Source organism: Clostridium sartagoforme, assembly GCF_039521405.1.
In the GTDB taxonomy this organism is placed as follows: domain Bacteria; phylum Bacillota; class Clostridia; order Clostridiales; family Clostridiaceae; genus Clostridium; species Clostridium sartagoforme.
In genome coordinates, this window is record NZ_BAAACH010000038.1 from 140,412 (window position 1) to 255,754 (window position 115,343).

The 115,343-nt window shown below is 27.1% G+C and carries 109 protein-coding genes, 1 pseudogene and 2 other annotated features (2 of these 112 cut by a window edge); of the genes and pseudogenes, 87 read left to right on the forward strand and 23 right to left on the reverse strand.

The genetic code is table 11. The annotated features are described in order from the left end of the window. The 3 genes in view from pyrF to ABDZ60_RS16255 are tightly spaced (at most 22 nt apart) and all read left to right on the forward strand, a layout consistent with a single transcriptional unit that may run on beyond the window. Positions 1–650, forward strand: partial view of an orotidine-5'-phosphate decarboxylase gene (gene pyrF / locus ABDZ60_RS16245; RefSeq protein ID WP_016208448.1) — the 3' portion only. Its footprint begins 226 nt before the window's first position; the window shows 650 of its 876 coding nt (coding positions 227–876); its start codon lies off the left edge, out of view; it ends in the stop codon at positions 648–650. Between the two features lie 11 nt (positions 651–661). After that, positions 662–1,405: a dihydroorotate dehydrogenase electron transfer subunit gene (locus ABDZ60_RS16250; RefSeq protein ID WP_343779539.1), complete on the forward strand. Its 744-nt coding sequence runs from the start codon at positions 662–664 to the stop codon at positions 1,403–1,405. A gap of 22 nt (positions 1,406–1,427) precedes the next feature. Further along, the gene (locus ABDZ60_RS16255) at positions 1,428–2,324 is read left to right on the forward strand and encodes a dihydroorotate dehydrogenase (RefSeq protein WP_016208446.1); all 897 of its coding nucleotides are present in this window, start codon (positions 1,428–1,430) and stop codon (positions 2,322–2,324) included. Positions 2,325–2,391: 67 nt separating this feature from the next. On the opposite strand, the gene ABDZ60_RS16260 is transcribed toward ABDZ60_RS16255, so the two are convergent. Together ABDZ60_RS16260 and ABDZ60_RS16265 are read right to left on the reverse strand one after the other, a co-directional pair. Beyond that, positions 2,392–2,715 carry a hypothetical protein gene (locus ABDZ60_RS16260; protein ID WP_016208445.1) on the reverse strand — a complete coding sequence of 108 codons (324 nt, stop codon included), beginning with the start codon at positions 2,713–2,715 and terminating at the stop codon, positions 2,392–2,394. Positions 2,716–2,762: 47 nt separating this feature from the next. Continuing rightward, positions 2,763–3,140, reverse strand: a complete 378-nt coding sequence (locus ABDZ60_RS16265) for a YtxH domain-containing protein (RefSeq protein ID WP_016208444.1) — start codon at positions 3,138–3,140, stop codon at positions 2,763–2,765. Positions 3,141–3,402: 262 nt separating this feature from the next. Here ABDZ60_RS16265 and ABDZ60_RS16270 point away from each other — a divergent pair, with 262 nt between their 5' ends. Then, entirely contained in the window at positions 3,403–4,239 is an 837-nt protein-coding gene (locus ABDZ60_RS16270; RefSeq protein ID WP_343779543.1) for a hypothetical protein, read from the forward strand. A gap of 55 nt (positions 4,240–4,294) precedes the next feature. Here ABDZ60_RS16270 and ABDZ60_RS16275 read toward each other — a convergent pair whose 3' ends face one another. Further along, a complete protein-coding gene (locus tag ABDZ60_RS16275; protein WP_343779545.1) occupies positions 4,295–6,916 on the reverse strand; it encodes a transglycosylase domain-containing protein in 2,622 nt (873 codons plus the stop codon). Positions 6,917–7,023: 107 nt separating this feature from the next. On the opposite strand from ABDZ60_RS16275, the gene yunB reads away from it, so the two are divergent. After that, positions 7,024–7,677 (forward strand): sporulation protein YunB, encoded by a 654-nt coding sequence (yunB, locus tag ABDZ60_RS16280; protein WP_016208441.1) that lies wholly within the window; start codon positions 7,024–7,026, stop codon positions 7,675–7,677. Between the two features lie 130 nt (positions 7,678–7,807). Here yunB and hpt read toward each other — a convergent pair whose 3' ends face one another. Next, positions 7,808–8,329 carry a hypoxanthine phosphoribosyltransferase gene (hpt, locus tag ABDZ60_RS16285; protein WP_016208440.1) on the reverse strand — a complete coding sequence of 174 codons (522 nt, stop codon included), beginning with the start codon at positions 8,327–8,329 and terminating at the stop codon, positions 7,808–7,810. A 239-nt stretch (positions 8,330–8,568) separates the two neighbouring features. On the opposite strand from hpt, the gene hflX reads away from it, so the two are divergent. The 18 genes from hflX to ABDZ60_RS16375 all read left to right on the forward strand — a co-directional run bounded on the left by hflX (position 8,569) and on the right by ABDZ60_RS16375 (position 30,048). Continuing rightward, the gene (gene hflX / locus ABDZ60_RS16290; protein ID WP_343779551.1) at positions 8,569–10,368 is read left to right on the forward strand and encodes a GTPase HflX; all 1,800 of its coding nucleotides are present in this window, start codon (positions 8,569–8,571) and stop codon (positions 10,366–10,368) included. A gap of 95 nt (positions 10,369–10,463) precedes the next feature. Beyond that, positions 10,464–11,363 carry a nucleotidyltransferase domain-containing protein gene (locus ABDZ60_RS16295; protein ID WP_343779554.1) on the forward strand — a complete coding sequence of 300 codons (900 nt, stop codon included), beginning with the start codon at positions 10,464–10,466 and terminating at the stop codon, positions 11,361–11,363. Between the two features lie 17 nt (positions 11,364–11,380). Then, positions 11,381–12,784, forward strand: coding sequence for a MocR-like pyridoxine biosynthesis transcription factor PdxR (gene pdxR / locus ABDZ60_RS16300; protein ID WP_016208437.1), 1,404 nt, complete (start codon positions 11,381–11,383; stop codon positions 12,782–12,784). After that, complete coding sequence (locus ABDZ60_RS16305; protein WP_343779558.1) at positions 12,781–13,428, forward strand: YigZ family protein; 648 nt, start codon at positions 12,781–12,783, stop codon at positions 13,426–13,428. The genes pdxR and ABDZ60_RS16305 overlap by 4 nt, the downstream gene beginning before the upstream one ends. A 148-nt stretch (positions 13,429–13,576) precedes the next feature. Next, complete coding sequence (locus ABDZ60_RS16310; protein WP_016208436.1) at positions 13,577–14,314, forward strand: YebC/PmpR family DNA-binding transcriptional regulator; 738 nt, start codon at positions 13,577–13,579, stop codon at positions 14,312–14,314. 461 nt (positions 14,315–14,775) lie between these two features. Next, complete coding sequence (locus tag ABDZ60_RS16315) at positions 14,776–16,068, forward strand: TrkH family potassium uptake protein (protein WP_047000809.1); 1,293 nt, start codon at positions 14,776–14,778, stop codon at positions 16,066–16,068. Positions 16,069–16,080: 12 nt separating this feature from the next. After that, the gene (locus ABDZ60_RS16320; RefSeq protein WP_016208434.1) at positions 16,081–16,755 is read left to right on the forward strand and encodes a potassium channel family protein; all 675 of its coding nucleotides are present in this window, start codon (positions 16,081–16,083) and stop codon (positions 16,753–16,755) included. Positions 16,756–17,133: 378 nt separating this feature from the next. Next, on the forward strand, positions 17,134–18,156 hold the full coding sequence (locus ABDZ60_RS16325) for a galactose ABC transporter substrate-binding protein (RefSeq protein ID WP_343779566.1): 1,023 nt from the start codon (positions 17,134–17,136) through the stop codon (positions 18,154–18,156). Positions 18,157–18,347: 191 nt separating this feature from the next. Beyond that, positions 18,348–19,382: a galactose ABC transporter substrate-binding protein gene (locus ABDZ60_RS16330; RefSeq protein WP_343779569.1), complete on the forward strand. Its 1,035-nt coding sequence runs from the start codon at positions 18,348–18,350 to the stop codon at positions 19,380–19,382. Between the two features lie 20 nt (positions 19,383–19,402). Beyond that, positions 19,403–20,425 (forward strand): galactose ABC transporter substrate-binding protein, encoded by a 1,023-nt coding sequence (locus ABDZ60_RS16335; protein WP_343779572.1) that lies wholly within the window; start codon positions 19,403–19,405, stop codon positions 20,423–20,425. Positions 20,426–20,451: 26 nt separating this feature from the next. Beyond that, entirely contained in the window at positions 20,452–21,483 is a 1,032-nt protein-coding gene (locus tag ABDZ60_RS16340) for a galactose ABC transporter substrate-binding protein (protein ID WP_343779575.1), read from the forward strand. A 72-nt stretch (positions 21,484–21,555) separates the two neighbouring features. After that, the gene (gene scfA / locus ABDZ60_RS16345; RefSeq protein ID WP_016208429.1) at positions 21,556–21,693 is read left to right on the forward strand and encodes a six-cysteine ranthipeptide SCIFF; all 138 of its coding nucleotides are present in this window, start codon (positions 21,556–21,558) and stop codon (positions 21,691–21,693) included. Positions 21,694–21,765: 72 nt separating this feature from the next. Further along, complete coding sequence (gene scfB, locus ABDZ60_RS16350; RefSeq protein ID WP_343779578.1) at positions 21,766–23,121, forward strand: thioether cross-link-forming SCIFF peptide maturase; 1,356 nt, start codon at positions 21,766–21,768, stop codon at positions 23,119–23,121. A 207-nt stretch (positions 23,122–23,328) separates the two neighbouring features. Continuing rightward, positions 23,329–24,549 (forward strand): M16 family metallopeptidase, encoded by a 1,221-nt coding sequence (locus tag ABDZ60_RS16355; RefSeq protein WP_343779813.1) that lies wholly within the window; start codon positions 23,329–23,331, stop codon positions 24,547–24,549. 22 nt (positions 24,550–24,571) lie between these two features. Continuing rightward, entirely contained in the window at positions 24,572–25,990 is a 1,419-nt protein-coding gene (locus tag ABDZ60_RS16360; RefSeq protein WP_343779581.1) for an aminotransferase class I/II-fold pyridoxal phosphate-dependent enzyme, read from the forward strand. A 704-nt stretch (positions 25,991–26,694) separates the two neighbouring features. Next, a complete protein-coding gene (htpG, locus tag ABDZ60_RS16365; RefSeq protein ID WP_343779584.1) occupies positions 26,695–28,551 on the forward strand; it encodes a molecular chaperone HtpG in 1,857 nt (618 codons plus the stop codon). Between the two features lie 152 nt (positions 28,552–28,703). Further along, the gene (locus ABDZ60_RS16370) at positions 28,704–29,546 is read left to right on the forward strand and encodes a pyridoxamine kinase (RefSeq protein WP_047000815.1); all 843 of its coding nucleotides are present in this window, start codon (positions 28,704–28,706) and stop codon (positions 29,544–29,546) included. Next, positions 29,530–30,048 (forward strand): TIGR04002 family protein, encoded by a 519-nt coding sequence (locus ABDZ60_RS16375; protein ID WP_047000816.1) that lies wholly within the window; start codon positions 29,530–29,532, stop codon positions 30,046–30,048. The genes ABDZ60_RS16370 and ABDZ60_RS16375 overlap by 17 nt, the downstream gene beginning before the upstream one ends. 64 nt (positions 30,049–30,112) lie before the next feature. On the opposite strand, the gene ABDZ60_RS16380 is transcribed toward ABDZ60_RS16375, so the two are convergent. Next, the gene (locus ABDZ60_RS16380) at positions 30,113–30,823 is read right to left on the reverse strand and encodes an ABC transporter ATP-binding protein (protein ID WP_343779591.1); all 711 of its coding nucleotides are present in this window, start codon (positions 30,821–30,823) and stop codon (positions 30,113–30,115) included. A gap of 19 nt (positions 30,824–30,842) precedes the next feature. Then, positions 30,843–32,456 (reverse strand): putative ABC exporter domain-containing protein, encoded by a 1,614-nt coding sequence (locus tag ABDZ60_RS16385; RefSeq protein WP_047000817.1) that lies wholly within the window; start codon positions 32,454–32,456, stop codon positions 30,843–30,845. 174 nt (positions 32,457–32,630) lie between these two features. On the opposite strand from ABDZ60_RS16385, the gene lexA reads away from it, so the two are divergent. The 29 genes from lexA to ABDZ60_RS16530 all read left to right on the forward strand — a co-directional run bounded on the left by lexA (position 32,631) and on the right by ABDZ60_RS16530 (position 61,460). Next, positions 32,631–34,076 (forward strand): transcriptional repressor LexA, encoded by a 1,446-nt coding sequence (gene lexA, locus ABDZ60_RS16390; protein WP_343779596.1) that lies wholly within the window; start codon positions 32,631–32,633, stop codon positions 34,074–34,076. A gap of 202 nt (positions 34,077–34,278) precedes the next feature. Then, positions 34,279–34,485: a hypothetical protein gene (locus tag ABDZ60_RS16395; protein WP_016208417.1), complete on the forward strand. Its 207-nt coding sequence runs from the start codon at positions 34,279–34,281 to the stop codon at positions 34,483–34,485. Between the two features lie 104 nt (positions 34,486–34,589). Beyond that, positions 34,590–35,297: a DUF3784 domain-containing protein gene (locus tag ABDZ60_RS16400; protein ID WP_343779599.1), complete on the forward strand. Its 708-nt coding sequence runs from the start codon at positions 34,590–34,592 to the stop codon at positions 35,295–35,297. Between the two features lie 163 nt (positions 35,298–35,460). Continuing rightward, positions 35,461–36,072, forward strand: coding sequence for a DNA-3-methyladenine glycosylase (locus ABDZ60_RS16405; protein WP_047000818.1), 612 nt, complete (start codon positions 35,461–35,463; stop codon positions 36,070–36,072). A 74-nt stretch (positions 36,073–36,146) separates the two neighbouring features. Next, the gene (locus tag ABDZ60_RS16410; RefSeq protein ID WP_343779603.1) at positions 36,147–36,524 is read left to right on the forward strand and encodes a hypothetical protein; all 378 of its coding nucleotides are present in this window, start codon (positions 36,147–36,149) and stop codon (positions 36,522–36,524) included. Positions 36,525–36,568: 44 nt separating this feature from the next. After that, a complete protein-coding gene (gene msrB / locus ABDZ60_RS16415; RefSeq protein WP_343779606.1) occupies positions 36,569–37,012 on the forward strand; it encodes a peptide-methionine (R)-S-oxide reductase MsrB in 444 nt (147 codons plus the stop codon). Positions 37,013–37,145: 133 nt separating this feature from the next. Continuing rightward, entirely contained in the window at positions 37,146–39,353 is a 2,208-nt protein-coding gene (locus ABDZ60_RS16420; protein ID WP_016208412.1) for a stage V sporulation protein D, read from the forward strand. Between the two features lie 19 nt (positions 39,354–39,372). Continuing rightward, positions 39,373–40,548 (forward strand): stage V sporulation protein E, encoded by a 1,176-nt coding sequence (gene spoVE, locus ABDZ60_RS16425; protein WP_016208411.1) that lies wholly within the window; start codon positions 39,373–39,375, stop codon positions 40,546–40,548. A 132-nt stretch (positions 40,549–40,680) separates the two neighbouring features. After that, positions 40,681–41,547: a DegV family protein gene (locus tag ABDZ60_RS16430; RefSeq protein ID WP_047000819.1), complete on the forward strand. Its 867-nt coding sequence runs from the start codon at positions 40,681–40,683 to the stop codon at positions 41,545–41,547. 269 nt (positions 41,548–41,816) lie between these two features. Further along, positions 41,817–42,422, forward strand: coding sequence for a Holliday junction branch migration protein RuvA (gene ruvA / locus ABDZ60_RS16435; RefSeq protein WP_047000820.1), 606 nt, complete (start codon positions 41,817–41,819; stop codon positions 42,420–42,422). Positions 42,423–42,431: 9 nt separating this feature from the next. Continuing rightward, on the forward strand, positions 42,432–43,457 hold the full coding sequence (ruvB, locus tag ABDZ60_RS16440; RefSeq protein WP_047000821.1) for a Holliday junction branch migration DNA helicase RuvB: 1,026 nt from the start codon (positions 42,432–42,434) through the stop codon (positions 43,455–43,457). A 42-nt stretch (positions 43,458–43,499) separates the two neighbouring features. Next, positions 43,500–44,528 (forward strand): tRNA preQ1(34) S-adenosylmethionine ribosyltransferase-isomerase QueA, encoded by a 1,029-nt coding sequence (queA, locus tag ABDZ60_RS16445; protein WP_343779614.1) that lies wholly within the window; start codon positions 43,500–43,502, stop codon positions 44,526–44,528. Between the two features lie 21 nt (positions 44,529–44,549). Beyond that, entirely contained in the window at positions 44,550–45,692 is a 1,143-nt protein-coding gene (gene tgt / locus ABDZ60_RS16450) for a tRNA guanosine(34) transglycosylase Tgt (protein ID WP_047000823.1), read from the forward strand. Positions 45,693–45,791: 99 nt separating this feature from the next. After that, positions 45,792–46,064 carry a preprotein translocase subunit YajC gene (yajC, locus tag ABDZ60_RS16455; RefSeq protein ID WP_047000824.1) on the forward strand — a complete coding sequence of 91 codons (273 nt, stop codon included), beginning with the start codon at positions 45,792–45,794 and terminating at the stop codon, positions 46,062–46,064. A gap of 52 nt (positions 46,065–46,116) precedes the next feature. Further along, positions 46,117–46,485 (forward strand): TIGR04086 family membrane protein, encoded by a 369-nt coding sequence (locus ABDZ60_RS16460; protein ID WP_047000825.1) that lies wholly within the window; start codon positions 46,117–46,119, stop codon positions 46,483–46,485. A 324-nt stretch (positions 46,486–46,809) separates the two neighbouring features. After that, the gene (gene secD / locus ABDZ60_RS16465; protein ID WP_047000826.1) at positions 46,810–48,075 is read left to right on the forward strand and encodes a protein translocase subunit SecD; all 1,266 of its coding nucleotides are present in this window, start codon (positions 46,810–46,812) and stop codon (positions 48,073–48,075) included. Continuing rightward, positions 48,068–48,940 carry a protein translocase subunit SecF gene (gene secF, locus ABDZ60_RS16470; protein ID WP_016208402.1) on the forward strand — a complete coding sequence of 291 codons (873 nt, stop codon included), beginning with the start codon at positions 48,068–48,070 and terminating at the stop codon, positions 48,938–48,940. The genes secD and secF overlap by 8 nt, the downstream gene beginning before the upstream one ends. A 138-nt stretch (positions 48,941–49,078) precedes the next feature. After that, complete coding sequence (locus ABDZ60_RS16475) at positions 49,079–49,930, forward strand: DHH family phosphoesterase (protein ID WP_016208401.1); 852 nt, start codon at positions 49,079–49,081, stop codon at positions 49,928–49,930. 66 nt (positions 49,931–49,996) lie between these two features. Next, positions 49,997–50,515, forward strand: coding sequence for an adenine phosphoribosyltransferase (locus tag ABDZ60_RS16480; RefSeq protein WP_016208400.1), 519 nt, complete (start codon positions 49,997–49,999; stop codon positions 50,513–50,515). A 100-nt stretch (positions 50,516–50,615) separates the two neighbouring features. Continuing rightward, the gene (locus ABDZ60_RS16485; protein ID WP_016208399.1) at positions 50,616–52,808 is read left to right on the forward strand and encodes a RelA/SpoT family protein; all 2,193 of its coding nucleotides are present in this window, start codon (positions 50,616–50,618) and stop codon (positions 52,806–52,808) included. Between the two features lie 12 nt (positions 52,809–52,820). Further along, a complete protein-coding gene (gene dtd / locus ABDZ60_RS16490; RefSeq protein WP_016208398.1) occupies positions 52,821–53,270 on the forward strand; it encodes a D-aminoacyl-tRNA deacylase in 450 nt (149 codons plus the stop codon). A 13-nt stretch (positions 53,271–53,283) separates the two neighbouring features. Next, positions 53,284–53,886 carry an MBL fold metallo-hydrolase gene (locus ABDZ60_RS16495; RefSeq protein WP_016208397.1) on the forward strand — a complete coding sequence of 201 codons (603 nt, stop codon included), beginning with the start codon at positions 53,284–53,286 and terminating at the stop codon, positions 53,884–53,886. A gap of 11 nt (positions 53,887–53,897) precedes the next feature. Next, a complete protein-coding gene (locus ABDZ60_RS16500) occupies positions 53,898–55,322 on the forward strand; it encodes a coproporphyrinogen III oxidase (protein ID WP_343779628.1) in 1,425 nt (474 codons plus the stop codon). Between the two features lie 13 nt (positions 55,323–55,335). Then, entirely contained in the window at positions 55,336–56,583 is a 1,248-nt protein-coding gene (gene hisS / locus ABDZ60_RS16505) for a histidine--tRNA ligase (RefSeq protein ID WP_047000829.1), read from the forward strand. A gap of 16 nt (positions 56,584–56,599) precedes the next feature. Continuing rightward, a complete protein-coding gene (gene aspS / locus ABDZ60_RS16510) occupies positions 56,600–58,378 on the forward strand; it encodes an aspartate--tRNA ligase (RefSeq protein WP_343779630.1) in 1,779 nt (592 codons plus the stop codon). A 164-nt stretch (positions 58,379–58,542) separates the two neighbouring features. Beyond that, positions 58,543–58,917 carry a GntR family transcriptional regulator gene (locus ABDZ60_RS16515; protein ID WP_343779632.1) on the forward strand — a complete coding sequence of 125 codons (375 nt, stop codon included), beginning with the start codon at positions 58,543–58,545 and terminating at the stop codon, positions 58,915–58,917. A 2-nt stretch (positions 58,918–58,919) separates the two neighbouring features. After that, positions 58,920–59,771 carry an ABC transporter ATP-binding protein gene (locus ABDZ60_RS16520; RefSeq protein ID WP_343779815.1) on the forward strand — a complete coding sequence of 284 codons (852 nt, stop codon included), beginning with the start codon at positions 58,920–58,922 and terminating at the stop codon, positions 59,769–59,771. A 1-nt stretch (position 59,772) separates the two neighbouring features. Beyond that, positions 59,773–60,399, forward strand: a complete 627-nt coding sequence (locus ABDZ60_RS16525; RefSeq protein WP_343779634.1) for an ABC-2 transporter permease — start codon at positions 59,773–59,775, stop codon at positions 60,397–60,399. A 95-nt stretch (positions 60,400–60,494) separates the two neighbouring features. Further along, on the forward strand, positions 60,495–61,460 hold the full coding sequence (locus ABDZ60_RS16530) for a GNAT family N-acetyltransferase (protein WP_343779636.1): 966 nt from the start codon (positions 60,495–60,497) through the stop codon (positions 61,458–61,460). A 73-nt stretch (positions 61,461–61,533) separates the two neighbouring features. Here ABDZ60_RS16530 and ABDZ60_RS16535 read toward each other — a convergent pair whose 3' ends face one another. The 6 genes and pseudogenes from ABDZ60_RS16535 to livG form a co-directional block, all read right to left on the reverse strand. Then, positions 61,534–61,797, reverse strand: coding sequence for a DUF1294 domain-containing protein (locus ABDZ60_RS16535; RefSeq protein ID WP_047000834.1), 264 nt, complete (start codon positions 61,795–61,797; stop codon positions 61,534–61,536). Positions 61,798–61,871: 74 nt separating this feature from the next. Continuing rightward, the gene (locus tag ABDZ60_RS16540) at positions 61,872–62,747 is read right to left on the reverse strand and encodes a carbohydrate ABC transporter permease (RefSeq protein ID WP_343779638.1); all 876 of its coding nucleotides are present in this window, start codon (positions 62,745–62,747) and stop codon (positions 61,872–61,874) included. Continuing rightward, positions 62,747–63,613 (reverse strand): carbohydrate ABC transporter permease, encoded by an 867-nt coding sequence (locus ABDZ60_RS16545; protein ID WP_343779640.1) that lies wholly within the window; start codon positions 63,611–63,613, stop codon positions 62,747–62,749. The genes ABDZ60_RS16540 and ABDZ60_RS16545 overlap by 1 nt, the downstream gene beginning before the upstream one ends. Before the next feature lie 82 nt (positions 63,614–63,695). Continuing rightward, a complete protein-coding gene (locus tag ABDZ60_RS16550; RefSeq protein WP_343779642.1) occupies positions 63,696–64,976 on the reverse strand; it encodes an ABC transporter substrate-binding protein in 1,281 nt (426 codons plus the stop codon). A 319-nt stretch (positions 64,977–65,295) separates the two neighbouring features. After that, on the reverse strand, positions 65,296–65,430 hold the full coding sequence (locus ABDZ60_RS16555; protein WP_343779644.1) for a hypothetical protein: 135 nt from the start codon (positions 65,428–65,430) through the stop codon (positions 65,296–65,298). A gap of 54 nt (positions 65,431–65,484) precedes the next feature. Beyond that, positions 65,485–65,621: pseudogene (gene livG, locus ABDZ60_RS16560) on the reverse strand (high-affinity branched-chain amino acid ABC transporter ATP-binding protein LivG); the annotation flags it as partial. Between the two features lie 865 nt (positions 65,622–66,486). Between livG and ABDZ60_RS16565 the strand changes: the two are divergent. The 6 genes from ABDZ60_RS16565 to ABDZ60_RS16590 all read left to right on the forward strand — a co-directional run bounded on the left by ABDZ60_RS16565 (position 66,487) and on the right by ABDZ60_RS16590 (position 74,004). After that, entirely contained in the window at positions 66,487–67,812 is a 1,326-nt protein-coding gene (locus ABDZ60_RS16565) for an APC family permease (RefSeq protein WP_047000837.1), read from the forward strand. 183 nt (positions 67,813–67,995) lie between these two features. Then, on the forward strand, positions 67,996–68,775 hold the full coding sequence (locus ABDZ60_RS16570; protein WP_343779647.1) for an EFR1 family ferrodoxin: 780 nt from the start codon (positions 67,996–67,998) through the stop codon (positions 68,773–68,775). Positions 68,776–68,960: 185 nt separating this feature from the next. After that, entirely contained in the window at positions 68,961–69,623 is a 663-nt protein-coding gene (locus tag ABDZ60_RS16575; RefSeq protein ID WP_016207538.1) for a TIGR01906 family membrane protein, read from the forward strand. A 116-nt stretch (positions 69,624–69,739) separates the two neighbouring features. Continuing rightward, positions 69,740–72,190, forward strand: a complete 2,451-nt coding sequence (gene recQ, locus ABDZ60_RS16580) for a DNA helicase RecQ (RefSeq protein WP_343779650.1) — start codon at positions 69,740–69,742, stop codon at positions 72,188–72,190. A gap of 71 nt (positions 72,191–72,261) precedes the next feature. Then, complete coding sequence (locus ABDZ60_RS16585) at positions 72,262–72,921, forward strand: nitrite/sulfite reductase domain-containing protein (RefSeq protein WP_016207541.1); 660 nt, start codon at positions 72,262–72,264, stop codon at positions 72,919–72,921. 117 nt (positions 72,922–73,038) lie between these two features. Then, positions 73,039–74,004, forward strand: coding sequence for a YbgA family protein (locus ABDZ60_RS16590; RefSeq protein ID WP_343779652.1), 966 nt, complete (start codon positions 73,039–73,041; stop codon positions 74,002–74,004). A 128-nt stretch (positions 74,005–74,132) separates the two neighbouring features. On the opposite strand, the gene sstT is transcribed toward ABDZ60_RS16590, so the two are convergent. From sstT to ABDZ60_RS16605, 3 genes are all read right to left on the reverse strand, one after another. Continuing rightward, positions 74,133–75,368 (reverse strand): serine/threonine transporter SstT, encoded by a 1,236-nt coding sequence (gene sstT / locus ABDZ60_RS16595; protein WP_343779654.1) that lies wholly within the window; start codon positions 75,366–75,368, stop codon positions 74,133–74,135. A 318-nt stretch (positions 75,369–75,686) separates the two neighbouring features. Further along, on the reverse strand, positions 75,687–76,853 hold the full coding sequence (locus ABDZ60_RS16600; RefSeq protein WP_343779656.1) for an iron-containing alcohol dehydrogenase: 1,167 nt from the start codon (positions 76,851–76,853) through the stop codon (positions 75,687–75,689). Between the two features lie 81 nt (positions 76,854–76,934). Next, a complete protein-coding gene (locus ABDZ60_RS16605; RefSeq protein WP_016206712.1) occupies positions 76,935–78,311 on the reverse strand; it encodes an aldehyde dehydrogenase in 1,377 nt (458 codons plus the stop codon). 409 nt (positions 78,312–78,720) lie between these two features. Here ABDZ60_RS16605 and ABDZ60_RS16610 point away from each other — a divergent pair, with 409 nt between their 5' ends. From ABDZ60_RS16610 to ABDZ60_RS16620, 3 genes are all read left to right on the forward strand, one after another. Next, the gene (locus ABDZ60_RS16610) at positions 78,721–78,993 is read left to right on the forward strand and encodes a metal-sensitive transcriptional regulator (protein ID WP_016206713.1); all 273 of its coding nucleotides are present in this window, start codon (positions 78,721–78,723) and stop codon (positions 78,991–78,993) included. Positions 78,994–79,058: 65 nt separating this feature from the next. Continuing rightward, positions 79,059–79,323: a binding site (T-box leader), on the forward strand. 96 nt (positions 79,324–79,419) lie between these two features. Next, positions 79,420–80,433 (forward strand): aspartate--ammonia ligase, encoded by a 1,014-nt coding sequence (gene asnA / locus ABDZ60_RS16615; protein WP_016206714.1) that lies wholly within the window; start codon positions 79,420–79,422, stop codon positions 80,431–80,433. Positions 80,434–80,584: 151 nt separating this feature from the next. Further along, the gene (locus tag ABDZ60_RS16620; protein ID WP_016206715.1) at positions 80,585–80,773 is read left to right on the forward strand and encodes a ferredoxin; all 189 of its coding nucleotides are present in this window, start codon (positions 80,585–80,587) and stop codon (positions 80,771–80,773) included. A gap of 32 nt (positions 80,774–80,805) precedes the next feature. Here the strand turns inward: ABDZ60_RS16620 and ABDZ60_RS16625 are convergent, their stop codons facing one another. After that, on the reverse strand, positions 80,806–81,282 hold the full coding sequence (locus ABDZ60_RS16625; protein WP_016206716.1) for a threonine/serine exporter family protein: 477 nt from the start codon (positions 81,280–81,282) through the stop codon (positions 80,806–80,808). A 1-nt stretch (position 81,283) separates the two neighbouring features. Further along, complete coding sequence (locus ABDZ60_RS16630; RefSeq protein WP_343779661.1) at positions 81,284–82,048, reverse strand: threonine/serine exporter family protein; 765 nt, start codon at positions 82,046–82,048, stop codon at positions 81,284–81,286. A 228-nt stretch (positions 82,049–82,276) separates the two neighbouring features. Here ABDZ60_RS16630 and glyA point away from each other — a divergent pair, with 228 nt between their 5' ends. The 3 genes from glyA (at position 82,277) to ABDZ60_RS16645 (ending at position 85,570) form a co-directional block, all read left to right on the forward strand. Beyond that, positions 82,277–83,512 carry a serine hydroxymethyltransferase gene (gene glyA / locus ABDZ60_RS16635; protein WP_343779663.1) on the forward strand — a complete coding sequence of 412 codons (1,236 nt, stop codon included), beginning with the start codon at positions 82,277–82,279 and terminating at the stop codon, positions 83,510–83,512. Between the two features lie 233 nt (positions 83,513–83,745). After that, complete coding sequence (locus ABDZ60_RS16640; RefSeq protein ID WP_016206719.1) at positions 83,746–84,501, forward strand: exodeoxyribonuclease III; 756 nt, start codon at positions 83,746–83,748, stop codon at positions 84,499–84,501. Between the two features lie 109 nt (positions 84,502–84,610). After that, positions 84,611–85,570 carry an RsmB/NOP family class I SAM-dependent RNA methyltransferase gene (locus tag ABDZ60_RS16645; RefSeq protein ID WP_343779665.1) on the forward strand — a complete coding sequence of 320 codons (960 nt, stop codon included), beginning with the start codon at positions 84,611–84,613 and terminating at the stop codon, positions 85,568–85,570. Between the two features lie 83 nt (positions 85,571–85,653). Here the strand turns inward: ABDZ60_RS16645 and ABDZ60_RS16650 are convergent, their stop codons facing one another. Then, positions 85,654–86,799: an amidase domain-containing protein gene (locus ABDZ60_RS16650; RefSeq protein ID WP_016206721.1), complete on the reverse strand. Its 1,146-nt coding sequence runs from the start codon at positions 86,797–86,799 to the stop codon at positions 85,654–85,656. A gap of 152 nt (positions 86,800–86,951) precedes the next feature. Between ABDZ60_RS16650 and ABDZ60_RS16655 the strand changes: the two genes are divergently transcribed. The 8 genes from ABDZ60_RS16655 to ABDZ60_RS16690 all read left to right on the forward strand — a co-directional run bounded on the left by ABDZ60_RS16655 (position 86,952) and on the right by ABDZ60_RS16690 (position 95,666). Next, positions 86,952–87,911 (forward strand): metallophosphoesterase, encoded by a 960-nt coding sequence (locus ABDZ60_RS16655; RefSeq protein ID WP_343779667.1) that lies wholly within the window; start codon positions 86,952–86,954, stop codon positions 87,909–87,911. Between the two features lie 13 nt (positions 87,912–87,924). After that, positions 87,925–88,857, forward strand: coding sequence for a dipeptidase (locus tag ABDZ60_RS16660; protein WP_343779669.1), 933 nt, complete (start codon positions 87,925–87,927; stop codon positions 88,855–88,857). Positions 88,858–88,881: 24 nt separating this feature from the next. Beyond that, a complete protein-coding gene (gene ymfI, locus ABDZ60_RS16665; protein ID WP_343779672.1) occupies positions 88,882–89,625 on the forward strand; it encodes an elongation factor P 5-aminopentanone reductase in 744 nt (247 codons plus the stop codon). A gap of 143 nt (positions 89,626–89,768) precedes the next feature. After that, the gene (locus tag ABDZ60_RS16670; RefSeq protein ID WP_343779674.1) at positions 89,769–91,964 is read left to right on the forward strand and encodes a DNA topoisomerase III; all 2,196 of its coding nucleotides are present in this window, start codon (positions 89,769–89,771) and stop codon (positions 91,962–91,964) included. A gap of 150 nt (positions 91,965–92,114) precedes the next feature. Further along, positions 92,115–94,175, forward strand: coding sequence for an SPFH domain-containing protein (locus ABDZ60_RS16675; protein WP_047000851.1), 2,061 nt, complete (start codon positions 92,115–92,117; stop codon positions 94,173–94,175). Positions 94,176–94,358: 183 nt separating this feature from the next. Beyond that, complete coding sequence (locus ABDZ60_RS16680; RefSeq protein ID WP_156174298.1) at positions 94,359–94,496, forward strand: hypothetical protein; 138 nt, start codon at positions 94,359–94,361, stop codon at positions 94,494–94,496. A 218-nt stretch (positions 94,497–94,714) separates the two neighbouring features. Next, the gene (locus ABDZ60_RS16685; protein ID WP_016206727.1) at positions 94,715–95,350 is read left to right on the forward strand and encodes a hypothetical protein; all 636 of its coding nucleotides are present in this window, start codon (positions 94,715–94,717) and stop codon (positions 95,348–95,350) included. Continuing rightward, positions 95,343–95,666 (forward strand): hypothetical protein, encoded by a 324-nt coding sequence (locus ABDZ60_RS16690; protein ID WP_016206728.1) that lies wholly within the window; start codon positions 95,343–95,345, stop codon positions 95,664–95,666. Before ABDZ60_RS16685 ends, ABDZ60_RS16690 begins: the two co-directional genes overlap by 8 nt. A 27-nt stretch (positions 95,667–95,693) precedes the next feature. Here ABDZ60_RS16690 and ABDZ60_RS16695 read toward each other — a convergent pair whose 3' ends face one another. Continuing rightward, positions 95,694–97,136, reverse strand: coding sequence for a sensor histidine kinase (locus tag ABDZ60_RS16695; protein ID WP_047000861.1), 1,443 nt, complete (start codon positions 97,134–97,136; stop codon positions 95,694–95,696). A gap of 52 nt (positions 97,137–97,188) precedes the next feature. After that, positions 97,189–97,863, reverse strand: a complete 675-nt coding sequence (locus tag ABDZ60_RS16700) for a response regulator transcription factor (protein ID WP_047000853.1) — start codon at positions 97,861–97,863, stop codon at positions 97,189–97,191. A gap of 172 nt (positions 97,864–98,035) precedes the next feature. Between ABDZ60_RS16700 and ABDZ60_RS16705 the strand changes: the two genes are divergently transcribed. The 3 genes from ABDZ60_RS16705 to ABDZ60_RS16715 are packed head-to-tail and all read left to right on the forward strand — an operon-like array spanning position 98,036 to position 101,017. After that, positions 98,036–99,274, forward strand: a complete 1,239-nt coding sequence (locus ABDZ60_RS16705) for a M16 family metallopeptidase (protein ID WP_016206730.1) — start codon at positions 98,036–98,038, stop codon at positions 99,272–99,274. A 16-nt stretch (positions 99,275–99,290) separates the two neighbouring features. Beyond that, positions 99,291–99,929: a recombination regulator RecX gene (gene recX, locus ABDZ60_RS16710; RefSeq protein ID WP_343779682.1), complete on the forward strand. Its 639-nt coding sequence runs from the start codon at positions 99,291–99,293 to the stop codon at positions 99,927–99,929. Positions 99,930–99,946: 17 nt separating this feature from the next. Next, on the forward strand, positions 99,947–101,017 hold the full coding sequence (locus tag ABDZ60_RS16715) for a transglutaminase-like domain-containing protein (RefSeq protein ID WP_343779684.1): 1,071 nt from the start codon (positions 99,947–99,949) through the stop codon (positions 101,015–101,017). Between the two features lie 442 nt (positions 101,018–101,459). Here the strand turns inward: ABDZ60_RS16715 and ABDZ60_RS16720 are convergent, their stop codons facing one another. Then, positions 101,460–101,816 carry a tetratricopeptide repeat protein gene (locus ABDZ60_RS16720; protein ID WP_016209222.1) on the reverse strand — a complete coding sequence of 119 codons (357 nt, stop codon included), beginning with the start codon at positions 101,814–101,816 and terminating at the stop codon, positions 101,460–101,462. A 249-nt stretch (positions 101,817–102,065) separates the two neighbouring features. Between ABDZ60_RS16720 and ABDZ60_RS16725 the strand changes: the two genes are divergently transcribed. From ABDZ60_RS16725 to ABDZ60_RS16745, 5 genes are all read left to right on the forward strand, one after another. Further along, positions 102,066–103,010: a carbohydrate kinase family protein gene (locus ABDZ60_RS16725; RefSeq protein ID WP_016206733.1), complete on the forward strand. Its 945-nt coding sequence runs from the start codon at positions 102,066–102,068 to the stop codon at positions 103,008–103,010. Positions 103,011–103,104: 94 nt separating this feature from the next. Continuing rightward, positions 103,105–103,230, forward strand: a complete 126-nt coding sequence (locus ABDZ60_RS16730) for a CPC_1213 family protein (RefSeq protein ID WP_016206734.1) — start codon at positions 103,105–103,107, stop codon at positions 103,228–103,230. Positions 103,231–103,401: 171 nt separating this feature from the next. Further along, positions 103,402–103,622 (forward strand) — a binding site (T-box leader). Positions 103,623–103,746: 124 nt separating this feature from the next. Continuing rightward, entirely contained in the window at positions 103,747–106,389 is a 2,643-nt protein-coding gene (locus ABDZ60_RS16735; RefSeq protein ID WP_343779688.1) for a valine--tRNA ligase, read from the forward strand. 197 nt (positions 106,390–106,586) lie between these two features. Beyond that, complete coding sequence (locus tag ABDZ60_RS16740; protein WP_423219279.1) at positions 106,587–106,793, forward strand: DUF4177 domain-containing protein; 207 nt, start codon at positions 106,587–106,589, stop codon at positions 106,791–106,793. A gap of 129 nt (positions 106,794–106,922) precedes the next feature. After that, positions 106,923–107,279 (forward strand): DUF2200 domain-containing protein, encoded by a 357-nt coding sequence (locus tag ABDZ60_RS16745; RefSeq protein ID WP_016206739.1) that lies wholly within the window; start codon positions 106,923–106,925, stop codon positions 107,277–107,279. A gap of 60 nt (positions 107,280–107,339) precedes the next feature. On the opposite strand, the gene ABDZ60_RS16750 is transcribed toward ABDZ60_RS16745, so the two are convergent. Further along, positions 107,340–107,771, reverse strand: coding sequence for a hypothetical protein (locus ABDZ60_RS16750; RefSeq protein WP_016206740.1), 432 nt, complete (start codon positions 107,769–107,771; stop codon positions 107,340–107,342). 176 nt (positions 107,772–107,947) lie between these two features. Here ABDZ60_RS16750 and ABDZ60_RS16755 point away from each other — a divergent pair, with 176 nt between their 5' ends. The 7 genes from ABDZ60_RS16755 to ABDZ60_RS16785 all read left to right on the forward strand — a co-directional run bounded on the left by ABDZ60_RS16755 (position 107,948) and on the right by ABDZ60_RS16785 (position 114,813). After that, complete coding sequence (locus ABDZ60_RS16755) at positions 107,948–108,193, forward strand: hypothetical protein (RefSeq protein WP_343779693.1); 246 nt, start codon at positions 107,948–107,950, stop codon at positions 108,191–108,193. A 29-nt stretch (positions 108,194–108,222) separates the two neighbouring features. Further along, on the forward strand, positions 108,223–109,116 hold the full coding sequence (locus ABDZ60_RS16760; protein ID WP_343779695.1) for a RimK family alpha-L-glutamate ligase: 894 nt from the start codon (positions 108,223–108,225) through the stop codon (positions 109,114–109,116). Further along, entirely contained in the window at positions 109,113–109,907 is a 795-nt protein-coding gene (locus ABDZ60_RS16765; RefSeq protein ID WP_343779697.1) for an ATP-grasp domain-containing protein, read from the forward strand. The genes ABDZ60_RS16760 and ABDZ60_RS16765 overlap by 4 nt, the downstream gene beginning before the upstream one ends. A gap of 2 nt (positions 109,908–109,909) precedes the next feature. Further along, entirely contained in the window at positions 109,910–111,208 is a 1,299-nt protein-coding gene (locus tag ABDZ60_RS16770; RefSeq protein ID WP_343779699.1) for a bifunctional folylpolyglutamate synthase/dihydrofolate synthase, read from the forward strand. A gap of 66 nt (positions 111,209–111,274) precedes the next feature. Continuing rightward, positions 111,275–112,381, forward strand: a complete 1,107-nt coding sequence (locus tag ABDZ60_RS16775; protein WP_343779701.1) for an N-acetylmuramoyl-L-alanine amidase — start codon at positions 111,275–111,277, stop codon at positions 112,379–112,381. Between the two features lie 602 nt (positions 112,382–112,983). After that, on the forward strand, positions 112,984–113,691 hold the full coding sequence (deoD, locus tag ABDZ60_RS16780) for a purine-nucleoside phosphorylase (protein WP_343779704.1): 708 nt from the start codon (positions 112,984–112,986) through the stop codon (positions 113,689–113,691). A 183-nt stretch (positions 113,692–113,874) separates the two neighbouring features. Further along, the gene (locus tag ABDZ60_RS16785; protein ID WP_343779707.1) at positions 113,875–114,813 is read left to right on the forward strand and encodes a ribonuclease Z; all 939 of its coding nucleotides are present in this window, start codon (positions 113,875–113,877) and stop codon (positions 114,811–114,813) included. 24 nt (positions 114,814–114,837) lie between these two features. Here the strand turns inward: ABDZ60_RS16785 and ABDZ60_RS16790 are convergent, their stop codons facing one another. Further along, on the reverse strand, positions 114,838–115,343 hold the 3' portion of the coding sequence (locus ABDZ60_RS16790; protein WP_047001343.1) for a DUF4003 family protein. The gene runs 484 nt beyond the window's last position; only the last 506 of its 990 coding nucleotides appear in the window; its start codon lies off the right edge, out of view; its stop codon occupies positions 114,838–114,840.

Genomic DNA, 115,343 nt, shown 5'->3' on the forward strand with positions numbered 1-115,343 from the left:
GTATGATGGCTTATAAAGAAACTTTAGATTATTTAAGAGAGAAGGATGCAATTATAATTGCAGATATAAAAAGAGGAGATATAGCAGCAACAGCTAAGCAATATGCAAAAGCACACTTTGAAGGAGATTTTGAAGCAGATTTTATAACTCTTAGTCCATATATGGGAATGGATAGTATAGAGCCATATATGCCATATATAGAAAAAGGAGATAAGGGGATTTTCTCATTAGTTAGGACTTCTAATCCAGGAGCAGAAGATATAGAAATGCTAAAGACTGTAGATTCAAGAGATGTATATAAGGTTGTTGGAGATAAAATTGCTGAGATTGGAAAAGAAGTAATAGGACAATGTGGATATTCAAGTATAGGTGGGGTTATAGGATGCACTCATGTTGAAGAAGGAATTGAAATAAGAAAAAGATTTAAAAATATGTTTTTCTTAATACCTGGTTATGGAGCTCAAGGTGGAAAGGCAGATGATGTGGCTTTATATTTAAATAGTGGAAATGGAGGCGTAGTAAACTCTTCAAGAGCTATACTTTTAGCATATAAAAAGCAAGAAGGTAGAGAAAAAGAATTTGCAATTTGTGCAAGAGAAGAAGTTATAAGGATGAGAGATGAAATAAAGGCAGCAGTAGAAAGTTTATAGGAGGAAAACTAATGAAGGTAACTTACACAAAATCAAAAGTTATATCAAACAAAAAAGTAGTTGATGGAATATATAAAATGGTTGTAGAAGACAACAATGAAGTAAAACCTGGACAATTCTATATGCTAAAATTGAATGGACAAACTTTACTTCCTAGACCTATAAGTGTATGTGAAAAAAATGAAGGAACTATAACTTTCTTATATGCAGTTGTTGGAAATGGTACAAGGGAATATGCTAATTTAGAAACGGGAGAATATATAAATCTTACAGGGCCATTAGGAAATGGATTTAATGTATATACAAACCTTGGTAAGGTTGCTTTGGTTTCTGGTGGCATAGGTACTGCACCAATGTTAGAGGTGGCTAAAAAAATTAAAGAGAATAACAACTCTTCTAAGCTAGATTTATATGCAGGTTTTAGAGAAGATATTTATTTAATAGATGAAATAAAGAGTTATGTAGATGAAGTATATATAAGTACAAATACTGGTAAACATGGACATAAAGGATTTGTAACTGATATTTTAAATGTAGAGGACTATGATACTGTACTTTGCTGTGGACCAGAAATAATGATGAAAAAGGTTATAGATATGTGTAAAGAAAAAGGTGTAAAAATATATGTGTCTATGGAAAAACATATGGCTTGTGGTGTTGGAGCATGTCTTGTCTGTACATGTAAAACCAAGGATGGAAATAAAAGGACATGTAAGGATGGTCCAGTATTCGATGGGAATTATGTTGAACTGTAAAATCAAAGGAGGAATTTTATAAATGTTGAAAGTAAATATAAATGGAGTAGAATTTAAAAATCCAGTAATAGCAGCATCAGGAACCTTTGGTTTTGGAGCAGAATATAATAATTTTTATGATGTAGGTATCTTGGGAGGAATATCATCAAAGGGATTAACTTTAAATCCTAAGGATGGTAATGAGGGAATAAGAGTATATGAAACTCCATCTGGAATGATGAATTCAGTTGGACTTCAAAATCCAGGAGTAGATAGATTTATAAATGAAGAACTTCCTAAAATGAAGGAACTTGGCACTAATATTATTGCAAATGTTGGTGGAGGATGTATAGAAGATTATGAGGAAGCTATTGAAAAATTAAAAGGTACAGATATAGATATGATAGAACTTAATATATCATGTCCTAATGTAAAATCAGGAGGAATGGCATTTGGCATAAAATCAAATGTAGCTTATGAAGTTGTTTCAAAGATTAAGAAGATTTCAGATAAACCACTTATGGTTAAGCTTTCACCTAATGCTGAAGATATAGTTAAAATGGCGATAAGCTGCGAGGAAGCTGGAGCAGATTCAATATCTTTAATAAATACATTAAAGGGATTTGCGATAGATCCATATAAAAGAAAGCCTATATTCAATAATATGTACGCAGGACTTTCGGGACCAGCTGTAAAGCCAATAGCATTAAGAATGGTACATGAAGTTTCTAAGGCTGTTAACATACCTGTAATAGGCTTAGGAGGAATTTCTACTGGAATAGATGCAATTGAATTCATGATGGCAGGAGCTTCCGCAATCCAAATAGGAACTATAAATTTTATAAATCCCATGGCTGGAAAAGAAATAATAGAGGAAATAAAAAAATTCTGCATAGAGCAAGGGATTAAAAATATAAAAGAAATAATAGGTTGTATATAGTAATGTATATAAGTAGGACAGTATATAGTTTTTAACATTCTATATACTGTCCTTAAAAATATGTATATTATTTTTTTGAAAATACTCCAATTATTATATTTATAATATCTTTTATAGTATCTAATTGATTAATAATTCCATCTTTCATAACGATGGCTTCTGCCGTAGTTTCAACAGCTACATCACTTATATCTTTAACATTTTCAGATATTCCATTTAAATTTTTAATAGTGTTATCTAAATTTGTTTTATTATCTTTAAGTGTAGTGTTTATATTATCAATAAGTACAATAATTTTTCTTAAGGCTAAAATTAAATAAATTAAAGCTATAACAGAAGCGATAACTATAATAGTCAATAGAAGAGTATTAAAATTTATAGTAATAGTCATATTATATACCCTCACTTAAAATTTATAATAATAGTTATATGAAATAATTATGTATTTAAATCTTCTTTAACTTCATTATTGTTTTCAGTTATAATTTTTTCTGTAAGTTCTTCTACAGAATCATTTGTTACAGCTTTTTTTGATTCAAGATATTTTGCAATCTTATTTTTAGCATCACTAAAATTATTTTTAGCATCTTCAGTAACATCTATAGCTTTTGTTTTAATTGTATTATTTAAATCGTTAGCAGTTTTCTTTAATGATTTTCTAGTATCTTTTCCTGATTTAGGTGCAAATAAAAGTCCACTAGCTAGTCCAGCGGCAACGCCAATAGTAGCGCCTAATGCAACATTTTTTGCAATTTTAGCTTTTTCTTTTTTAGCTTTTTCTTTTTTCTTTTGTTCTATTAAATTTGTCAAATTCATATTTTAACCCCCCTATTACGATACTTTTATATATAATGGATTATAAAGGAAAATACAAATAAATACAAGCTGTTAAAGTCGAAAATGCTTATAATAAAATAATAATATTAAAATATAACTAAATAAATAATAAAAAAACTTTATATTATACATTAAATAATGTAAAATGAATATTGATAACAATTAAGATTTTATTAAAATCATTGTATTAAAAAAATCTATTAGAAGATTTTTATTAATATAAGAATTTAGGGAGGATACAATGAGATTAAAAAAAATAAAAGTGATTTTTAGTGTAGTTATTATAATATTACTAGGGCTTATAGGTTATATAGTAAATGGTATACTAAATAAAGAAACAAAAGAGGTTATAGTAGCAAAAAAGTTTATAGAGAATTTATCAGATGAGAAGATAATAAATAATTCCGATTATTATAAAGAAGCAATTGAAGAAGAAGCTTTAAATAAATTAAATAGTAAGAGTTCGCAAATACAGTATTCTGTTATAGTAGGAAATTATGGAGTGGATATTGATAAAAATTACAATGTATTGGGATTTTCAAATAAAAACTTAGGAACAAAAATTAAATTGGCGGAGATATCAGAAGAAAAAGCCACTAGTTTAGCTACAAAATATATAGATGAAATTACTAACGATGAATTTATATTCAAGGAGATTAAAACAAGAGAAGAGGAAGGTAGTCCATGTTATAATGTAGTATTTTATAAATGCAAAGATGGATATCCATATTATAAACAGGAAATAAATACTTCTATAAACAAAGTTACTGGTAAATTAGAATCATATTCTAACTATCCATTAGATAATATAAAACATATAAAAGATATTAATATAGATGAATATAAAGCAAAAAATATAGTTCAAAATTATTTTATTAATTTAAATTTAAAATCAGAAATATTGGACAAACCAATGATTGCCTTTGTATCAGTAAATGATAATGAAATGGCATTATCATTTGTATATAACGTTAAAACAATAGATGATAAGAATAAGGAAGAAAAATATATAATATATATTAGAGCAGATTTAGGAGAGGTTATAAATTATAATTTAGAGTCTAGCACAAATAGCTAAAATAAAAAAAGAGATTTGAATTTTAATCAAATCTCTTTTTTGTTAGTTAATATCACTAATCATTATTAGGATCTGGAACTTCAGGAGTTTCATTATTGCTTTCAGAATCCTTTAGTTGAATGGTAATTGTATCTCCCTTTTTAGCTTTATCAGAAGATAAACTTTTAATTATTCTAGTTTTTGCATTATTATTAGATATCTTAATATTTACACCTTTAGATTTTAATATTTCTATAGCCATATCAACATTGCTTCCAACAGAAATCCCTAAATCAGATAAATTAAATTCTTCATCCTTTGGCACATATTTAGTATCATCTTTTTCTGTTGGAAGAACATATTTAAAATCAGCTGCTCCTGAAGAAGGATTTTCTTTCTTTATAAATACTCTTTCTTCAATTAAGTCCTTTGGAGTATTTTCAGTTGCTAATTTATTATTGTTTTTATTAACTTTAGCTGTTACATGTACATCGCAAACTCCTGTAGGCTCTGTACCAGCTATAAACATTTCAGTATAAACTCTTGAGCCTCTAGGATCCTTAGCACAAAGGTCTGTTGCTCTTTTTCCAGAATCTTTACATATAGCAACGGTAGTAATACCACCTGGGTTTCCATCAAATTCCTTATATTCTAAGTTTGCATGAATTGGAGCCATCATAGCACCCCATAATGAAGCAGCAGATGAACTATAACTTGCGCCACCCATAGCAGAACGATTATCATATCCAATCCAAACAGCTCCTGAATAATAAGGAGTTAACCCAGCAAATAAAAAGTCTGTAACAAGACTAGTTGTTCCTGTTTTACCTATTACAGGCATATTAGGAAGCTTTGCCAAAGCACCATCAAAGGTTAAAGGACCCTTTAATAAATCCCTCATTATATATGCAGTTTGAGGAGAAAATACTTGTGTTTGCTTAGGTTTAGATTCTAATATAATTTTACCAGTTGCATCAGCAACTTTAGTATATAAAATAGGTTTAGTATATAAACCATTATTTCCAAAGCTTCCAAAAGCGGAAGCTAGTATATATGGATTACCACCATCTACAGAACCGTCTTCATCAACACCTGTAAATTCACCTAATGCTACGGTAGCTATGAATTTTGATTTTTCGCCATAAACCAATCCCAGTTTTTCACCATAAGCCAATCCAGTTTCAACTCCAAGTTTGTCTTCGACTAGAACTGTTGGTACATTTTTAGATAATGCAAGTGATTGTCTTGCTGTAATTAATCCATCTGAAACCTTGTTCCAGTTTGCTGGATTATATCCACCATATTTACTTTGAATAGATGATGGAAGACCTGCATCATCTAGCACTGTACCAGCTGTAATAGCCTTAGTATCAATAGCAGGACCATAAACTGTTAAAGGTTTAGTAGTTGATCCAACAGATCTTAAAGCATAATAAGCTCTATTTGTAGATCTTGCAGGCTGTTCACCTCTTCCACCAACCATTGCTTTAACTTGGCCAGTTTTATAATCAATAATTACAGCAGCAGCTTGAAGTGCTGGAGTTCCATTTTCATCAGTAACTTCTGGGTTAGCGTAAATATCAAGTTGTTGTATACTATTTCTATCATTTAAAACGGCTTGGGTAGAATCTTGAATTGTTCTATCCATAGTAGTATAAATTTTAAGTCCGCCAGTAGCAAATAATCTATCAACTTCCTCATCAGTATATTTATACACTTCTTTTAGATCTTCTCGCACTTGATCTAAAGCTGGATATACAAACCATTCATAATTAATTTTATAGTCAATTACTGTTTGAGAAAATACAAATTGATTAGCATCTACAAAAGCATATGCTTCATCGTATTCTGCTTGAGTTATATATCCTAAATCTCTCATTTTCATAAGAACAGTTTTTGTTCTATCTAAATATATTGTAGGATCTTCCTTATTTTCAGGATCATAAGGACTATAAGCACTTGGTGCTTGAGTTAAACCAGCAATAAATGCAGATTCAGGTAAAGTTAAATCTTTAGCACTTTTTTCAAAGAAATATTTTGAAGCAGCCTCTACTCCATAAATTTTACCACCTAAAGGAATAGTGTTTAAATATGCTTCTAATATTTGGTCTTTAGTAAGTTTATTTTCAAGTGTTAATGAAAGATAAATTTCTCTTATTTTTCTTTCAATTTTAACATCTTGTGTTAAAAGTGTATTTCTTATTAGCTGTTGAGTAAGAGTAGATCCACCTTGAATATTACCGTTTCCTGTAAAATAGTACATTGCAGATCTTAAAGCTGAGCTTAGAGTTCTTTTTATATCTACACCAGGATGCTTATAAAAACGTTCATCTTCAATTGAAACATAAGCATCTTTTAAATATTTAGACATTTCGTCTAAACTTACTTTATATCTTTCTTCTTCAGTTGGTATGTTATCAATATATTGTTCTTGACTATCGTAAATCATTGAAGGTTCATTTAAAGCTAAAACTGCATTTACATCAAGGGTTGGAGTACTTTTAATTATTGCAAAGACATATCCAAGACCTACTACAAAACATAGCAGTCCTGCAATTAGTATTCCAAGGAAAGTACCTTTTAAGATTTTTTTATATTTAGGTTGATTTTTTTTCTTTTTAGAATTTTTGCCATTGTTTTTATTATCTTTAACATTAGCTTGGCTTTTTTCTGTTCTAGAAGTATCTTTATTAGCCATTTGTTCCTCCCTTATAATTAAAAATTATTTAATGGTGTAAAATAAATAATATAGAATATTATAGCATATTTATATAAAGAGTAAAATAATAACTCAAGAAGGTGTCTATGAAGTATTATACAAAAAAATCTAAAATACGATTTAAAATTAAACATCCTAAACTTATATTGGTTATTATCGTCATTTTTGTCTTATTTAATTCTATTATGTATTTCATTGATAAAAATATTTTACCAGCAGTTTTAAATATAGCAGAAGAAGAACTAAAAAGAGAAGCAACTACAATTATTAATGAAACTGCTTTAGATATTTATTCAAATCAATTTAATTATTCTGATATGATAATTACTGAAAAAGATAATGATGGTAATATAACTATGCTAAGAGCTGATACCGTAAAATTAAACTATCTTTCATCAAGATTAGTATTAGCATCTAATGATAAAATAGGTAAGTTACAAGAAATGGGACTAAAAGTTCCGTTAGGATATATGACTAAAAATTTAGTGTTTTATAATTTGGGTCCTAAGATAAATATAAACATGAATCAAATAGGGAATATAACTAGTAGTTATGAATCTGTATTTGAAAGTGCAGGTATTAATCAAACAAGGCATAAAATATATTTGCATGTTAATATGAAAATGAAAATAGTTGTGCCTCTTAATAGCAAAGATGTAGAAATAGCATGTGAAATTCCAATAGCAGAAACAATAATAGTAGGAAAAATTCCAAATACAGCAATAGAACTTAATAAATAATTGAAAATGAAAGAATGAAAGAATTTATGTTATAATTCAGGCAAGCTGAATTAAGAAAATTTAATTAAAATAAAAAACTCCTAATTTTAGGAGTTTTTTAGTTCAATCTAATTGTTAATTGTTAATTGACTTAGTTCCAGTTAAATACATAAGGTACATTTCTGTAGAAACTTTCATAATCAAGACCATATCCAACTACAAATAAATCTTCTATTTCAAAGCAGCAATAATCTGGTTTTAAATCAACTTTTCTTCTAGAAGGCTTATCTAATAGTACACAGGTTTTAACAGATTTGGCTCCACGTTTTTTTACATAATCAACAACAAATTCCATTGTATATCCAGTATCTATAATATCATCTACTATTAATACATCCCATCCTTCTATATTGTCTGGAATATCATTTACAACCTTAACTTCACCAGTGCTTTCTTCACCATGACCATAACTTGAAGTAGTCATAAAACCAACTTTTGCTTTACAATCAATTGCTCTAAATATGTCAGCCCCAAAAACAAAACTTCCTCTAAGAAGTGGAAGAACATAAAGTTTCTTATCTTTATAATCTTCAGTAATAATTTTTCCAAGTTCTGCAACTCTAGTTTTTATTTGTTCTTCTGTAAAAAGTATGTTTCTTTTTTTGTCATTCATTAGTTTAATCCTCCTAAAATATCCTATATAACCTAATAACTTATATTATTATTTTAATATTACATATTATTTATATTTCTTGCAACTTATTTTTAAATACTTTAAGTACAGTTTTTAGTAAAGTATTTGATATAAGTATAATATAGTATGGATTATAATATTAGTATTATATTTACAATAAAGAATTATTAGTATAAAATTATATGCAAGTTGCCAATAGTAGATAGTGAGGTGGTATTATGATATTTGGAAATATAGATGGTATAAAGAAGTCTTATTTAGAAGAACTTGAAAGACTCTATAAAGTAAAGGTTTTAAAAGATGAGGTGTGTAGTGTAGAAATAATAGATATCATTTCTAGATTAACTTCTATTTTGGATAGGGAAATAAGCATAGCAGTAGATAGAAGAGGGAAAATAGTATCTATAGCAATAGGAGATTCAACTTCAGTTGAATTAGCTATGATTGATATAAGGGAAAAAAGGTTATCTGGAGTTAGAGTTATACATACACATCCTAATGGATTTTCTAATTTGTCAGCTCTTGATTTGTCAGCTCTTTTAAAATTAAAACTTGATGCAATAATGGCAATAGGAGTTTATGATGGAAAAATAACAGATTATTCTTTAGCAATGCTTACAATAACTAATGATTTGTTAGATTATGAAGAAAAATTAAACTTATCAATTGAAGAAGTATTGTCAATTCACATATTAGATAAAATTCATTATGTTGAAGGATTAATTAAAGAAAAAGAAATAGAAGAAGATGAAGGTGAAAAAGCTATTTTAGTAGGGTCTGATACCAAGGAAAGTTTAGAAGAACTTAAAGAACTTACTAAAGCTTGTGATATACCAGTATTAGATTTAGTTTATCAAAGTAGAAGTAAAATTGACCCAGCCTTTTATATTGGAAAGGGAAAAGTATTAGAAATAGCTAGCTTAAGGCAAAGCAAACATGCAAACCTTATAATTTTTGATGATGAGCTTTCAGGTTCACAAGTAAGAAATCTAGAAGCGGCAATTGGTGCAAAGGTAATAGATAGAACTACTTTAATATTAGAAATCTTTGCAAGAAGAGCAAGAAGTAAGGAATCAAAAATTCAGGTTGAACTTGCACAGTTAAAATATAGAATGGGTAGACTTCAAGGCTTAGGAACAGTGCTTTCAAGAACTGGTGGGGGAATAGGAACAAGAGGACCAGGAGAAAAGAAGTTAGAAACCGATAGAAGACATATAAAGGAAACTATATATGATTTAAATGATGAGCTTAAAAAAATAAAGAAAACAAGAGAAGTTCAAAGAGAAAAAAGAACAAAAGAAAGTATTCCTAAGGTATCATTAGTAGGATATACAAATGCAGGTAAATCAACTCTTAGAAATAAATTGTGTGATGTTGCAGCTCAAAAAGAGGTTCAAGGAAAAGAAAAAGTTTTTGAAGCTGATATGTTATTTGCAACATTAGATATAACTACAAGGTCTATAATATTAAAAAATAAAGGTGTAGTTACTATAACAGATACAGTAGGATTTGTAAGAAAGTTACCTCATGATTTAGTTGAAGCATTTAAATCAACACTAGAGGAAGTGATATACTCAGATCTTTTATGTCATATTGTTGATACCTCTTCAGATCATGCACTTGATCAAATAAAAGCTGTAGAGGAAGTTTTAGAAGAACTTGGAGCCAAAGATAAAGAAACTATATTAGTACTAAATAAAATAGATAAAGCTACAGATGAGCAAATAGAAGAAGTAAAAAAAATATGTTCAGAATATAAAATTATTGAAATATCAGCTAAAGAAGGAATTAATTTAGATAATCTTCTTGATTTAATAGAAGAAAAATTACCGTATAAAATGAAAAAATGCGAATATTTGATTCCTTACGATAGAAGTGATATGAATTCATATCTTCATAGGAATGGAAGAGTACTAAAAGAAGAATATAAGGATAATGGTACCTTTATGGTAGTAGAGGTAGAAGATGAAGTTTATAATAAATCAAAAGATTTTATAGTAAACATTATTGCCCAATAGTTAATTACTGCAATGAAGATTAGACTTTATTGCAGTAATTTTATATAATAAAATAAATTGTAATAATACAATATTAAGTTGAAGGGAGTAGGATAATGGCAAAATCAATTATAGATTACCAAAATGCTTATAAAGAAATTACAGATATTCTTATGAAAAATACTAATATATTATCAATTTTTGTATTAGGAAGTATGGTTACTGGAGATCTGTGGGAAGAATCAGATATAGATTTATTTACAATATATAAAGATGATTTTGAACAGGTTAGAGATTTATATTCTGAAGTGATGAATATACCTGTTCATATAAAATTTTTAAGCAAAAAAGCTTTTAAAGAAGCTTATTATGAATGTGGTAAGAAAGATGTAATAAAAAATTCTTTAATATCATCTAAATTAATATATTCAATGGATCATGAAATATCAGAACTATATGAAAAAATAATATATAGTGTAAATTCAGATAAAGGAAGATGGAATCTAGTTTATTTAGGAAATTTGTTAAAAGAAATAGGGATATGCAAAAAATATTTAAGTACAGGCAGAGGATACACTGCATATGAACTTCTTATTAGGGCATTAGATAACTTTTCTAAGCTTTATCTTAGTATTAATGGATACACTGTAAGTAAAGATTCATTAAATATGGCATGTAATTTAAATGATGAATTAAATAAGAGAATAAAAAAATTATTCTACAACGAAATGAATGATGAGAATATAAAAAGCATTATAAGTTATATGGAAAGCTATTTAGATTACAATATAGAAAAAGCATCAAAAGAAATTCTAGAATTTATAAAAGAGGAAGATAAAGAATTAAGTGCATATGAGATTAAAAACAATGACTATTTTAAAAATTTTAATATTAAGACGGAAGAAATTTTAAAAGTATTATACAAGAATAATGTCTTAACAAAAAATAAAAGAGAATTTAGAGATCACAAAGAATGTCTACTAGCAACTGAAAATGTATATAGTTATAAACATTAGAAGAATTTGGAGGAATTATGAATAATATTTTTAAGATGTTCTTTGAGGAAGAAATTCCTAAATATATACAAATTTCAAATCATATAAAAAAACTAATAGATAATAAAAAAATAAATGATGGAGAAAAGCTACCTACAATAAGAGAGTTATCAAAAATTTTAGAGGTAAACAATGTAACTATAGTTAACGCATATAAAAAGTTAAAGTCAGACGGATATGCTTTTCAAAAAGTAGGATCTGGAACTTATGCAAAAAGGAAAGATCTTATATCAGTATTCAATAGAGAATATTCTAAAACATTAAAAAGTATATTAACTGAAGATTTAGATAAAATCATTGATTTTACAGGGGAAACAAATACAGAGATGTATTTTCCAATAAAAGAATTTAAGAATGTAATTAATAAGGTTCTAGATAGGGATGGAGCAAATGCACTAATAATGAAAGAGCCTTTTGGATATGAAGAATTAAGAAGAACAATAAATAAGGAACTTTGGGGCGGTAAGTTAGATTTAGATAATATAATAATAGTTTCAGGGGCGCAGCAGGGAATAGATATAGCAGTTAAGGCAATAGTTAACATTAATGATAACGTAGTAGTAGAAAAACCTACCTATGGAGGAGCTATATCAGTTTTTAAATGGAGAAGAGCTAATATATTTGAATTAGAAATTAAAGAAGATGGAATAGATTTAGAAGAATTTGAAGAAATATTAAAGAAAAATAAAATAAGTTGTTTTTATACAATGAGTTATTTCCATAATCCAACAGGTGTAAGCTATAGCTATGAAAAAAAGCTGAAATTATTAGCTTTAGCTAGAAAATATGATTTTTATATTATAGAAGATGATTATTTATCTGAACTTATATATGATGATGGAATAATTCATGAACCATTAAAAGAGCTTGATAAGTATGAAAGAGTAATTTATGTAAAAAGTTTTTCAAAGGTATTTTTACCAGGAATAAGACTTGGATATATGATTATACCAAATTCATTTATAGAGAGTATGCAAAATTCTAAGATAAACACAGATTTTGCAACTTCTAGTCTTATGCAAAGAGCTTTAGAATTATATATAAAAGAAGGTTTTTGGAAGGAACATATACAATATCAATGTAAAGAATACAAAACAAAATATGAGCTTATGAAAAACCTAATAGAAGAAAAGCTTTTTGATAAAGTCACATATTTAGATCCAAAGGGAGGACTTTATTTTTATATAAAATTAAAAAATAAAGAGGTAAAATCTAAAGAACTTTTTTATAAATTAAAAAAGAAAAATGTATATATTACACCTGGAATAATATTTTTTAGAGATTCCAAAAATGGAGATTATTTTTTTAGAATTAGTTTCTCACAAGTTAATAAAGAAAAGATAATAAAAGGTATCAATTTAATCAAGGAGGAACTTATATGAGTTATATTACTATAAGAAATTTCGGAGAAGATAGTTTTATAGAAAAAAAATCAGAGTTTATAGGATATGCCAAAAGATGTGAAAATGAAGAAGAAGCAAAAGAGTTTATAGCAGAAATTAAAAACAAGCATAAGCAAGCTACTCATAATTGTTTTGCTTATGCTATAGGAGAAAATATGGGGATTCAAAGATATAGTGATGACGGAGAACCACAGGGAACGGCAGGAATTCCTATATTAGAAGTGATGAAAAAAAGTAAAGTGACTGATTGTGCCATAGTAGTAACTAGGTATTATGGTGGTATATTATTAGGAGCCGGAGGACTTACAAGAGCTTATACAAAAGGTGCTTCAATAGCACTAAAAGCAGGAAAAGTAGTTGAAAAGGTAGAAGGAGTAAGGTTGTTATTAAATATGGATTATGATATGTTGGGTAAAGTTCAATATAAGTGTAATGAAAATAATTGGCATATTGAAGAAGTTGAATATACAGATAAAGTTATAATTCATATATTATCAGAAATAAATAAAGTGGATGAAATGGAAAAAGAAATAACCGAAACCTCAAATGGTAAAGTTATAATAACTAAAAGGGATGAAGGAATTTATTTTAAAGAAGAAAATAGATTATACAAATTAATTTAAGAATAAATCAACTTGTATAATTAATTAAATAATTTTATTACTAATTCATGGATAAATAAGAAAATTTGTCATAATAATATAAGTATGATATAATTCTAATGTTTATAAGTTATAAAAATTATTCGATAGATGTTGGGAGGAAAAAAACATGTCAGGACATTCAAAATGGCATAATATACAAAATAAAAAGGGAAAAGCAGATGCTAAAAGGGGAAAAATCTTTACAAAGTTAGGTAAAGAAATTATTATTGCAGTTAAAAATGGTGGCCCTGTACCCGACACTAATCCGAAATTAAGAGATGTAATAGCAAAAGCAAAAGCGGCTAATATGCCTAATGATACAATTACAAGATCAATTAAAAAAGCTTCAGGAGAACTTGCAGGTGTTAACTATGAAAAAATAGTTTATGAAGGTTATGGTCCATCTGGAGTTGCTGTAATAGTAGAAACTTTAACAGATAATAAAAATAGATCAGCAGGAAATGTAAGAAGTGCCTTTACAAAAGGCGGAGGAAACATGGGAGCAACGGGATGTGTTGGGTTTATGTTCCAAGAAAAAGGCGAAATAGTTATTGAAAGAGAAGATAAAGATGAAGATGAAATCATGATGCTAGCTTTAGATGCAGGAGCAGAAGATTTTTCAGCAGAAGAAGAAGTATTTATAATTACAACTACACCTGAGGATTTTGGAACTGTAAGGGAAGCCTTAGAATCAAATGGATTAGAATTTTTAGAAGCGACAGTTAAGATGATACCAGACACATATACTGCAATTAATGAAGATGATGCGAAAAAGTTCCAAAAGATGTTAGACTTACTTGATGACGATGATGATGTTCAAGAAGTTTACCACAATGCAGAGTTCCCAGAAGGATGGGAAGAATAATACTGTTAAATGCAGTATTATTAAATAAGTTTTGTATTTACAATTATATAAATCAAAAGAGACTGTTTATTATCTGAAAAGATAATAAACAGTCTCTTTTTGATATAAGGAGATATCATATTATAAATTAATAATTTTATACAAACATAGTTTCTAGTTTTTTTAGAGAAATGTAGATTTTGCAACGTTTTGTGAATATAAGCTAATTATTAAGGGGTAGTTTAAGTTAATTCAGCTTTTAAAAGATTATGCATAAGAATAATGAAATTGACATTAATTGCTTGTCTATATATAATTAACCGTAAAATCTTAGGAAGTTTTAAAATATAATTTATAAAAATGTACAAGATATTATAGAAGATTTTAATATAGAATTAATATTAAAATCTTTTGGAAATATTATCATAAATTATTAAATATATTAAGTTTCCAGATATTAATCATAAAGGAGTGAGCTTTGTATGAAATTAATAGAAAAGATTAAGCCTGGAAGAATTATTGTTTTAGGATTTTTAATAGTAATTATATTAGGAGCATTATTACTTAAACTCCCTATATCAATAAATGAAGGAGTCGATGTATCTTTCGTAGATGCATTATTTACATCAACTAGCGCTGTATGCGTAACAGGATTGATCGCTATAGATACCGCAGATACTTTTACTGTATTTGGAAGATCAATTGTTGCCTTACTAATTCAAGTAGGAGGATTAGGAGTAACATCTGTTGGTGTTGGTTTTATATTACTTTTAGGTAAAAGAATAGGAATAAAAGAAAGAACACTTATAAAAGAATCCATGAACTTAGATACAATGAAAGGATTAGTAAGATTAGTAAAAGCAGTTTTAGCAGTAACTTTAACCTTTGAATTTATAGGAGTAATTTTAAGTTATATTGTATTTTCACAAGATTATAAGCCTTTAGATGCTTTAGGAATAAGCATATTCCATTCCATAGCAGCATTTAATAATTCAGGATTTGATATACTTGGAGGATTTCAAAATTTAATACAATATAAAAATGATGTATTATTAAATTTAACTACATGTGGATTAATTATATTTGGAGGATTAGGATTTTTAGTAATTAAAGAAATTTTAGTAAAGAAATCCTTTAAGAAATTTAGCCTACATACAAAGATAGTTCTTACAATGACAACTTTATTATTAATAGTAGGTACAGTTTTGCTAAAATTAACAGAGGATATTTCTTGGCTTGGGGCATTCTTTTTTAGCACATCCGCAAGAACTGCAGGATTTAGTACTTATTCATTAAGTAACTTTACAAATTCAGGATTATTTGTATTAGTTATTTTAATGTTTATTGGTGCGTCTCCAGGATCTACTGGAGGAGGTATTAAAACTACCACTTTATTTACTTTATATAAAAGTATTTATAGCACATCAACAAATAAGCATTGTAGTGCATTTAAGAGAACAATACCTACAAGTGTAGTTTTTAAAGCATTTAATTTAACTATATTAGCCTTACTTGTAGTATGTATGGGAACTTTCGTTATAAGTATAATAGAACCTAATTATACTTTTATGCAATTATTATTTGAAGTAACAAGTGCTTTTGGTACAGTGGGATTATCAACTGGAATAACACCAGATCTTAATGATTTAAGTAAAATAATTATTTCACTAATTATGTTTATAGGAAGATTAGGACCTATGACTATAGCTACAATTTGGTCTTTTAAGGAAGCATCAAGTGCTTATTATTCAGAAGAAACAGTTATAATAGGATAAGGAGAGATAAATATGTTTAGTTATAAATCTGCAATAGAATTTGGAATAATAGGAATTGGAAGATTTGGTTTTGCATTAGCAAGAACACTTATAGAAGCTGGAAAAGAAGTAATAGTAATAGATAATGATGAAAATAAAATAAAACAAATTAGACACCTAACAGAAAATGCTTTTGTAGTTAATAATTTATATAAGGAAACTTTAGAGGAAACCGGTATACAAAATTGTGAAACAGTATTCGTATGTATAGGTGAGAAAATAGATGTTAGCATATTGACTACATTAAATGTAATTAATATGGGAGTAAAAAGAGTTATATCTAAAGCAACTACTTATGAACAAGGTTGTGTTTTAAGAAAAATAGGTGCAGAGGTTGTGTACCCTGAAAATGATATGGCAATAAGAATTGCAAATAGATTGCTAAATGAAGAAGCATTAGAGTTTATTGAGCTAAACAATGATATTCATATAGAAGAGTTAAAAGTTACTTCTAAAATAGATGGGAAGTCTATTTTAAAATCGAATATAAGAAATAATTTCAGTTTAAATATTATAGCTTTAGAAAGGAATGAAGAAACTATAATAGAATTAGATCCAGAATATATATTAAGAGAAAATGATTTAATAGTAGTTATAGGAAAAAGGAGTAATATTAGAAATTTAGAAGAATACTTAAATGTAAAATAAAAAGGACTATTCATATAGTCCTTTTTCATCAAAAAAAAGAGTGATTTGCCATTTTCACTCTTCACACATATGTGTATCTATTTTTCACTCCGCTTGGAAGCTAATAAATAATAAAACTATAATAACATATTATATAAGAAATTCAAGAGGAAAATATTTGATAAAGGTATTAAGTTTAAATATTTTTAGATATTTGTCTAAATACTATAAAGTCATTTAATATAATAAAAATTTAAAGCTAGTATTAAATATATATTATTACTTATAATACATTTATACGTTAATTTTATCTTGTTAATTTAAAAACAAAATTATAACTTATAAATATGAATAATTTAAAGGTATAAAAAGTTTATAATAATTTGATTGGAGGATAAAATGAAGAAAATAAATCTAATATTTATTATAAGTATAGTATTTATAAATATGCTTAATATAAAACCTAAAGCTATTAAAATTACAGAACCAATTCGTGCAGCAGTATTGCTTTATAAAGAAGATGATTATTTTATATCATTATTAACAAATTCATTATTAGAAATAGAAAATCAAAATAAGGATATAATAGACTTTATAATTTATGACGGAAAGGACAATGAAGAATTACAAGATAAGCAATTAGATGAGGCTATAAATAGTGAAGTGGATATTATACTCTTAAATATTGTTAATGTAAAGAAATCTTATGAATTATTAGAAAAAATAAAAAAAACTAATATTCCAGTTATATTTTTTAATAGAGAACCATTTAATTTAAATAGTCTTAAAGAACATACGAATAAGGCTGTATATGTAGGAACAACAGCTTGTGATTCAGGAAATATGCAAGGGGATATGATAATTAAAGAATGGGAAAAAAATAGGATAATAGATAAAAATTCAGATAAAGCTATTCAATATGTTTTGTTTCAAGGTGATAAAGACAATTTAGAGGCTCAAAATAGAAGTGAATGTGTTATAAGAAGTATAGAAAATAAAGGAATAAAAACTAATAAGATAGCAGAAGAGTTTTGCAATTGGGATAGAGAATGTGCAAAAAAAACTATGGAAAAATTATTTGAAGAGCATGGAAATGAAATAGAAGCAATAATTTCAAATAATGATCAAATGGCAATAGGAGCAATATTAGCACTTCAAGAAAATGGATATAACTTAGGTGATCCAGAAAAATATATTTCGGTTGTAGGGATAGACGGAATAGATGAAGCTAGAAAATTGATTCAGGATGGGTTTATGGCAGGAACTGTTATACAAGATTATGGGGCTATGGCAAAGGCACTTTATAGAATAGGTGTTAATTTAGCAGAAGGGAAACCAGCTTTACAAAACACAGAATATAAATTTGATGTAACAGGGATTGGAATCAGAATACCATATAATGGATATATAATAAGAAAATAATATAATTTATAATAGCTATCTTTTTTTGGTGGCTATTATTTTTTTAAAATTAAAAAAGGTATTAAATATGTATATATTTCTTATACTATACTTAAAACATATATTATAAAGAACTAAGTTAAATGAGAAAGAGAAAGATATACAACCCATATAATAAATAAGTTTAAATCAATCATAATATGGAGGATAAAATGAAAAAAATAAATTCAATATGTGTTATGATAGCAATATTTATAAATGTATTTAGTATAGAACCTAAGGCTATTTTAAAAAATACAGAACCTATTCGTGCTGGGGTATTACTTTATAAAGGAAATGACTATTTTATTTCCTTAGTAAGAAATAAATTAATAGAAATAGAAAACCAAAATAAGGATAGAATACAGTTTATAATTTATGATGGGGATGGAAATCAAGATTTGCAAGATAAGCAGTTAGCAGAACTTATAAAAGATAAAGTTGATGTTATTTTTTTGAATATTGTAAACATAAATAATGCTGATAAATTATTAGAAGAAATAAAAAAAAGCAATATTCCAGTAATATTTTTTAATAGAGAGCCATTGTCCTTAAATGGTATTAAAGAATACACAAATAAAGCAATTTATATAGGGACAACAGCTTGTGAATCAGGAAATATGCAAGGCGATGTAGTAATAAAGGAATGGAGAGATAAAGGAATTACAGATAAGAATAAAGATAATACTATACAATACTTTCTATTGCAAGGAGATAAAGATAATTTGGAGGCTCAATACAGAAGTGAATGTGTTATAAGAAGAATAGAAGAGAATGATATTAAAACTAGTAAAATAGCGGAAGAGTTTTGTAATTGGGATAGAGCATGTGCAAAACAAGCTACAGAAAAGTTATTTTCACAATACGGAAAAGAAATAGAATTAATAATTTCTAATAATGACGAGATGGCAATAGGAGCTATATTAGCATTACAAGAAAATGGATATAACTTAGGCGATCCCCAAAAATATATTTCAGTTATAGGTGTTGATGGAACAGAGCAAGCAAGACAAATGATTGAAAATGGATTTATGACAGGAACTGTTATTCAAGACTCAGATGGAATGGCTACAGCTTTATATAGAATAGGAAGTAATTTAGCAGAAGGAAAACCAGCTTTACAAGATACAGATTATAAATTTGATGTAACAGGAGTAGGAATTAGGATACCATATGAGGGATATTTAATTAGAAGTTCACTAAGATAGATATAACATGGAGGAAAAAAATGAAAAAGTTAATTTTATTTAGTTTTATATTAGTTATAATTTTAAATATATTCAAATTAGATATAAGTGCTAATACTATAAATGGAAAACCTGTAACAGTAGGAGTGCTTCTATATAAAGAGGATATTTATTATATTTCTGAAATTAAGAAAGAATTAGAAAAACTTGAAAATGAAAACAAAGACACAATTAATTTTATATTCTATAATGCTAAAGGAAGTCAAGAGTTACAAAACGAACAAATTAATGAACTTATAAATATGAAAGTAGATGCAATACTATTAAATATTGTAGATATACATGAAGCAGACTCAATAATAAATAAAATTAAGGAAAAAGATATTCCAGTAATATTTTTTAACAGAGAGCCTTTATCATTAAATGGAATTAAATCATATAATAAATCTTTATATGTAGGAACACAAGCTTGTGATGCAGGCAAAATTAAAAGTGAAATGATAATTAATGAAATGAAGAAAGGAAATATAAAGGATAAAAATAAAAATGATAGTTTAGATTATATATTATTAGAAGGGGAAGTAGACAATGTAGAAGCTCAATTAAGAAGTGAATGTGTTATAAGAACTTTAAATGAAAATGGAATTAAAACTAATGAAATAGCTTCTGAAATATGTAACTGGGAAAAAGAATGTGCTAAAGAGAAAATTAATTCTTTATTTGATAAATACGGTGATAATATTGAAGTAATTATCTCAAACAATGATGATATGGCAGTAGGAGCTGTATTAGCACTTCAAGAAAAAGGTTATAATTTAGGAGACCCAAATAAATTTATATCAGTAGTAGGAATAGGTGGAACAGATGAAGTTAGGGAAATGATAAAAAAAGGATTTATGACAGGTACAGTTATACAAGATGCTAAAGAAAAGGCAAAGATTCTTTATAAAATAGTATTAAATTTGGCTGAAGGCAAGAAAGCATTACAAGACACAGAATATAAATTTGATATAACAGGAGTTGGAGTTAGAATGCCATTTAATGGTTACTTGGTTAGAGATTAGTTAATATAAGTATAATCGGAGGAAAAATGAAAAAGATAATTTTATTAATTATAGCTGAAATATTTTATATTAATATTTTTACTACAAATGTAAGTGCTTATATTGATAATATGTCTTATATTAGAGCAGGAATATTATTGTACACTGAAGATACATATGTATCTTTAATAAAGAATGATTTTTTGAAGATAGAAGAAGAAAATAAAGATATAGTAGATTTTATATTTTATAATGCAGAGAATGATCAAGAATTGCAAAACAAACAATTAGATGAACTTATAGATATGAAAGTAGATCTAATAATATTAAATGTTGTAGATGCAAATGAATATGGTATATTAATTCATAAAATAAAACAAGCAAATATACCAGTAGTATTTATGGGGAGAGAGCCTAAATCCTTAGATATTATTGAAACTTATGATAAAGCTATATACATAGGATCTGAAACTTGTGTATCAGGAAATATACAAGGAGAAATGATAATTAATGAATTAAGAAATGAAAGCTTAGTAGACAGAAATAAGAATAATATTTTAGAATATATTTTATTACAAGGTGTTATAAATGATGTAACAACTACTCTTAGAAGTGAATGTGTTATAAAAACACTTAATGAACATGAAATTAAAACAAAAGAAATTGCATCAGAATATTGTAATTGGAATAGGGAGTGTGCTAAAGAAAGAGTAAAATATTTATTTGAGAAGAATAAAGATAATATAGATGTAATAATTTCAAATAATGATGAAATGGCAATAGGTGCTATATTAGCACTTCAGGAGCTTGGATATAATAAGGGAGATCCAAAAAAATATATAGCAGTAGTAGGAATAGATGCAACAGATCCAGCAGTAAAATTAATTAGAGAAGGTGTAATGACGGGAACAGTTATACAAGATCATGAAGCTGTGGTTAAAGCAGTTTATAGAATAGGAATGAATTTAGTTAAAGAGAATCCACCTTTGCAAGGAACAGAATATAAACTGGATAAAGCAGGTGTAGCAGTTATGATACCATATAATGGTTACATAACAAGAAAATCACCAAATTTATAAAATTAATCTTTTATAAGTAAAATTTTTATGTTATAATCGTGGAGTATTTTGGAAGAATGGGGGAGTATAATCATGAAACATATTAAGACAATCAACAAGACGAATATTAAGAACAGTTTAGTAAAACCTGGTTGTAAAGAATGTGCTAACTCATGTCAATCAGCTTGCAAAACTTCATGTACAGTTGCAAACTTAGAGTGTGAAAACTAATTAACAAGAAGCGGCAACAAGTTAGTTGCTGCTTGCTTTTTAGTTTTAGCAAAGCTTTTGGAGGGATAGAAAATGTCTTTGATACACAAATTTAAACAAGGTGAAAATTATTTTGTATTAGATGTAAATACAGGAGCAGTTCATATAGTAGACGAACTAGTATATGATTTAGTACATGATGAAGGAATGAAGAATAAAGAAGAAACATTAAAAAATTTAAGTAATAAATATAATGAGGATACTATTATAGAAGCTTATGATGAAATAATGGATCTTATAAAAGATGGTTTATTATATTCAGAAGATAGATATGAAGATATAGCTCATGGATCAATGGATGATAGGGATTATATAAAGGCAGTATGCTTAAATATAATTCATGGATGTAACTTAAGATGTAAATATTGCTTTGCTGACGAAGGGGAATATAACGGAAATAAAGGTGTTATGTCAATAGAAACGGCTAAAAAAGCAATTGATTATGTAATAAAAAGAAGTGGCCCAAGAAGAAATATAGAAATAGATTTATTTGGTGGAGAACCAACTATGATAATGGATACTGTAAAAGAAATAATACAGTATGCTAGAGAAAATGAAAAAGGTTGGAAGAAAAATGTAAGATTTACTATGACAACAAACGCTACTCTACTAAATGATGACATGATAGAGTTTATGGATAAAGAGATGGGAAATATCATACTTTCATTAGATGGAAGAAAATGTGTTAATGATAATGTAAGAATTAAAGTTGATGGAAGTGGATCTTATAATGATATAATTCCTAATATAAAAAAGATGATAAGTAAGAGAACACCAGGAAAAACATATTATGTTAGGGGAACTTTCACAAGGGCTAATACTGATTTCTTTGAAGATGTACAAGCTATGTTAAATGAAGGCTTTGATGAAATTTCTATAGAACCAGTAGTGTTAGAAGATGGACATCCTCTTGCGCTAAGAGAAGAGGATTTGCCAGAAATAATGAAAAACTATGATAAATTATATGAAGATATGGTAAGAAGAAAAAAAGAGAAGGATGGAGAATATAACTTCTATCATTTTAATGTTGATTTAAATGGTGGACCGTGTGTTTATAAGAGGATTTCAGGTTGTGGTGCAGGATTTGAATATGTTGCAATAACTCCACAAGGTGATGTTTATCCATGTCATCAATTTGTAGGAAAAGAAGAATTTAAACTTGGAACTATATATGATGATACATACAACAAAGATCTTGGCAAAGAATTTAAAAAAGCTCATATATATAATAAACCTAAATGTAGAGATTGCTGGGCAAGATTTTATTGTAGTGGAGGGTGTCAAGCAAATAACTTTAGCTTCAATGGAGATATGAAAATACCTTATGAAGTTGGCTGTAAAATGCAAAAGAAGAGAATTGAATGTGCAATTGCTTTAAAAGCAGAATAATTTAAGTATTTCAAAATGTACAATTTACAGGTTAGATAATTAGTTTACTAAAGAAATATTGACTACAGTTTTTAATTTATGGTTGCTGCATAACTTTGTTGTGAAGCAATCATTTCTTTTATATAACTAAAAAGTTCATAATTCAACAAGGGTAAATTATTTCAATAGCTGTGAATTGTGAACTATCAGCTGAATAAAGGTGGTGAAATTATGGAATTTATATTAAGAAATAAAATAAAACTTATATATACAAAAACTACATCTAACTTAACTTCAATATCCATATCAATAGATGCAGGTGCCTGTAAAGAAAAAAAATTATTAGGAGTAGCTCATGCAACTGAGCATATGCTTTATAAAGGTACAAAAAAGAGAAATGAAGAGAAAATAAATAAAGACTTAAGTAAAATTTTTGGTTTTCAAAATGCTATGACAAATTTTCCTTATGTTATTTATTATGGAACTATGCTAAATGAAGATTTAAAAAATGGTATAGAACTTTTTTCAGATATAATTTTAAATCCCATATTTCCAAGTGAAGGTTTTCAGGAAGAAATGAATGTAATAGTGGAAGAGTTAAAAGAATGGGATGAGGAGTTAGAACAATATTGTGAAGATAGGTTGTTTTTTAATAGTTTCACTGAAAGAAGAATAAAGTATCCTATAATAGGTATAAGTGAGGATTTACAAAAGATAAAACTAAAAGATATACAACAGTTTTATAGAGAAAACTATTTGCCTCATAAGACCTCTATAGCAATAGTATCTTCTTTAGAGTTTGAAGAAGTTAAAAATATGGTAGAAAGATATTTTGAATCTTGGGTAAGTATATATGAGGATAATAGTAAAGAGAATATTAGTTATGAGAATTCTAATTTTGGATTTTATAGAGATATTAAAGATGGGATAAATACTTGTAAGGTTCAAATTATATTTCCAATAAATGATTTAAGTTATAATGAAATAAAAGCTTTAAGAATATTTAATGAGTATTTTGGTGAGGGAGTTAATTCAGTATTATTTGATATATTAAGAACAAAAAACGGTCTTGTATATGATGTTTTAACTAAGATTTCTTACGAAAAGTATATAAAACTCTATAAAATAACTTATAGTACTTCAAAAGAAAACTTAGATAAATCCTTAGAATTAATAAATGAATGCATAAACAAAATAGATATGTTTAAAAAAGATATAAGTGATAATGATATATTAGATTTTATAAAGTCTATAAAATTAAAAAGATGGTTTAGAGAAGAGCAAAATATAATTTTAGCTAAAGAATTATCAACATATAGTACAATGTTTGGTGATTATAAAACATACTCAGATGAGTTTAATAATATTGATTTTATAAACAAAAATTATATCCTAGATGTGGCTAAAAAAGTATTAAAAAACAAATCTATACAAGTTATAAGTAATTAATTTAAATAAAAGGGAGATATTAATGAGTAAAGCACCTTTGTTAGAAGAATTATTAAGGTATCATAAAGAACAAAATTTGATTTTATCAATGCCAGGAAACAAAAGTGGAAAAGCATTTTTAAGAGACTTATTAGGTAAGAAATTTAGAGAATCTTTAGGAGAACTGGATATTACAGAAGTTGATAATCTAGACAATTTACATTGTCCTGAAGGAGTAATAAAAGAGTCAGAAGATCTTTTAGCAAAAACTTATAATGTAAAAAAAGCATATTTTCTTGTAAATGGAAGTTCATCTGGAAACTTAGCGTCAATATTTGCAGCTTTCAATGAAGGCGATGAGGTATTAGTAGAAAGAAATTGCCATAAGTCAATTTATAATGGTATTATTTTGAGAAAGCTTAAAGTAATTTATATAGATTCTGTAGTAGATGAAGAAATGGGAGTATTTCTACCACCTAGGGAAAAAGAGATAGATGAAGCTTTAAATAAATCAACTAATCCAAAAGGAATAATACTTACAAGTCCAAATTATTTTGGAATATCTTATGATATAGAAAATAAAATAATTGAATTAAAAGAAAAGGGATTAAAAGTCATAATTGATAGTGCACATGGAGCTCATTTTGTAATAAGTAGAGAATTACCTAAATCTCTAGTGAATCTTGGTGATTATATTGTACTAAGTGCACATAAAACTTTACCAGCATTGACACAAGGAGCTTACTTATTAGTAAATGATTATAGTGAAAATATAAACTTTTATATTAAAGCGTTTATGACTACATCACCATCATACTTAATAATGGCTTCATTAGATTATTCTAGATATTATTTAGATAATTATGGCAAGGAGGATTATGAGAATTTAGTTGTTTTAGCAGAAAAATGGAAGAGAAAAATAAATCTTTTAGATAAAGCTATAATAGTTAGTGATATGGACTTAAAAGAAGGATATTCAATTGATAGGAGTAGATATTTAGTTATATTAAAAAATGGATATAGTGGCCATAAATTATTAAAATATTTTAAAAGTATTAAAATACAAGGCGAAATGAGTTTTTCCAATGGTGTAGTTCTTATATTATCGCCTTCAAATACAGAAGATGAGTTTGAAAAGATATACTTAGCTATTAAAAATTTAGATATGAATTTACTAAGATTTAATGAGAAAAATGTAGTGTTTCCTAAGATAGCACCAATTAAAGTGTTGGAGCCAAATGAAGTTTTTAATATAAATAGTATAAGCATAAACATAAATGAAGCTTTAAATAAAATAGCAAAAGAATCGATAATTCCATACCCACCAGGAATACCAATAGTTTGTGCTGGCGAAAAGATAACAAAAGAAATTATAGATATCGTTAATGAATATATCCATAATAATTTAAATGTAATAGGTATAGATAATGGATATATTAAGATAATTGAAAATGAAATATAAATGTTTAAAGATGAGTAGGCAACATAATTTTTTGTTTTATATTATTAAGTGGAAGGTTTAAAGATAAATTTTTTACTATAAAAAATGAATTAGCTTTGCCTACTTTTTATAAAATTTAAAGATTATAATAAAATACCAGTTAATAAAGATATAAGACCTGCTAAACAAATAGATATAGTATTGATATTTGTATTTTTAAGACAAACAAGTATTTCAGATTTATTAGTTATAGTATATTTACTATTCCCAAATATTGATTTAAGGACAGAGAAAATACCAAATATTATAAGAGATATTCCAATTATAAAAATATAATAGTTTAAAGGAAAGTTCAATTTTCTTTGTAAATATAATGAGAGTATTAATACAATAAGAATCCAAGAAAAAGTATTTATAGTGAGCTTTTTCATAATAAAACCTTCTTTACAAATTAATAAGTAATAGACTATATCAATATTATATATCTCTAAGGAATTATTTTACAATACATTTTGTTAAGATATTATAAGAAAAAGATATGTAAATAATAGAAGATTAAAAAATTAAAGAAAATACTAGATAATTAAAGCTTTATTTTATAAATACAAAATTTATTGTTCTAATATTTAATAATAGTAATTCAAACACTTAAATAAATCTTAGTAAAGATTGACAGAAGAAATTCTTTTAAATAAAATATTTACAGGAAAGAGGAGGGAATAATTATGGAGAAAAATAAAGGAAATATTTCAATACATACAGAAAATATTTTTCCAATTATAAAAAAATGGTTATATTCTGATAAAGATATATTTATTAGAGAGCTTATTAGTAATGGGTGTGACGCTATAAGCAAGTATAAGAGGTTAGTTTCATTGGGAGAAGCAAAAGAAAATGAAAATGAAAAATATAAAGTTACAGTTTCGTTAAATAAAGATAATAAAACTTTAAAAATTATTGATAATGGAATTGGAATGACGGAAGAAGAAATTAAAAAATATATAACTCAAGTAGCGTTTTCAGGAGCAGAAGATTTTATAGAAAAATACAAAGATAAAATGGATGAGAGTACAGATATAATAGGTCATTTTGGTCTAGGATTTTATTCAGCATTCATGGTTGCTAAGAGAGTTCAAATAGATACATTATCTTATTTAAAAGAAGCAGAAGCAGTAACATGGATTTGTGATGGCGGCACAGAATATGAAGTATCTCCATGTGACGATAAAAAAGAAAGAGGAACAACTATAACTCTTTTTATTGATGATGATAGTAATGAATTTTTGGAATTATATAAAGTGAAACAAATAATAGAAAAGTATTGTTCTTTCTTACCTATAGAAATATATTTAGAAGAAGAAGATCATGAGGTTAAGGAAGAAGATAATAAACCTTTAAATGATATAACTCCATTATGGATAAAGTCTCCAAAAGATTGTACGGATGAAGAGTATAAAGAATTTTATAAAAAAGTATTTATGGATTTTAATGATCCATTATTTTGGATTCATTTAAATGTAGATTATCCATTTAATTTAAAAGGAATATTATATTTCCCTAAACTAAAGCATGAATTAGAAGCTACTGAAGGACAAGTAAAGTTATATAATAACCAAGTTTTTGTTGCTGACAATATAAAAGAAGTTATACCAGATTTCCTACTATTATTAAAGGGAACAATAGATTGTCCAGATTTACCTTTAAATGTTTCAAGAAGTTTCCTTCAAAAAGATAAAGACGTTGTAAAAATATCTAAGCATATAGTTAAAAAAGTAGCAGATAAATTAGTTGGACTATATAAAAATGAAAAAGAAAATTTTAATGGTTTCTGGAAGGATATTCAAATATTTATTAAATACGGTTGTTTAAGAGATGAAAGCTTCTATGATAAGATAAAAGATATTATCATTTTTAGAAGATTAAATGGTGAATATATAACCTTAAAGGAATATTTAGAAGATAATAAAGATAAACATGAAAATAAAGTTTTTTATGTAACAGATGAGAAACAACAATCACAATATATTAAAATGTTTAAAGAAGCAGATTTAGATGCTTTAATTTTAGATTGTTCAATAGATAATCATTTTATTAGCTTCTTAGAATCAAAAGAAAATAGTGTCACATTTACTAGAATAGATTCTGACATTTCTGAAACACTTAAAAATAATGAAAGTGAAGATTTGAAAGAAGCAAATATTAAATTAGAAGAATTATTTAAAGAAGCAACTTTAAATAAAGTAAATAGTATTAAAGTTGAAAATTTGAAAAATTCAGGGACACCTGCTATTATACTAGTTTCAGAGCAATCAAGAAGAATGCTTGAAATGAGCAAAATGTTCGGCGGGATGGAAATGCCAAACATGTTTGTGGAAGAAAAAACTTTAGTTATAAATAATAATAACTCAATAATTAAAAAATTAGCGTCATTAGATTATGAAAATAAAAAAGATGATATTAATTTAATATGTAAATATATTTTAGATTTAGCGTTAATATCTAATAAGGAATTAAATGCTGAAGAAATGAATGATTTTATTAATAGAAGTAATGAGTTATTAAATAAAGTAATAGAATTATAAAGTAAAATTAAAAGATATTAATAAAAAATAGAGCTATTTAAAATTAATAGTTCTATTTTTTTTATTGATTTTAACATTGTATCGGTACAATAGACAAAATGTAATTATTGGATTATTATAAAATAAATACTTAATAAAAAGCGGGTGCACTTATGAATTGGGTAAAAAAGGTAGCAACAATAAATGATTTATCTGGAATAGGAAGATGTTCACTAACAGTAGCACTTCCAATATTATCAGCTTTAGGGGTACAATGTTGTCCATTTCCGACAGCTATACTTTCTTCTCAGACTGGATTTGATAAATTTTCATTTTTAGATATAACTAATGAAATGAATAATTATAAAAAAGTTTGGAAAGAGTTGAATATAAAATTTGATTGTATATATAGTGGTTTTTTAGGTTCAGAAAAGCAAATTGATATAGTGTTAGATTTTGTGTTAGATAATAAAAATTCTTTAATTGTTATAGATCCTGTTATGGGGGATAATGGAATGATTTATGATACTTTCACAGAAAATATGTGCAATAAAATGAAAAAACTTATCTCTATTGCAAATATAGTAACACCAAATTTAACTGAGGCTTGCATATTAACAGGTGAAGATTATAAAAAGAATAAGATGAGTGATGAAATAATAAAAGAAATTGCTGTTAAAATATCCGAAATGGGTCCTAAAAAAGTTATTATTACAGGAATAATAAGAGAAAATAAAATTTACAATTTTGTTTATGATAAAGAAGAAGATAAAGTTTTTATGGTAAAAGAATATTTTAATAATGAGTCTTATAGTGGAACTGGAGACATATTTACATCAATAATTATAGGGTTATTATTAAATGGACATGATTTGAATTTTGCTATTAAAGAAGCTTCTAACTTTATATATGAAGCTATTCAATATACATCTAAATTTAAAACTAATCCTAAGGAAGGGATAATGTTTGAAGCATTTTTAAAGGAGTTGATTTTGATAAATGAAAGAAAATATTAAAACAAGAAATTTAGTAATAACAGCACTTTTTGCAGCATTAATATATGTAATAACAGCATTTTTGCATATTCCTACAGGGTTTAATGGGGGATATATTCATTTAGGTGATATTCTTATATATTTATCAGCTGTATTATTACCCACACCTTATGCTATGATATCCGCAGCAATAGGGGCTGGGCTTTCAGATGCATTATCTGGAGGAATGCTTTGGGTTTTACCAACAATAATAATTAAGCCAGTTATGGTATTATTTTTTACATCTAAAGATAATAATATTATTTGCAAAAGAAATATAAGTGCTGTATTTTTAGCAGGAATAGTAGGATGGTTTGGATATTATTTGGCTGGAGGAATTATATCAGGAAATTTTATAGCACCACTTGCAACTTTTTTTATGGAGTTAATACAACCTATAGCAAGTGGAATAATATTTCTAATGCTTAGTTATTCTTTAGATAGGATAAAAATTAGAAAAAGATTATCTTTACAAGTAAAATAATTTAAATATTATAATAAAGTAAGTATAATAAATATGGCTGTCTCAAGGACAGCCATATTTATTATTAAGCATTATCAATTATTTTAAAGAATAAATCTTCTATGTTGCCCATTTCGTTGTATTTTTCTTTTAAATATTCCTTGCTTCCACAGTCTACTATTTTACCTTCTTTCATTAAAATCATAGTATCACTAATTTCTTCCATTGAAGCTAATATGTGAGTACTAACCAGTATAGTCTTCCCAAGAGATTTTATTTTAGATAGCATATCTCTAAATTCCTTTATTCCATTTGGATCTAACCCTACAAATGGCTCATCAATTAAAATTATATTTGGATCATGAATTAATGCCATTATAATAGAAACTTTTTGTTTCATACCTTTAGATAAATCTTTAGCAAGAGAATCTTTCTTATTAGATAAATTGAAAATATTCATTAAATCTTCAGCTTTGCTTGTCCAATCCTTGATTTTATAAGCTAGAGCTATAAATTTAAAATGTTCCCAAACTGTTAATAAATTATATAAATCAGGTGTTTCTGGTATATATGCTAAGGTTTCTCTTATAGTTCTATCTTTAGTTGACTTGCCATCTATTAAAACATCACCGCAATCTTTTCTTAATAGAGAAAGTATGCATTTTAAGGTAGTAGTCTTACCAGCACCATTTGGACCACATAATATGGCTATTTCCCCAGTATTTAAACTAAATGATATATTATCAATTGCTTTATTTTTCTTAAATGATTTAGACAAATTTTTTACTTCTAACATATTTTCCTCCTATTAATTCTTAATACTCTATAAGATCGAATAGTTTATTGCATAATAATATTAATAAACCTAGATAAAGACCTATTATTACAGTTAATACTCCAAAAGCTATATAAGTATTAAGTGTTAATCCATATGTAGCTCCAGTTGCTAAAAATGGAATCATTATAATTATCATTAATACAAAGGTTGCAAGCATTCCAGGGCCAGATTCATTATCTTTTGGCATAAGAAGTATCAATATTAAATTAAGCAATTTTATTACAAGAGAAAATGCTAGTGTTAGTATATAACATCCTATTCCTAAGATTAAGAATTCTGAATTTAAAACAATTGAAGGTATAAGCATTATACTAATTCTAATTAGTAATACTAAAAGCTCATCTAAGACTGTAGAAAGAATTTTATTTATTGGTTTTCCAGGGATAATGTATATATACACATTTTTTAATTCTCTAGACAACTCAGAAAAGTTAGATGAAATAAGACCTATATAAACTGTTCCAACTGAAATTGCGATAATTGAAATTAATTGATTTCCTTGTAATGTTACATATCCCCCTATAGCGCCAATAATAATGTTAAATAAGAATAACAAATATTTCTTTAATGAAGTTTGTTTTCTTTTTCTAATAATAGAAGATTTCCAATATAATGATAGCACTCCCCATCTTTCTTTAGAGTTACTATTTAAGTTAACATTTTTTATTTCCTTTTCCATTTGTGAATGAACATCTTTTTTATTATTTTTTAATTGCTTAATCCTTTCATTTTGTACAGATACTTTTTCAGCTATTTCTTCATAGTAGTCAGTATTTAGAGCTGTAAATAAAAAACAATTAAGTACAGTTAATACAATTAAGTACACTATGTCGAATATTGGTGGTGTAACTGTTTCAGTTAAAAGTAATGATATAAAGTTTATAATAGAACAAACTACTGGTAACTTAACCAGAAAACTATCAAAAATAGAAAGAGATAATTCAAAAAAGTTAAAGTTAAATGTCCATAGTTTATATAAATAAAATAAAACTATTAAGCATGTAATACCTTGTAATATGTAGGATATAATCTTAAACTTTTTTATTAGACCTGTTTTAACTTTCAATGCAAAAAATAAGTATGATAGCGAAATAAATAATAAGAATATAAAGAAGAAACCAAAAGCTATTGGTAATAATCCTATTAATGATAAATTAGTTGAAGCTAAAAGCATAAGTATAATGAAAAGAATACTTAAGAAGAAACTAGCTACACCTTTTATAGCACTACGAGCCATAGAATAAAAAAGTATTATTTTGTTATTCAATGGTGAAGGAAATAAATAATTAATATCTGAAATTGAAAAGTTACTTGGTGCATAATCATTTAAATAATGTGCTAAAACAAATAATATAATAATAACAGATAGTACAGCTATTATTCCAAGTGAAGCTTGTTGAATTTCTGATGTTATAGATATTTTAGATTCATTTTTAAATATTGAAATAATAATTGAAGAAAAACAGACTCCAAAGAAAATAATAATTGAAAATAGTTTTTTTAGAAAGAGAATTGGATTAGTGAAAATTTGAAAAAAGAAATTTTTAATTTTTAAAAGATCTAAATATATTAAAACTTTTAAATCATTCATTTAAATACCTCCCAAAGTTGTTTGTTAAATTATAGCAAATAATATTATATATAACAAGAAGAATGTTAAATTATAGTCAATACACTTAAACATCACTACTTTTTAATAGTGATTATTTGACATAAACTATTATAGAATATATGATTATAGTACATAAAACATAAGAAGGATACGGTGGTGAAGGTAATGGATTTTTCTAATATTCAACACAGATTTATAAATCATAAAAATTCAGGATATCAAATGCTAAAGGGTAATGAAGGTACAGGAAAGAGTACTGCATCGATATATAAAACAATAAATTTAGAAAATAATTACTGCATTTATGAGGAGGACAAGATTTTACTTGTAACATCTAATTACACTAAAGCTCATGAAGCAATAGAACTTTATAAAAAAGAAAGTAGTGAGAATTATTTTTATTCATTATTTTCATTAGAAAAAGATAGAGTAAATATTGTATCAATAGAAGAACTTATTGATACATATTCTAAAGCATTTAGAAGAAAAAAAGGACTAGCTATGCAGGTTATAGATAAAATAAAGTCTTTAGAGATTTTGAAAGACTTAGAGGATGAAATATTATTATTTCATAAAAAATCTAAATTTCTTCAAAAAGTAACAATTGAGTTTGTATTAGAAGAAATTTTATGGATTAAAGCAAGTAATCTTTCTAAAAAGGAATATTTAGAAGTTGATAGAAAAGGTAGAGGTGGAAGAATCAAAAAATCTTCTTACACAAGAGAGGCTATATATAAAATTAAAGATTTATATAATGATAAATTAATTGCTAAAGGATACATGGATGAATATGACCATGTTTTATATGCTATCTTGTATATAAATAATCATGGTGGCCTATATAGTCATATCATATTAGATGATATGGAGAAGTTTACTAAGGGTGAAATAGATTTTATAAAAGCTATTTATAAAAATATGGCTCATTCTTCATTTATTTTTGTGTTAAATAATGAACTCAATAATAAAGAAAATTCCTGGATGATTAAAGGAAGAAAAGTAAATACTTTAGGTGTTGATGTAAAAGGAAAAAGCTTTAATTTCAAAATCAAATATGAAGAAGAGAAGAAAAAACAAGTAAATACAGTTGAAAAATATAGATATATTAACTTAAAAAACAAGGGAATTATAGAGTTTAATATAGACACTGCTTCGAATAAAAAAGAAATATTTGAAGGAAATGATATTTGTTATAACGAAAATGAATTAGAAGATATTCCAATGTTTAATAATATAGCAGCTGGAACACCTATAGAAATAAATGATAATATAGAAGGTAACTTTTATATACCAAAGTATTGGCTTGAAAGAGGAAAAGATATATTTATCTTAAGAGTAAAAGGAGATTCTATGGTGGAAAAAGATATTTGTGATGGGGACTTAGTTGTTATTAAAAAGCAAGGCACAGCAAATCACAATGAAATAGTAGCTGCAAGTTTAGATGGAGAGGCAACATTAAAAACATTAAACTTAAATGGTGATTCACCGAAGTTAATGCCAGCCAATTCCTTATATGCTCCAATTAATTTAGAAAATAAAGAAGTTAATATATTAGGAGTTGCAATTGGAATAATAAAACAGGATTTATCTCACAATTAAGAAGATAAAGAGGTAGATATTAAATTAAATCTATTATGTAATAAGCTTTTAAGTTTAGAAATTTTATAAGCAATTTCTTCTATAAATTATAATTATTAAAGATAATTATAAAAATATTTCCTGGAAAATAAAGTAAATCAACATAATAATGCTTTTTGACTAATACATATTTTATATAAGTTAAAATATGTAGGAGGTTTTTATGAATCTAGAATTTTTAAATGATAAAAAAAGAAAAATATTAGATAATATTAATTATGCTAAAAACTCTGATATAAATAAGGTTTCAGCAATACTTATGTGTAATGATGAAGAGGTACAAAAAGAATTATTAGCTTGGTTAGCATTAGAAGGGTACAAGGTTTCATTAATAAAAGATGAAATAAATATTTTAACAATTGAATGGTAAGAAAAATGACTAACAACATTGATAACAACATAAATAAAGCGTATAATTAACCATATAAAGAGTTAGGTGAAATAGAAATGTAGAAGGTTGGGGTGAGGTTTGTTATGCTATCTATAATATTCATTTCTGTTATTTGCATAATATTTATAGTATTAGGAGTAGCTATTAGTAAATATAAATGTTACTGGTTAATATCAGGGTATAATACGCAGTCTAAAGAAGAAAAATCTAAAGTGGATATCGAAAAAATAGCGAAACATATGGGAAGAATGTGTTATTTAATAGCCTTTTTAATATTTATAGGAGCTATAGTTTCAAAATATTTTCAAATTTCTATATTACCTTTTATAATTACTTTATTAATTATTGTATTTGGGTATTTAATATATATGCAAAAATTTGATCATAATAAAAAGAGCAAATCAGAAATAATGGTAATGGTAGTTATAGGATTTATAACATTTGCTATTATGATTATAACATTTTCATTTGGCAATGAAGCCAATAATATTATAATTAAAGAGGACGCTATAGTTATAGATGGAAGCTATGGAATTACTTTAAAAAGAGAAGATATAAAAGAAATAAAGCTTGTAGATAATATTCCAGAAATAGGATTTAAGAGCAATGGATATAGTGATGGTGGTGCTATTAAAAAAGGTGATTTTAAGTTGGAAAATGGAGAAAAAGTTAAACCTTATGTCCAAAGTAATAAAGGACCATACATTAAAATTTCAACGGTAAATTTTGACGTATATATAAATTATAAAGATATATCTTTAACAAACCAATCATTTAATAATTTAAAATAGCTGAGATAGAGAAGCTTATAGGGCTTTTCTATTTTTTTATTATAGTTAAAATTAAATAAGTCATAAATATGAAATAATTAGGGAATAAATATGGTAGTATAATAAATAATAAAGTTATAAAAGATAATTAATTTTATAATATTTTGATATCTGGAGATTTATTATGATGATTGAAAAAGAATTTTATAGGCAAGGAGCTATTGAAGTAGCTCAAAGTATATTAGGACATTACTTAGTTAGAGAAATTGATGGTATAAAAATTAAATCTAAAATAGTAGAAACAGAAAGTTATATAGGAGCTACAGATAAAGCTTGTCATGCGTATAATTATAAAAAAACAGAGAGAACAAAACCTTTGTTCGAAGAAGGCGGAATAGCGTATGTTTATTTTATTTATGGGTTATATCATTGTTTTAATATAGTAACTAATATAAAAGATGAGCCAGAGGCAGTTTTAATAAGAGCTGTTGAACCTATTGATAATTTTGATTATTTATCTAATATTAGATTTAAGAAAAGTTATAATGAGTTAACAAATGTACAAAAGAGAAATTTAACCAATGGACCATCTAAGCTATGTACTGCTTTAAGTATTACAAGAGAAGATAACTATAAAAAGTTATATCTAAATAATGGATTATATCTAGAATATAATGAAAGCAAAAATATTGAAATAGTTAAAACCACCAGAGTAGGAATAGATTATGCAGAAGAAGCTAAGGATTTTAAGTGGAGATTTTATATTAAAGATAACCCATATGTTTCAAAAAAATAAATACAAATGGAATGAATATTTATTTTAAAGAGGAAAAAAACTATTAGTGATTATAAACTAAGGAGGAAATTAAAATGAAGTTAAAAAAATTATTAATAGTAATTTGTTTATTGACTATTTTTTCAGGAATTTTAGTTGGAGCAAAACCAGAGAAAGGAATATCAGCTAAAAGTCCAGTTGTAATAGGAGAAGTATTAGAAGTACAAAAATCAGAAGATGGAAATACAAGAGTTACTATACAGGGTTATATAAAGGGAAAGGAAGTTAATAAAATAACTGTAGTTGGGATAATAGATAATGAAACAAAAGTTATGAATTCAACAAATGATAAAAAAGAAGATATAGTTATTGACAAGGGAGACTTAGTATATGCAAGAGTAAATGAAGCTATGACTAAGTCAGAACCCCCACAAACAGTTATTAAAAGAATATTTATTACTAAGAATAAATAGAAATTTTATTCAAATGGCTTTATAATATAAATGGAGGGTGTAGTATGACAAATATAAAAAAAGAAGAATTAAAAAGTAAATTAACAGAAATTCAATATAAAGTTACACAGGAAAATGCTACAGAGCCACCTTTCATAAATGAATATAATGATAATTTTAAAGAAGGAATTTATGTAGATATAGTTTCTTTAGAACCATTATTCATTTCAACGGATAAATTTAATTCTGGTTGCGGATGGCCAGCTTTTTCAAAACCAATAGATAGAAAATTAATTGAAGAAAAAGTAGATAAAAGCCATGGTATGGTGAGAACAGAAGTAAGAAGTAAAAATTCAGATTCTCATTTAGGCCATGTGTTTTGTGATGGACCAAAAGAATTAGGTGGACTTAGATATTGTATTAATTCTGCAGCATTAAAATTTATACCTAGAAATGAAATGAAAGAAAAGGGCTACGAAAAATATTTAGATTTGTTTGAAAATAAATAGTAAAGGTGGTATCCACTTTTACTTTTTATTTAAATTAAAATAAAGGGAATAATTTACATAATGAATTTATTTTTGTTATAATTAAGGGACAACCTATCAATAAAATATTTAAATAGTTGTATGGGAGAAGAAGATGAGCAATAGAGACAAAACTACTAAAAGAAGAAATAGTAAAACTAAAGGTATTTATTCAAGAGAAAGGGCATTATATAGCAGCATAATTATCTGTATAATATTTTTAGCTTTAATAGGACGGTTAACTTATATTATGATATATAAAAATAAAGAATATAAGCATATGGCTCAAGGTCAATGGAACTCTCAAGTAACTGTAGAAGCAGATAGGGGAGATATAAAAGATAGAAGTGGGTCAATACTAGCAACTTCAATAGATGTATATAGAGTAGATTTAGATTTAAAAGCAATAGATACATATATAACAGATGAAGAAATTGCAAAAGATAAAGTTGTGGAAAGTCTAGCTACTGCTTCAGGATTAACGATAGATGAGGTAAATAAAAAGTTAAATCCAATTAATGAAGAAGGCATTGAAGTAAAAACTAGTACTCTTATTACTGGAATTGAAAAAGAAGTTGCTGATAAAATTAAGGCTTTAGATATATATGGGGTTATTATTTCAATAAATCCCAAAAGATACTATCCAAATAATAACTTCTTAGCCCATGTATTAGGTGGTGTAAATTCTGATAATGTTGGGTTAAATGGGGTAGAGCTTGAGTATAACGCTCAGCTAAAAGGTTTAGCAGGATATAAAATAGCAGAAGTAGATGGTTCGCTAAAAGAATTACCGTTCCAGACTATAAAATATGCGAGCCCTGTTAACGGTAATGATGTTACATTGACTATAGATGAAAATATCCAATTAATGGCAGAAAAAGCTGCTGAAAAGGGATTTGAAGATAATAAAGCTAAAGAAGTTTCAATAATAGTTATGAATCCAAATAATGGTGAAATTTTAGCTATGGTAAATAAGCCAGATTTTAATCCTAATAATCCATATGAAGAATATGAAAAGTTTGATGGAGAAAATGATTTTGAAAAACTTCAAAATATGTTTAGAAATAGTGCTATAAGCAATAATTTTGAACCAGGATCAACATTTAAAAATATTACTATGGCAGCTGCAATAGAAGAAGGAGTTGCACATGAAAATGATACATTTTATTGTGATGGAGGGGTGAAGTTTGGTTCAACAACTATAAAATGCTGGAATACAGCTGGACACGGGACTCAAACTCTTCCTCAAATATTACAGAATTCCTGTAATGTAGGATTTATGGAATTAGGATCTAGATTAGGTAGTGCAAAACTAAGAGAGTATATAGATAAATTTGAATTTGGTAAATTAACTAAAATTGATCTTCCAGGGGAATCAGAGGGAATAATAAAATCAGTAAGTGATATGAGTGAAATGGATTTAGCAACTATATCTTTTGGACAAACTAATACTGTAAGCAGCATTCAACTTATGAGAGCATTTAATGCAATAGCAAATGGAGGAACCTTAATTCAACCTCATATGATGAAAGAGATATCTCATGAAGCTAGCAATGGAACAAAAGTTATAGATGAACAATTTAATCCAATTATAGAAAAAAGTATAATTTCAGAAGCAACAACAGCAACATTAAGAGATTATTTAGAAAGAACTATAAATCAAGGTCAGGAAATAGGGGCCTTTATGGGAAAAGATAGAAGAGTTGGAGGAAAGACAGGAACAGCTCAAAAAGTTGATCCTATATTAGGAGGATACTCAGCAGATAAATATATAGCCTCTGTAGTTGCTCTATATCCTGTGGAAAATCCACAAGTAACTATATTTATAAAAGTTGAAGATCCAAGTGCAGGAAATTATTATGGTGGCCCAGTAACAACTCCAATATTAAAATCATTATTATCTGAAATATTTACTTATATGGATTCTCAAGTTTATACTGAAAGATATTCATATAAGAATAAAGTAGTAGTACCTGAACTAAGAGGGAAATCAGTTAATGAAGCTAAAAAGATATTAGAAAATAGTAAATTAAATATTGATATAGGTAAAGATACTTCAAAAGTAACTAATATGGAACCATATCCAGGCTCATTAGTTGAAGAAAATGCTGTTATAAGTTTGAATGTAGATGATTATAAAAATGATATTGATAAGCTTATAATGCCAGATTTAAAAGGTAAAACTTTGGAAGAAGCAACTAATATTTTAAATAGTTTGGAAATAACATATAAAACCAATGGAAGTGGAGTAGTAGAAAGTCAAGATGTTATTGCTGGAAAACTAATTGAAAAAGGAACAAAAGTAAAATTAGATTTGAAATAATAAGATAGTAGGAGATAAGATGGATAAAGTAAGAGCGTTAAGTATAAAAGGGAGAAGTAGAAGCCGGTCAACTTCAAGAAGAAAAAAAATAAAAATGAAAAATATTGATTATAGTTTGTTATGTGCTATATTAGTCTTGCTAGTTATAGGAATAATTATGGTATATTCATCAAGTTCATACTATGCTTTATACCAAAAAGATGTATATAATTCAGATTTTTATTTTTTTAAAGAAATAACATGGTCTGTAGTAGGTATAATAGGAATGCTTGTTACAATGTCCATAGATTATCACATATATAAGAGATGGACACCTTGGATAGTATTAATTACATTAGGATTATTAGTAGTGGTTTTATTTGCTGGTGCAGATATAAATGGAGCTGTTAGATGGATAAGACTTGGACCGTTATCTTTTCAACCATCTGAGCTAGCAAAATATGTAGTTGTTCTTTATTTAGCATTATTAATAGATCAAAGAAAAGGAAAAATCAAGAAATTTGCAGAAGGAACAATATTTTATTTAGCTATAGCAGGAGTTTTTGCATTACTAATATTACTTGAAAAAAACCTAAGTATAACTGCTATAGTTATGATGGTTGCATTTGTTATGATATTAGCAGGTGGAGCTAAAATAAGTCATTTACTTTCACTTATTCCAATGGGATTAGCAGCAGGAATGGGATTGATTTTTATAGAAAGCTATAGGCTAAAAAGACTTACAAGCTTTTTAAATCCATGGGCAGATACATCAGGAGATAGCTATCAACTTATACAATCTCTTTATGCTCTTGGTTCAGGTGGATTATTTGGTGTAGGACTTGGAAATTCAAGGCAGAAAGCTCTTTTTATGCCTGAACCACATAATGACTTTATATTTGCTATTATAGGTGAAGAATTGGGGCTTATTGGATGTATATTTATAATTTGTCTTTTTATATTTATAGCAATAAAGGGGACATCTATAGCAGTTAAAGCAAGAGACAATTATGGGTATCTACTTGCTATTGGAATAATTTCAGTAATTTCTATACAAGCTATAATAAATATTGCAGTTGTAACTGGATCTATGCCTGTAACAGGTGTTCCAATGCCACTTATAAGTTATGGTGGAACATCCTTAGTTTTTAATTTATCAGCAATTGGAATATTATTAAATATTTCAAGACAAGGTAAAGAAGAGGAATTAAATTGATAAATAATGTATATATTTATTATATAAGTTTATATATTTTTAAATCTTTATTAAGTTAATGGAAAAAATTTATATATAGATGTATAATAGACGCATATTAAAAACTATAAAATATGTTTGGAGGAGATGACTATGAAGACAGTTATTTTAACAGATTCTTGTTGTGATTTACCTATAGATTTTGTGAAAGAAAACAATATAGAAGTAATGCCACTTAGAGTTAACATAAAAGGTAAGGAAATTAAAGATGATTTGGGGCAGAGTATAGAGTATAAAGCGTTTTATGATATGATAAGAGAAGGAGAAATGCCTTCAACATCGCAGGTTAATGCATATGAATTTACAGAGGTTTTTGAGAAATATTCTAACCAAGGCTATTCAATAATTTATATAGGTTTTTCATCAGCATTAAGTGGATGTGTAAATAGTGCAAGAATAGCGAAAGAAAATGTTGAAGGAGAAATTTCTTCAGCGGATATAACTATAATAGATACAAAATGTGCATCTATGGGGTTAGGGCTGGTAGTTTACTATGCAGCTAGTATGCTTAAAAATGGAGCAAGTAAAGACGAGGTAGTAGCTTGGATAGAAGATAATAAATTAAAAGTTAACCATTGGTTCACAGTAGATGATTTAAATCATTTAAAAAGAGGTGGAAGGGTATCTAGTACTGCTGCTATAGTAGGAACTATGTTAAATATAAAGCCTATATTACATGTAGATGATGAAGGAAGATTAATACCTGTATCTAAAGTAAAGGGAAGGAAAAAATCAATTAAGGGTTTGCAAGAAAGTTTGAAAGAGCGAATTATAAAGCCAGAAGAACAAACAATATTTATAAGCCATGGAGATTGTTTAAGTGAAGCTGAACATTTAAAGGATTTAATTTTAGATGAAGTACAGGTTAAAGAAGTTATTATAAATAATGTAGGTCCAGCAGTAGGTTCACATTCAGGGCCTGGGACAATTGCATTATTTTTTATTGGAGAGAGTAGGTAATAAAATAAATATATAAAAATTAATAAATTTATTGGTATTATTCATTAGTATTTAAAAAGATTAATATATAAAAGAGTTATCTAAAATTCATTTTAGATAACTCTTTTATATATCTGATAAAATTAGTATTACTTATATTTTATATTGTTAATTACTTTAATCAATAAATTGAATAAGTTGAATTATTTTTTAGATAATGTTAAAGTGTAATATAGGTTAAAATATAATTATTACACTTTAAGAAAAATGGCATTGGAGGGGTTGGTTGTATGTATGAATACATAGTAGGGATATATAAAGGGATATATAAAGATTATATTATTATTGAAAATAATGGAATCGGATACAAAATATTTACATCAGGAGCAACTATGTCATCTATGCCTAAAGTTGACGATGAAGCTAAACTTTATATTGAGCAAATAGTAAGAGAAGATTTTATTGGATTATATGGATTTAATTCTAGGGAAGAACTTGAAATGTTTAAGTTACTTCTTTCTATAAATGGAGTTGGTTCAAAAGCAGCGTTATCATTATTATCTATCAGTAGAATAAACAACTTGAAATATGCAATAATGATGGGAGATGAAAAGCATCTTTGTAGAGCACCTGGAATCGGGAAGAAGACGGCGGCAAGAATTATACTAGAGCTTAAAGATAAAATAAAGAAAGAAGAAATGATTAGTGGAATTCAAGATTCAGGAGAGTTTGAAGATTTAGTTCCAACCAATGCAAGTAATATAGCAGAGGCATTAGGAGCGCTTTTAGCTCTTGGTTATTCAGAAAAAGAAGCAGAAGCTTCGATTAAAAAAGTTGACAGAACAGATACATTAGAAAACATAATAAAAAATTGTTTAAAGGTTCTTATGGGATAGAGGTGAGCTATGGAAAGAATAATAACACCACAAGAAATCTTTGAAGATGGTAATGCTTTAAGTTTAAGACCTCAAAGTTTAGATGAGTATATAGGTCAAGATAAAGTAAAGGAAAGGTTAAGTATATTCATAAAAGCAGCCCAAAATAGAAGTGAAGCTTTAGATCATGTATTGCTTTATGGTCCACCAGGACTTGGGAAAACTACACTAGCTAATATAATAGCAAAAGAAATGAATGGAGAACTTAAGATAACTTCAGGTCCAGCGATAGAAAGAGCCGGAGATTTAGCTGCAATATTAACTACTCTTAAGGATAATGATGTTTTATTTATAGATGAAATTCATAGATTAAATAGAAATGTAGAAGAAATACTTTATCCGGCTATGGAGGATTATGTTCTTGATATTGTCATAGGAAAAGGAGCGGCAGCAAAATCTATAAGATTAGATTTGCCTAAATTTACTTTAATAGGAGCAACTACAAGAATAGGTATGTTAACAGCTCCACTAAGAGATAGATTTGGGGTTCTATGTGATATGCAATACTATACAGAAGAACAACTTAGAGAAATTATAATTAGATCTGCTTTCGTATTGAAATGTGATATAACAGAAGAAGGAGCATATGAGCTTGCCAGAAGGTCTAGAGGAACTCCAAGAATAGCCAATAGATTATTAAAAAGAGTCAGGGATTATGCAGAGGTCTATTCAGATTCTCTTATAAGTTATAAAGAAGCAAAGGCAGCGCTTGAACTGTTAGAAGTAGATGATAAGGGCTTTGATAGAGTTGATAATAAAATTTTAGAAGCAATAATAGATAATTTTAATGGAGGTCCTGTAGGTATAGAAACACTTTCGTATTTTATAGGAGAAGAGCTTGGAACTATAGAAGATGTTTATGAACCATATTTATTGCAAACAGGGTTCATAGTAAGAACTTCAAGAGGTAGAGTTGCGACAGAAAAAGCATACGAGCATTTAGGAAGAAGCAAGAAGATAAGAAAAGTAACTGGAGAACAACAAAAGTTATTTTAAAGATAATTTAATTCATAGATAAAATAGATTGGGAGAAGAAAAATGAAGGTAAGTGATTTTGATTTTTATTTACCAGAAGAATTAATTGCACAACATCCATTAGAAAAGAGAGATTCTTCTAGGTTAATGATTTTAGATAAAAAGACTGGAGTTATAAAGCACAAATATTTTCATGATGTAATAGAGTATTTAAATGAAGGAGATACTTTAGTTTTAAATAATACAAGAGTTATGCCTGCAAGATTGATAGGTGAAAAAGAAGAAACTGGTGGCAAGATAGAGTTTTTATTGCTAAAAAGAATTCAAGGAGATAAATGGGAATGCTTAGCTAAGCCCGGTAAAAGAGCAAAAATTGGTCAAAAATTTACTTTTGGTGAAGGTAAATTAACTTGTACTGTAGTTGATATTGTGGAGGAAGGAAATAGAATAATAGAATTTTCTTATGACGGTATTTTTGAACAAGTGCTTGACGAATTAGGAGAAATGCCATTACCACCATATATTACAGAAAAACTTCAAGACAAAGAAAGATATCAAACAGTATATTCAAAAGAAAAAGGATCAGCAGCAGCACCAACAGCAGGATTACATTTTACAGAAGAATTATTACAACAAATTAGAGCTAAAGGGGTTAATATTGCTTACTTAACTCTTCATGTTGGACTTGGAACATTTAGACCTGTAAAAGTAGAAGATATAAATGAACATATAATGCATTCAGAATACTACGTGTTAGATAGAGAAAATGCAGATATTATAAACAAAACTAAAAAAAATGGGAATAAGATAATAGCTGTAGGAACTACTTCTACAAGAACCTTAGAAACAATTGGAGATGAAAATGGTTTTGTAAGAGAGCAAAGTGGCTGGACAGATATTTTTATCTATCCGGGATATAAATATAAAGTTATTGATGAGTTAATAACTAATTTTCATTTACCTGAATCTACTTTAATAATGTTAGTTTCAGCTTTAGCAGGTAAGGAAAATGTTATGAATGCATATAATGAGGCTGTTAAAGAAAATTATAGATTTTTCTCCTTTGGAGATTCTATGTTAATAAAAGAGTAAACGAAAAGAGGAAGTGAAATTTTGAGTAAGAAAAGATATACTTTACTAAAAAAGGATGGGGAAGCAAGAAGAGGAAGATTTGAAACTCCTCATGGAACTATAGAGACTCCTGTATTTATGAACGTTGGTACTTTAGCGGTTATAAAAGGTGCTGTATCAACAATGGATTTAAAAGAAATAGGATGTCAAGTAGAGCTATCTAATACATATCATTTACATTTAAGACCATCTGATAAGGTTGTAGCAAGTCTTGGAGGATTACATAATTTTATGAATTGGGATAGACCAATACTTACAGATTCAGGTGGTTTTCAAGTCTTTTCACTATCAGGAATGAGAAAGATAAAAGAAGAAGGAGTGTATTTCTCATCACATATAGATGGTAAAAAGATATTTATGGGACCAGAAGAATCAATGCAAATTCAAAGTAATTTAGCTTCAACTATAGCTATGGCTTTTGATGAGTGTATTCCAAACCCATCTACAAGAGACTATGTAGAAAAATCAGTAGCAAGAACAACAAGATGGCTTGAAAGATGTAAAAAGGAAATGGATAGATTAAATTCACTTCCGGAAACTATAAACAAAGAACAGATGTTATTTGGAATCAATCAAGGTGGATGTTACGAGGATATAAGAATTGAACATGCAAAGACTATAACAAAAATGGATTTAGATGGATATGCAATAGGCGGTTTGGCTGTTGGAGAAACACATGAAGAAATGTATAGAATAATAGATGCTGTTGTACCATACTTACCAGAGGATAAGCCTATATACTTAATGGGAGTTGGAACTCCAAGTAATATATTAGAAGCTGTCGACAGAGGCGTAGATTTCTTTGATTGTGTTCTTCCGGCAAGAAATGGTAGACATGGTCATGTTTTTACAAAAGAAGGTAAAATAAACTTAATGAACGCAAAATTTGAATTAGATACAAGACCAATAGATGAAGGCTGTCAATGTCCTGCTTGTAGAAGTTATACGAGGGCTTATATAAGACATCTATTTAAGGCTAAAGAAATGCTTGCTATGCGACTTTGTGTTCTACATAATCTTTATTTCTATAATAAACTTATGGAAGATATTAGATCTGCAATTGATGGAGGATACTTTAAGGAATTTAAAGATGAAAAATTAAAAGAATGGAATGGAAAAGCATAAATAATTAAATGTATGTTAACATAATTGACAGTAGAATATAAATGATATATAGTTTTTATTATGAATTAATAGTTATTTTATGAAGGGAATGAGGACTGTATGCAAATATTATCAATTGTATTGCCTTTCGCATTAATGTTTGGTATTATGTATTTTTTATTAATATTGCCAGAGAAAAAGAGAAATAAAAAATATAATGAAATGATATCATCTCTAGAAAAAAATGATGAAATAGTAACTAGAGGTGGAATTATGGGAAAAATAATAATAGTTGAAGAAAACTATGTTATTTTAGAAACTAGTGCTGAAAGAACTAAATTAAAAGTAACAAAAAATGGTATAGCAACAAAAATAAATAAAGAAACAGAATAAGAATAAAGCCCCCTAATACCTCATAAAATGAGTAGTAGGGGGTGAAATTTTTATGGATTGGACAAATTATTTTAAAAATGTGCTAAAGGGAGTTATTTGGGCACTTATGATTACATTCTTGGTAACAGCTATATTTTCTCTATTTATGAATAGAATTACATTAAGAGAAGGTATATTTAATGTAATTTATGTAGTCATATCGTGCTTAGCTTTAGTAGTAGGTTCTATAGTTGCAGTAAAAGCCCATGGGAATAAAGGATGGGTAGTTGGTTTAGCAGTAGGATGTATTTTTTACATAGCTCTATATATAATAGGAATTATATTCGGTGCAGAACCAACATTAGGAATGTATGACTTTATTAAATTTACTTTATGTGTTTTTATAGGATTACTGTCAGGAATGCTTGGAGTAAATCTATAAATGAGATTTTATGAATCAAAGTAATGAAAAGTGAAAAAGTGAAAGAGTTGATGTTTTTTAATTCTTTTATTTTTTCATTTTTCTTTATTAATTTTTAATAAGATTTACTAATATAAAACTAATAAAACTTAATTATCAATTGAATAAAGCCACTTGTAATTTATGTATAATGAATTTAATTAATCATAAAATAAGTTAAAATTAAAAATATTATAAAAACAAGGTCTTGTATTGGTAATAATATACAAGATTCTTAAAAAGTAGTTGATATTACTTAACATAAGTAATATAATTTAAATGAAAACGTACCAGAGGGGGAAGAACATGAAAGCGAGAAGCAAAAGTAAGAGTAAAAGTTCAATATTGTTTATACTCTGTGTCATTGCTATTTTCTCATTAGCATTTACAGGTTTTAAAGGGTTTAAAATAGCAGGGTGGGAGATTAAGTCCATTGGTGAAGCTATAACTAAAGGTTTAGATCTTCAAGGTGGAGTTTCAGTCCTGATGGAAATACAAGAAGACGATGTGCCATCAGATGTTCGTCAAAGAACTAAGCAATTATTAGAATTAAGAGTTAATAAAATTGGAGTATCAGAAACAGTTGTTACAGAAGAAGGAGAAAAAAGAATAAGGGTGGATATACCAGGAGCATATAATTCAAGTGAAATAGTTGATGGATTAAGTAAAACTGGTAACTTAGAATTTAAAGACTCCGAAGGAAATATTGTTTTAACAGGAAAAGACGTTAAGGAAGCAACAGCTGTACTAGATAGTACATCAAGTCCAGTAGTATCATTAGAGCTTAATGAGGAAGGGCAAACAAAGTTTGCGGAAGCAACGGCTAATAATATAGGAAAAACTATAAGTATATCAATGGATGATGAAGTAGTTTCACAACCAGTAGTTCAAAATGCAATTACAGATGGAAAAGCTGTGATTAATGGTATGTCATCAATGGAAGAAGCAACTAAGCTATCAGGGATAATAAGCTCAGGAGCTTTACCAGTTACAGTTAAGGCTGTATCAGTTAAAAATGTAGGTGCACAGTTAGGAGCAGAAGCGCTTCCTAATGCGGTTAAGGCTGGAGTAATAGGAATATCCTTAGTGTTTATTTTTATGATTTTATATTATAGATTACCTGGATTATTTGCAAGTATAGCATTAACGTTATATATAACTTTAGTACTTATAGTATTTGTGGAAATGAAGGCGGCATTGACGTTGCCAGGAATTGCAGCATTTTTATTAACTATAGGAATGGCTGTAGATGCTAATGTACTAATTTTTGAAAGAATTAGAGAAGAACTTTCAATTGGTATTCCAATTAAAAGTGCAATAAAAAAAGGTTTTGAAAATGCAATGTCATCAATTGTAGACTCAAATTCAACAACATTTATTGCAGCACTTATATTATATTTTATAGGCTCAGGAGCAGTAAAAGGGTTTGCTGTAACACTTATGATAGGAATAATTTTAAGTTTATTTACAGCGCTAATAGTAACAAAAATATTAATAAATTTAGCTGTTGATATGGGGCTTTTAAAAAGTCTAGGACAATTTAGAGTAAAGAGGGGGGCTGAAAATGCTTAAAGTTATAGAAAAAACTAAGCTTTGGTTCACCTTATCTACAATAATTATAGTTGTAGGATTAGGATTTATTATTGTAAGAGGGCTTAACTTTGGTATAGATTTTAGAGGCGGAACTAATGTTGTAGTTGAATTAGGAGAAAATTTTAATAAGCCAGAAGCAGATGAAATAGTTAAAGATATAGTTCCAGATGCAGTAACTAATGAAATTGATAATACACAATATGAAATAAAGGCAAAAGATTTAGATAGTACTAAAGTCTCAGAAGTTTTTAAAGCACTGCAAGAAAAATATACTTTAGAAGATAGTGCCTTAATATCACAAGATGAAATAGGAGCTTCTGTAGGAAAAGAGCTTACTAAAAATTCTATAGTTGCTTTACTGGTTGCTTGTGTGGCTATGCTTGTGTACATAGCATTTAGATTTGAAATGAATTATGGAATAGCTTCAGTAATAGCATTGTTACATGATGTATTAATAACAATTAGTGTTTATGCTATATTTGATATACCAGTTAATACACCATTTATTGCAGCAATATTAACGATTGTAGGATATTCTATAAATGATACTATAGTAATATTTGATAGAATTAGAGAAAACTTAAAGAATATGAGAAGGGTGTCATCTACAGAAGTAGCTAATAAAAGTATAACTCAAACTATGTCTAGATCAATAAATACAACATTGACTACTTTAATAACAATAATAGCTGTAAATATTTTTGTACCAACAGTTAGAGAATTTTCATTCCCATTAATTATAGGAATAGCTGCAGGCGCCTATTCTTCTATATTTATAGCTTCACCAGTATGGGTTATGTTAAAAGACAAGAAAGTTAAAAAAAGTAAAGCGGAAATAGCTTAATCTTTATAAAGATAACAAAAAGTTAAACCTCCGAAATATTTTGGAGGTTTATTATTTTTTTCTTAGAAAACATTTGTAATATTGGAGATTTTACATTATAATATATGTGTTTTCTTAAGTTTTATGGAGGAGTTTATAATGCGTAAGTTTTGGGAGAGTATTTATAGTCCAAATTATATTACTGGATATAATCCCTTTATACTTAAAAATATGAATAAAGCTATTGAGCATATGGTAGAGGCTATAAATAATAGAAAGAAGATAGTTATTTATGGAATACCTAATGTAGATGGATTATGTGCTATAGCATCTTTAAGTTTAGTATTAAAATATTTAAATGCAGATATAGAATATATAATTCATGACGAAGATTCTAGTTTAGGAATTACCTCAGAAGATATAATTGATAATGTCAGTTTTCTAGGAGGGCAGCTTTTAATAACATTAGGTATAGATTTAAGCTCAGAAAAGGAAGAAAAGCTTTGTAGGGATCTTGGGATAGATTTGATAGTTTTGGAAAATAAAGAAGTTAACGTTGAAAGAAATTACATATACATAAATCCAAATCAAAAAGGTTGCCAGTATAGGTATAAAAATTTATCTATTAGTGGTTTGACCTTTAAATTGATGCAAGCAATTGCAATATACTATAACATAAAAAGTATAAATAAGTATTTAGATTTAATACTTATAGGCGAACAATGGGCAGAAGTACCCTTAAAAGGTGAAAATGGTGTGATTTTAAAAGAAGGTAGAAAATTTTTAATTAATACTAATAATTATGGATTAAGAGCGGTTATGGATCACTATAATATAGTGGAAATGGATGAGGAGTGCATATTAAAAATAATAGAAGTTATTACTCCTACAATAAATGTAGTTAGAATGATGGATAATGCACGTATAATTATAGAACTTTTAACCACCAATAAAAAAGATAGAGCAGAACAAATAACTAAATATTTAAATAAATCTAGGATAACTATATAATTAATTTAATAAATACTGTAGTATAATATTTGTATAGTTTATAATTTTAGTAATGGAGGATTTATCATGGATCTAAAAGAAAGAATAAGAGTAATTGAAAATTTCCCAAAGGAAGGAATAAGCTTTAAAGATATAACAACTGTTATTGGAGATGGCGAGGCATTAAAGTACTCAATTGATAAAATGGTGGAGCATTTAAAAGATAAGAATATCGATTTAATAGTTGGACCAGAAGCAAGAGGATTTATTTATGGAGTACCTGTTGCATATGCTATGGGGATAGGATTTGTTCCAGTAAGAAAACCAGGGAAATTACCAGGAGAAACAGTATCAATAACTTATGATTTAGAATATGGTAGTGATACATTACAAATACACAAAGATGCTATAAAAAAAGGACAAAGAGTTGCTATAGTTGATGATTTGTTAGCTACAGGTGGTACTATTGATGCAGTAGCAAAACTTGTAGAAATGGCTGGTGGAGAAGTAATATGTTTAGATTTTGCTATTGAACTTACAGGTTTAAGAGGAAGAGATAAACTTGAAAAATATGAAGTTATGTCATTAGTTGATTATGAGTTCTAATATTGTTGAAATATGAAATTAAATATTATATAATAAAAGAAAATGGCTGGTTGTTAAAACCAGCCAATTATTTTAGACTTAATCGAAGGAGATTACCCATATGTATGAAAGCCTATTACAAAAAATAAATGAAAATTGTAATAACATAGATACAGACATAGTAAAAAAAGCACATGATTTAGCATGTGATGCTCATAAAAACCAAAAAAGAGAATCAGGTGAGCCGTATATAACTCATCCTATAGATGTAGCTGAAATATTAGCTGAGATGGGTATGGATACAAGTACAATAGTAGCAGGGCTCTTGCATGACGTTATAGAAGATACGGATTATACATATGATGATATAAAAAATATTTTTAATGAAGAAATTGCATACTTGGTTCAAGGAGTTACAAAGCTTGGTAAAATAGAATATAAGACAAAAGAAGAGCAGCAAGCTGATAATGTTAGAAAAATGCTTTTAGCTATGGCAAAAGATATTAGGGTAATAATTATAAAGCTAGCTGACAGACTACATAACCTTAGAACTTTAAAATACATGCCAAAGGAAAAACAAAAACAAAAGGCAAAAGAAACTTTAGATATTTACGCTCCACTTGCTCATAGGTTAGGTATATCCAAGATTAAGTGGGAACTTGAAGATTTAGCTTTTAGATATCTACATGAAGAAGAATATTATGATTTAGTAAAGCAAATAGCAGAAAAAAGAGTAGAAAGAGAAACTTATATTTCGGAAATAATAGAAGATTTACATAATAAATTAGAGGAATCTGAAATAGATTCTGATATAGACGGAAGGCCAAAACATTTTTATAGTATATATAAAAAAATGGTTAATAAAAATAAAAGTATAGAACAAATATTTGATTTAACAGCAATAAGAATTTTAGTAAACACAGTTAAAGATTGTTATGGAGTACTTGGGATAGTTCATACAATATATAAACCTATTCCAGGAAGGTTTAAAGACTATATAGCCATGCCTAAACCTAATATGTATCAATCACTACATACTACCGTGATAGGACCTCAAGGTAAAACTTTTGAAATACAAATTAGAACCTTTGAGATGCATAAAACTGCGGAATATGGTATAGCAGCGCATTGGAAATACAAGGAAGGGGATACGCAGGAAGATAAAGAAAAGTCCTTTGAAAATAAACTTGCTTGGCTTAGAGATATGCTTGAATGGCAAAAAGAAACTTCCGATGCTGAAGAATTTATAGAAGGATTTAAGATAGATTTATTTACAGATGAAATATTTGTATTTACCCCTAAGGGAGTTGTAATAAATCTACCAAGTAAAGCAACTCCAATAGATTTTGCTTATAGAATACATACAGATATAGGAAATAGATGTGTTGGGGCAAAAGTCAACGGAAAAATAGTACCACTTGATTATAGCTTAAAAACTGGTGAAATTGTAGAAGTATTAACATCTAAAAATGCTAAAGGTCCTAATATGGATTGGTTAAGCATGGCAAAGAGTAATCAGGCTAAAAGTAAAATAAGACAATGGTTTAAGAAAATTAAAAAGGAAGAAAATATAGATAAAGGAAAAGAAATCTTTGAAAAAGAACTAAAGAAACAAGGAGTAATTTATTCGGAAATTGCAAAAGGAGAAGCATATGATAAATTAGTTAAAAGATATAATATTCATAGCATGGAAGACTTATATGCTGCAATAGGAGTAGGTCAAATCGCAGCATCATCTTATATATCTAAATTAAAAGAAGAAAATATAGTTGAAAAGCAAAGTATAGAAACTGTAAATAAATCAATTGATGATCATATAACTAAGGCTGAGAAATCAAACAATAACAGAAAATCAACTTCAAATGATTATGGAGTAACAGTTAAGGGTGTAAATAACCTTATGGTTAGATTTGCAAAGTGCTGTAACCCTGTTCCAGGAGATGAGATACTTGGATATATAACAAAAGGAAGAGGTATTTCAGTTCATAGAACTGATTGTAGTAACTTAAAAGCATTAATAGACTATGATGATGGAAAAGTTGTAGAAGTTTCATGGGGAGCTTCAAAAGGAACTGCATATGTAGCTGAAATGCAAGTTAGAGCAGAAGATAGAATAGGTATATTATCAGATATAATGACAATAATAACTGAAGCTAAATTACCTCTTAATGCATTAAATGCAAAATCATCAAAAGGGAATATAGCTGTAATAAATATAAAGGTAAAAATAGATTCTATTGAGCAGCTAAAAGAGCTTATGAGAAAAATAAGAAGACTAAAAGGTGTAATGGATGTATATAGAATGAATAACTAGAGAGGTAAGTATATGAGAGCAGTGGTTCAGAGAGTAGCATCATCTAAAGTTATAGTTGATGAAAAGATAATTGGGTCAATTAATAAGGGACTTAATATACTAATAGGTATATCCAAGGAAGATACTGAAGAGGATTTACTATATATTAAAGAAAAAGTAATTAACTTAAGAATATTTGAAGATGAAGCTGATAAAATGAACTTATCACTTTTGGATGTAAAAGGTGAAATTTTAGTAATTTCTCAATTTACCCTTTATGGGGATTGTAGAAAAGGTAGAAGACCCAATTTCATGGAAGCAGAAGGTGGAGAAAAAGCAAAAGTTTTATATAAAAGGTTTGTTGAATTATTAAGAGAATCAAATTTGAAAGTTGAAACTGGTGAATTTGGTGCCCATATGAAAGTAGATATTCAAAATGATGGACCTGTGACTTTGATGTTAGATAGCAAGAAGAACTTTTAAAAGGAGGATAACTATGATAGTAAAAACATATCCGCTTGGATCATTGCAAACAAATTGTTATTTAGTTATAGATGAAAAAACAAATAAAGCAGCCGTAATAGACCCAGGTGCAGAAGCAAGTTATTTAATTAAAGAAATTGAAACTTTAGGAGTTGAAATAGGAGTTATTCTTTTAACTCATTGTCATTTTGATCACAATGGAGCTGTAGAAGAATTAAAAGATAAATATAAAGTAGATGTTTATCTTAATAAAGCAGACGAAGAGTATATGGAGATGGATTCTTCAGGGATTTTTGGTAGATTACCAAAGATATATAAATATATAAATGAAGGTGATGAAATAAAAGTTGGAGAATTAGCATTTAAAGCACTATTCACACCAGGACACACAAAAGGTGGAACTTGCTACTTAGTAGAGAATAAAGTATTTACTGGAGACACTTTATTCAATGGTTCAATAGGTAGAACAGACTTCTTAGGTGGCAGTTATAATGAGCTTATAGAAAGTATAGAAACTAAGCTTATGGTACTTGATAATGACGTAGAAGTTTACCCAGGACATGGACCAAAATCTACTATTATATTTGAAAGGATGAGAAATCCCTTCCTAGCATAAGAGGAGAATAAATGGAATTAAAGATTAAGTTAAATAATTTAAAGTATAGATATGACGTATATCAAATGTTTAATATATATTATGCACTTGACGAAATTAAGTTTGAAGAAGATGGTAACTATATAATAAATATAGAAGAAGATAAAATATCATTTTCATTTAATGAATTTTATAGAGAATATAAAGTTTCAGAAAATATAAAAGAAGATATTAAGAGATTAATTTTCTCTTCATTAAAAGAAATAACGTGCGATTATTATCCGTGGGGAATACTTGTAGGAATAAGACCTTCCAAAATAGCTTTAAAGTATTTAGAAGAAGGAAAAAGTGAAGACGAAATAATAGATTTATTTGCAAAGAAACATTTAGCTTCTGAAGAAAAAGCTAAGCTTTGCATAAAAGTAGCTAAAAAGGAACAGGAGCTTGTGAATAAAGATGAAAAGAGTATTGCAATTTATATTGGAATGGCATTTTGTCCAACAAGATGTTTTTATTGTTCATTTACAGCTAATCCTATAGGTAGTAATAAAAAATTAGTTAATCCTTATTTAGAAGCGTTAGCATACGAAATAAGAGAAATGAAAAAGTATGTTAATGAGAGAAATCTAAAAATAGAAAGTGTTTATTTTGGCGGGGGGACTCCAACAGCAGTAAATAATGAAGAGTTTGAAGATATTATGAAAGAAATTTATAATGCTTTCGTATTAGATAAAGACATACTTGAGTTTACTGTAGAATGTGGAAGACCAGATAGTATAACTTTAGAAAAGCTTCAAATTATGAAAAAATATAACACTACTAGAATAAGTATTAATCCTCAAACAATGAATGATGACACATTAAAAATGATTGGTAGAGGACATACATCAAAAGATGTTATAGATAAATTTAATTTAGCTAGAAATTTAGGCTTTGATGATATAAATATGGATATGATAATAGGATTACCTGGTGAAGGGATAAAAGAAGCAGAATATACTGCAAATGAAATCTTAAAACTAAGACCAGATAGTTTAACTGTCCATGGATTATCTTTAAAAAGAGCATCTATTCTTTATGAAAATTTCATTTTAAAGAAAGGTATACAAATAAAGAAGCAAGATGAACTTTCATCAATGTATGAAATAAGTAGAAAGTTAGCTAAAAGTTTAAATATAGAGCCGTATTATATGTATAGACAAAAAAATATGGTTGGCAATATGGAGAATTTAGGCTATTCTAAAGAAGGCAAAGAATGCTTATATAACATACAAATGATAGAAGATAAGCAAACCATAATAGCTTTAGGGGCAGATGCCGTATCAAAAGTAGTCTTTCTAGAAGAAAATAGAATTGAAAGATTTGGAAATGTTAAAGATATTAGAGAGTACACAAGTAGAATTAAGGAAATGGTAGAGGAAAAGATAAAACTTTTAGATGAACTTTACCTTAAATAGGAGGAGATATTTTATGGAAATCCAAGCACCTAAGGGTACGAAGGATATGCTACCTCAAGATGCATATAAATGGCATTATGTAGAGGGGGTTTTAAGAGATGTTTCAAAATCATATGGGGTAAGAGAAATAAGAACCCCAATGTTTGAACATACAGAATTATTTTTAAGAGGTGTTGGAGAAACAACTGATATAGTGCAAAAAGAAATGTATACTTTCAATGATAAAGGTGATAGAAGTATTACTTTAAAACCAGAAGGTACAGCACCAACAGTAAGAGCTTTCATAGAAAATAGATTATTTAATGAAGCTCAGCCAACAAAGTTATACTACATAATACCTTGTTTCAGATATGAAAATGTTCAAAAAGGAAGACTTAGACAATTCCATCAATATGGAGTTGAAGTTTTTGGTTCAAAAGAAGCTTCAATTGATGCTGAAGTAATTTCATTAGCTATGGAATCATTAAAAAAATTAGGGCTTAAAAGTTTAAGTTTAAATATAAACAACTTAGGATGTCCTAAATGTAGACCTAAATATAATGAAGCACTTAAAAGATATCTTGAAGAAAATTATGATAATCTTTGTGGAATTTGTAAAACTAGATTTGAAAAAAATCCAATGAGAATTCTTGATTGCAAAGAAAAAAGTTGTAATGAAATAACTAAGCATGCTCCAATTATATTAGATTATATATGTGAAGAGTGTGATTCTCACTTTACTGAAGTTAAAAATTATTTAGATGCTTTAAAAATACAATATAAAGTAGATCCAGGTATAGTTAGAGGATTAGATTATTATACAAAGACTATATTTGAAATATTAAATGATGATTTTACAGTTTGTGGCGGCGGAAGATACGATAAGCTTATAGAAGAAATTGGTGGACCAGAAATGCCAGCTGTAGGATTTGGATTAGGTTTAGAAAGACTTATAATGACTTTAGAAAAAGAAGGTATAGAAATTCCAAATGAAGGATTAGTTGATCTTTATATAGGTGCTAGAGGGGAAGCAGCTAAGACAAGTGCTTTTGTATTAGCTAATAAACTTAGAGCTATTGGTATAAAGACAGAAATAAATCATATGGGAAGAAGTATAAAGGCAGAAATGAAATATGCAAATAAGATAGGTTCAGCCTTTACTACAATTTTAGGTGATGACGAGCTTCAAAATAAGACACTAAAGCTTAAAAGAATGAGTGATGGTGAGCAATTTGAAGTGAGTTTAGATAATATAGAAGAAATAGCAAAACTTGTAAAATAGTTAGGAGGAAGAAAAAATGGGTGAAGCTTTAGGTGGCTTAAAAAGAACCCTAATGTGTGGAGAAGTTAGAGAAAATAACGTATCACAAAAAATCACATTAATGGGTTGGGTGCAAAGAAATAGAAAATTAGGAGGTCTACAATTTATTGACCTTAGAGATAGAACAGGAATAATGCAAATAGTATTTGGTGAAGCAATAAATGCTGAGGCTTTTGAAAAAGCTAAAGATGTTAGACCTGAATATTGTATAGCAGTTACTGGTGAAGTAGTTTTAAGAGAAGCTCCTAATCATAATATGCCAACAGGATTAGTAGAGCTTAAATGTGAGAGTCTAAAAATTCTTTCAGAGTCAGATACACCTCCAATATATATAAAAGAAGGATTAGATGCTGCTGAAAGTATAAGATTAAAATATAGATATTTAGATCTTAGAAGACCAGATATGCAAAGAATATTCATGATTAGAAATAGAATTTCTAAATCAGTTCGTGACTACTTGGATGAAAACAACTTCTTAGAAGTAGAAACTCCAATGCTTACAAAGAGTACACCAGAAGGAGCTAGAGATTATCTTGTACCTTCTAGAAATTATCCTGGAATGTTCTATGCCCTTCCACAATCACCACAAATTTTTAAACAACTATTAATGGTTTCTGGATTTGATAGATATTATCAAATAGTTAAATGTTTTAGAGATGAAGATTTAAGAGCAAATAGACAGCCAGAATTTACTCAGATTGATTTAGAAATGAGTTTTGTTGAACAAGAAGATGTTATTAAAATGAATGAAGGTTTAATAGCTCATGTATTTAAGGAAGTAGCAGGAGTTGATGTTAAGTTACCAATAAAAAGAATGACATTTAAAGATGCTATGGAAAAATACGGTTCAGATAAACCAGATTTAAGATTTGGAATGGAAATTACTGATATTACAGAAGATGTAAAGGATATGGATTTTGTAGTGTTTAAATCAGCAATAGAAGTTGGCGGATCAGTAAGAGCACTTTGCTTAAAAGGTGGAGCAGAGCTTGGAAGAAAGCCAATAGATAAGTTAAGTGAATTTGTTAAGACATATAAGGCTAAAGGTCTTGCGTGGATCCAATTAAAAGAAGATGGAGTTAAGTCTTCTATTTCTAAGTTCTTAACTGACGATGTTACAAACTCAATAGTTAAAACTATGGGAGCAGAAGTTGGAGATGCTATATTTATAGTTGCTGATAAGAATTCAGTGGTATTCCAAAGTTTAGGAGCATTAAGATTAGAGCTTGCTAAGCAATTTGACTTAATAAAAGATAAGAATAAATTTAATTTTACTTGGATTACAGAATTCCCATTATTTGAATATGATGAAGAAGAAGAAAGATATCATGCAGCGCATCATCCATTTACATCACCTATGGATGAGGATTTAAATATGTTAGAAACAAATCCAGGAGAAGTAAGATCAAAGGCATATGATTTAGTTTTAAATGGTGAAGAATTAGGTGGAGGATCTATAAGAATACATGATTCAAAGCTTCAACAAAGAATGTTCAAAGCATTAGGATTTACAGAAGAATCAGCGCAAGAAAGATTCGGTTTCTTAATAGATGCATTTAAATTTGGCCCACCACCACATGGAGGTTTAGCTTTTGGACTTGATAGAATGGTAATGTTCTTAGCTGGAACAGAAAATATAAAAGATGTTATTGCATTCCCTAAAAATCAAAATGCTTATTGTTATTTAAGTGAAGCACCTAACATAGCAGATGAAAAGCAATTACAAGAGCTAGGTATTTCAATAAATATAAAATAAAAGTAATTAAAGGTCATAAGAATATGGAAGAATAAAAAACTGATTTGCTAAGCAAATCAGTTTTTTATTTTAAATTTTTAGAAGATATTGACATCAAAGTGTATATGAGATATTATATGTATATAGACTATATACACACTACATGCACACTTGGAGGTGAGAATTTGAATATATTAATTAGCAATTCCTCACAAGTTCCTTTATATGAACAAATTGAAAGTCAAATAAAGACTCAAATTATTAACTTAACTTTAAAGCCTGGAGAAGCACTACCTTCAATAAGAACATTAGCTAAGGAATTAAAAGTAAGTATAATTACTACTAAAAGAGCTTATGAAGAACTTGAAAAAGAAGGATTTATTAAAACTGCTGTAGGAAAAGGTACTTTTGTAGCAGAGGCAAATAATGAACGACTTAAAGAAGTAGCTATGTTTGAAATTGAAAATAAATTAGAAGAAGCAATAATTTCTGCAAAAGCTATTGGATTAACGTTAGAGGAAGCATTAGAAATATTTAAGAGTTTATACGAGGAGGTATAATGGTGGAAGCAATTGAAATTAAAAATTTAAAAAAAGAATATAAGAATTTCAAATTAAATATAGAGGAATTAAAAGTAAAAGAAGGTTTTATAACAGGCTTTATTGGGCCAAATGGTTCAGGTAAGACAACTACTATAAAATCTATAATGAATATGATTAAATATGATAAAGGAGAAATATTAGTTCTAGGAGAAAATATTTCTGATAATCATAAAGTGAAAGAAGCAATAGGTTTCGTTGGTGATGTATGTGGTTTTTTAGAAGAAAGTAAATTAAAAAATATAAAGACTTCTGTATCTAGATTTTATACTAATTGGGATGAAAATTTATATAATAGATTAATTAATAAATTCAATATAAACGAAACTTTAGTTTATGGAAAACTATCTAAAGGACAAAAGAAACAATTTGAATTAACAATGGCATTATCTATAAAACCTAAAATTATAATAATGGATGAGCCGACAGCTAGCTTAGATCCAATTGTAAGAAGTGAATTTTTAGAATTACTACAAGAAGAGATGGAGAAGGAAAATCTTACAATATTTTATTCAACGCATGTAACTAGTGATTTAGAGAAATGTGCAGATTATATTGTATTTATATATAAAGGGAAGGTTATATTATACGGAGAAAAAGACGAAATTTTAGAAAAGCACTCTATAATAAAAGGAAAGAAAGAGCTTTTAGATAATGAAACAAGAAAATATCTTATTTCTATTAAAGCTAATGGGTTTGGATTTGAAGGTTTAACATCAAACAAAAAAGAAGCTTTTGAGATATTTGGAAATGAAGTTATTTATGAAAAACCAACTTTAGAAGATATTATGCTTTATTATACTAGGAGGGACTAAAATGAGAAAAATATTAAATTTATTATTTTTGCAATTTCAAACAGTATTGTCACTAAAGAAATATATGGCTTTAATAATTTTTATGGGAATATTTTTAGGTGCTGTAAATCCCCAAATGATAACTTTTAGTGGTGCGCTTTTTATAATGGCTACATGTTATAGTACTGCATTTTATGAGGAAAAAAGTAAAGTGAATTATTTAATATATTCTTTACCAGTAAAGCCAAAAGAGTATATATTATCAAGATATATATTTGTAGCTATTAATACAATGATAGCTACCATAATATCATCAGTTCTATACACAGGCTTAATTTCCTTAAATATAGTTACAATAAATGAAATTGGGCCATTAAGGACATTGGTTTATATAATGATGGGTATAGGTGTTTTCATGATGGCTCTATTGATTCCATTCGAATTAATACTAGGATTTGAGAAGGGTAGAATAGCAATTGTATTTTTAGCAGTTTTTCCAATGGTGTTTTCAACAGAATTAATGAAATATTTACCTAATATAGATTTTGATATATTGGTAGTAAAAGTATTAGTTGTCCTTTGTATATTTACATTAATTTTAGCATCATATTTTATTACTTCAAATATATATGATAAAAAAGATATTTAATAAAATAAGAAAAGTTTCATATGCTAGATTTTTAATAGAACCTAACTAATTTTTAACTCATATATTTTAGTAAAAGGAAATTAGTAGGTGTAATAATGAAATTAGAGTTTATAAATAAGCAAAATTTTAATAAAATAATTAAGGAGTTAAAAGACTTATATAAAGTTTGTTTTAACAAAGAAATAAGTGAAGAATATTTTTCGTGGATATATTTAAATAATCCTATAGATGATTTCATTTTTTGCTTAGCAACAGAAGATGATAAAATTATTGGGTGCTATTCAGTGATACCTATAAATATAGTGATAAATAATGAAATTATAAGATCAGGAATATCTATGCCTTTACTTATTAAATCAGAGTTTAAAAATAAAGGGTTATCTACTAAAATTGGAATAAAAGTCTATGAGGAGTTGAAAAGAAAAAAATATGATTTTATATTGGGGTTTCCTGATGAAGTAAATCATCATAATTTAGTTAAGAAGTTTGGATTTGAAAATATATATGAAATACCAACTTTAAAGTTAGTGGTGAAGGATAAAGATATATATCATATAAATAGGTGTGATATTCAAAAAATAGATATAGATAATGATTTTACTTTTGACTATTCGCTATTAATAAATAAAAAGGATAGCAAAATAAAAGTTTATAAAGATTTAAATTATTTAAAATGGATGTTTAAGAAAAATAAAATATATGAATACAAAAATTATGTTATAAGCCGAAATAAAGTTGTCTTAGCTTCACTTATAATGACTAAATATAACGATAAGATAGAAATAGTAGAATTAAATTCAGTAGATAAACAATATAATAAGATATTATTATGTAAAATATTTAAAGATGTTGCTGAGGAAAATATAAAATCTATAAATATTTGTTGTTCAGTTTATAACAGAGAACATATAATACTAGAAGAATTAGGCTTTGAAAATAGTACACCTATAAATTATTTTATCATAAAAAAAATAAATAATTTAAGTAGTGATATTATAAACTTTAAAAATTGGGATATTCAAATAAGCGATTTTAAATATATATATTTAAATACTTTATAAATTTAAGAATTGATTAAATTAAAAATAAATTAATATAATTTAAAAAATAGAATGGATAGTAAGAAGTACCATTCTATTTTTTTAATAAGAAGTATATGGAAAGTTGAAAGAGTATTATTATAGGGATACCTAGATTAAATTTTAAATGTCTAATTTTATGTTTGAAAGTATACATACTTATATAAGTACCTAAACTTCCGCCAATTATTGAAAGAAAAATTAATGTGGATTCTTTTATTCGCCATTTTTTCTTTATTGCTTTTTTCTTATCAATATAAATGGTTAAAAAAGAAATTAAATTAATAAAAATAATATAATAAGTAAAAACGTCTTTCATAAAATCTCCTTTACAGTTTTTATAGTACACACTTGATTATAAACTATAATATCTGCTATAGGAATAAAATTTAGTTATTTAATTGATCCTTGTACTATTCCTTTAATTATATATTTTTGAACAAAGAAGTAGAAAATAATAATTGGAATTACTGCTAAAATTAAAGCTGCCATAGCAAGTTCCCATTGTTTAGAAAAAGCACCAAAGAAATTGTTCATGGCAAGAGGAATAGTATTTATTTTTCCGTTTATAGTAAGAAATGGTAGCAAAAAATCATTCCATATCCATATACCATTTAGAACCATAACAGTTACTGTAATTGGCTTTAAAAGAGGGAATACTATCTTATGATATAATTGCCATCTATTACAGCCATCTATTATAGCAGCCTCTTCAACTTCTAAAGGGATGTTATTTATAAAGCCATGATATAAAAATATGCTCATACTTGACCCAAATCCTAGATACATAAAAATAAGTCCATAATGTGTTCCAAGCATATTGAAATTAATGGAATCTATACTTATTATACCCATCCATTTAACTAACGGTAGCATTACAGCTTGGAATGGAATTATCATTGCAGAAACAAATAAATAAAATATAACTTTACTAGCTTTAGTTTTGCTTCTAGCTAAAGTCCAAGAAGCCATTGAAGAAAATAAAACTATTAGTATTATACTTATAGTAGTTATTATTAGTGAATTAATAAATGCACTACCCATATTCATTCTTTCAATTGCAGAAGTATAATTACTAAAATTCCATTCATGGGGGAATCCCATAGTGTTTGCAAATATTTCTCTTCTAGTTTTAAAGGAATTTATAAACATAAGATAAAAAGGAATCATATAAATAATAAGGAGTATCCAACCTGAAAATTCTAAAAATTTTAATTTATGATTATAACTATTTAATGTTTTTAATTTACTATGTTTTTTTATTCTCATTACAATTCAACCTCCCTTTTCTTTGTGAAATAAACTTGAGTTAAAGAAATTGCTGTAACAAATATAAAGAATATTATTGCTTTAGCTTGCCCAAGTCCCATATTATTAGATACAAAGGCTTCTTTATATATATTTAAAGATAACATTTCTGTCGTTTTTAAAGGAGTCAAAGAAAAGTTCAAATCAAAAAGTTTAAAAGAATTAGCAAGAGTTAAAAATAAGCATATAGTAATTGATGGAGCAACCATTGGAAGAGTTATATGTTTAAAAGCTTGTACTCCATTAGCACCATCAATATGACTTGCTTCAATTAAATCAGTAGGAACATTTTCAAGGGCTGCTACATAAATAACCATTATATAACCAGCATATTGCCAAGCTGCAACTATAAGCATAGCTAGTATAGCAGTATTTTTTTCTTGTAATAGGGAGGTAGATAATAGGTTTATTTCTAATTTAGCACCTATAGAGGTAAATACTGAGTTAAATAAAAATTGCCATATAAATCCTAAAATAAGCCCACCAATTAGATTTGGCATAAAAAATCCAGTTCTAAGAAAATTTTTAGTTTTTAAGTTTCTAGTAACAAAATAAGCTAATCCAAATCCTATTAAATTTATAGAGACAACACTTGCGATAGTGTAAACTATTGTAATTTTGAAGGAATAAATAAACTGAGAATCCTTAAACAGATTACTATAGTTAGAGAAACCTATAAAATCATAATTAGGATTGGCACCATTCCAATTAGTAAATGTATAAAATATTCCTATTAAGAATGGGATTATTACTACCATAGTTAGTGCTAATAAAGAGGGACCAACAAAAAGCCAAAATCCCTTATTAGATTTACGTTTTTTCTTCATATTATCATCTCCTATAAAATTTAAATATAATATAAGTATCCACAAGGGAATATGCCCTTGCGGATAAAGAAAATATAATTAATTATTTTTTAGTAAGTGCTTGTATTTCTTCAAGCATCTTACTTTGATCTATTTCCCCTTTAGCATATTTAGAAAATATAGGTCCAATGTTTTCCATAGTAAATCCATCAGGAAGGTTAGTAAATGCCCAAGGAAGTGTTTTTCCAGCATTGTTATACTCAATTATCGATTTAGCCAACTTATCATCAGTTTCAATCTTAAAGTTAGTAAATGCAGGAATCATTTTCATATCTTCTACTAAACCTTTTTGGCCAGTTTCACTAGTTACCATCCAATCAAGAAATGCTTTCGCTTCAGTGTTAACAGCTGAATCTTTATTAACAGTCCAGTACATTGGAACGCCAACAGGAATACTTCCACTTATTTTAGTATCATTATTAATTGCTAGTGGTATAAATCCCATATCAAAATCAGCACCTAATCCGGCTAAATCTCCAGCAGTCCAGTTACCTTGATGTAAGAAAGCAGTTTTTTCTAAAGCAAAGTTCCCAACTTGAGTACTATAATCTATAGTATCTAAAGAAGAGCCTCCACTATATTTGCAAAGTAAGTCAACAAGATTCATCCAGTCTTTAAAACCTTGATTATTAACTAAATCAGTTTTTCCAGCAACATAGTCTTTTGTAAATTGTGCAGGATTTTCTTGAGCAGTTAATCCAATATTAAAAGTATGATTCCCAGTTACCCAAGTTTCTTTAGTTGTATATGATATAACATTTTCTAATCCTAAATCAGCTTTTTGGGAATCTAATTTTTCAACAGCTTCTTTTAATTTATCAAAGGTATCAATTGATTTGGGATCTATAGATGCCTTGTCTAATATATCTTTATTATAGATTAGTCCGTATCCTTCAGTTGCAACTGGCATACCATATATTTTATTATCTACTTTTACAGTATCTAAAGTACCCTTAACGGCATTAGAAACCCATTTTTCGGATGATAAATCATCAACTTTATGAGACCAAACTTCTAAGTCACCAGCACCTTGAATCATAAAAATATCAGGCTCAGTACCTTTCTGAAATTCAGCTTTTAAAGCAGCACCATAGTCAGCCCCACCACCAACTGAGGTAACTTCAACTTTAACTCCAGTTTCCTCTTCATATTTTTTTGCAAGTTGTTGCAAAGCGTCATTTATTTCAACTTTTAATTGAAATACTTTTACTACCTTATTTTCAGTATTTTTACCTGAACTTCCATTAGTATTATTAGAAGAACATCCAACAAACACTCCAGCCAATAATGATGCAGTCAAAACAGTTGCTAAAATTTTTTTCATTCTTAACCCCTCCATAAATATATTTTAATGAAATAAAAGCAAACGATTGCATTTATATACATATATTACATTTAAAGGAAAAACTATTCAATAGAAATACTAATAAAACAATAATTTTGGATTTTTGCACTAAAGTTATATAATTTAATTAGAAAATAAAAAAATAGAGGATTAAATGTTCCTCTATTTTTTATTTACCTAGATAAGCGCTTTTAATTATAGAATCATTAAGAAGAGTCCTAGAATCACCAGTTAACACGATTCTAGCGGTTTTTAAAACATAAGCTCTATGAGCTATAGATAAAGCAATATTTATATTTTATTCTACTAATAAAATTGTGGTTACTGCTTTGTTTATTTGTACTATAGTATTAAAGATTTCTTTAACAACTATAGGGGCCAGTACTATTGAAGGCTCATCATAATACAAGTCAATGTTATCTATTTTAAGCATAGTTTAAGACCATTCTCCGGGGCATGTTTCAATAGCTTTAGGGTTATTTCTTATTTAATCAGGAGTCCCTTCAGCTATTTTTTACAATAATCTAATACTATTATTTTTTCGCAAATTCCCATTACTAGTTTCATATCATGTTCTGTAAGTAAAACAGAAATTTGAAATTCATCTTTAATCCAATTAATCATTTAAGAGCATAAACACTACCTAAGTCTAAACCATTTATAAGTTGTTGTAAAAATTACATTAGAATAAAGTTCTTCAGATCTTCATCCATCTCCACCTAAGAATTAAGAAGTTATTCCTGTTGCTCGGGCTTGGTTAGCAATAATGAAAACTAAATTATAATAATAAGGAAGAACTAATACATTGGGATTAGTTGATTTTATCTTTGTAAGTTGCGCATTAAAATCAGTATCGCCATCATTATAACTTAAACATTCAGTTACCTGTCCACCTTTAGATTTAAAGTCTTTTTTTATGTCTCATATATACCATTTGAATAATCCGAGCCAGCATGTATAAAATAGCTGCTGTTGTAGCTCCAGAAGTTACAAGACCAAGTATAGCAACAACTTTATCATTATCAACAAGTTTATTAAAGGCTTATATTGAAGATATATGATCTTCTTGATTATCTTCTGCATTACTAGAGCAGCCGCTTAAAAGTGATAAACCTAATGTTAATGAAATAACACCAAAAAAGTTTTTTATTCATAAATACCCCCATTTTTCTGAAAAAATATTAATAATAAAATATTAATAAAGAACTAATAAAGTTATTAAAATTATATTTTATATTGAAATAATTTAAAAGTATATTAATAAATTGGGTTAAAAAATACAATATAGCTATTTAATATATTTTGTTGGAATATTTAAATATTAAAATAAATGTACGGTAAGTATTAAAAATGATTTTATTAACAGTATATAAAAGTTGATTTTTATTAGAGAATTATTAAATTTAATATTTTTATTTGTACCTTTATATGATATATTGGACAGAGAAATTATAATTATTAATAAAATATTGTACAAAGAGGTGAAATAATGAAAAAAAATGAATATGGTTTATTTACTGCCATAGGAATGATAGTAGGAATTGTAATAGGATCAGGAATATTTTTTAAAAGTGATAATATATTAGTAGCCACTAATGGAAGTATAAGTTTAGGCGTTCTTGTATTTAGTATTGCTGCAATGGGAATTATTTTTGGAAGCCTAACTATTTCAGAATTAGCATCAAGAGATTCAAAAGCAGGGGGAATAATAACATATGCTGAATATTCATATAATGAATCAGTTGCTTGTGCTTTTGGATGGTTTCATACATTCTTATATTATCCTACACTTGTAGCTGTAATTTCGTGGGTATCTGGTATATATATATGTATGTTATTTGGAATAGATGGTGGATTAACTACTCAAACAACGATAGGATTTATAATAATGATTTTATTTTACTTTATGAATGTATTGTCTGCTAAATTAGGCGGATACTTTCAAAATGCATCAACGATAATTAAAATTATTCCTTTATTAGTAATAGCAATAGCAGGACTTTTTTTCGGAAATCCTACTGAAATAATAATAAGTGATATTGTACATATGGAACCTGCTACATGGATAGCAGCAATAGCACCTATAGCATTTTCTTTTGATGGTTGGATAATATCAACATCTATAGGTCATGAAATAAAAAACTCTAAAAGAAATTTACCAAGAGCTTTGGTAGTTGCTCCATTATTTATATTAGCAATATATGTATTATATTTTATTGGAATAAGTATGTATGTTGGACCAGAAACAATAATGAATATGGGAGATGAACATGTTAATTTAGCAGCTACTAGACTATTTGGACCTTGGGGAGCTAAAATAATATTAACATTTGTTGTTATATCTATATTAGGAACTGTAAATGGATTGATAATAGGCCACACTAGAATGCCATATTCTCTAGCAATAAGGGGAATGTTTCCCAATTCTAAGAAAATAAAAGTCGTCAATGAAAGCGTAGGGATGCCTATTAGATCTTCAGTTGTAGCTTTTTGTATATCATCTATTTGTTTAGTTATACATTATATAACACAAAGATATAATTATTTACCTAATAGTGATATATCAGAAATATCAATAACTGTTAATTATTTATTATATATAATGTTGTACTTTAAAGTATTTAAAATGGGTTTAAACAATGAAATTAAGGGCTTATGGAGGGGAAAAATTAATCCTATTTTTGCAAGCTTAGGATCTTTAATTATTTTATTTGGAAGTATTAAAAATCCATTATTTTTTGTATATATCATAATATGTGGAATAATATTAGTATCATCAGTACTGTTTTGGAAATACAATAAGCAAAAAATATAATTATAGTAAAAAAAAGATAGAAAAAATTTCTATCTTTTTTTATTTTGTAGAAAATATAAAAAGAGTAAGGAAATTTGAAAGATTAAAATCGTTTCCAAAAAATTACAAATGATGTATAATTATTAACATATTCTTACATATGTAATTTTATTATGTAAATATATATTAATTGGGGGAGATTATATGAAAGGTTTAATTTTATACTTCAGTGGCACTGGAAATACAAAATTTATTGCCAATAAGATGGGAGAAGAATTTATAAAAAATGAATGTGAAATAGAAATACATTCGATAGAAGAAGAATTTAATATAGAAAAGATATCATTTGATTATTTAATTCTTGGATTTCCTAAGTATTTTGAATATATCCCTCAAATATTTATGGAATTTATAGAAGATAATCTACATTATTCTAAAAGCGAAATAAAAACAATGATATTTTCAACAGGAAAAGATAAACTTCAAACTTACTTTGATGAATTAGAGAAAATATTAATAGAAAAAAATTTTAAAGTCATATTAACTACAAATTTTAAAATGCCAAATAGCAATATATTAAGTAGAGAATATTTAGATACTAAAAATATAGATTTAGAAGAAGTATATAATAAATCCTTACAAAAAATAAAAAATGAAATAGCAAATTTTTTGATTGAAAATTATAATAAAAAAGAAATTAATAATTTTAAATCAATAATTATGAAAAAACTATACAAATTCAGAACAAAAGATTTATATAAAAATTCATATAAATTTTCAGTAAGCTCGCAATGTGATAAGTGCAATTTATGTGTTAAAATTTGTCCAACTAGAAATATAGAGAATATAGGAGATTATATAAAGTTTAGGGATAATTGTATATTGTGCTGTAGATGCATGAGTTGTTGTCCTAAAAATGCAATATTATATAAAAACAAACAATATTCTCAGTATAAGGATAATATTGATTTGATAGTAGGTTAGTTAAGAAGTTAAGGGGGGGGGGAAACCCTTCTTTTTATATTCAAAATAAGGACTATTATGTTATTATATATATAAGTTATTATAAGAGTTTAAAATTTAATTAAAAATATAAGTAGTAATAGTCTTTAAATCAATTTAGTATATAAGGATTATATAAAATGCTAAATATTAGAAAGAGGTAGAAAATGAAGAAATGGATTAATTGCATATTTAAAGTTTTACAAGGAATAAGTGTAGCTTTATTTACTATTGGAATAAGTGTTATTGCATCTTTAAATTTGAGAAGTATATATAAGTATTCAATTCAAAAGTATGACTTGGATAAAATAGGACAACTTTCAAAGGAAAAATTAATGGAAGATTATAATATATTATTAAATTATTTACAAAATCCATTTGCAAAAAAGTTGAAGTTTAATAATTTTATAATGAGTAGCAACGGAGAATTTCATTTTTATGAAGTTAAGAAGATATTTTTAAGCATATATTTAATAGTTTTAATTTTTGTATTGATATTTATTGTTATATATCTAATAAAAAAATATAACAACAAAAAAATAAAGCTAATTAAATCACTTAATTATGGAGCAAATACTCTTATAAGTATAATTACAGTTTTATTAACCTCAATTTTTATAGATTTCTCAAAAGCTTTTATAATTTTCCATAAAATATTTTTTAATAATGAATATTGGATTTTTGATTCAAAAACAGATCCTATTATAAATGTGTTACCAGAAGAAGTTTTTAAGTTGTATGCATTAGTGGTAATAATATTTACCCTTATTGCAATAATTGTTTATAAGACAATTTACATAAGTTATAATAAACATTCTAAACTTAACTAATTATCAATGAATTTTATATTATTTGAGGAAAGCTATTATTTTAGTGTGTTAGGAATGCATGTTTGTGTTGATAATCTTAATAAGTAAATAGAAGGATAATTTTAGGAGTGTTTAATTTGCAAGATATAAGTTTAGAAGTTTTAGAGAAATATTATGGATATAAAAGCTTTAGAAAGGGCCAAGAAGATATAATTAAAAATATTTTAAGTAAAGAAGATATTCTAGCAATAATGCCAACCGGCGGAGGTAAATCTTTATGTTATCAAATACCAGCATTAATTTTAGATGGCTTAACTATAGTAATTTCACCATTAATATCCTTAATGAAGGATCAAGTTGATAATATAAGATCTATGGGGATTGAAGCCGCATATATAAATAGTTCATTAAGTACTAGTGAATTTAATGAAGCTATAAATAATCTAAAGAATAACAAATATAAAATAGTTTATGTTGCGCCAGAAAGACTTGAGTCGTATGACTTCATAATGGAAATGTCAAGATGTAGTATAAGTCAAATTGCTATCGATGAAGCACATTGTGTATCTCAGTGGGGGCATGATTTTAGGGTAAGTTACAGAAAAATAAAATCATTTATAGATATATTGAAAGAACGACCTATAATTACAGCTTTTACAGCAACAGCAACAGAAGAAGTAAAAAGAGATATTATAAGCCTTCTTGGACTTAAAAATCCTAAGGTATATGTAACAGGTTTTGATAGAGAAAATTTATTTATTAATATTGTAAAAGGAAGTAATAAAAAAGACTATGTAATTAAATATATAGAAGCTAATAAAGATGCTTCAGGAATAGTTTATGCTGCTACTAGAAAAGAAGTAGATAAATTATATGAGGTCTTATGTGAAAAAAAATATAAGGTATCTAAATATCATGCAGGGCTTAGGGATGATATAAGAAAAGAAAATCAAGAAGATTTTATAAAGGATAAAATTAATATAATGATAGCTACAAATGCTTTTGGAATGGGAATTGATAAGCCTAATATAAGATATGTAATTCACTTTAATATGCCTCAGAACATTGAAAGTTATTATCAAGAAATTGGTAGAGCAGGAAGAGATGGAGGAAAAAGTGAGTGTATATTATTATTTTCACCAGGAGATATTCAAACTCAAAAGTTCTTAATAGAATCTAGTTCAGAAAATTTAAATAGAAAACAAAGTCAATATTTGAAGCTAAAACAAATGACTGATTTTATTTATAATAATGATTGTTATAGAAAATATATACTAAATTACTTTGGTGAATCTAATTTAGAAAACTGTAATAATTGTAGTAACTGTTTAAATGAAGGAGAAGTAGTAGATAAAACTATTGATGCTCAAAAAGTATTATCATGTGTATATAGAATGAAAAAAAACTTTGGTATTTCAATGATAGTAGATGTTCTAAGGGGATCTAAAAACATTAGACTAGTAAATTTAGGATTCAATAATTTATCTACTTATGGAATTATGAAAGATTATAAGGCGGAAGATCTGAAAAGTTTTATAAATACGTTAATAGCTCATGGATATTTAGATTATATTGAAGGAACTTATCCTGTAGTAAGTCTAAATAAGAAATCAATAGAAATAATAAAAGGTGAGCATAAAGTACTATTTAAAGAAAATAATATTAATACTATTGAAAATGTAGATAATAAATTATTAGAATTACTAAAAGATTTGAGAAGAGAAATAGCACTGGAAGAAAGAGTTCCTCCTTATATAATTTTTGGTGATGTTACATTAAAAGAAATGAGTAGCAAAATGCCATTAATTAAGGAAAATATGAGATTAATTAGTGGAGTAGGAGAAATTAAATTTAATAAATATGGTGAAAGATTTATTAATTTAATTAAAAGTTATATTGAAGAAAATAATATTATTGTAAATCATATAATTGAGGATAATGAAGAAAATTCTTATATTGATATAAAAGTAGATGAAGAATTACTAGAATTATTAAAGAATAGAAGAGAAGAAATTTCAAGAAAAGAAGGTATGTATCCACCAAAAGTAATATCTTTAAGAAGCTTGAAAGAAATAAGTGGAAGATATCCTAAAAACTTAGATGAATTAATGGATATAACTTTAGTTGGAAAAAAGAAAGTAGAAATTATAGGAAAAGATATAATTATTATAGTTAACGATTATATTAATAACAAAGATATTAAAGTTAATTTCATAAAGAAGGAAAAAAGAAAAATTGCTTTAGATGGAGACGTTAGGACAGATGAAGAAATAACTATTGATGAATTAAAAAAAGGAGAGGTTCCAGAAGAATTATCAGATAAATTAGAAATATCTATATCTACAATTTTAGGATATTTGACAACAGCCCTTGAAAATAATGAGAATATAGAAATTAAGTTTGATATATCAAAATATTATTTAAAAGAAGATAGAGAAGAGATTCTTAGAGAAGTAAGGTCTAAAGACTACAGAAAAATTGGAGAAATTAAAAAGACTCTTAGAAGTGATATAAAATATGAGGCTATAAGAGCAGTAATAATAGAAGAAATATTTTTAAAAAATAAGAAATTGATAACTGATAATTAAAGTTAACTAGTGTTATAAATTGCTTTGTAAAATATATAAGAAGTACAAAAATAGAGAATAAGGAGAATGAAATGAGTAATTACGGTAATTTACAAAAGGTTATAGATGGCAAGAGAAAGTTTGGGATAACACCTCATATACCTGGAGGTTTTATAACACCAGAGAACCTTGAAAAAATAGCTATAGTAGCAAAAAGATATAATGGAGTTATAAAAATTACTTCAGGACAAAGAATATTAATTACTAATTTGGAGGAAAGTGATTTACCATTAATTTGGGAAGAACTTGGAATGATGCCAGCTGTCAAAACACAAAATTCTGTTAAAAATGTAGAGATGTGTCCAGCAGGTTTTTGTAAGAGAGCAAAACATAATACTATTGGAATAGGAATGAGACTTTCAAAAAGGTACCATTGGGCAGAAATGCCATGTAGAACCAAAATAGGTGTTGCTGGATGTAGAAATGCATGTGGGAGTGTTTATAGTAAGGATGTAGGTATAATAGCTGATAAAACCGGATTTATGGTAACCGTAGGAGGATCAGGAGGCTATAATCCAAGAATGTCGGATATTATTGCAATTGATTTGACTGAAAAGGCTGCAGAAAATTTAGTTGATATAATTTTTGAATACTACAAAGAAAATGCAGAAGCTGGTGAAAAATTAGGATTTTTTATAGATAGAATAGGTATAGAAAAATTTAAATCTGATGTATTTAAAATAATTGATTAGATAATAATATCTTTTAGGGAAAGAGTATTATAAAAAATAATAAACATGTAAAATATTTATATCAAAAGAAAAAAGTTTATTAAGTGCTAAATGTAAAGTATTCAAGGAGGGTATTAATTGAAAGAAGATAAGAAGCCCACAATTGTAGTAAGCAGATGTTTAGGATTTTGTAATTGTAGATATAATGGAGATATGATATCAGATAAGTTTGTTGAAAAATTAAAAAAGTATGTCAATTATATAACTGTTTGTCCGGAGGTAGATATCGGTTTAGAGACACCTAGAAAGCCTATAAGATTAATATTAGAAAAAGAAAAAATAGAACTTTATGAGCCGCATAGTGGAAATGTATATACAAAGGAAATGGATGAATATTCAAATGAATTTTTTAAATCTTTAGAAGAAGTGCATGGATTTATATTAAAGGGAAGGTCACCATCTTGTGGAACCAAAAATGTAAAGTTATATTTAGGTAAAGAAAAGACAATAGGATCAAAAAAGAGTATAGGATTATTTGCTTCTTATGCTATTAAAAACTATCCATATCTTCCTATTGAAGAAGAAGGACGTCTTACTAATCATGCCATAAGAGAGCATTTTTTAATTAAGGTGTATATATTTTTTAAATTTAAGGAAGTAGAAAAATCTAATTCTATTAAAGAGTTAATTAAATTTCATTCAAATAATAAATATCTTCTTATGGCATATAATAGAAGTCAGTTAAAGCATTTAGGGCAAATAGTTGCTAATGATGAAAAAAAACATTTTAATGAAATTATAAATGACTATGAGCATCATTTAGGTTTAGCATTTTCTAAAATTCCTAGAAAAGGTAATTACATAAATACATTTATGCATATATTTGGATACTTTTCAGATTATCTTTCAAAGGATGAAAAGGAATTTGTATTAGATATATTTAATAAATATAAGGAAGATAAGATTCACATGGATGTACCTTTAAATATTTTAAAAACTTATGCTATAAAATATAATGAAGAATATCTTTTGAATCAAACTATATGGTCTGCATACCCAGAAGAATTACTTGATATAAGTGATTCTGGAAAAGAGGGAATATAAAATAATAAATAAAAAAAGGGGCTGTCATAGATAGCCCCTTTTTTATGTAAAACGTAAAATACCTAATTAGAAAATAAAAACAATTATCATTTTAATGTGTAAATATTACTTAATATAAATCTATTAAGCTATTTCTTTAGATAGAGATTTAAATTACTTTCTTTACGTCTCTTATAAAACTCTGCAGTTGCTGTAAATAAAACGTCAGATGATGAGTTAAGTGCTGTTTCACAAGAATCTTGTATTACACCTATAATAAATCCAACTCCAATTACTTGCATAGAAACATCGGTCGGTATTCCAAATAAGCTACAAGCTAAAGGTATTAATAGTAAAGAGCCTCCAGATACACCTGATGTTCCACAAGCACTTATAGTTGCTAGTATACTAAGTATAAGTGCAGTCGGAATATCAACAGGAATATTTAAAGTATGTGCAGCTGCTAATGTTAAAACAGAAATCGTAACAGAAGCACCAGACATATTTACAGTTGCACCTAAAGGAATAGATACTGAATAAGTATCTTTATCTAAACCTAATCTTTTACATAAATCCATATTTACAGGAATATTCGCAGCTGAACTACGAGTAAAAAATGCTGTAATACCACTTTCTTTTAAACATTTTAGAACAAGAGGATATGGATTTTGACGAATATTTATAAATACTATAATTGGATTGGCGATAAGTGCTACAAATAGCATACATCCAACTAAAACTAAAAGTAGTTTTCCATAGCTTATAAATGTTTGAATTCCATTAGTTGCAATTGCATCAAAGACAAGTCCCATAATTCCAATTGGTGCAAAATTAATTATCCATCCAACCATTTTAGATAAAGCATCAGAAATATTAGCTAGCATTGTTTTAGTTGAATCATTTGCTCCTTTTAAGGCAAATCCAAGAATTACAGCCCATGATAATATACCTATATAATTGGCAGTAACTAATGCATTTACTGGATTATCTACAATATTCATTAAAAGTGATCTTAAGACTTCAGTAATTCCACCAGGAGGCGAAAGATTTTCTACTCCTGCTACCAGAGTTAATTTTACTGGAAAAATAAAACTTGCTAAAACTCCAACAAATCCACCTGTGAAAGTTCCAAGTAAATAAAGAATAATTATAGACTTCATATTAGTTTTTTGTCCGCTTTTATGTTGACATATTGCAGATGTAACAAGAAAAAATACAAGCATAGGAGCAATTGCTTTTAAAGCACCTACAAATAAGGAACCTAAAATTACAATTGACTTTGCTTTTTCTGGAATAGTTAATGCTAAAATAATTCCAATAGATAAACCTAAGATAATTCTTTTAACTAAACTTATTTTATTCCATTTTTTCATTAAGTTTTTCATAATATCTCCTCCTAATTAATGTTTTGAATATACTTTTTATAGTTTATCATAAATTTCTCGGCAAATAAATTATATTTAAGCTTATATAGTCAATTTTTAAAAGTATATAATGAAAAAACAAATAAAAGAATAGATTATAATATTGGATATACAATGAGAGAAATAATAAAAATAGCTAGAAGATTAGAGTAATCTAATCTTCTAGCTTTAAATATTGGTAATAGAAGCAATAATTAGGAATAATGTAATTTAAATTTATAATTATTATATTTTGTGAAATAAGATGATAAAGAGTAACAAAAGTACTTTATAATTTTTTTAAAGTGCTAATTTTAATATTTCTAATGCTTCTTTTGCTCTTATTTGCACAAAATTTCCAACATGATCTGTGTGAGCAACTAGCTTATTAGACATTCCTTCTAAATTAGAATCATCAATATCCACATGACTTAAACGAGTTGGTAGTTCTATAGCTGTAAAGAAATCTTCTAAAGCTTTGATTCCTTTTAAAGCTGTTTCTTCAAGGTTATTTAAATTTATATCTATATCGAATACTCTATTTGCAAATTGAGCAAATCTATTAATATCATGTTTATAAACAAATTTCATCCAAGCAGGGAATATAATAGCTAATCCAGCTCCATGAGCAATATCGTATACACCACTAAGTTCATGTTCAATATCATGACTAGCCCAATCTCCAAGTCTACCCATATCTAAAGATCCATTATGAGCAACCATACCTGATAGCATAATCTCTGCTCTAGCATTATAATCATTAGGATTTATGTTAAGTCTCAATGCATTATCTATTATTGCTTTCATTGTTCCTTCACACAACCTATCTGTTAAATCTACATTAGGCTCATTTGTAAAATATCTTTCAAGTATATGAGCAAACATATCAGCAATTCCACAAGAAGTTTGATATTTAGGTAAAGTATAAGTAAGTTCAGGATTCATTATTGAAAACACAGGTCTTAAAGTTGGATGTCCTGTACTTCTTTTATATAATCCATCTTCGTTAGTTATAACACAGCCAGAACTTGTTTCACTACCAGCAGCAGGAATTGTTAAAATAGTTGCAAGTTGTATACATTTATGATTAATAGGTGTATCTATAAATAAATCCCAAACATCTCCGTTATAATTAACTCCAGCAGCAATAGCTTTAGAAGAATCTATAACACTCCCGCCACCTACAGCTAGAATAAAGTCAATATTATTATCTCTACAAATTTTAATTCCCTCACGAACTAGGGAAACTCTAGGATTTGGTTTAACTCCTGAAAGTTCAACAAATTCTATATTTGAATCTTTTAAAGATTTAATAACTTTATCATACAATCCAGTTTTCTTTATACTTCCTCCACCATAATGAAGTAAAATTTTATTTGTATATTTCTTTATTAAAGTCCCAACTTGTGATTCAGAATCTTTTCCAAAGATAATCTCAGTCCCATTTTTAAAATTAAAGTTTCTCATAAAGGCCCTCCTTATATTTTATAATATAAATATATAATACTTCAATAATAGAAGTATTTCAATAAATAGAAAATAGAGTTATTATTTCATAATCTTTTTTAATAAGTTTATTTTATTATTATATGGTGCAAATCTAAGAGGAAACTCTGCAAAAGTACCACGTTTAATAACAGATTTCTTATGTGTAAATATATCAAAACTAGCTTTACCATGATATGATCCCATACCACTTGAGCCAACACCGCCAAAAGGCAAATATGAAGAAGCAACATGTATTATAGTATCATTTATTGTAACTCCACCAGAAGTTGTTAAATTTAGAATTCTTTCTATAGAAGAAGAATTTTCAGAAAAGTAATATAAAGCAAGGGGTTTATCTTTTTTTGTAACATAAGAAATAACTTCATCTAAATTTGAGTATTCTAAAATTGGAAGAATAGGTCCGAAGATTTCTTCTTCCATAATCAAACTATTTTGTTTGATATTTATCAAAAGTGTTGGATCTAAATATAAATCATTTTCATCTGAATTTCCACCAAAGTAGATATCTCCATCTTTTAAATAATTTTTTAATCTTGAAAAAGACTGAAGATTAACTATTCTAGGAAAATCAGGACTTGATTTTAAATTATTTCCAAATTGAATAAGTATTTCTTTTTTTAACTCTTCCAATAATTTATCTTTAATATCTTTTTGAACAAATATATAGTCTGGAGCAACACAAGTTTGACCAGCATTTAAAAATTTTCCCCAAACAATTCTTTTAGCAGCTAGAGTTAACTTAGCAGAATTATCTATTATACAAGGGCTTTTTCCACCAAGCTCTAAAGTTAGAGGAATAAGGTTTTTTGATGCTTTTTCCATAACTATTTTTCCTACTTTTACACTTCCAGTAAAGAATATATAATCAAAATTTAAATTTAATAAATAAGAAACAACATCTTTTCCACCTAAAGGATTAACAACTTTTATAAAATTTTCATTAAAATTTTCATTAATTATCTTTTCAAGTAATAATGCTGTGTTTTTAGTATTTTCAGAAGGTTTTATAATTGCACAATTCCCAGCAGATATCGCCCCAATCAAAGGGGAGATAACTAATTGAAAAGGATAATTAAAAGGACCAATTATTAATACAACTCCATAAGGATCTTTATATACATAACTTTTAGAAGGAAAATTAATTATAGAGTTTTTAACTTTTTCTGTCTTTGACCATTTTCTTAAATTTTTAATATGAAGATTTAATTCGCTATAAATTATTCCTATTTCTGTAGCAAATCCTTCAAAATTAGATTTTCTTAAATCTTTATATAAAGCATCTAATATTTTATCTTCATTTTCTTTTATAACTTTTTTCAGCTTTTTTAAATTATTTATTCGGAAATTTATATCCTTTGTTTTAGCTGAATAAAAAAGCTCTTTTTGGTTATTAAATGTATCTAAAATATCTTTCATAATATTCCTCCAGTATAATTGAATTACTAACTAACATAAATAGTATATATAAGTTGCAATAAATGTTCTACACTTAACTAAAGTATCTTTTAAATTAATAGCATTTAAGCAAAGGTAGTATTTCAGCAACTTATATAAAAAAATAAAAAATATATATGTTTTCAATTTTGCTATTTTACTTAAATAAGTCTATTAACTTTTAATTTTATAAGACTATAATGATGCAGATTATTAATTAAAAAATATATATTATCAGCACATAAATTTTTTATGGTTAATTTTATTATAACACTACAAAAGAAAAGTAAGAGATTTTAAAATAAAATTGAATAAGTATATATAAATATTAAAATAAATGATAAAATATAAATATACCCTATAGAGGTATAGTAACATGGAGGATTAAGATATGGAAGAAGAAAATGAAAAGTTAAGAAAAGATATAATAAATAGACTAAAAAGAATTGAAGGGCAAGTAAAAGGAATACAAGGAATGATGGAAAAAAACGTATGTTGTCCTGATATTTTAGTTCAAATATCAGCTATTAGATCAGCTATAAATAGAGTTGGTGGATTAACAATAGAATATTATGCAAATAATTGCTTAGGAGTTGAAGAAGGGTCATCAGAGCAAGAGACTTTGAAACAGCTTATAAAGACGATAAATACCTTTGTAAAGTAAAAAATTAAAAATATTACTTTACAAAATATCTATAAAGTGATAATATTTTCTCATAAATAATTGAACTAGAGGCTATGAAGAGAAGAAGTAGATTTAACATATCTTTTCAGAGAGTTCTACACTTGCTGTAAGTAGAATAAGAAAGTTAATTTGAATAACATCTCTGAGCCGTACTCCGAAAGATAACAACTAGTAGGCAGTAACCGGGTTGCGCCCGTTATAGTGCTAGAGTATCTAAGTATTTTATTTACTTATGTACTTGAAGAGTCTATTATTGTGAGATAATAGAGAATTAAGGTGGCAACGTGAAGTATAGCTTTCATCCTTTTATATATTTATATAGGGATGAGAGCTTTTTTTATGCAATAAAATTGTTAAATAGTGGAGATTTAATTATTTAATATTATTAAAAAGGGGAGCTTAAAAATGAAAGTAGAAGGAATAATTATACCAGAAGGTTACAAAAGTAACACAACATTAATAGAAACAGAGGTTCATATAAAAAGAATCAAAGATTTTTTTGAGAAAGCATTAGCAGAAAGCTTAAATTTAACAAGAGTCTCAGCACCGCTATTTGTAGAAGGAGAAAGTGGAGTAAATGACAGTTTAAATGGTATAGAAAGACCTGTTAAATTTGATATTTTAGCAACAGGAAAAGATGTAGAAATAGTTCATTCACTAGCTAAATGGAAAAGATTAGCTCTTCACAGATATGGATTTAAAGTATCAGAAGGACTATATACTGATATGAATGCTATAAGAAGAGACGAAGAATTAGATAATCTTCATTCTGTTTATGTAGATCAGTGGGATTGGGAAAAAGTCATAGATAAAAGTGATAGGACTGAAGAAAAATTAAAGGATATAGTAAGAAATATTTATAAAGTATTCAAGGAAACTGAGAAATATGTTCACAAAAATTTAGTATCGGGAGAGGAGAAATTACCGGAAGATATATTCTTCATAACCTCTCAAGAATTAGAAGATATGTACCCAAAATATACTTCTAAAGAAAGAGAAGATGCAATATGTAAGGAGTATAAAGCAGTATTTATAATGAAAATTGGAGGATTACTTAAATCAGGAGAAAAACATGATGGAAGAAGCCCCGATTATGATGATTGGAGTTTAAATGGGGATATATTATTCTGGTATCCTCTTTTAGATAGAGCAATAGAATTATCATCCATGGGTATAAGAGTAGATGAAAAAGCACTTGATTATCAGCTTAAAGTTTCAGGAAATGATTATAGAAGAAAATTAGACTTTCATAGAATGTTATTAAATGGAGAGTTACCATATACAGTAGGTGGAGGAATAGGACAGTCTAGAATTTGTATGTATTTTTTAAATAAAGCTCATATAGGAGAAGTTCAAGCAACAGTTTGGGATGAAAAGAACTTAAAAATATGTAGAGAATATAATATAAACTTACTATAATAAAGAATAATTAATATTAAATGCAAATAATTATCTCCTAATAATATTGACAAATAAAAATTTAAATATATAATTATATTATATATTGTAAAGACACATTAAATTTTATTGAATATAAAGTTTAAATGTAAAATAATTAGGAGGAAATTATATGAAAGCCTTTGTGGATGAAAATACATGTATATCTTGTGGACTTTGTGAAGGAGTCTGTCCGGAAATATTTTCTTTAGAAACAGGAGTTTCAGTTGCTAAAGAAGGTATTATTGAAAATGAATTAGAAGATGCTACAAGAGAAGCTTGTGAAGGTTGCCCAGTAAGTGCAATTTCAATAGAAGAATAATATTTAAAGCCATACACACAATGTGTATGGCTTTATTTTGCAAATTTTCTTTTTGCACGTTTTTCTAGTTCTTTAAATTCTTTTTTCTTTCTAGCAGACATTAAAAGTCTAGTAACTGTTGATACAAATATAACCCCAAGGGAAAGAGAACCAGCATTAGCAAGAGTATTAAGTCCAAGTTCAAGAGATTTTATTATATTACCATTTATTGCTTCGTACATTGTATAGTACATGCCTCCCCCAGGAACTAATGGAATTAATGCACATATTATTAAGGTGGTAACAGGAGTTTTTAATATTCTCGCGAGAATTTCAGAATATATACTAAAAATAATGGATGAAATAAAAAATGACGAAGTAGTAGTTAAACCTAAATTTTCACAAAATATACTTATGTACCAACTTAATCCTCCACCTAAAGCAGCATAAAATAATTTTTTGCCTTTTATATTGAATAGTATTCCAAATCCAAGGGTTGAAAAAAATGCAAATAGTGATTGTACCATCATACTATAGCCCTCCAAAAGTAGAAATCCAAAAGCTGAGTACTGCACCAGTACCTATAGCAATTGATATAGCTACTAAAAATGCCTCGGCAGCTCTTGTAAGACCAGCCAATAAATCGCCTGATATAGTATCTCTAATTGCATTAGTTATAGCAAGCCCAGGAACTAACAACATTATTGAACCAATTATGGTTTTATCTATATCATTTATAAATCCTATATTTAAGAAAAGTATAGCAATTATAGCAGTAATTCCAGCCAGAATACTATTAATGAAAAATTGATTTATCTCTAGGTTAGAAAATTTTATAGATAGTGATTTTATAATAAGGCCAATAAAAAAGGCAGCAATAGCTTCTCTTAATTTTCCACCAAAGAGGAATACAAAGCAAAAAGCACCCAAGGCAGAAATTAATATAGCAGTTTTATTACTGTATCTTTCTCCATTATTAATGATTTGAAGTTGAGATTTAAGTTCAGATACTGAAAGTCCCTTACTTATAATATTTCTAGATAAGTCATTTACTTTATCTACTTTATCTAAATCTATAGTTCTAGTCGAAACTCTTCTTATTAAAGAATAAGTCTTACCATCACTACACACAGAAACCATAATACCTGTTGTAGTAACAAAGCTTTCAGCTTCTTCTATACCATAGATTTTGCAAATTCTCCAAATAATTTCTTCAGCCCTATAAGTTTCACCGCCACATTCAAGCATAATTTTGCCGGCAAAAGTAGCAACATGAAGTATTTCATTCATATCCATAACTAAATCTCCTTAAATCTAAAGTTATTTAAAATATAAGTATTATAACATAAATATATTAATTATAGTATATACTACTTTACAGAATTAATAATATACTACTCCTAACTAAATTTATTAATTGAGAATTTCATTGATTTACAAAAAAATAAGAATAATTTAGAAATATTAATTGATTATTGTATAAAATATATTTATAATTTATTAAAAAGGATTTGGGGTGAAAATATGAATTTTGAAAATATTTCAAAAGAAGATAAAGTAATTTATAATTTAATCGAAAAAGAATTAAAAAGACAACAGGATGGAATAGAATTAATTGCATCAGAAAATTTTGCTTCAAAAGCAGTTATGGAAGCTATGGGATCATTCCTTACTAATAAATATGCCGAAGGATATCCAAACAAAAGATATTATGGTGGTTGCCATGTAGTAGATGAAATTGAAGCTATAGCTATAGAAAGAGCTAAAGAGCTATTTGGTGCAGAACATGCAAATGTTCAACCTCATTCAGGTTCACAAGCAAATATGGCAGTATATTTAGCAGTTCTTGAGCATGGTGATACTGTTCTAGGTATGAATTTAAGTCATGGAGGCCATTTAACACATGGTTCACCAGTGAATTTCTCAGGAAAGTTATTCAATTTTGTTTCTTATGGAGTAGATGCTGAAAGTGAAACTATTGATTATGATATAGTTAGAGAAATGGCTATTAAAAATAAGCCAAAGCTTATAGTTGCAGGAGCAAGCGCCTATGCAAGAACAATAGATTTTAAGGCTTTTAAAGAAATATGTGATGAAGTTGGGGCATTATTTATGGTTGATATGGCTCATATTGCAGGACTTGTTGCAGCAGGAGAGCATCCATCACCAGTTCCATATGCTGATTTTGTAACATCAACAACACATAAGACTTTAAGAGGACCAAGAGGTGGCTTGATTCTTTGTAAAGAAAAATATGCAAAGCAATTAGATAAGACTATATTCCCAGGAATACAAGGAGGACCACTTATACATACTATAGCAGCAAAAGCAGTATGTTTTAAAGAAGCATTAGATCCAAGTTATAAAGATTATATAAAAAATGTAATTAATAATTGTAATGTATTATCCAATGAGTTAATAAACTATGGTTTTAAGATTGTTTCAGGAGGAACAGACAATCACTTAATACTTGTAGATTTAACAAATAAGGAAGTTACAGGAAAAGATGCTGAAATACTTTTAGATAGTATTGGAATTACAGTAAATAAAAATACTGTACCTAATGAAACTAAAAGTCCATTTATAACATCTGGAATAAGAATAGGTACACCAGCAGTTACAACAAGGGGATTTAATGAAGAAGATATGAAGGAAGTAGCATCTATTATTAATGATGCAATTTCTAAAAAAGATCCTAATTTAGATTTGCTAAGAAGCAGAGTAAAATCTTTGTGTGAAAAGCATCCTCTATATATTTAATGTAGTATTACATAGATAAAATATCTAGTAAAAAATAGGTGTTAGAAAATTATAATATAATAGAAATGTACAAAAGTTTATTTTATTGTATATTTCTATTATTTTTTATATAAACTGAAATAATATATGAACTATTTAAATTATCAAAGAGCACTAATATATTTATACACAGAATTATATTAAATAAAGAAGTGTTATAATATAGATATATTAAGAAAAGGAGAACTATATCAATGAAACTTATATCATGGAATGTTAATGGAATAAGAGCTTGTGTTACAAAAGGCTTTTTAGAATATTTTAATGAGATGGATGCAGATATTTTTTGTATTCAAGAAAGTAAATTACAAGAAGGACAAATAAATTTAGAATTAGAAGGATACTATCAATATTGGAATTATGCCGAAAAGAAGGGATATTCGGGTACAGCTATTTTTACAAAAGAAAAACCATTAAATGTAACTTATGGTTTAGGAATAGAGGAACATGATAAAGAAGGAAGAGTTATAACATTAGAATTTGAAAATTTTTATATGATAACAGTTTACACTCCAAATTCAAAAAATGAACTTGCAAGATTAGATTATAGAATGGTTTGGGAAGATGCATTTAAGGAGTATTTAAAGGTATTAGATGAAAAGAAACCAGTCATAGTTTGTGGAGATTTAAATGTTGCTCATAAAGAAATAGATTTAAAGAATCCAAAAACTAATTTAAGGAATGCAGGATTTACAGAAGAAGAAAGAAGTAAATTTACTGAATTACTAAATTCAGGATTTGTAGATACATTTAGATATTTTTATCCTGATGAAGTAGGAGCATATTCATGGTGGTCATATAGATTTAATGCAAGAGCTAAAAATGCAGGATGGAGAATTGACTATTTCTTAGTATCAGATTCAATTAAAGATAAGTTAGAAGATGCTAAAATTCACTCAGAGGTCTTAGGCTCAGATCATTGTCCAGTTGAACTTAAAATTAATATTTAGAAAAAGGAAGTTGTCATTATGGCAGCTTCTATTTTTATATTAATTAAAAGCATAAATTAGATTATTGAAAAGTAAATATATATTATAGCTAAACTATAGGGGTGATGTAGTGTCAATTAAGGAAGTTAAAAATAGCTTACCAAACGAACTTATAGAAATTTTAGAAAATATATATACAGCTGGTCAACTAGATCTAATTTATAAAAGTTTTTATAGAGGAAGAAATACAACATTTAGAATTAATACTTTAAAAGGAAATATAAAAGAGGTGATGGATGAGTTTAATAAAAATAGAATTAAAGCTGTAAACCATCCACTTCTAAAGAATGCATTTATAGTTAAGGGGGTTAAGGAGAGCAGTTTAAGAAGATTAGATGTTTATAAAAATGGGGAAATATATCTACAAAACTTATCTTCAATGTTGCCTCCCTTATTTTTAGATTTAAAAGAAGAATTAATTGTGTTAGATATGTGTGCAGCTCCAGGAGGAAAGAGTCTTTATATGGCAGACTTGATCAACAACAAAGCGACTATTTTAGCTAATGATGTTAATGAAATAAGACGAGAAAGATTAAATTATAATATAGAAAAACAAGGAGCAAATTCTATTATTGTTTTAGGTGCAGATGGATGTAGCATAGGAAAAAGGTTAAATAAGTATTTCGATAGAATTTTATTAGATGTACCTTGTTCAGGAGAAGGTACTATTCATTTAAAAAATAATAAAGCATATAAAATATGGAATGAAAAAAAAGTTGCTTTATGCTCAAAACTACAAAAAAGATTATTTGACAGTGCATATAATGCATTAAAACCAGGAGGGATTATGGTATATTCTACATGTACATTAAATCCCTTTGAAAATGAAGAAGTATTAGATTATGCGTTAAATAAATATGAAGATTTAAAATTAGAAAAAATAAATTTACAACTATCTAATGTTATTAGTGGTATAAAACAGTATAAAGAAAGAATGTATAATCCAGAAGTAACAAAAGCAATAAGAATAATTCCAAATGAAAATATGGAAGGATTCTTTATAGCAAAAATAATTAAAAGAAAAGAATAAAAAATACAGCCATATAAATAAGTATAGTAAATCTTTTTATATGGCTAATTTTTAAAGTTTAAAATAATATATAATTTTGAGTTTTAATAGTGCACATGAATTAAATGGAATCTTATATTATCGTTGCTCCAACCTAAATCATAAGGAACTAGAAGTCTATCAGTATTATGACAAGTAACTAATGGATATCCTTTTGAATCAAATCCAGTAACAGTTGATATATGGGTTATTCTTCCCTTTTTCTCATAAGCTACAAAATCTCCTGGTTTCATATTAAAAGCAGCTTTATAAGTTTGTTGGTAAGTACCTTTAGCTATATAAGATGCTCTACCACTTCCAACCATGTAATTTTTAAAACCTTGCGCATTTAACCAGGCTTTTGTGCCTTCTTTTCCAGAGTAATTCCATAATTGATTCTTTTTAAAACCACCACCTTCATGTAAAATTTGAGAGGCAAAATTTGCACAGTCTCCACCATCTGGATTATGATTTTTATATTTTGAATTATATTTAAAAATAAAATTATCATCTTCAGATATTCCGCAATAGGTATGTGCATATTCTATTGCTTTTAATTGTCTTTCATTTGGAATAAATTCAGGAGGTTGATGTTCTAATATATACTTACTGATTTCTTCAGATTTTATATTTTTAATATCTAAAGAATCTGCAAAAGGATCTGTGTACCATTCTTTTGTAATAATATATTTATCATTTTCTTTTTTCAAATTAAGATAATGATTTGTTCCAAGTCTAAAATGATTAATAATATCAGGAGAATCTATATAATAATAATTGAAATCTGTTGCTACATCACAAATAACACCATAAAGCCCAGGTTCTTTTTCCGCAACTTTCCTTATTCTAACTATAGATTTTAAATCCCTAAATTTTACAGCTTGTTTTTCAGACCAATTAATTAAATATTGAGTCTTTTTTGCTTCACTTTCGTATGCCCATAAACTTACTTTTATATTTAGATCATAAAAACCTTTCAATAAATCACAATCACCAGAAACTATAGCATCATTTCTTTGAGAAAATAAATTTTCAAGTAAATCTTTAAATTCCTTCTTCATTTCTTCTGATAAAGAAGATTCATTATTTAAAAAGTTTAAAGTTTCTTTATCTTCATAAAATTCTTCAGCAAAGGAGATGGAAAAGGGTAGTATATTAAAAACATATATAACAATTAAAACTAAGATAATAAATTTATGTTTAAATTTCACAAATTTCGCCTCTTTTCTTTAAAATATATAAGTAGTTTGTACAAAAATAGTTAAATTTATATATAACATTTAATCATTTTATGTGGATGTTTTTAGCAAAAAAGTAACATAAATCATATAATAAAATGTTATAAATTATTAGGGAGAAATTAATGAAAAGGTTAGATTATCTTTATGATAATTCTATGGAGATTAAATTTGATGAAGGTACTAACATAGTTTTTATTTCAGATGTTCATAGAGGTGACGGAACATTTTATGACTCTATGCTTCCAAATATAAATATTTATAAAACTGCTTTATCTTATTATTATAGAAGAGAGTTTATTTATGTAGAAGTAGGAGATGGAGATGAGCTTTGGAAAAATAGAAATTATGATAATATTTCATATTGCTATAATGATATATTTAAATTGTTTAATAAATTTAAAGAAGAAAATAGAATTTATATGATTTATGGAAATCATGATATAATAAAAAACAGAGAAAGTTTTTATCATATACAATACAGAGCTTTAAGAAAAATAGGAACAGATTATGGCAAAAATTTTTTGGATTTTATCAAAGATATAGAATTCTATGAAGGAATAAATTTTAAATTTACACCAGTTAATGAAAAGTTTTTAGTTACTCATGGTCATCAAGTAGATTTAATAAATTCAGATTACTGGCTATTATCAAGATTTTTAGTGCGATATGTATGGAAATTTTTAAATGGTCTTGCAGGCTTTAAAGATCCTATAAGTCCTGCTAAGAATAATAAGAAAGGAAGTAAGGTAGACAGAAAACTTGAAAAATGGTCTGAAATTAATGGTAAGATGCTAATTTGTGGACATACTCATAATAGTAGAATGCCTGCTAAATTTGATCCTCCATATTTTAATGATGGGTGTTGTATTCTACCTTATGCCATGACCGCAATAGAAATTGAAAGTGGAAGTATATCGCTTGTGAAATGGAGTGTTGAATCCCAAGAATCAGGAGTACTTTGGGTAAGAAGGAAGGTTATAGTTGGACCAAATAGTATAAAAGATTATCTATTATTTGCGCGAGATAAAAGAATAAGAATTATAGAAGAATCTAAAAAACAAAAAATTAAACAAAAAAAGTAAAGGAGATTTTCTAATGAATTCAATAGATTTACATTGTGATACAGCAAGCAGGTTATTATATGAAAATTTAAAACTTAAGGAAAGTATTTGTAAAGTTGATATAAAGAAATTAAAAGAATCAAAAGCATTAGCACAAGTTTTTGCACACTTTATAGAATTAAATATAGTAGATAACCCATATTTAGAATTTAAAAAAATGAATGATGTTTTAATGAAGGAATTAAAGGAAAATCATAATGATATTGAAATAGTAACAGATTTAAAGGGCTTAGAGGATACTAATAATAAGGGAAAAATAGGAGCATTTTTATCAATAGAAGAAGGCGAAGTTTTAGAAGGAAAAATAGAAAGAGTAAAAGAAGTTCATGATATGGGAATAAGATTTATAACCTTAACATGGAATTTTCCTAATAGCATAGGCTATCCAAATGCAGGGTATAAATATAAAGATTATGGTTTAACAGATAAAGGAAAAGAAATAGTTAATGAAATGGAAAAATTTAAAATAATACCAGATTGTTCTCATTTATCAGATGGTGGATTTTATGATTTAATAGAAATATGCAAGAAACCTTTTATTGCAACTCATTCTAATGCTAGAGAAATAACTAATCATTCAAGAAATTTAACTGATGATATGATAGTTAAATTAGCTAATAAAGGTGGAGTTATGGGATTAAATTTTTGCGCACCATTTTTAGGAAATGAAAGAATTCCTACAATTGAATCTATGATAGCACATATTAAACATATAAAAAATATTGGAGGAATAGATGTACTTGCATTAGGAACAGATTTTGATGGTATAGAAAATGAAGTGGAAATTAGAAATATTGGAGAAATAGAGAAGCTTAGAGATGCTCTAATAAAAGAAAAATTTATAAGTTCAGAAATTGATAAGATATTCTTTAAAAATGTAAAAAGAGTAGTAAAAGAATGCTTATAATATAAATGAAATTAGGAGAAAAGTATGGAAAACTTACAAGGAAAAATAGCTTTAGTTACAGGTGCATCACGTGGTATTGGAAAAGCTATAGCAATTGAATTAGCGAAAGAAGGAGCTTCTGTAATTATAAATTATTCTAAAGATGATAATGGAGCAGAAACTACATTAGCAGAAATAATTGCATTAGGTGGTTATGCTAAGTTATACAAGGGAAATATATCAGATTATAATACCTGTAAGAAAATGATAGACTATGTTATAGAATACTTTGGGAAAATAGATATACTAATAAATAACGCAGGAATATCTACTATAGGATTATTTATGGATTCCTCAAAAGAAGATATAGATAATGTTATGGGAGTAAATATTCGTGGAGCTATGTATTTAAGTAAACATGCACTTCCACATATGATATCTAAAGGTACTGGAAATATAATTAATATTTCTTCTATATGGGGTGATGTTGGTGCTTCTTGTGAAGTAATATACTCTACTTCAAAAGGAGGAATAAACTTATTCACTAAATCCCTTGCAAAAGAAGTTGCGCCAATGGGAGTAAGAGTTAATGCAGTTGCTCCAGGTGTAATTAATACAGAAATGAATTCATTTTTATGTGAAGATGAAAAGAATGAGTTAAAAGAAGAAATACCAATGGGGAGATTTGGAGAAGCCACTGAAATTGGGAAATTAGTAGCCTTTTTATGCAACGATAGCTGTAGTTACTTAACAGGACAAATTATAAAAGTCGATGGAGGAATGATATAAATTGTTAAACAATTTATTCAGTTGTTTATTTAAAGAAGGTTTACAGAATATTATAAATTAGATATAGTTTAATTAGTTAAAATAATATATGTAGTTTAAGAGATAAGAAGTGGATATCTCTTAAAAGAGAAAGGATTTAAAATATGGGAAAAGTATTAGTACTAGCAGAAAAGCCTTCTGTTGGTAGAGATATAGCAAAGGTTTTAAAATGTAATCAAAATAAAGGAGCATATATTGAAGGAAATAAATATATTATAACTTGGGCGTTAGGACATTTAGTTGGTCTACAAGATCCAGAAGGATATGATGAAAAATATAAAACTTGGAGCATGGAAACTCTTCCAATGCTACCTAAGTATATGAAACTAACAGTTTTAAAAAAGACATCTAAACAATTTTATGAAGTAAAAAAGCTTTTAAATAGAAGTGATATTGAAGAAATAGTAATAGCTACTGATGCTGGTAGAGAAGGAGAACTTGTAGCAAGATGGATTATAGAAAAGTCAGGTGTTAAGAAACCTATAAAAAGGCTTTGGATATCATCTCAAACTGATAAAGCAATTTTAGATGGTTTTAAAAATTTAAAACCTGGAAGTCAGTACGAAAATTTATATAAAGCAGCAGTATGTAGAGCAGAAGCAGATTGGATAGTTGGACTTAACGCAACAAGAGCACTAACATGTAAATATAATGCACAGCTTTCAGCAGGGAGAGTACAATCTCCAACTTTAGCTATGATAGTAAATAGAGAAGATGAAATAAAGAATTTTAGACCAAAAGACTTTTATACTATATCTGCAAAAGCAAATGGAATAGTACTTCAATGGATTAATAATGATAATAATACAAAAATTTTTAATGAAGAATGTGCAAATAAGATTTTAAATAATTCAAAAGGACATGATGCTAAAATAACATCAATAACAGAAATTCCTAAAAAGAAATTTTCTCCAGCTTTATATGATTTAACAGAGCTTCAAAGAGATGCCAATAAAATATGGGGATATTCAGCAAAGCAAACTTTATCAATAATGCAGAGGCTTTATGAAAATCATAAGATCTTAACATATCCAAGAACTGATTCAAGATATATATCTACAGATGTTGTTTCAACCATTCCAGATAGGTTGAAGGCAATATCTATTGGTGAATACAGAATGGCAGCTTCTGAAATACTAAAAGGTAAAATAAGTGGAAATAAGAGCTTTGTAGATAATAGCAAGGTTAGTGATCACCATGCAATTATACCTACTGAACAAAAGCCAAACTTAAGCAATTTAAGTTCAGAAGAAAAACATATATATGATCTTGTAGTTAAAAGATTTTTAAGCATTTTAATGCCACCATTTGAATATATCCAAACAAATATAAAGGCTGATATAAATGGAGAAAGTTTTATTGCAAAGGGGCAGGTTATAAAATCAAAAGGATGGAAATCTTTGTATGATAAAGAAATAATAGATGATAGTTCAAATGAAGATGATTTAAAGAACCAAGTACTTCCAGAGCTTAACAAGGGAGATTTATTAAAGATAAATTCAGTGGATTTAAATAAAGGCCAAACCAAGCCGCCAGCAAGATTTAATGAGGGAACACTTTTATCAGCTATGGAAAATCCTCAAAAGTATGTAAATGTAAATAAGGAAGCAGCGAAGACATTAAATGAAACAGGTGGACTTGGAACAGTTGCTACAAGAGCAGATATAATTGAAAAATTATTTAATTCCTTTGTTATTGAGAAAAAGGGAAAAGAAATAGTTCCAACTTCTAAAGGAAGGCAATTAATAGATTTAGTACCTAATGAACTTAAATCTCCATTATTAACTGCGAAGTGGGAAAGTAGACTTGATGGAATTAGTAAGGGAAAAGATAATCCAGATGCTTTTATTAAAGAAATGAGAAATTATGCAATAGCCTTAGTAGAAGCTGTTAAAACTGATAATAGCAAATTTGTTCACGATAATAAAACAGGCAAAAAATGTCCTAATTGCGGAAAATATCTTTTAGAAGTAAAAGGTAAAAATGGAGTTATGAATGTATGCCAAGATAGAGAATGTGGATATAGAGAAAGTGTAAGTAGAACTACTAATGCTAGATGCCCAGAATGTAAGAAAAAGTTAGAAGTTAGAGGTCAAGGAGACGGAAAGATATATGTTTGTACAGGTGCAAACTGTAACTTTAGGGAAAAGGCTTCACAATTTGAAAAGAGATTTGATAAAAAGGGCAAAGTAGATAAAAGAGAAGTAAATAATATGATGAAGAAAATGAAAAAAGAGGCAGAGGACTTTAATAATAATCCTTTTGCAGATCTTTTAGGAAAGATGAATTTAAAAAACTAATGTAATAAATAGATAGTAAAAGAAATATACAGAAATGTTTATTTCTTTTGCTTTTTTTCGAAGAAAATACAAGCTTTTTTGTCCAAAATGAATATCTATTTATTAACCAATATTTGGTATAATTACATTATTAAATATTGGAGGTGCAGTATGAATGAAATGATTTTACTTGGAATTAAAGTAGTATCTATAGTCCTTGGAGTAATAATATTATTATGGATTATAGGATTTAGAATAATTCCAAATGATAAGGTAGGGATTGTTGAAAAATGGTGGTCTACTAAAGGGTCTTTGAATGAACAAATAATTGCATTGAAGGGTGAAGCAGGATATCAACCTGCATTACTAAGAGGAGGAATTCATTTTAGAACACCATTTATTTATAAAGTTCATATAGTTCCTCTAGTTACAATACCCCAAGGGAAAATTGCCTATGTTTTTGCAAGAGATGGAAAACCTTTAGAAGCAACACAAACTTTAGGAAAAGTAGTCAGAGAGGGAAATAACTTTCAAGATGTAAGAAGCTTCTTAGAAAATGGAGGACAAAAAGGTCCACAAAGGGGAATAATAAGAGAAGGTACCTATGCATTTAATCTTGCGCAATTTGTAATTATTACAGAAAATAAAACTTATTATTTAAAGATGGGAAATAAACATGAGCTAGATACTATTTTAACTATGTCTAGATTAATTTCTGAAAGAAGAGGATTTGAGCCTATCATAATTGAGGGTAATAGTGATTTAGTAGGAATAGTGACAGTACATGATGGACAATCATTAGGATCAGAAAATATAATATGTCCTATAGTTGGAGATAATCATAACGATGAAAATTATCATAATAATTTTCAAAATATTGATGCATTTTTAAAAGCTGGTGGATATAGGGGTAGGCAATATCAAGTTTTAGCTGATGGTACTTACTTTATAAATAGATTATTTGCAACAGTAGAATATATTCCTAAAATTATTATCCCAGTTGGATTTGTAGGGGTTGTAGTTTCATATACAGGATCAAAGGGAGAAGATTTCTCAGGAACTGACTACAAGCATGGGGAATTAGTTAAAAAGGGTTATAGAGGAGTTTGGAATGAAGCCTTAATGCCAGGTAAATATGCATTTAACACTTATGCAGGTAATATAATTAAAGTTCCAACCACTAATGTAATATTGAAATGGATTAGTAATCAAAATGGTAGTCATAAATATGATGAAAATCTTAAAGAAGTAAATTTAATTACTAAAGATGCTTTTGAACCAACATTACCACTATCAGTAGTATTTCATATAGATTATAGAAAAGCACCTCTTGTAATTCAAAGATTCGGAGATATAAAGATGCTAGTGGATCAAACATTAGATCCTATGGTATCTGCATATTTTAAGAATATAGGACAAACTAAAACATTAATAGAATTAATACAACAAAGAAACGAAATTCAAGCACAAAGTTCATTAGAAATGAAAGGAAAGTTCGACCACTACAATTTAGAACTAGAAGAAGTATTAATAGGAACTCCTGGAAGCTCTAAGGCAGATACAAATATTGAAACAATATTAACTCAGTTAAGAAGTAGACAAATTGCAAAGGAACAGCTTGAAACTTATGAAACTCAACAAAAAGCAGCAGAAAAAGAAAAGGAACTTAGAGAAGCAGAAGCTATTGCAAAACAACAAACTACTTTAACAGAATCAGATATTAATATTAGAATTCAAGAAAATCAAGGTAAAGCAGAGCTTATGAAGGCTAAGCAAGATGCTGAAAAAATACAAAATCTTTCTGAAGCAGAAGCTTATAAGGTTAAAAAGCAATCTGAAGCAGAAGCCTTTAAGATAAAAATAACAGCAGAAGCTGATGCTGATAAGGAAGCAAGAGTAGGTATATCAAAGGCTATAGCTGCAAGGGAACAAGTAAATGCTTATGGCGGACCACAATATAAAGTTATAAATGATGTTATGACTTCCTTTACAAATGCAATTAAGGAAGGCAAGATTGATATAGTTCCAAGAACCCTTATAAATACAGGAGCTGAAGGAGAAGGCAAGGGAGCAAATGCATTTGAATCTTTAGTTATGTTATTATTAAGTGAAAAATTAACTGAAATAGGAGAAAATAAAACTATTGAGGAGTCAGAAGAAATATTAAAAATAAAAGAAGAAATAATGGATAATTTAAGAGAAAAGAAGCCTATAGAATCAGAAGGAAATTAGTAAAAGAAAGATAGATTATATTTTTATATAGTCTATTTTTATATAATAATTTTAGAATATTTATATAAACTATGAATATAAATGTATAGTCTAAAAATTTCTATCAAAAAGTTAAAATTATTTTTAGAAGAATAAGAGAAATAATATGTGGTAAGAATTAGTATTATAAGGAGGGTGAAGAAGATGGAGATAAATAAATCAGAATGTACATGTGATAAATGTGGGTATAATTTTGAGGGGTTAAAGAGTGAATGTTTAATTATTTGTCCTCAGTGCAAGAAAATAAAAAAGATACAAGATTTTAATTTAATTGAAGGTTAAATTTTTAAGTAGTAGGAATTTTAAATTTCTACTATTTTTTTATAATAATAATATATTTAGAAGCATATTATTACTATATAAGTTGCAAGAAATATTTTACACTTAACTAATTATATTTGAAATTTATAGTATTTAAATAAAGTCAGTATCTATAAGCTTATCTATAAGCATGACATAACTATTAAAGAGTAGATATTTAGATAGTGGGGTGAGGGATTATGGGTGAAGAAATGAAAAATAATAATTATTTAAGAGAAGACTATTTTATATATAAAGGCACAAAATTATTTTTACAAGATTATAAGGATAAATTTATAGACTATAATTTAGAAGGAAATACAAATGAAAATTTAATTATAAGAAGATTTTTAGAATCAAAAAAATATGAAATTAAGTTTATAAACAGGAAAAGAAATGAACTAAAAAGCAAAATATGTAATACAGAAAATACAATTAAAAATTTGGAAAATAGCTTTGTAGAATTAGATAAAGAAAGAGAAGCAAGATTAGTTTCAATTCTAAAGGAAAGGAATAAAAACACTGACTTTGAAAGCTTAGAGGATATTGAAGAAGCAGTTAGTGAAATTAAAAAAATAAAAGATTATGAACTTAAAAAACTTAAAAAATTAAAAAAACAAATTAAGGATTTTGATGAATCTTCTAAAGAAGAAGAAAAGTTAATTAGCACATTGTTGAATTATATAAAAAAAGAATTTTTAGAAGAAAAAGATTATATAGTTAAATTAATAAACTCTGGAACTTTAAAAGATGTAGAGTTGATTTTAAATTATGAATATCTTTCAATTATTATTGATGGAATGTTAAATATAGAGGAGGAGATATTAGGTGGATAATTATTTAAGAGAAGATATTATAAAAGATAATATAAAGGAAAAACTTAAATGTCTATATAAGGATATAGTAATTGATGATATAAGAGAAGAGGTTGAGAAAAGCAAAAAAGAAGTTTTACAAAATATAAGTGAAATTGGAGAAAATAAAAAATTAAATAAAGAAGTTTTAAACAAACTTGACCAAATATTAATTATGGTAGATATGCTAGAAAGTAAAGAAGAAAAAGGAATTAGCACAATTTCTACTAATAGTAAAATTGTACTGATATCAAATATTATTTTATCAATATTATTAATTATAAGTTTTTTTATGTAATAAAAACTGGCTGTCGTATAGACAGCCTTATATCATTTCTAAGTCATCAGCTTTTTTCAAAGTAAATTCAAATTTAACACCATCAATTGTATTTGTTAGCGAATATGAACTTTCATGAAGATTTAGAATTCTTTTTACTATTGCGAGTCCTAGGCCATTACTTTCTTTAGAAGTATTTCTTGCTTTATCAATTCTATAAAATTTAGTATATAAATTTTGTATTTCATTCTCAGGGATATAAGCACCTTTATTTTCTATGGAAATATTCACAATATTATTATTTGTACTAACTTCTATTATAACTTTTTCTTTACTTGGAGTATATTTGAGAGCATTACTAATAAGATTAGTAAGGACTTGTTCTAATTGAAATATATCTCCAATAACATAGCAGTACTCTAATTCAGATATTAAATTTAATTCTATATCTTTAGAAGAAAATTCTAAAGAAAAACTTTTAATAAGCTTTCTAATTAGTCGAAGTATATTAAACTTTTCTATAACTAATTCTATGTTTCCAGATTCAAGTTTTGAAATTTCCAACATATTAGTTACTAATCTGTTCATTTTATGTGATTCATCTATAATAGTATTAATATAAATTAATGCATCCTCACCAGTGGCAATTCCATCTTTAAGACCTTCTGCATATCCTTCTATTATACCAATAGGAGTTTTTAAGTCATGTGAAACACTAGCAACGAAATCTTTTCTCATTTCTTCTAGCTTACGTTCTTTTTCAATGTCTTCTTCTAACTTTTTATTTTTTTGTTTTAAGTCATCTAATGCGTTTTTTAATGTAGATGATAGAAAATTCAATGTTATGGCAAGATTTCCAATTTCATCATCAGACCTGACTTCACATTTAGCTGTAAAATCCATTGAAGACATCTTTTTAGCAACCTTATTTATATTTACCAGTGGTTTAGAAATTAAATTTGCATAAACAGAGGAGAGTAAGATCGCAATTAAACTAATTCCTAAAAAGAGATATTCATAGAATTCTTTAATAACACCAGCAGCTTCATTAATAGGTTGCATAGATGAAACTGTTACAATAATAGAATCATTTTTAGAATTTAATGACATTGGTGATAAAATACCAATTTTTTTTGAGTTACTTGATTTATTCTCAAAAACGTTAGCTTGTGGTTTACCAGAAGTCAAAACTTCATTAATAAGAGCTTTATCATTAATAATTTCAGCACAAAATGCTGTTAGAACCTGAAAATCATCTGTACTTTTATCGTAATTCGGTAGAACTTTAAATTTACCATCTAATGAAAAAATAGCAACCTTAGAGTCATTTTCTTGCTCGAATCTATATAATGCATCAGTTAAAAGATTTTCGTTAGTATAAGAGTTTAATGTGCTAAACTTATTAGCATCTTTTATCATATCTTTTACTTTTCTACTTAAATAGAAATCTTCAAAAAACAAAATTTGAAATAACATACTAAAAATTAACATGCTAAAAATTAAACCGAAGGTTATTAAAAATAATTTTTTTGATATACTAAATTTATTTTTTTGCTTCAAATCTATAACCACTTCCTCTAACCGTAACTATGCAACTAGATTTATCACCAAGCTTTTCCCTAAGCCTTTTAATATTTGTATCTACTGTTCTTAAATCTCCGTAATAATCTAATCCCCATACATTATCTAGTATAGTGTCTCTAGATAGTGCTATTCCTTCATTATCAGATAGATAAGATAGAAGTTCAAATTCTTTAGGAGAAAGATTAATAATTTCTTTATTTACCTTTACTTCATGAGATAACTTATTTATAGTTAAACCATCATATTCTTTTGAACTAGAAAAACTTTCTTCAGAAGTTCTCTTAAGTAAAGCTTTTACTTTAGCTATCAATACTTTAGGGGAAAAAGGTTTAGTTATATAATCATCTGCTCCCATTTCATAGCCAAACAATTTATCTTCTTCTTGTCCTTTAGCGGTTAATAGTATGACAGGTATAGTTGAAGCTTTTCTTATCATCTCTAAAACTGTGATTCCATCTACTTTAGGCATCATAATATCTAATATAACTAAATCTACTTTAGTGCTTATAAAATAATTAAGTCCTTCATCACCATCAGATGCTTCTATAATATTAAACCCTTCTTTTAAAAAGTAATCTCTCAGAAGAAATCTAATACGAGTTTCATCTTCAATTAATAGTATATTTTTTTTCATAAAAGCCCCCCTATTCTAAATGCTTTATTTTAATTATAAATGTCAATATTAATATGGTAAAGATTAATTATGTAGATTATTAAGTAAAACATATATATAATTATATTATTATATTTAATTTTAAGTCAAAAAATAATTTTTAATAAAAAAGTATAAAGAATGGGTGGAATATATGTTCAAATTGAATTTTAATGTTGAAAGACATATTTTAGATAATGGATTAGAAGTTATAACAATAAAAAAAGATACCAAAATAACATCTATAAATATTGGAATAAAAGTTGGTTCTCTATATGAAAATATAAATGAAAAAGGAATCTCTCACTTTATAGAACATATGTTATTTAAAGGAACAAAAAATAGAAGTTATGAAACTTTAAATGATGAATTAGAATTTTTAGGGGGAGAATATAACGCTTATACAGATTATACATCAACGGTTTATACAATTAGTTGTTTAGACGAAGAACTTAAAAATGCTATAGATATCTTAGGAGATATGATTATAAATCCTAAATTTGATAAGGAAGAATTGGAAAAGGAAAGAGGCGTAATTCTTGCAGAGATGAGGACTAGTAAGGATGATATCGAAGATTTAAGTTTTAAAAGAATTAATGAAGTAGCATTTAAAGATAGTCCTTTAAAATATGATGTTGCAGGACTTGAAGGTAATATAAAAAAATATACAAGGGATGATTTAATTAGTTTTTATAATAGATATTATATACCTAATAATGCATTGGTGACAGTAGTATCACCATATGATCATGATGAAGCATTAAATGAAGTGAAAAATAAATTTGCTAAGTGGGAAAAGGGTGAAAAACAAGAAAAAAATATTATTGAAGAAAAGAATATTTGTAAATCTATAACAACTACAAAGTCTAATATAGAGCAAAATACAATAGTTTATTTATATACATTTTATAATTTGGATAGAAATTTAGAACTTCCACTTAGAATTTTAAATCATAGATTAGGAGAAAGTTCAAATTCTCTTTTATTTAGGGAAGTAAGAGAAAAAAGAGGACTTGCATATGATATTTATACAAGTATAGATATGACAAATAATGTTAAGACTTTATATATCTATACTGCAGTTGGAGAAGAAGATGTGAAAGCAGCTATAAAATCAATAGATGAAACAATATCTGGTGTTAAAAATGGAGCTTTAGAAATTGGAGAAAGAGATTTAGATCTTATGAAAAAAGTTCATAAAACAGCAGTTATATCAACTTTAGAAGATCCTTCAGAACTATGTAATTATATGCTTCACCAAGGGTTAGATAATGAAAATCTATATGAATTTGTTTCAGATATGGAAAAGCTTCATAGTTTGGATGTAAATAAAATTCAACAAGTAGCAAGAGAAGTTTTAAACAATCCAACTATTCACATATTAAAATCTTAAAATTATGGAGAAAATCATGAATATTATTACTAAAATAGAAGTACAAAAGAAAAATAAAGAAAGAGTAAATATATATATTGATAACGAGTATTCATTTTCATTAAGTGCTGAATTAGTTTATAAAGAAAATTTAAAAATAAATGAGAAAGTTGATATAGAAAAAATAATCTTTATTTCTAAGGAAGATAATTATATAAAATGCAAGAATGCTGCCCTTAGAATCATAGAGAGATCTTATAAAAGTGAAAAAGAACTTAAGGATAAGCTTTTATTAAAAGGATATGATAATTTAACTATTGATAAAACTGTAGACTTTTTAAGGGAATATAATTTGTTAAATGATATAAGTTATGTAAAAATGTATGTAAAAGATAAGAGTAAATTACAAGGCAAGAAGAAGATAAAGTATGATTTAATAAAAAAAGGGATTAGCGATAATCTTATAGAAAAAGAAATTTCCAACATAGATGAAGAAAATGAAAAAGAAATAGCATATAATATGGTATTGAAAAAATACAATATACTATCGAAGCGAGAAACTGATAAATATAAATTATCTCAAAAGCTATATAGGTTTTTATTATCAAAAGGATATGATCATGATGTAGTTTCAAATGTTGTAAAGAGAGTAATGAATACAGAAGAAATATATTAATAAAAGGAGAGACATTAATGATTACATATTTGCCATATATTTTATGTGCTTTATTAATGCTTTTTTCAATAAAAGGCAGTTTACAAGGTTCATTAGAAGAAGAAACTGCTGAGTATTCTTTAAAGAGGTTACTTTATTATTTTTCTATTTTCATAACATTTTTAATAATGATTATTAATTTAGAAGATATATATTTAGCTATATTGAAGTTTGCAAATAATTATTCAGCAGATACTTTAATTAGTAGTAATTTATTTAAAGCATTAATGCTTGCAGTAGTTTTTCTATTTATACAAACAATAATTTATTTTGTTTTAAAATGCCTAAATAATCCTTTAACAAGAACTTATAAAGGTTTATTAAATAAAGGGAAAATAAGAATAGTATTATTTTCATCACTTTTTGGATTTTTAAAAGGATTAGTTATTATTTTAATTATGTTTATGGGAATTGTGACTTATAATACAACCTTTGGAAGAGGTATGAAAATTAACCTATTTAATGATATAAAAGGATATGGAACATTAGAACGTATAATATCAATAAACAAACCTGTAATATCTTATAATGATTTTAAGGAGTATATTCCAGCAAATTCAAATGTAATAGTGTATTATAATGGTGTAACTTTAGAAGAGGGGATAATGTCATCAAATGAAATTGATCAAAAAGCAATTGAAATAGTTGGAAGTAGCAAAAGTGATAGAGAAAAGGCAAAAAAATTATATTCATGGATTGGATCAAATATAAAATATGATTTTTCAAAGGCTGAAAAAGCATTAGGTCCAGAGGGGGTAAGCAATAGTGGAGCAATAGAAGCATGGAATACAAGAAGTGGAATTTGCTTTGATTATTCTTGTCTTTATGTTGCTATGGCAAAATCAGTAGGATTGGGAACACGAATAGTTACAGGAGATGCTTTCGATGGTGAAAATTATGGTCCACATGCATGGAATCAAGTGTATCTTAAAGAAGAAGGAATTTGGATTAACGTAGATTCAACATTTTATTTAGCAGGAGATTACTTTGATAATGAAGATTTTTATGAAGACCATTTAAATCCACAAATAGCAGGAGAATGGAATTGATTAATTAATAATTAACAATGCGTAATAGTTTTAAATTGCGAATATAAAGGCTACGATAAATAGATATGTTTCATAAGCTAAATAGCTACGCAAAGAAGTACTAGGCTCGGAGAACTACTATGCCAAGAGTTTTGGTTAAACTCGCTGCGCTCAGACAAACCAACAACACTAAGAGGCATAGTAGTTCTTCCTTCACGAAGTACTTCTAGTTTCTCGCTATATGCTTATTTCACATATCCTATTTACCTTCGCCAACTTATATTAAGAATTTAAATTAATAATGAATTAAGTTATTGGTAAAAAATAATTGGTGAGGTAAATTAAAAACTTAGTCAAGTGTAGCGGACTATAATTGAGCTTGTTCCCTGTTACCTATAAAATAAAAATAACTGTGCACTGTGCCTTGTGAACTGTGAACTGAAAAATGCTTCGCAATTTAAAACTATTGAGCTTTTTTATTTTTAGATATTATTAAATTAATAGCTTTTTCGCAATCATCATCAGAATTATCTAAAGACCAAGCCAGATTGAAATAAATCAAGGCTTTTTTTATTTCTTCTTTCATTGCATAACAATAAGCTAGGTTAAAAAAGTACTTACTTTCTTGTTGCATAGCAAGTGCTCTTTTTATCATTTTTATAGCAGAGTCAAAATTTTTAAGTTTTATATAACAAACACCAGCATTATAGTAGGAACATGTTGTATTTTCATTATTTTCAATTGACATATTATAAAAATCTATTGCTTTCTTAAAATCTTTAAGGTTGTAGTATTTATTGCCTTCATTAAAGTAATTCATTTTTACCTCCAAGGATTACAAGTAATATGTGTCTAAATTATTGACAGATGTATAAGTTAATATTCAATATATGAAAACTAACTTAATAATGTACAAAAATTAAAAAAATGAAAAATAATAGCAATTTTAAATTGTAATATAAAATAAAATTCGACAAACTTTGTAAAATTATCTTTATTTTTTTATGGTTCTCTAATATAATATATTTATGTTTTTTAGGAACGGATTTAAAAGAGCAGGAGAGATGATATGTGTAATAATAATCCATATATATTAGTATTAGGAGCATCAATAGTAGATATAATAGGCTTTAGTAGAAAAAAATATCATGGAAAGGACTCCATACCTGGAAATATTAAAATATCTTTAGGCGGAGTTTGTAGAAATATTGCAGAAAATTTAGCAAGAGTTAATGTTAATACTGAATTTATTTCTATTTTAGGTGGAGATGATCAAGGTAGAAACATTTTGGAGAATTCAAAAAAAATAGGATATAGTATGAAGCATTCATTGATTTTAGAAAATGAATATACACCAACATACATGGCTATTTTAAATGAAGACGGTGAAATGGAATCTGCAATAGTAGATATGGACAGCCTTAATAATATGAGAGCTAGTTTTATAGATTCAAAGGCACATATAATTGAAAATGCAGAATATACAATATTAGATTCAGACAATCCTAAATTATTAGAATATATTTTGACAAATTTTCAAGGAAAAACTAAATTTATTTTAGATCCTGTTTCAGCTACTAAAGCAGAAAAAATCAAACATTTGGTTAAATATTTTCATACTATTAAACCAAACAGATTAGAAGCTGAGGTTTTATGTGGATTCAAAATAGAGAATAATGAAGATTTAAAAAAAGCTGCAGAATACTTTTTATCTTTAGGAGTAAAAAATGTATTTATAAGTCTTGATGCAGATGGCATATATTATAAGAATTGTAAAGAAGTGGGTAAGATTTCAACTAATAATATAGAAGTGAAAAATGTTACTGGTGCGGGAGATTCTTTTGTTGCAGGAGTTGGATATGGATATATGAATAATATGTCTATTAAAGACACTGTTAAATATGCTATTGCAATGTCAACAATAACAATAACTCACGAAGACACTATAAATCCATCTATGAGTGAAAAGTTTGTTAATGAATATATAAAAAAGCTAGAATGGTTAGAAGATTAATAGTTACATAATTTCACCTTTATTTCTTAAGATTAAATAAAATAAAATAGTTTCTTTTGCATAAGATAAGTATATAAACTTGGAGGTGAAAGAAATGAGTAACAAACCAAAGAATAGTCATAAAAAGCATATAAATCATAATCCACAAGTTGAAAGTGTAAAAGCAGTTTATGGAGAACCAAAAGCAAAAGAGCATGATCGTAGAGATTTTAAAATTTAATAAAGTTTTAATATGTTAAGTTAAGAGGCTATTATTAATAGCCTCTTAACTTATTATGATTTGAAAGATATAAATAAAATAAAAATAAATTATTGATTACAATATGCATTTTCATTATGGAAATATTGACAAAACTGATAATCTGATATAATATAGTTTTAAAAATCATATATAAAAGCAATGATAAAGAGGAGTAAGGAATACAATATATAAAGAGAATGAAGGTCATAGGCTGTAAGCCTTCTATATTAGAGTATCCTGAAGGTAGCTTTTGAGCATCTTTACTGAAACTAAGTAAGTAAGGACGGCTGTCTTAGTCGTTATAAAATAAAGAGCTTATCATATAAATTATGGTAAGAAAAAAGGTGGTACCGCGAGTCTTCGTCCTTTTGTGATGAAGGCTCTTTTTTTATTTTTAAAATAAAAAATAGGCTTAATAGTATTTTTATGATTTTAATCATAAAACATTAAAAACTGTTAGCTTTTAAATAAGAAGGAAATAAAGGAGGAAAATATATGTTAGAAAATAATAATTTAGCTACTACATATAATCCAAAAGAATTTGAGGAAAGAATTTATAAAACTTGGGAAGAAAAAAAATATTTTACACCAATAATTGATAAAAATAAGAAGCCATTTTCAATAGTTATGCCGCCACCGAATATAACAGGAAAGCTTCATTTAGGTCATGCTCTTGATAATACACTTCAAGATATGCTAATAAGATTTAAAAGAATGCAAGGTTATTGTACTTTATGGCTTCCAGGACAAGATCATGCTTCTATTGCAACTGAGGTTAAGGTTGAAAATGAACTTTTAAAGCAAGGATTAGTTAAAAAGGAAATGGGAAGAGAAGCATTTTTAAAAAAAGTTTGGGAATGGTCTGATGAATATAGAGGTACTATAAGAAATCAGCTTAAAAAGATGGGCGTTTCTTGTGATTTTTCAAGAGAAGCTTTTACAATGGATGAAAACTTAAATAAAGCTGTTAGAACTGTTTTTGTTAAGCTATATAATGAGGGCTTAATTTATCAAGGAAACAGAATAACTAACTGGTGTCCTAAATGTACTACAGCTCTTTCAGATGCTGAAATAGAATATGAAGAAAAAGAAGGAAGTTTTTGGCATATAAATTATCCATTATCTGATGGAAGTGGTTATCTAGAAATTGCAACTACAAGACCTGAAACATTACTTGGAGATACTGCTGTAGCTGTAAATCCAAATGATGATAGATTCAAGAATTTAATAGGAAAAACATTAAAACTACCACTAACAGATAGAGAAATTCCAATAGTTGGAGATGACTATGTAGATATAGAATTTGGAACTGGTGCGGTTAAAATAACTCCAGCTCATGATCCAAATGATTTCCAAGTAGGACTTAGACATAACCTACCACAAATAAGAGTTATGGATGATAAGGGTGTTATTAATGAGTTAGGTGGAAAATATCAAGGTTTAGATAGATATGAAGCTAGAAAACAAATGGTTAAAGATTTAGAGGGGTTAGGTTTATTAGTAAAAGTTAAACCTCACAATCATAATGTTGGAACTCATGATAGATGTGGAACTACAGTTGAACCTATAATTTCAAAGCAATGGTATGTTAAAATGGAATCTTTAGCAAAACCAGCAATTGAAGCAGTTAAAACTAATAAGACTAAGTTTGTTCCAGAAAGATTTGATAAAATATACTTCAACTGGATGGAAAACATTCAAGATTGGTGTATATCAAGACAATTATGGTGGGGACATAGAATCCCAGTTTGGTACTGTAATGATTGTAGAGAAATGATAGTTCAAGAAAATGCACCAGAAATTTGTCCTAAGTGTGGATCTAAGCACTTACATCAAGATGAAGATGTATTAGATACTTGGTTCTCATCAGCACTATGGCCTTTTTCAACTTTAGGTTGGCCAAATAAAACAGAGGATTTAGAATATTTCTATCCAACAAATGTATTAGTTACTGGATATGATATTATCTTCTTCTGGGTCGCAAGAATGATATTCTCTGGAATACACAATATGGATGAAACTCCATTTGATACAGTTTTAATTCATGGTATTATAAGAGATGCTCAAGGAAGAAAAATGAGTAAATCTTTGGGCAATGGAGTAGATCCGCTTGAAGTTATAGATGAATATGGAGCAGACGCCTTAAGATTTATGCTTGTTACAGGAAATTCTCCAGGAAATGATATAAGGTATATTCCAGAAAGAGTTGAAGCGGCTAGAAACTTTGCAAATAAGATGTGGAATGCTTCAAGATTTGTTATGATGAATCTTGACAAAGAAATAATGGATAAATATGCAGATTGCAAGGAATATAGCTTAGCAGATAAATACATTCTTTCAAAGATGAATTCTTTAGTTAAAGAAGTAACTGAAAACATGGAAAAATATGAGCTTGGAATTGCGCTTCAAAAGGTTTATGACTTCATGTGGACAGAGTTCTGTGATTGGTATATAGAATTAGTTAAAGGTGTATTATACGGTGAAGATGAAAAGCAAAAAGGAATAGTTTATAATGTTCTAAATGAAGTTCTTAAAACAGGACTTAAGCTTCTACACCCAGTAATGCCATTTATAACTGAAGAAATATACACTACTTTAACTGATGGTGAATCAATAGTAATTTCAAATTGGCCAGAATATAATGAAGACTTAAATAACGAAAAAGCTGAAAAGGATATGGACTTTATAATTGAAGCTATTAAGGGATTAAGAAATGTTAGAGCTGAAATGAATGTACCACCATCAAGAAAAGCTAAAGTTATAGCTTATACTACAAATGAAGCAAAAGATGCATTTACAGCAGGAGTTCATTATATTGAAAAATTAGCATCTGCATCAGAAGTTGCATTTATAGAAGATAAAGCACAAGTTCCAGAAAATGCTGTGTCACTAGTAGTTAAAGGTGGAGAGTTATTTATGCCACTTCTAGACTTAGTAGATAAAGAAAAAGAACTTGAAAGATTAAATAAAGAAAAGAAAAAGCTAGAAGGCGAAGTGGAAAGAATAGATAAAAAATTATCTAACCAAGGTTTTGTAGCTAAAGCACCACAAGCTGTAATAGATGGAGAAAAAGAAAAAAGAGAAAAATATAATGAAATGCTAGAGGCAGTTTTAGTTAGAATAGATGCATTAAAATAAAATTAATAAAAGAATTATTGTCGTAATTTATTTTAAATTACTTAAAATATTTTGAATTAAAAAGCTCCCTTATGGGAGTTTTTTATTGTACATCTTTTATTATTAATGCTACAATTATGGTATATATTACCTGTAATTTATTTGAAAATTTTTATTATGTAGTGGTTAAATGAAAGCTAAGTATTTATTATAAAGGAGTGGTTGAATTGGAAAAATGGGAGTATAGAAGCATTAAGTTTGAAACAAAAGGCTTTATGGGTGGTATATTGGAGATTGAAGAATTCAATCATCAACTTAACAATTTTGGTGAAGAAGGTTGGGAATTAGTATCTTGTGTTGCTACGAGCCAAGGACAAGGAACAACAAGGGAAGTAATAGCTATTTTTAAAAGAAAAAAATTTTGATTATAATAAAATATTTGAGATAAACTAAAGGAGATAAATCATCATGATAATTTGATTAAGCAAAAAATTGAGAAGAAAAAGAAATTGTTGATGATAGAATAAAGAGAATTATACAATGGAGGAAGTAGTATGGCAAGACGAGATGTTCGTAAAATGATTTTTGCAAGTGTTTATCCGCTTTATATTGAAAAGGCGGAGAAAAAAGGACGCACAAAAGAAGAGGTTGATGAAATTATTCGTTGGTTAACATCATATAGTCAAGAAGCTTTAGAAGAAAAGATAGAAAATAATATAGACTTTGAAACCTTTTTTACAGATGCGCCAGAGCTAAATCCAGATAGAGCTTTAATTAAAGGCAGCATTTGTGGTGTTAAATTGGAAGAAATCGAAGATCCAATTATGAAGGAAATTAGATATTTAGATAAGCTAATTGACGAGTTAGCAAAGGGAAAAGTTATGAATAAGATTTTACGTAAAAATATTTAAAAATAAAAACACTGATTTTATAAAGAAGATAAAATCGGTGTTTTTAACTTAAGAGAAGTTTTAAAATAATTGCAAAATAGTATTTGCAATGCTGCTATCTGGATTTTCCTTAAGTACCTCTTCTGATTTTTTTATAGCTTCATAAGGCTTTAAAAAGCTATTTTGCAGGGTAGAAAATATAAGTAACCATTCTTTATATTTAATATTATTTGAATAGTTTAAGCACTTTTTTATATGAGTAAAAGCTAAGGATTCATAGTTTAAAGGCGTTAAAACTACAAATATGTAATAAGACATTAAATAATGTGTATAAGCTAACTCATCACAATTATTACTATCTTCAAGTGAATATATTTTATTTATAAGCCAAAAATAAAAATTATTTTTCATATAATAATCATGATTCTTCAATTCTATTAGATGTTCTTCATTTATTTCATAAATAGATACTTCATCTAAATTCAATTTAAAAATTTCATTTAAATCGTTCATAATAGGCTCCTTCTTTAGGTTTTATATTTATTATTTTAAAACACATTAATATAAAATTCAATTAATAAAAAGCAATAAACTAAGAAGTAATATTGACAAAAAAAATTAAAAGTGATAAAAGTAGGGTAATTAATAGTTGAATTATTTATCATTATTAAAAAATAGGAGATATAAAAATGAAAGATTTTAATATATGGTGGCAGCCATTTAAATCATTAGGTGAAAAGAGCTTTATAAGAAATTTAATTGTAAGTTTATTAGTATTATTTTATTTAATATTTATACCATTAGTAATGATAAATAAAATAAATATAGTAAATAGATTTTTAATAATTATTACAATTATAATAAATATTTTACTTATTATAATTGGGTACTTTTTAGGTAAGAAGTTATGGAAAAAAGGCGAAAGCATTAAATAAATATTAAGCATAGAAAGAGTGGATAACTTATGACAGGATGGATAATTTATAATGGAACATTAAATATTCCTAAAATAAATAAGCTTGTAGATTCTTTAATAATTGAAGGAGAAAAACTGGATATAGAATTAAAGAAGGTAAAAAATACGGAAATAATTCCTACATATAATAATGAAGGGAAAGCTGATCTTTTATATTTAAAAGATCTTGAAAGCCCAAAATTTATTATATTTTGGGACAAAGATGTATTATTAGCAAGGCATTTAGAAAAGATGGGATTTAAAGTCTTCAATTCAAGTAAAGCTATTGAATACTGTGATCATAAGGGATTAATGCATTTAGAGCTTTCTAATAGCAATATACAAATGCCGAGAACAATTTTATCACCAATGATATTTGATTACTTATTAAATAGTGAAGGTTATTTAGTAAAATGTTTTGATGAACTTGGAAAAGATGTAATAATAAAAGAATCAAAGGGTTCCTTTGGAATGCAGGTATATTCAATAAAAAATAAAGAAGATTTTATTAAAAAGGTTATGGATTTAAATAAAAGAAATATAGATTTTATTATGCAAGAAAATATAAAAAGTAGTTATGGAAAAGATATAAGAGTAAATATCATAGGAGATAAAGTGATAGGGGCTATGCTTAGAGAATCTGATAAAGACTTTAGAGCTAATATATCTCAAGGTGGAAAAGGTAAATTAATAAACTTAACAATAGAACAAGAAGAACTTGCACTTAAGGCGCATAAGGTATTAGGATTAGATTTTTCGGGGGTAGATCTATTATTTGGAGAAAATAATAAACCTATATTATGTGAAGTAAACTCAAATTTAAATTTCTTAAGTTTTGAAGAGCTTTGGGGAAAAAGCTTTGGAGCGGAAATACTAAAATATATATTAGAGGAATGTTTATGATAAAAGGTTTAGTTATTTATGATGAAGTAGATGTAGAAAAAAATAAAAGTTATATAAATTGGTTAATAGAAGATGGAATAAAATATAATTTGGATTTAGAATTGATATTAGCAAAAGATATAAATTATAGAGTTTTAGATTCAAAATTTAAATTTGTTATAAATAGGTCTAGAGATTTTAGAATAACTTATAATTTAGAATTAGTAGGACTAAGAGTTTTTAATAAATTTAATTTTTGCAGGCTTGGAAATGATAAGTTAGAAGCATATAATTTTATGGAAACTTTAGATATTAAATATCCCAAGGTTTATAGAAGCATTGAAGAGTTAAATAGTAATAAAAAGATAATAGAAAAACCTAAAAATGGACATGGTGGAATAGGAGTTAATATATTAAAGGGTTTTAAATCTCTAGATTTTAATAAAAATGTTTATCAAGAGTTTATTGGAGATTATGTTGGAGATATAAGGTTTTATATAATAAATAATAATATAGTTAATTCAGTAATTAGGCTTCCTAAAGAAGATGAAACCTTATCTAATTTTTCAAGGGGTGGCAATGTTGAATTATATAAATATTCATATTTGCAAAAAGAGATAATAGATAAAATACTAAGTAATATAGACATAGATTTTGGTGGAATTGATTTCTTACTTTTAGAAAATGGTGAAATATTATTTAATGAATTTGAAGATGCAGTTGGAAGTAGAATGTTAAGTTATTTAGGTGTAAATAACACTATGGAATTATTTTTAGAGCATATAAGAAAAAGTGTTAAAGGAATGAAATAGATATGAAAGATTTAAAGGCATTAAAATATTTAGAGGAGCTAAGGGTTTTAGGATCAAATTATGGATTAGAACGTACAGAGAGATTATTAGAGTTGCTCGGAAATCCACATAAAAAACTAAAGCTTATACATATAGCTGGAACAAATGGAAAGGGATCAACATCTTCTATATTAGGTAAAGTTTTAATAGAACATGGTTATAAAGTAGGATTTTTTAATTCACCACATTTAGAAGAAATAGAAGAAACGATAAGAATAAATGATGATAATATAGCTGAAGAGGAGTTAGTAAATTTATTAGAGGAAATAAAGCCATATGTTAATAAAATAGTAGAAGAAGGATACAAGCATCCAACTGAATTTGAAGTATTAACTTGTGTTATGTTTTTATATTTATATAGACAAAAGATTGATTTTGGAGTAATAGAAGTAGGTCTAGGAGGAAGGCTAGATTCAACAAATGTAATTACACCAATTTTATCGATAATAACTTCTATAAGCTTAGATCACACAAATATTTTAGGAAACACAGTAGAAGAAATAACTAGTGAAAAGGTAGGGATAATAAAAGAAAATGTTCCAGTTATAACTTGCAAGCAAAAAGATAAGGTTATTAATATTATAAAAAGTAAAGCATTATTAACAAATTCTAAATTAACTATTGTAGATTCAAATAATTTTAATCTATTAGAAATAGTGAATGATGATATTCCTTATCAGAGAGTATCAATTAATTTTAATAATAATAAATATACTTTAGATTTATCTTTGCTTGGTAAACATCAAATAATTAATTTATCTTTAGCAATTAAAGCACTAGAAGAGCTTCAAAGGTTAAATTATATAAATATTGAAATTAATAAATTATATAAAGGTGTAAAAAGTATTAAATGGAAAGGAAGACTTGAAGTATTAAAGAAAAATCCATATATAGTAATTGATGGAGCTCATAATATCGCAGGAATAGAATTTCTTAAAAGAAATATAGAGGAATATTTTAAATATCAAAAATTATACTTAATACTTGGAATTTTAAATGATAAAAATGTTGAAGAAATGGTAAAAGTAATAGCACCTTTAGCCACTGAAGTTTATACTGTGACGCCTAATTCAATAAGAGCAGCTAGTGCAAATGAACTAAAGGAAGTAGTATTGAAGTATAAGAATAATTGTATTGCTTTTGATGATTATGACAAGGCAATAAAACTATCATTAAGTAAAGCAAGTAAAGATGATTTAATAATTGCATCTGGTTCACTTTATATGATAGGAGAAATAAGAAAGATATTAACTAATACATAGAGAAATTTGTGTGCTTTTAATGTCAGATAACATAATTAATGCATATTTTATATTGAGGTGATTAATATGAAAATAGTGCTTGATTATGGACACTGTTTGTCGGGGGCTGATACTGGAGCAGTAGGAAATGGATATAGAGAAGAAGTTTGTACAAGAGAAATAGGCAAAAGAATAAAAACAAAATTAGAAAATTTAGGTCATAATATTATAGTTGTATCACCAGATTATGCATCTAGTGTATCTGAAAGCTTAAGAATTAGAGTTTCATCTGCTAATTCAGCAGGTGCAGATATTTCAATATCAATTCATTTAAATGCAGGTGGAGGACGAGGAACCGAGATTTATACTAAAAATGGTTCTATTCTTAGTGAAGCATCTAATATTTTAAAGGAAATGAATGCTATAGGATATATAAATAGGGGAGTTAAAGACGGAAGTGAGTTAGCCTTGGTTGGAGGAATAAGAATTAAATCGATGCTAGTAGAATGCTGTTTTATTGATTCTAGTGATATGAGTATATATGATCCGGAAAAAATAGCAACAGCAATAGTAAAGGGACTAGTTGGAAAAGACACATCTTCCCCAAGTACTCCAAGTGAACCTGTAAATCCATCAACTCCTTCACAAAATGGTGATAGATATTTAAATTTAAATAAATTAGTAAGTAGTTGGAGAGTATATCCTTTAAATAAGGCACCTATAATAGGTAACGAAGTAGGAACTTTAGCACCATTAAGATATGGAGGATTATCTTACAAGATATTAGGAAACCCACAAAGTAACGTTTATACAATAGAAACTGTATCTTTTGGAAGAGTAAATATATATGCGCCAAGAGATAATGATAGTAGTATAAGTGATACAGCTTTATATGGTGAAGTTTCTTCTGGATCTTCCTCTGGGAGTACTTCAGGGAATTCTTCAACATCAAAAAGATATTTAAACTTGAATAGTAATGTAACTAGTTGGAGAGTATATCCATTAAGTAAACGTCCTATAATAGGAAATGAAGTTGGTTTTTTAGCACCATCAAGATATGGAGGATTATCATATGAGATTTTAGGAAATCCTCAAAGTAATGTTTATACTATTAATACTGAAACTTTTGGTAAAGTAAATATTTACGCACCAAGAGATAATGATAGTAGTATTACTAATAGTCCAATATATTAAATTAAAATTTTAGGTGTGATTGATAAAGTTATTTTATTAATTGCACCTTTGTTTTAAATTGCGAAGCATTTTTCAGTTCACAGTTCACAAGGCACAGTTTACAGTTTTTTTGATTTTATAGGTAACAGGTAACAGGTATCAGGGAACAAGCTCAATTATAGTCTGCTACACTTGACTAAGTTTTTAATTTTCCTCACCAATTATTTTTTACCAATAACTTAATTCATTATTAATTTAAATTCTTAATATAAGTTGGCGAAGGTAAATAGGATATGTGAAATAAGCATATAGCGAGAAACTAGAAGTACTTCATGAAGGAAGAACTACTATGCCTCTTAGTGTTGTTGGTTTGTCTGAGCGCAGCGAGTTTAACCAAAACTCTTGGCATAGTAGTTCTCCGAGCCTAGTACTTCTTTGCGTAGCTATTTAGCTTATGAAACATATCTATTTATCGTAGCCTTTATATTCGCAATTTAAAACTATTTATTTTATTTTTTTGATAATAAATATAACAATAATGATAATTTAAAATGAAAAGGTTTATTTAACTTTATAAGTATGATAGTATTTTATTAATTATAAATTAAGGAGGCTTTTAAAATATGGCAAAGCATTTACACATAATGGCTAATGAAGGAGATATAGCAGAAACAGTACTATTACCAGGAGACCCATTAAGAGCTAAGTTTATAGCTGAAAATTATTTGGAAAACCCTGTTTGTTATAATGAAGTTAGAGGAATGTATGGTTATACTGGTACATACAAAGGAAAAAGAATATCTGTACAAGGAACAGGAATGGGCTTACCATCACATTCTATATATGTAAATGAATTAATTCAATTTTATGGAGCAAAAAGACTTATTAGAATTGGATCAGCAGGATCAATTAATGAAGATGTTAATGTAAGAGATGTAGTATTAGCACAAAGTGCCTCAACAAACTCAGCAATAAATAAAAGAAGATTTCAAGGTATGGACTATGCTCCAACTGCAAACTTTAATCTTTTATTAGAAGCTTATAATAAAGGAAAAGAAAAAGGTTTAAACATTAAGGTTGGTAATGTTTTATCTTCAGATTTATTTTATGATGATACTAATGTAGGAATAAAGCTATGGGCTGATTATGGTTGTTTAGCTGTAGAAATGGAATCAGCAGAACTTTATACACTAGCTGCAAAGTTTGGAATAGAAGCATTATCTATACTAACAATTTCTGATCATATATTTAAAGGAATAGAAACTACTCCTGAAGAAAGGCAAAAAAGTTTTACTGATATGATGGAGATAGCCTTAGAATTAGCAAAATAATATTTGCATAATGAAGACAGTAGATAAAAATTTCTACTGTCTTCATTACATTTAAATTATAAATCTATATATTAAAATTAGTAGTAATTAAATAGCTAATATATTTAGTTAAGTAAAATGCTAAAAATAAAAGTATACATATTGTAATTTTGCAAAAAATAATTTAGAAAGAAGGTGTTTAATTTGATTGATATATCACTATTAGGTTGTGGTGGAGGAATGCCTATGCCAAATAGAAATTTATCATCTTTATTTATAAATTATAGAGGAAGAAAAATATTAATAGATTGTGGCGAAGGAACACAAGTAACAATAAGAAAAATGGGGCTTGGATTTAAAGCAATAGATTTAATTTTAATAACACACTTTCATGGAGATCATATTGTAGGACTTCCTGGGCTTCTTTCAACAATAGGAAATAGTGGAAGAGAACATCCTTTAACTATAGTTGGGCCTATAGGAATTACTAATGTAGTAAATAGTCTTAGGGTTATTGCTCCTTATTTACCTTATGATTTAAATATAATAGAAAATCCTACAAAATTATATTTAAATCTAAAAAAAGATATACTTCAAATAGACACAAGTGAAAAAAGTGATTTGGTTTTAAAAACTATAGAACTTGAACATTCAGCTATTTGTTTAGGATATAGTCTTTATTTTAAAAGGAAGAAAAAGTTTGATATAAATAAAGCTACCAATATGAATGTACCAAAAATTTTATGGAATAAATTACAAAAGGAAGAAAAGATAGTTTATGAAGGGATAAGATATGACTACACTATGGTTTTAGGAGAAGAAAGAAAAGGAATTAAATTAAGTTTTATAACTGATACAAGACCTCTAAGTAATATATGTAACTTTATAAAAGATAGTGATTTATTTATCTGTGAAGGTACTTATGGAGATGATAATGACATAGATAAAGCTATAAAAAATAAGCATATGACCTTTAGAGAAGCAGCAACTTTAGCCAAGGATGGTGAAGTGAAAGAAATGCTTTTAACTCACTTTAGTCCTGCTATGATTAATCCAAATGAATATTTAGAAAATGCAACAGAAGTTTTCAATAATGTAACAATAGGAGAAGATGAAATAATAAAAACCTTAAAGTTTACATAGTAATCTTTAAGGCTTTTATAAAAATTAACTACTAGAAGAAGCTGCTATAGCAGCAGAAGAAGCCGCAGTTGCTGCTGCTATTTGCATTATAAGAACAATATTTAAAGATATATTATTAGTTGTCTCAATTAACTTCTCTTTAGTTAAGGAATCACTATTTTCTATAAATTCTAATGAAAGTAAGGATGCTATTATCATATTTCTTACAGTTGATCCTAAAGAGAAACTTCCGAATCCATGTTGCTTTTTTAGATAATTATTTGCTGAATTTAAATCAGTAGCAAATTTCTCGTAATCTATATTGGTGAGAGCAGCAACTCCTAAAATTGGAAGAGAATAGCTTTTTAAAGGAACAGAATGATTTCTTAAAATTTTATCTAACAAAAGTACTTTATTACATTTTTCTTGTGGGAATCCTTCGAAGAGAGATAGTATATGAGATAAAGCTTGAAGATTATTTCCACTATAAAAACCATTATTTTTTAGAATATTATAACATTCTTCCATATCTATAAATGTTTGTTCTACGT

What these genes read in the sequence shown, in the direction of transcription:
- ABDZ60_RS16575 (WP_016207538.1), top strand. Translation starts at nt 68,961, where the DNA reads ATGAAGAAATGGATTAATTGCATATTTAAAGTTTTACAAGGAATAAGT.
- yunB (WP_016208441.1), top strand. Translation starts at nt 7,024, where the DNA reads ATGAAGTATTATACAAAAAAATCTAAAATACGATTTAAAATTAAACAT.
- htpG (WP_343779584.1), top strand. Translation starts at nt 26,695, where the DNA reads ATGGAGAAAAATAAAGGAAATATTTCAATACATACAGAAAATATTTTT.
- ABDZ60_RS16655 (WP_343779667.1), top strand. Translation starts at nt 86,952, where the DNA reads ATGAAAAGGTTAGATTATCTTTATGATAATTCTATGGAGATTAAATTT.
- ABDZ60_RS16335 (WP_343779572.1), top strand. Translation starts at nt 19,403, where the DNA reads ATGAAAAAGTTAATTTTATTTAGTTTTATATTAGTTATAATTTTAAAT.
- ABDZ60_RS16685 (WP_016206727.1), top strand. Translation starts at nt 94,715, where the DNA reads ATGGGTGAAGAAATGAAAAATAATAATTATTTAAGAGAAGACTATTTT.
- secF (WP_016208402.1), top strand. Translation starts at nt 48,068, where the DNA reads ATGCTTAAAGTTATAGAAAAAACTAAGCTTTGGTTCACCTTATCTACA.
- ABDZ60_RS16395 (WP_016208417.1), top strand. Translation starts at nt 34,279, where the DNA reads ATGAATCTAGAATTTTTAAATGATAAAAAAAGAAAAATATTAGATAAT.
- ABDZ60_RS16495 (WP_016208397.1), top strand. Translation starts at nt 53,284, where the DNA reads ATGATAGTAAAAACATATCCGCTTGGATCATTGCAAACAAATTGTTAT.
- yajC (WP_047000824.1), top strand. Translation starts at nt 45,792, where the DNA reads ATGCAAATATTATCAATTGTATTGCCTTTCGCATTAATGTTTGGTATT.
- ABDZ60_RS16525 (WP_343779634.1), top strand. Translation starts at nt 59,773, where the DNA reads ATGAGAAAAATATTAAATTTATTATTTTTGCAATTTCAAACAGTATTG.
- ABDZ60_RS16310 (WP_016208436.1), top strand. Translation starts at nt 13,577, where the DNA reads ATGTCAGGACATTCAAAATGGCATAATATACAAAATAAAAAGGGAAAA.
- ABDZ60_RS16460 (WP_047000825.1), top strand. Translation starts at nt 46,117, where the DNA reads ATGGATTGGACAAATTATTTTAAAAATGTGCTAAAGGGAGTTATTTGG.
- ABDZ60_RS16410 (WP_343779603.1), top strand. Translation starts at nt 36,147, where the DNA reads ATGAAGTTAAAAAAATTATTAATAGTAATTTGTTTATTGACTATTTTT.
- ABDZ60_RS16545 (WP_343779640.1), bottom strand. Translation starts at nt 63,613, where the DNA reads ATGAAGAAAAAACGTAAATCTAATAAGGGATTTTGGCTTTTTGTTGGT.
- ABDZ60_RS16315 (WP_047000809.1), top strand. Translation starts at nt 14,776, where the DNA reads ATGAAATTAATAGAAAAGATTAAGCCTGGAAGAATTATTGTTTTAGGA.
- ABDZ60_RS16530 (WP_343779636.1), top strand. Translation starts at nt 60,495, where the DNA reads ATGAAATTAGAGTTTATAAATAAGCAAAATTTTAATAAAATAATTAAG.
- ABDZ60_RS16640 (WP_016206719.1), top strand. Translation starts at nt 83,746, where the DNA reads ATGAAACTTATATCATGGAATGTTAATGGAATAAGAGCTTGTGTTACA.
- queA (WP_343779614.1), top strand. Translation starts at nt 43,500, where the DNA reads ATGAAGGTAAGTGATTTTGATTTTTATTTACCAGAAGAATTAATTGCA.
- ABDZ60_RS16620 (WP_016206715.1), top strand. Translation starts at nt 80,585, where the DNA reads ATGAAAGCCTTTGTGGATGAAAATACATGTATATCTTGTGGACTTTGT.
- ABDZ60_RS16605 (WP_016206712.1), bottom strand. Translation starts at nt 78,311, where the DNA reads ATGAAAGATATTTTAGATACATTTAATAACCAAAAAGAGCTTTTTTAT.
- sstT (WP_343779654.1), bottom strand. Translation starts at nt 75,368, where the DNA reads ATGAAAAACTTAATGAAAAAATGGAATAAAATAAGTTTAGTTAAAAGA.
- ABDZ60_RS16405 (WP_047000818.1), top strand. Translation starts at nt 35,461, where the DNA reads ATGATGATTGAAAAAGAATTTTATAGGCAAGGAGCTATTGAAGTAGCT.
- ABDZ60_RS16600 (WP_343779656.1), bottom strand. Translation starts at nt 76,853, where the DNA reads ATGAGAAACTTTAATTTTAAAAATGGGACTGAGATTATCTTTGGAAAA.
- ABDZ60_RS16550 (WP_343779642.1), bottom strand. Translation starts at nt 64,976, where the DNA reads ATGAAAAAAATTTTAGCAACTGTTTTGACTGCATCATTATTGGCTGGA.
- ABDZ60_RS16715 (WP_343779684.1), top strand. Translation starts at nt 99,947, where the DNA reads ATGATTACATATTTGCCATATATTTTATGTGCTTTATTAATGCTTTTT.
- ABDZ60_RS16705 (WP_016206730.1), top strand. Translation starts at nt 98,036, where the DNA reads ATGTTCAAATTGAATTTTAATGTTGAAAGACATATTTTAGATAATGGA.
- ABDZ60_RS16370 (WP_047000815.1), top strand. Translation starts at nt 28,704, where the DNA reads ATGAATTGGGTAAAAAAGGTAGCAACAATAAATGATTTATCTGGAATA.
- ABDZ60_RS16420 (WP_016208412.1), top strand. Translation starts at nt 37,146, where the DNA reads ATGAGCAATAGAGACAAAACTACTAAAAGAAGAAATAGTAAAACTAAA.
- ABDZ60_RS16480 (WP_016208400.1), top strand. Translation starts at nt 49,997, where the DNA reads ATGGATCTAAAAGAAAGAATAAGAGTAATTGAAAATTTCCCAAAGGAA.
- ABDZ60_RS16660 (WP_343779669.1), top strand. Translation starts at nt 87,925, where the DNA reads ATGAATTCAATAGATTTACATTGTGATACAGCAAGCAGGTTATTATAT.
- ABDZ60_RS16670 (WP_343779674.1), top strand. Translation starts at nt 89,769, where the DNA reads ATGGGAAAAGTATTAGTACTAGCAGAAAAGCCTTCTGTTGGTAGAGAT.
- ABDZ60_RS16385 (WP_047000817.1), bottom strand. Translation starts at nt 32,456, where the DNA reads ATGAATGATTTAAAAGTTTTAATATATTTAGATCTTTTAAAAATTAAA.
- ABDZ60_RS16475 (WP_016208401.1), top strand. Translation starts at nt 49,079, where the DNA reads ATGCGTAAGTTTTGGGAGAGTATTTATAGTCCAAATTATATTACTGGA.
- pdxR (WP_016208437.1), top strand. Translation starts at nt 11,381, where the DNA reads ATGAATAATATTTTTAAGATGTTCTTTGAGGAAGAAATTCCTAAATAT.
- hisS (WP_047000829.1), top strand. Translation starts at nt 55,336, where the DNA reads ATGGAAATCCAAGCACCTAAGGGTACGAAGGATATGCTACCTCAAGAT.
- hflX (WP_343779551.1), top strand. Translation starts at nt 8,569, where the DNA reads ATGATATTTGGAAATATAGATGGTATAAAGAAGTCTTATTTAGAAGAA.
- ABDZ60_RS16770 (WP_343779699.1), top strand. Translation starts at nt 109,910, where the DNA reads ATGAAAGATTTAAAGGCATTAAAATATTTAGAGGAGCTAAGGGTTTTA.
- secD (WP_047000826.1), top strand. Translation starts at nt 46,810, where the DNA reads ATGAAAGCGAGAAGCAAAAGTAAGAGTAAAAGTTCAATATTGTTTATA.
- ABDZ60_RS16270 (WP_343779543.1), top strand. Translation starts at nt 3,403, where the DNA reads ATGAGATTAAAAAAAATAAAAGTGATTTTTAGTGTAGTTATTATAATA.
- ABDZ60_RS16295 (WP_343779554.1), top strand. Translation starts at nt 10,464, where the DNA reads ATGGCAAAATCAATTATAGATTACCAAAATGCTTATAAAGAAATTACA.
- ABDZ60_RS16260 (WP_016208445.1), bottom strand. Translation starts at nt 2,715, where the DNA reads ATGACTATTACTATAAATTTTAATACTCTTCTATTGACTATTATAGTT.
- ABDZ60_RS16485 (WP_016208399.1), top strand. Translation starts at nt 50,616, where the DNA reads ATGTATGAAAGCCTATTACAAAAAATAAATGAAAATTGTAATAACATA.
- ABDZ60_RS16760 (WP_343779695.1), top strand. Translation starts at nt 108,223, where the DNA reads ATGACAGGATGGATAATTTATAATGGAACATTAAATATTCCTAAAATA.
- ABDZ60_RS16325 (WP_343779566.1), top strand. Translation starts at nt 17,134, where the DNA reads ATGAAGAAAATAAATCTAATATTTATTATAAGTATAGTATTTATAAAT.
- aspS (WP_343779630.1), top strand. Translation starts at nt 56,600, where the DNA reads ATGGGTGAAGCTTTAGGTGGCTTAAAAAGAACCCTAATGTGTGGAGAA.
- ABDZ60_RS16750 (WP_016206740.1), bottom strand. Translation starts at nt 107,771, where the DNA reads ATGAACGATTTAAATGAAATTTTTAAATTGAATTTAGATGAAGTATCT.
- ABDZ60_RS16720 (WP_016209222.1), bottom strand. Translation starts at nt 101,816, where the DNA reads ATGAATTACTTTAATGAAGGCAATAAATACTACAACCTTAAAGATTTT.
- ABDZ60_RS16675 (WP_047000851.1), top strand. Translation starts at nt 92,115, where the DNA reads ATGAATGAAATGATTTTACTTGGAATTAAAGTAGTATCTATAGTCCTT.
- asnA (WP_016206714.1), top strand. Translation starts at nt 79,420, where the DNA reads ATGAAAGTAGAAGGAATAATTATACCAGAAGGTTACAAAAGTAACACA.
- ABDZ60_RS16265 (WP_016208444.1), bottom strand. Translation starts at nt 3,140, where the DNA reads ATGAATTTGACAAATTTAATAGAACAAAAGAAAAAAGAAAAAGCTAAA.
- ruvA (WP_047000820.1), top strand. Translation starts at nt 41,817, where the DNA reads ATGTATGAATACATAGTAGGGATATATAAAGGGATATATAAAGATTAT.
- recX (WP_343779682.1), top strand. Translation starts at nt 99,291, where the DNA reads ATGAATATTATTACTAAAATAGAAGTACAAAAGAAAAATAAAGAAAGA.
- ABDZ60_RS16630 (WP_343779661.1), bottom strand. Translation starts at nt 82,048, where the DNA reads ATGGATATGAATGAAATACTTCATGTTGCTACTTTTGCCGGCAAAATT.
- ymfI (WP_343779672.1), top strand. Translation starts at nt 88,882, where the DNA reads ATGGAAAACTTACAAGGAAAAATAGCTTTAGTTACAGGTGCATCACGT.
- ABDZ60_RS16625 (WP_016206716.1), bottom strand. Translation starts at nt 81,282, where the DNA reads ATGATGGTACAATCACTATTTGCATTTTTTTCAACCCTTGGATTTGGA.
- ruvB (WP_047000821.1), top strand. Translation starts at nt 42,432, where the DNA reads ATGGAAAGAATAATAACACCACAAGAAATCTTTGAAGATGGTAATGCT.
- dtd (WP_016208398.1), top strand. Translation starts at nt 52,821, where the DNA reads ATGAGAGCAGTGGTTCAGAGAGTAGCATCATCTAAAGTTATAGTTGAT.
- ABDZ60_RS16555 (WP_343779644.1), bottom strand. Translation starts at nt 65,430, where the DNA reads ATGCTTAAAATAGATAACATTGACTTGTATTATGATGAGCCTTCAATA.
- ABDZ60_RS16565 (WP_047000837.1), top strand. Translation starts at nt 66,487, where the DNA reads ATGAAAAAAAATGAATATGGTTTATTTACTGCCATAGGAATGATAGTA.
- glyA (WP_343779663.1), top strand. Translation starts at nt 82,277, where the DNA reads ATGAATTTTGAAAATATTTCAAAAGAAGATAAAGTAATTTATAATTTA.
- ABDZ60_RS16250 (WP_343779539.1), top strand. Translation starts at nt 662, where the DNA reads ATGAAGGTAACTTACACAAAATCAAAAGTTATATCAAACAAAAAAGTA.
- ABDZ60_RS16680 (WP_156174298.1), top strand. Translation starts at nt 94,359, where the DNA reads ATGGAGATAAATAAATCAGAATGTACATGTGATAAATGTGGGTATAAT.
- ABDZ60_RS16735 (WP_343779688.1), top strand. Translation starts at nt 103,747, where the DNA reads ATGTTAGAAAATAATAATTTAGCTACTACATATAATCCAAAAGAATTT.
- ABDZ60_RS16570 (WP_343779647.1), top strand. Translation starts at nt 67,996, where the DNA reads ATGAAAGGTTTAATTTTATACTTCAGTGGCACTGGAAATACAAAATTT.
- ABDZ60_RS16380 (WP_343779591.1), bottom strand. Translation starts at nt 30,823, where the DNA reads ATGTTAGAAGTAAAAAATTTGTCTAAATCATTTAAGAAAAATAAAGCA.
- ABDZ60_RS16430 (WP_047000819.1), top strand. Translation starts at nt 40,681, where the DNA reads ATGAAGACAGTTATTTTAACAGATTCTTGTTGTGATTTACCTATAGAT.
- hpt (WP_016208440.1), bottom strand. Translation starts at nt 8,329, where the DNA reads ATGAATGACAAAAAAAGAAACATACTTTTTACAGAAGAACAAATAAAA.
- ABDZ60_RS16400 (WP_343779599.1), top strand. Translation starts at nt 34,590, where the DNA reads ATGCTATCTATAATATTCATTTCTGTTATTTGCATAATATTTATAGTA.
- ABDZ60_RS16700 (WP_047000853.1), bottom strand. Translation starts at nt 97,863, where the DNA reads ATGAAAAAAAATATACTATTAATTGAAGATGAAACTCGTATTAGATTT.
- ABDZ60_RS16725 (WP_016206733.1), top strand. Translation starts at nt 102,066, where the DNA reads ATGTGTAATAATAATCCATATATATTAGTATTAGGAGCATCAATAGTA.
- ABDZ60_RS16305 (WP_343779558.1), top strand. Translation starts at nt 12,781, where the DNA reads ATGAGTTATATTACTATAAGAAATTTCGGAGAAGATAGTTTTATAGAA.
- ABDZ60_RS16585 (WP_016207541.1), top strand. Translation starts at nt 72,262, where the DNA reads ATGAGTAATTACGGTAATTTACAAAAGGTTATAGATGGCAAGAGAAAG.
- ABDZ60_RS16255 (WP_016208446.1), top strand. Translation starts at nt 1,428, where the DNA reads ATGTTGAAAGTAAATATAAATGGAGTAGAATTTAAAAATCCAGTAATA.
- msrB (WP_343779606.1), top strand. Translation starts at nt 36,569, where the DNA reads ATGACAAATATAAAAAAAGAAGAATTAAAAAGTAAATTAACAGAAATT.
- ABDZ60_RS16755 (WP_343779693.1), top strand. Translation starts at nt 107,948, where the DNA reads ATGAAAGATTTTAATATATGGTGGCAGCCATTTAAATCATTAGGTGAA.
- ABDZ60_RS16320 (WP_016208434.1), top strand. Translation starts at nt 16,081, where the DNA reads ATGTTTAGTTATAAATCTGCAATAGAATTTGGAATAATAGGAATTGGA.
- ABDZ60_RS16540 (WP_343779638.1), bottom strand. Translation starts at nt 62,747, where the DNA reads ATGAGAATAAAAAAACATAGTAAATTAAAAACATTAAATAGTTATAAT.
- ABDZ60_RS16765 (WP_343779697.1), top strand. Translation starts at nt 109,113, where the DNA reads ATGATAAAAGGTTTAGTTATTTATGATGAAGTAGATGTAGAAAAAAAT.
- ABDZ60_RS16730 (WP_016206734.1), top strand. Translation starts at nt 103,105, where the DNA reads ATGAGTAACAAACCAAAGAATAGTCATAAAAAGCATATAAATCATAAT.
- spoVE (WP_016208411.1), top strand. Translation starts at nt 39,373, where the DNA reads ATGGATAAAGTAAGAGCGTTAAGTATAAAAGGGAGAAGTAGAAGCCGG.
- ABDZ60_RS16745 (WP_016206739.1), top strand. Translation starts at nt 106,923, where the DNA reads ATGGCAAGACGAGATGTTCGTAAAATGATTTTTGCAAGTGTTTATCCG.
- ABDZ60_RS16610 (WP_016206713.1), top strand. Translation starts at nt 78,721, where the DNA reads ATGGAAGAAGAAAATGAAAAGTTAAGAAAAGATATAATAAATAGACTA.
- deoD (WP_343779704.1), top strand. Translation starts at nt 112,984, where the DNA reads ATGGCAAAGCATTTACACATAATGGCTAATGAAGGAGATATAGCAGAA.
- ABDZ60_RS16360 (WP_343779581.1), top strand. Translation starts at nt 24,572, where the DNA reads ATGAGTAAAGCACCTTTGTTAGAAGAATTATTAAGGTATCATAAAGAA.
- ABDZ60_RS16330 (WP_343779569.1), top strand. Translation starts at nt 18,348, where the DNA reads ATGAAAAAAATAAATTCAATATGTGTTATGATAGCAATATTTATAAAT.
- ABDZ60_RS16695 (WP_047000861.1), bottom strand. Translation starts at nt 97,136, where the DNA reads ATGTTAATTTTTAGTATGTTATTTCAAATTTTGTTTTTTGAAGATTTC.
- ABDZ60_RS16340 (WP_343779575.1), top strand. Translation starts at nt 20,452, where the DNA reads ATGAAAAAGATAATTTTATTAATTATAGCTGAAATATTTTATATTAAT.
- ABDZ60_RS16500 (WP_343779628.1), top strand. Translation starts at nt 53,898, where the DNA reads ATGGAATTAAAGATTAAGTTAAATAATTTAAAGTATAGATATGACGTA.
- ABDZ60_RS16775 (WP_343779701.1), top strand. Translation starts at nt 111,275, where the DNA reads ATGAAAATAGTGCTTGATTATGGACACTGTTTGTCGGGGGCTGATACT.
- ABDZ60_RS16275 (WP_343779545.1), bottom strand. Translation starts at nt 6,916, where the DNA reads ATGGCTAATAAAGATACTTCTAGAACAGAAAAAAGCCAAGCTAATGTT.
- scfA (WP_016208429.1), top strand. Translation starts at nt 21,556, where the DNA reads ATGAAACATATTAAGACAATCAACAAGACGAATATTAAGAACAGTTTA.
- scfB (WP_343779578.1), top strand. Translation starts at nt 21,766, where the DNA reads ATGTCTTTGATACACAAATTTAAACAAGGTGAAAATTATTTTGTATTA.
- ABDZ60_RS16535 (WP_047000834.1), bottom strand. Translation starts at nt 61,797, where the DNA reads ATGAAAGACGTTTTTACTTATTATATTATTTTTATTAATTTAATTTCT.
- ABDZ60_RS16375 (WP_047000816.1), top strand. Translation starts at nt 29,530, where the DNA reads ATGAAAGAAAATATTAAAACAAGAAATTTAGTAATAACAGCACTTTTT.